Annotated in this window: 111 protein-coding genes and 1 pseudogene (2 of these 112 cut by a window edge); 63 read left to right on the forward strand and 49 right to left on the reverse strand. The window is 72.5% G+C overall.

The features are described from left to right. The 3 genes in view from pcaH to O7635_RS14975 are tightly spaced (each overlapping or abutting the next) and all read right to left on the reverse strand, a layout consistent with a single transcriptional unit that may run on beyond the window. On the reverse strand, positions 1-669 hold the 5' portion of the coding sequence (pcaH, locus tag O7635_RS14965) for a protocatechuate 3,4-dioxygenase subunit beta (protein ID WP_278081026.1). The gene continues 48 nt to the left of window position 1, outside the view; the window shows 669 of its 717 coding nt (coding positions 1-669); it begins with the start codon at positions 667-669; its stop codon lies beyond the left edge, outside the window. Further along, entirely contained in the window at positions 662-1,426 is a 765-nt protein-coding gene (locus O7635_RS14970; RefSeq protein WP_278081027.1) for a CoA-transferase, read from the reverse strand. The genes pcaH and O7635_RS14970 overlap by 8 nt, the downstream gene beginning before the upstream one ends. Beyond that, positions 1,423-2,226: a CoA transferase subunit A gene (locus O7635_RS14975; protein WP_278081028.1), complete on the reverse strand. Its 804-nt coding sequence runs from the start codon at positions 2,224-2,226 to the stop codon at positions 1,423-1,425. The genes O7635_RS14970 and O7635_RS14975 overlap by 4 nt, the downstream gene beginning before the upstream one ends. A gap of 191 nt (positions 2,227-2,417) precedes the next feature. Between O7635_RS14975 and O7635_RS14980 the strand changes: the two genes are divergently transcribed. Genes O7635_RS14980 through O7635_RS15015 form a run of 8 tightly spaced genes read left to right on the forward strand, consistent with a single transcriptional unit; the run spans position 2,418 to position 10,741 of the window. Then, positions 2,418-3,383: an ABC transporter substrate-binding protein gene (locus O7635_RS14980; RefSeq protein ID WP_278081029.1), complete on the forward strand. Its 966-nt coding sequence runs from the start codon at positions 2,418-2,420 to the stop codon at positions 3,381-3,383. Then, positions 3,383-4,198: an ABC transporter permease gene (locus O7635_RS14985; protein ID WP_278081030.1), complete on the forward strand. Its 816-nt coding sequence runs from the start codon at positions 3,383-3,385 to the stop codon at positions 4,196-4,198. The genes O7635_RS14980 and O7635_RS14985 overlap by 1 nt, the downstream gene beginning before the upstream one ends. Then, positions 4,195-4,968: an ABC transporter permease subunit gene (locus O7635_RS14990; RefSeq protein ID WP_278081031.1), complete on the forward strand. Its 774-nt coding sequence runs from the start codon at positions 4,195-4,197 to the stop codon at positions 4,966-4,968. Before O7635_RS14985 ends, O7635_RS14990 begins: the two co-directional genes overlap by 4 nt. Next, on the forward strand, positions 4,968-5,756 hold the full coding sequence (locus O7635_RS14995) for an ABC transporter ATP-binding protein (RefSeq protein ID WP_278081032.1): 789 nt from the start codon (positions 4,968-4,970) through the stop codon (positions 5,754-5,756). The genes O7635_RS14990 and O7635_RS14995 overlap by 1 nt, the downstream gene beginning before the upstream one ends. Further along, the gene (locus tag O7635_RS15000; protein WP_278081033.1) at positions 5,753-7,210 is read left to right on the forward strand and encodes a benzaldehyde dehydrogenase; all 1,458 of its coding nucleotides are present in this window, start codon (positions 5,753-5,755) and stop codon (positions 7,208-7,210) included. Before O7635_RS14995 ends, O7635_RS15000 begins: the two co-directional genes overlap by 4 nt. 20 nt (positions 7,211-7,230) lie before the next feature. After that, a complete protein-coding gene (locus tag O7635_RS15005) occupies positions 7,231-8,352 on the forward strand; it encodes a 5-methyltetrahydropteroyltriglutamate--homocysteine S-methyltransferase (RefSeq protein ID WP_278081034.1) in 1,122 nt (373 codons plus the stop codon). 2 nt (positions 8,353-8,354) lie between these two features. Continuing rightward, complete coding sequence (locus O7635_RS15010) at positions 8,355-9,524, forward strand: 4-hydroxybenzoate 3-monooxygenase (RefSeq protein WP_278081035.1); 1,170 nt, start codon at positions 8,355-8,357, stop codon at positions 9,522-9,524. Next, positions 9,521-10,741 (forward strand): MFS transporter, encoded by a 1,221-nt coding sequence (locus O7635_RS15015; protein WP_278081036.1) that lies wholly within the window; start codon positions 9,521-9,523, stop codon positions 10,739-10,741. The genes O7635_RS15010 and O7635_RS15015 overlap by 4 nt, the downstream gene beginning before the upstream one ends. On the opposite strand, the gene crcB is transcribed toward O7635_RS15015, so the two are convergent. Continuing rightward, positions 10,738-11,103 carry a fluoride efflux transporter CrcB gene (crcB, locus tag O7635_RS15020; RefSeq protein ID WP_278081037.1) on the reverse strand — a complete coding sequence of 122 codons (366 nt, stop codon included), beginning with the start codon at positions 11,101-11,103 and terminating at the stop codon, positions 10,738-10,740. The genes O7635_RS15015 and crcB overlap by 4 nt on opposite strands. After that, positions 11,100-11,573: a CrcB family protein gene (locus tag O7635_RS15025; protein WP_278081038.1), complete on the reverse strand. Its 474-nt coding sequence runs from the start codon at positions 11,571-11,573 to the stop codon at positions 11,100-11,102. The genes crcB and O7635_RS15025 overlap by 4 nt, the downstream gene beginning before the upstream one ends. Positions 11,574-11,666: 93 nt before the next feature. Here O7635_RS15025 and O7635_RS15030 point away from each other — a divergent pair, with 93 nt between their 5' ends. Beyond that, on the forward strand, positions 11,667-13,010 hold the full coding sequence (locus tag O7635_RS15030) for an FAD-binding protein (RefSeq protein WP_278081039.1): 1,344 nt from the start codon (positions 11,667-11,669) through the stop codon (positions 13,008-13,010). 45 nt (positions 13,011-13,055) lie between these two features. Here the strand turns inward: O7635_RS15030 and O7635_RS15035 are convergent, their stop codons facing one another. Beyond that, on the reverse strand, positions 13,056-13,886 hold the full coding sequence (locus O7635_RS15035) for an SRPBCC domain-containing protein (protein WP_278081040.1): 831 nt from the start codon (positions 13,884-13,886) through the stop codon (positions 13,056-13,058). Continuing rightward, positions 13,883-14,437 (reverse strand): helix-turn-helix domain-containing protein, encoded by a 555-nt coding sequence (locus O7635_RS15040; protein WP_278081041.1) that lies wholly within the window; start codon positions 14,435-14,437, stop codon positions 13,883-13,885. Before O7635_RS15040 ends, O7635_RS15035 begins: the two co-directional genes overlap by 4 nt. A gap of 171 nt (positions 14,438-14,608) precedes the next feature. On the opposite strand from O7635_RS15040, the gene O7635_RS15045 reads away from it, so the two are divergent. Both O7635_RS15045 and O7635_RS15050 read left to right on the forward strand, forming a co-directional pair. Beyond that, positions 14,609-15,148 (forward strand): hypothetical protein, encoded by a 540-nt coding sequence (locus O7635_RS15045; protein WP_278081042.1) that lies wholly within the window; start codon positions 14,609-14,611, stop codon positions 15,146-15,148. A gap of 16 nt (positions 15,149-15,164) precedes the next feature. Beyond that, positions 15,165-16,190: a hypothetical protein gene (locus O7635_RS15050; protein ID WP_278081043.1), complete on the forward strand. Its 1,026-nt coding sequence runs from the start codon at positions 15,165-15,167 to the stop codon at positions 16,188-16,190. Positions 16,191-16,225: 35 nt separating this feature from the next. Here the strand turns inward: O7635_RS15050 and O7635_RS15055 are convergent, their stop codons facing one another. After that, positions 16,226-16,687, reverse strand: a complete 462-nt coding sequence (locus tag O7635_RS15055; protein WP_278081044.1) for a GNAT family N-acetyltransferase — start codon at positions 16,685-16,687, stop codon at positions 16,226-16,228. Between the two features lie 100 nt (positions 16,688-16,787). Between O7635_RS15055 and O7635_RS15060 the strand changes: the two genes are divergently transcribed. Then, complete coding sequence (locus O7635_RS15060) at positions 16,788-17,177, forward strand: RidA family protein (RefSeq protein WP_278081045.1); 390 nt, start codon at positions 16,788-16,790, stop codon at positions 17,175-17,177. Here the strand turns inward: O7635_RS15060 and O7635_RS15065 are convergent. The 3 genes from O7635_RS15065 to O7635_RS15075 all read right to left on the reverse strand — a co-directional run bounded on the left by O7635_RS15065 (position 17,174) and on the right by O7635_RS15075 (position 19,971). Further along, the gene (locus O7635_RS15065) at positions 17,174-17,953 is read right to left on the reverse strand and encodes a DUF5937 family protein (protein ID WP_278081046.1); all 780 of its coding nucleotides are present in this window, start codon (positions 17,951-17,953) and stop codon (positions 17,174-17,176) included. The genes O7635_RS15060 and O7635_RS15065 overlap by 4 nt on opposite strands. 218 nt (positions 17,954-18,171) lie before the next feature. Further along, complete coding sequence (locus O7635_RS15070) at positions 18,172-19,419, reverse strand: MFS transporter (RefSeq protein ID WP_278081047.1); 1,248 nt, start codon at positions 19,417-19,419, stop codon at positions 18,172-18,174. Between the two features lie 12 nt (positions 19,420-19,431). After that, positions 19,432-19,971, reverse strand: a complete 540-nt coding sequence (locus O7635_RS15075; RefSeq protein WP_278081048.1) for a dihydrofolate reductase family protein — start codon at positions 19,969-19,971, stop codon at positions 19,432-19,434. Between the two features lie 100 nt (positions 19,972-20,071). On the opposite strand from O7635_RS15075, the gene O7635_RS15080 reads away from it, so the two are divergent. The 5 genes from O7635_RS15080 to O7635_RS15100 all read left to right on the forward strand — a co-directional run bounded on the left by O7635_RS15080 (position 20,072) and on the right by O7635_RS15100 (position 25,030). Further along, on the forward strand, positions 20,072-20,398 hold the full coding sequence (locus tag O7635_RS15080) for a YciI family protein (RefSeq protein ID WP_278081049.1): 327 nt from the start codon (positions 20,072-20,074) through the stop codon (positions 20,396-20,398). Then, the gene (locus O7635_RS15085) at positions 20,398-21,636 is read left to right on the forward strand and encodes a DUF6596 domain-containing protein (RefSeq protein ID WP_278081050.1); all 1,239 of its coding nucleotides are present in this window, start codon (positions 20,398-20,400) and stop codon (positions 21,634-21,636) included. The genes O7635_RS15080 and O7635_RS15085 overlap by 1 nt, the downstream gene beginning before the upstream one ends. A gap of 67 nt (positions 21,637-21,703) precedes the next feature. Then, positions 21,704-22,936 carry a CehA/McbA family metallohydrolase gene (locus tag O7635_RS15090; protein ID WP_278081051.1) on the forward strand — a complete coding sequence of 411 codons (1,233 nt, stop codon included), beginning with the start codon at positions 21,704-21,706 and terminating at the stop codon, positions 22,934-22,936. Positions 22,937-23,177: 241 nt separating this feature from the next. After that, on the forward strand, positions 23,178-23,504 hold the full coding sequence (locus O7635_RS15095; protein WP_278081052.1) for an STAS domain-containing protein: 327 nt from the start codon (positions 23,178-23,180) through the stop codon (positions 23,502-23,504). A gap of 38 nt (positions 23,505-23,542) precedes the next feature. After that, the gene (locus tag O7635_RS15100; RefSeq protein WP_278081053.1) at positions 23,543-25,030 is read left to right on the forward strand and encodes a CYTH and CHAD domain-containing protein; all 1,488 of its coding nucleotides are present in this window, start codon (positions 23,543-23,545) and stop codon (positions 25,028-25,030) included. Position 25,031: 1 nt separating this feature from the next. On the opposite strand, the gene O7635_RS15105 is transcribed toward O7635_RS15100, so the two are convergent. Genes O7635_RS15105 through O7635_RS15120 form a run of 4 tightly spaced genes read right to left on the reverse strand, consistent with a single transcriptional unit; the run spans position 25,032 to position 28,670 of the window. After that, a complete protein-coding gene (locus O7635_RS15105) occupies positions 25,032-25,931 on the reverse strand; it encodes a methyltransferase domain-containing protein (protein ID WP_278081054.1) in 900 nt (299 codons plus the stop codon). Positions 25,932-25,935: 4 nt separating this feature from the next. Then, on the reverse strand, positions 25,936-27,213 hold the full coding sequence (locus O7635_RS15110) for an MFS transporter (RefSeq protein ID WP_278081055.1): 1,278 nt from the start codon (positions 27,211-27,213) through the stop codon (positions 25,936-25,938). Next, positions 27,210-27,785, reverse strand: coding sequence for a metalloregulator ArsR/SmtB family transcription factor (locus O7635_RS15115; protein ID WP_278081056.1), 576 nt, complete (start codon positions 27,783-27,785; stop codon positions 27,210-27,212). The genes O7635_RS15110 and O7635_RS15115 overlap by 4 nt, the downstream gene beginning before the upstream one ends. 57 nt (positions 27,786-27,842) lie before the next feature. Then, positions 27,843-28,670, reverse strand: coding sequence for an SDR family NAD(P)-dependent oxidoreductase (locus O7635_RS15120; protein WP_278081057.1), 828 nt, complete (start codon positions 28,668-28,670; stop codon positions 27,843-27,845). A 44-nt stretch (positions 28,671-28,714) separates the two neighbouring features. Between O7635_RS15120 and O7635_RS15125 the strand changes: the two genes are divergently transcribed. Continuing rightward, the gene (locus tag O7635_RS15125) at positions 28,715-29,887 is read left to right on the forward strand and encodes a serine hydrolase domain-containing protein (protein ID WP_278081058.1); all 1,173 of its coding nucleotides are present in this window, start codon (positions 28,715-28,717) and stop codon (positions 29,885-29,887) included. Here the strand turns inward: O7635_RS15125 and O7635_RS15130 are convergent. After that, positions 29,884-30,705 (reverse strand): sigma-70 family RNA polymerase sigma factor, encoded by an 822-nt coding sequence (locus O7635_RS15130; protein ID WP_278085485.1) that lies wholly within the window; start codon positions 30,703-30,705, stop codon positions 29,884-29,886. The genes O7635_RS15125 and O7635_RS15130 overlap by 4 nt on opposite strands. Before the next feature lie 73 nt (positions 30,706-30,778). Continuing rightward, on the reverse strand, positions 30,779-31,822 hold the full coding sequence (locus tag O7635_RS15135) for an amidohydrolase family protein (protein ID WP_278081059.1): 1,044 nt from the start codon (positions 31,820-31,822) through the stop codon (positions 30,779-30,781). A 57-nt stretch (positions 31,823-31,879) separates the two neighbouring features. Between O7635_RS15135 and O7635_RS15140 the strand changes: the two genes are divergently transcribed. The 9 genes from O7635_RS15140 to O7635_RS15180 all read left to right on the forward strand — a co-directional run bounded on the left by O7635_RS15140 (position 31,880) and on the right by O7635_RS15180 (position 42,354). Beyond that, complete coding sequence (locus O7635_RS15140; RefSeq protein WP_278081060.1) at positions 31,880-32,341, forward strand: hypothetical protein; 462 nt, start codon at positions 31,880-31,882, stop codon at positions 32,339-32,341. Beyond that, positions 32,338-32,712: a nuclear transport factor 2 family protein gene (locus tag O7635_RS15145; protein ID WP_278081061.1), complete on the forward strand. Its 375-nt coding sequence runs from the start codon at positions 32,338-32,340 to the stop codon at positions 32,710-32,712. The genes O7635_RS15140 and O7635_RS15145 overlap by 4 nt, the downstream gene beginning before the upstream one ends. A 55-nt stretch (positions 32,713-32,767) precedes the next feature. After that, positions 32,768-34,219 (forward strand): M28 family metallopeptidase, encoded by a 1,452-nt coding sequence (locus O7635_RS15150; RefSeq protein WP_278081062.1) that lies wholly within the window; start codon positions 32,768-32,770, stop codon positions 34,217-34,219. A gap of 114 nt (positions 34,220-34,333) precedes the next feature. Further along, a complete protein-coding gene (locus O7635_RS15155; protein ID WP_278081063.1) occupies positions 34,334-37,837 on the forward strand; it encodes an ABC transporter ATP-binding protein in 3,504 nt (1,167 codons plus the stop codon). Between the two features lie 47 nt (positions 37,838-37,884). After that, the gene (locus O7635_RS15160) at positions 37,885-38,325 is read left to right on the forward strand and encodes a hypothetical protein (RefSeq protein ID WP_278081064.1); all 441 of its coding nucleotides are present in this window, start codon (positions 37,885-37,887) and stop codon (positions 38,323-38,325) included. Then, positions 38,322-39,197, forward strand: coding sequence for an MFS transporter permease (locus O7635_RS15165; RefSeq protein WP_278081065.1), 876 nt, complete (start codon positions 38,322-38,324; stop codon positions 39,195-39,197). The genes O7635_RS15160 and O7635_RS15165 overlap by 4 nt, the downstream gene beginning before the upstream one ends. 4 nt (positions 39,198-39,201) lie before the next feature. Continuing rightward, positions 39,202-39,597 carry a DCC1-like thiol-disulfide oxidoreductase family protein gene (locus O7635_RS15170; RefSeq protein ID WP_278081066.1) on the forward strand — a complete coding sequence of 132 codons (396 nt, stop codon included), beginning with the start codon at positions 39,202-39,204 and terminating at the stop codon, positions 39,595-39,597. Positions 39,598-40,130: 533 nt separating this feature from the next. Beyond that, on the forward strand, positions 40,131-41,213 hold the full coding sequence (alr, locus tag O7635_RS15175) for an alanine racemase (protein ID WP_278081067.1): 1,083 nt from the start codon (positions 40,131-40,133) through the stop codon (positions 41,211-41,213). A gap of 154 nt (positions 41,214-41,367) precedes the next feature. Beyond that, positions 41,368-42,354 (forward strand): D-alanine--D-alanine ligase family protein, encoded by a 987-nt coding sequence (locus O7635_RS15180; protein ID WP_278081068.1) that lies wholly within the window; start codon positions 41,368-41,370, stop codon positions 42,352-42,354. Here O7635_RS15180 and O7635_RS15185 read toward each other — a convergent pair. The 3 genes from O7635_RS15185 to O7635_RS15195 are packed head-to-tail and all read right to left on the reverse strand — an operon-like array spanning position 42,305 to position 44,861. After that, entirely contained in the window at positions 42,305-42,766 is a 462-nt protein-coding gene (locus tag O7635_RS15185) for a hypothetical protein (RefSeq protein WP_278081069.1), read from the reverse strand. The genes O7635_RS15180 and O7635_RS15185 overlap by 50 nt on opposite strands. Further along, the gene (locus tag O7635_RS15190; protein ID WP_278081070.1) at positions 42,763-44,178 is read right to left on the reverse strand and encodes a HAMP domain-containing sensor histidine kinase; all 1,416 of its coding nucleotides are present in this window, start codon (positions 44,176-44,178) and stop codon (positions 42,763-42,765) included. The genes O7635_RS15185 and O7635_RS15190 overlap by 4 nt, the downstream gene beginning before the upstream one ends. Continuing rightward, a complete protein-coding gene (locus O7635_RS15195) occupies positions 44,175-44,861 on the reverse strand; it encodes a response regulator transcription factor (RefSeq protein WP_278081071.1) in 687 nt (228 codons plus the stop codon). The genes O7635_RS15190 and O7635_RS15195 overlap by 4 nt, the downstream gene beginning before the upstream one ends. Before the next feature lie 94 nt (positions 44,862-44,955). Here O7635_RS15195 and O7635_RS15200 point away from each other — a divergent pair, with 94 nt between their 5' ends. The 4 genes from O7635_RS15200 (at position 44,956) to O7635_RS15215 (ending at position 48,415) form a co-directional block, all read left to right on the forward strand. Continuing rightward, on the forward strand, positions 44,956-46,314 hold the full coding sequence (locus O7635_RS15200) for a cytochrome ubiquinol oxidase subunit I (protein WP_278081072.1): 1,359 nt from the start codon (positions 44,956-44,958) through the stop codon (positions 46,312-46,314). A 4-nt stretch (positions 46,315-46,318) separates the two neighbouring features. Then, positions 46,319-47,563 carry a cytochrome d ubiquinol oxidase subunit II gene (locus tag O7635_RS15205; protein ID WP_278081073.1) on the forward strand — a complete coding sequence of 415 codons (1,245 nt, stop codon included), beginning with the start codon at positions 46,319-46,321 and terminating at the stop codon, positions 47,561-47,563. A 97-nt stretch (positions 47,564-47,660) separates the two neighbouring features. Next, positions 47,661-47,795 (forward strand): hypothetical protein, encoded by a 135-nt coding sequence (locus O7635_RS15210; RefSeq protein WP_278081074.1) that lies wholly within the window; start codon positions 47,661-47,663, stop codon positions 47,793-47,795. Next, positions 47,792-48,415 carry a hypothetical protein gene (locus O7635_RS15215; RefSeq protein ID WP_278081075.1) on the forward strand — a complete coding sequence of 208 codons (624 nt, stop codon included), beginning with the start codon at positions 47,792-47,794 and terminating at the stop codon, positions 48,413-48,415. Before O7635_RS15210 ends, O7635_RS15215 begins: the two co-directional genes overlap by 4 nt. Here O7635_RS15215 and O7635_RS15220 read toward each other — a convergent pair. The 3 genes from O7635_RS15220 to O7635_RS15230 all read right to left on the reverse strand — a co-directional run bounded on the left by O7635_RS15220 (position 48,401) and on the right by O7635_RS15230 (position 50,732). Continuing rightward, positions 48,401-49,609, reverse strand: a complete 1,209-nt coding sequence (locus O7635_RS15220) for a sigma-70 family RNA polymerase sigma factor (RefSeq protein ID WP_347405282.1) — start codon at positions 49,607-49,609, stop codon at positions 48,401-48,403. The two genes, O7635_RS15215 and O7635_RS15220, sit on opposite strands and share 15 nt — an antisense overlap. Positions 49,610-49,635: 26 nt before the next feature. After that, positions 49,636-50,001 carry a YciI family protein gene (locus O7635_RS15225; protein ID WP_278081077.1) on the reverse strand — a complete coding sequence of 122 codons (366 nt, stop codon included), beginning with the start codon at positions 49,999-50,001 and terminating at the stop codon, positions 49,636-49,638. A 104-nt stretch (positions 50,002-50,105) separates the two neighbouring features. Further along, positions 50,106-50,732, reverse strand: coding sequence for a hypothetical protein (locus O7635_RS15230; protein WP_278081078.1), 627 nt, complete (start codon positions 50,730-50,732; stop codon positions 50,106-50,108). Between the two features lie 86 nt (positions 50,733-50,818). Here O7635_RS15230 and O7635_RS15235 point away from each other — a divergent pair, with 86 nt between their 5' ends. Continuing rightward, positions 50,819-51,784, forward strand: coding sequence for a glycosyltransferase family 2 protein (locus O7635_RS15235; protein WP_278081079.1), 966 nt, complete (start codon positions 50,819-50,821; stop codon positions 51,782-51,784). Here the strand turns inward: O7635_RS15235 and O7635_RS15240 are convergent. Beyond that, the gene (locus O7635_RS15240; protein WP_278081080.1) at positions 51,756-53,276 is read right to left on the reverse strand and encodes a glycosyltransferase family 2 protein; all 1,521 of its coding nucleotides are present in this window, start codon (positions 53,274-53,276) and stop codon (positions 51,756-51,758) included. The two genes, O7635_RS15235 and O7635_RS15240, sit on opposite strands and share 29 nt — an antisense overlap. A 100-nt stretch (positions 53,277-53,376) precedes the next feature. On the opposite strand from O7635_RS15240, the gene O7635_RS15245 reads away from it, so the two are divergent. Both O7635_RS15245 and O7635_RS15250 read left to right on the forward strand, forming a co-directional pair. Then, positions 53,377-54,162: an alpha/beta fold hydrolase gene (locus O7635_RS15245; protein WP_278081081.1), complete on the forward strand. Its 786-nt coding sequence runs from the start codon at positions 53,377-53,379 to the stop codon at positions 54,160-54,162. Positions 54,163-54,238: 76 nt separating this feature from the next. Next, complete coding sequence (locus tag O7635_RS15250; RefSeq protein WP_278081082.1) at positions 54,239-54,679, forward strand: hypothetical protein; 441 nt, start codon at positions 54,239-54,241, stop codon at positions 54,677-54,679. Between the two features lie 4 nt (positions 54,680-54,683). On the opposite strand, the gene O7635_RS15255 is transcribed toward O7635_RS15250, so the two are convergent. Continuing rightward, the gene (locus O7635_RS15255; protein WP_278081083.1) at positions 54,684-55,328 is read right to left on the reverse strand and encodes a response regulator transcription factor; all 645 of its coding nucleotides are present in this window, start codon (positions 55,326-55,328) and stop codon (positions 54,684-54,686) included. Next, entirely contained in the window at positions 55,325-56,407 is a 1,083-nt protein-coding gene (locus tag O7635_RS15260; protein ID WP_278081084.1) for a histidine kinase, read from the reverse strand. Before O7635_RS15260 ends, O7635_RS15255 begins: the two co-directional genes overlap by 4 nt. A 145-nt stretch (positions 56,408-56,552) precedes the next feature. Between O7635_RS15260 and O7635_RS15265 the strand changes: the two genes are divergently transcribed. Both O7635_RS15265 and O7635_RS15270 read left to right on the forward strand, forming a co-directional pair. Further along, complete coding sequence (locus O7635_RS15265) at positions 56,553-57,521, forward strand: DUF418 domain-containing protein (RefSeq protein ID WP_278081085.1); 969 nt, start codon at positions 56,553-56,555, stop codon at positions 57,519-57,521. Positions 57,522-57,603: 82 nt separating this feature from the next. Continuing rightward, positions 57,604-58,584: a beta-ketoacyl-ACP synthase 3 gene (locus O7635_RS15270; protein ID WP_278081086.1), complete on the forward strand. Its 981-nt coding sequence runs from the start codon at positions 57,604-57,606 to the stop codon at positions 58,582-58,584. 59 nt (positions 58,585-58,643) lie between these two features. Here O7635_RS15270 and O7635_RS15275 read toward each other — a convergent pair. Beyond that, positions 58,644-60,137: pseudogene (locus O7635_RS15275) on the reverse strand (glycine hydroxymethyltransferase); the annotation flags it as partial. A gap of 113 nt (positions 60,138-60,250) precedes the next feature. Then, positions 60,251-63,190: a M36 family metallopeptidase gene (locus O7635_RS15280; protein WP_278081087.1), complete on the reverse strand. Its 2,940-nt coding sequence runs from the start codon at positions 63,188-63,190 to the stop codon at positions 60,251-60,253. 188 nt (positions 63,191-63,378) lie between these two features. Between O7635_RS15280 and O7635_RS15285 the strand changes: the two genes are divergently transcribed. From O7635_RS15285 to O7635_RS15295, 3 genes are read left to right on the forward strand one after another with little or no spacing between them, the layout of a single operon-like run. Continuing rightward, complete coding sequence (locus O7635_RS15285) at positions 63,379-65,217, forward strand: M48 family metallopeptidase (protein ID WP_278081088.1); 1,839 nt, start codon at positions 63,379-63,381, stop codon at positions 65,215-65,217. Positions 65,218-65,271: 54 nt separating this feature from the next. After that, on the forward strand, positions 65,272-65,760 hold the full coding sequence (locus tag O7635_RS15290) for a MarR family winged helix-turn-helix transcriptional regulator (RefSeq protein WP_278081089.1): 489 nt from the start codon (positions 65,272-65,274) through the stop codon (positions 65,758-65,760). A 47-nt stretch (positions 65,761-65,807) separates the two neighbouring features. Next, positions 65,808-67,286, forward strand: coding sequence for an MFS transporter (locus O7635_RS15295; protein WP_278081090.1), 1,479 nt, complete (start codon positions 65,808-65,810; stop codon positions 67,284-67,286). A gap of 74 nt (positions 67,287-67,360) precedes the next feature. Here O7635_RS15295 and O7635_RS15300 read toward each other — a convergent pair whose 3' ends face one another. Continuing rightward, complete coding sequence (locus tag O7635_RS15300) at positions 67,361-67,987, reverse strand: MBL fold metallo-hydrolase (RefSeq protein WP_278081091.1); 627 nt, start codon at positions 67,985-67,987, stop codon at positions 67,361-67,363. A 30-nt stretch (positions 67,988-68,017) separates the two neighbouring features. Further along, positions 68,018-68,863: an SDR family oxidoreductase gene (locus tag O7635_RS15305; protein WP_278081092.1), complete on the reverse strand. Its 846-nt coding sequence runs from the start codon at positions 68,861-68,863 to the stop codon at positions 68,018-68,020. A gap of 51 nt (positions 68,864-68,914) precedes the next feature. Between O7635_RS15305 and O7635_RS15310 the strand changes: the two genes are divergently transcribed. Next, positions 68,915-69,382 carry a MarR family transcriptional regulator gene (locus O7635_RS15310; RefSeq protein ID WP_278081093.1) on the forward strand — a complete coding sequence of 156 codons (468 nt, stop codon included), beginning with the start codon at positions 68,915-68,917 and terminating at the stop codon, positions 69,380-69,382. Here the strand turns inward: O7635_RS15310 and O7635_RS15315 are convergent. Together O7635_RS15315 and O7635_RS15320 are read right to left on the reverse strand one after the other, a co-directional pair. Then, the gene (locus O7635_RS15315; RefSeq protein ID WP_278081094.1) at positions 69,379-70,599 is read right to left on the reverse strand and encodes a hypothetical protein; all 1,221 of its coding nucleotides are present in this window, start codon (positions 70,597-70,599) and stop codon (positions 69,379-69,381) included. The genes O7635_RS15310 and O7635_RS15315 overlap by 4 nt on opposite strands. Before the next feature lie 9 nt (positions 70,600-70,608). After that, positions 70,609-71,496 carry a DMT family transporter gene (locus O7635_RS15320; protein ID WP_278081095.1) on the reverse strand — a complete coding sequence of 296 codons (888 nt, stop codon included), beginning with the start codon at positions 71,494-71,496 and terminating at the stop codon, positions 70,609-70,611. A gap of 72 nt (positions 71,497-71,568) precedes the next feature. Between O7635_RS15320 and O7635_RS15325 the strand changes: the two genes are divergently transcribed. Together O7635_RS15325 and O7635_RS15330 are read left to right on the forward strand one after the other, a co-directional pair. Then, positions 71,569-72,441, forward strand: a complete 873-nt coding sequence (locus O7635_RS15325) for a LysR family transcriptional regulator (protein ID WP_278081096.1) — start codon at positions 71,569-71,571, stop codon at positions 72,439-72,441. A gap of 121 nt (positions 72,442-72,562) precedes the next feature. Then, on the forward strand, positions 72,563-73,903 hold the full coding sequence (locus O7635_RS15330) for a hypothetical protein (RefSeq protein WP_278081097.1): 1,341 nt from the start codon (positions 72,563-72,565) through the stop codon (positions 73,901-73,903). Between the two features lie 60 nt (positions 73,904-73,963). On the opposite strand, the gene O7635_RS15335 is transcribed toward O7635_RS15330, so the two are convergent. Next, entirely contained in the window at positions 73,964-74,728 is a 765-nt protein-coding gene (locus tag O7635_RS15335; RefSeq protein ID WP_278081098.1) for an LLM class flavin-dependent oxidoreductase, read from the reverse strand. A gap of 85 nt (positions 74,729-74,813) precedes the next feature. Here O7635_RS15335 and O7635_RS15340 point away from each other — a divergent pair, with 85 nt between their 5' ends. From O7635_RS15340 to O7635_RS15355, 4 genes are all read left to right on the forward strand, one after another. Continuing rightward, entirely contained in the window at positions 74,814-75,014 is a 201-nt protein-coding gene (locus O7635_RS15340; protein WP_278081099.1) for a hypothetical protein, read from the forward strand. 1 nt (position 75,015) lies between these two features. Beyond that, entirely contained in the window at positions 75,016-75,417 is a 402-nt protein-coding gene (locus O7635_RS15345; protein WP_278081100.1) for an OsmC family protein, read from the forward strand. Then, positions 75,414-75,779, forward strand: a complete 366-nt coding sequence (locus O7635_RS15350; protein ID WP_278081101.1) for a hypothetical protein — start codon at positions 75,414-75,416, stop codon at positions 75,777-75,779. Before O7635_RS15345 ends, O7635_RS15350 begins: the two co-directional genes overlap by 4 nt. A gap of 414 nt (positions 75,780-76,193) precedes the next feature. After that, positions 76,194-79,514 carry an RHS repeat-associated core domain-containing protein gene (locus tag O7635_RS15355; RefSeq protein ID WP_278081102.1) on the forward strand — a complete coding sequence of 1,107 codons (3,321 nt, stop codon included), beginning with the start codon at positions 76,194-76,196 and terminating at the stop codon, positions 79,512-79,514. Positions 79,515-79,900: 386 nt separating this feature from the next. On the opposite strand, the gene O7635_RS15360 is transcribed toward O7635_RS15355, so the two are convergent. Further along, entirely contained in the window at positions 79,901-81,358 is a 1,458-nt protein-coding gene (locus tag O7635_RS15360) for a hypothetical protein (RefSeq protein WP_278081103.1), read from the reverse strand. Positions 81,359-81,589: 231 nt separating this feature from the next. On the opposite strand from O7635_RS15360, the gene O7635_RS15365 reads away from it, so the two are divergent. After that, complete coding sequence (locus O7635_RS15365) at positions 81,590-83,794, forward strand: ATP-dependent Clp protease ATP-binding subunit (RefSeq protein ID WP_278085486.1); 2,205 nt, start codon at positions 81,590-81,592, stop codon at positions 83,792-83,794. Here O7635_RS15365 and O7635_RS15370 read toward each other — a convergent pair. Next, positions 83,728-84,612, reverse strand: a complete 885-nt coding sequence (locus tag O7635_RS15370) for a hypothetical protein (RefSeq protein ID WP_278081104.1) — start codon at positions 84,610-84,612, stop codon at positions 83,728-83,730. The genes O7635_RS15365 and O7635_RS15370 overlap by 67 nt on opposite strands. 62 nt (positions 84,613-84,674) lie before the next feature. Between O7635_RS15370 and O7635_RS15375 the strand changes: the two genes are divergently transcribed. After that, entirely contained in the window at positions 84,675-85,574 is a 900-nt protein-coding gene (locus tag O7635_RS15375; protein ID WP_278081105.1) for an aminoglycoside phosphotransferase family protein, read from the forward strand. A gap of 19 nt (positions 85,575-85,593) precedes the next feature. Here the strand turns inward: O7635_RS15375 and O7635_RS15380 are convergent, their stop codons facing one another. Further along, positions 85,594-86,190 (reverse strand): dienelactone hydrolase family protein, encoded by a 597-nt coding sequence (locus O7635_RS15380; protein ID WP_278081106.1) that lies wholly within the window; start codon positions 86,188-86,190, stop codon positions 85,594-85,596. Positions 86,191-86,199: 9 nt separating this feature from the next. Beyond that, entirely contained in the window at positions 86,200-86,688 is a 489-nt protein-coding gene (locus tag O7635_RS15385; RefSeq protein WP_278081107.1) for a helix-turn-helix domain-containing protein, read from the reverse strand. Positions 86,689-86,744: 56 nt separating this feature from the next. Between O7635_RS15385 and O7635_RS15390 the strand changes: the two genes are divergently transcribed. Both O7635_RS15390 and O7635_RS15395 read left to right on the forward strand, forming a co-directional pair. After that, positions 86,745-87,605, forward strand: coding sequence for a S41 family peptidase (locus O7635_RS15390; protein ID WP_278081108.1), 861 nt, complete (start codon positions 86,745-86,747; stop codon positions 87,603-87,605). Between the two features lie 90 nt (positions 87,606-87,695). Further along, a complete protein-coding gene (locus O7635_RS15395) occupies positions 87,696-88,535 on the forward strand; it encodes a hypothetical protein (protein ID WP_278081109.1) in 840 nt (279 codons plus the stop codon). Here O7635_RS15395 and O7635_RS15400 read toward each other — a convergent pair whose 3' ends face one another. Then, entirely contained in the window at positions 88,536-89,180 is a 645-nt protein-coding gene (locus tag O7635_RS15400; RefSeq protein WP_278081110.1) for a response regulator transcription factor, read from the reverse strand. After that, positions 89,168-91,135: a histidine kinase gene (locus O7635_RS15405; RefSeq protein ID WP_278081111.1), complete on the reverse strand. Its 1,968-nt coding sequence runs from the start codon at positions 91,133-91,135 to the stop codon at positions 89,168-89,170. The genes O7635_RS15400 and O7635_RS15405 overlap by 13 nt, the downstream gene beginning before the upstream one ends. A 132-nt stretch (positions 91,136-91,267) precedes the next feature. Here O7635_RS15405 and O7635_RS15410 point away from each other — a divergent pair, with 132 nt between their 5' ends. Beyond that, positions 91,268-91,633: a hypothetical protein gene (locus O7635_RS15410; RefSeq protein ID WP_278081112.1), complete on the forward strand. Its 366-nt coding sequence runs from the start codon at positions 91,268-91,270 to the stop codon at positions 91,631-91,633. Position 91,634: 1 nt separating this feature from the next. After that, a complete protein-coding gene (locus O7635_RS15415) occupies positions 91,635-93,020 on the forward strand; it encodes a hypothetical protein (RefSeq protein WP_278081113.1) in 1,386 nt (461 codons plus the stop codon). Positions 93,021-93,091: 71 nt separating this feature from the next. On the opposite strand, the gene O7635_RS15420 is transcribed toward O7635_RS15415, so the two are convergent. Next, the gene (locus O7635_RS15420) at positions 93,092-94,366 is read right to left on the reverse strand and encodes a nucleotide disphospho-sugar-binding domain-containing protein (protein WP_278081114.1); all 1,275 of its coding nucleotides are present in this window, start codon (positions 94,364-94,366) and stop codon (positions 93,092-93,094) included. Positions 94,367-94,432: 66 nt separating this feature from the next. Between O7635_RS15420 and O7635_RS15425 the strand changes: the two genes are divergently transcribed. After that, entirely contained in the window at positions 94,433-95,062 is a 630-nt protein-coding gene (locus O7635_RS15425) for a TetR family transcriptional regulator (protein WP_278081115.1), read from the forward strand. Between the two features lie 9 nt (positions 95,063-95,071). Here O7635_RS15425 and O7635_RS15430 read toward each other — a convergent pair whose 3' ends face one another. Beyond that, positions 95,072-96,307: an EAL domain-containing protein gene (locus O7635_RS15430; protein ID WP_278081116.1), complete on the reverse strand. Its 1,236-nt coding sequence runs from the start codon at positions 96,305-96,307 to the stop codon at positions 95,072-95,074. 121 nt (positions 96,308-96,428) lie between these two features. Between O7635_RS15430 and O7635_RS15435 the strand changes: the two genes are divergently transcribed. Then, positions 96,429-96,755 carry an STAS domain-containing protein gene (locus tag O7635_RS15435; protein ID WP_278081117.1) on the forward strand — a complete coding sequence of 109 codons (327 nt, stop codon included), beginning with the start codon at positions 96,429-96,431 and terminating at the stop codon, positions 96,753-96,755. Here the strand turns inward: O7635_RS15435 and O7635_RS15440 are convergent. Further along, positions 96,752-97,273, reverse strand: a complete 522-nt coding sequence (locus O7635_RS15440; protein ID WP_278081118.1) for a DUF4142 domain-containing protein — start codon at positions 97,271-97,273, stop codon at positions 96,752-96,754. The genes O7635_RS15435 and O7635_RS15440 overlap by 4 nt on opposite strands. A 287-nt stretch (positions 97,274-97,560) precedes the next feature. Here O7635_RS15440 and O7635_RS15445 point away from each other — a divergent pair, with 287 nt between their 5' ends. Then, positions 97,561-98,388, forward strand: coding sequence for a DUF4097 family beta strand repeat-containing protein (locus O7635_RS15445; protein ID WP_278081119.1), 828 nt, complete (start codon positions 97,561-97,563; stop codon positions 98,386-98,388). A gap of 401 nt (positions 98,389-98,789) precedes the next feature. After that, on the forward strand, positions 98,790-99,599 hold the full coding sequence (locus tag O7635_RS15450) for an SDR family oxidoreductase (RefSeq protein WP_278081120.1): 810 nt from the start codon (positions 98,790-98,792) through the stop codon (positions 99,597-99,599). Positions 99,600-99,608: 9 nt separating this feature from the next. On the opposite strand, the gene O7635_RS15455 is transcribed toward O7635_RS15450, so the two are convergent. Both O7635_RS15455 and O7635_RS15460 read right to left on the reverse strand, forming a co-directional pair. Continuing rightward, on the reverse strand, positions 99,609-100,487 hold the full coding sequence (locus tag O7635_RS15455) for a hypothetical protein (RefSeq protein ID WP_278081121.1): 879 nt from the start codon (positions 100,485-100,487) through the stop codon (positions 99,609-99,611). Positions 100,488-100,495: 8 nt separating this feature from the next. After that, entirely contained in the window at positions 100,496-100,786 is a 291-nt protein-coding gene (locus O7635_RS15460) for a hypothetical protein (protein WP_278081122.1), read from the reverse strand. Positions 100,787-100,807: 21 nt separating this feature from the next. Here O7635_RS15460 and O7635_RS15465 point away from each other — a divergent pair, with 21 nt between their 5' ends. Continuing rightward, positions 100,808-101,416: a hypothetical protein gene (locus tag O7635_RS15465; RefSeq protein WP_278081123.1), complete on the forward strand. Its 609-nt coding sequence runs from the start codon at positions 100,808-100,810 to the stop codon at positions 101,414-101,416. Here the strand turns inward: O7635_RS15465 and O7635_RS15470 are convergent, their stop codons facing one another. Next, complete coding sequence (locus O7635_RS15470) at positions 101,417-101,959, reverse strand: TrmH family RNA methyltransferase (RefSeq protein ID WP_278081124.1); 543 nt, start codon at positions 101,957-101,959, stop codon at positions 101,417-101,419. A 97-nt stretch (positions 101,960-102,056) separates the two neighbouring features. On the opposite strand from O7635_RS15470, the gene O7635_RS15475 reads away from it, so the two are divergent. Continuing rightward, on the forward strand, positions 102,057-102,614 hold the full coding sequence (locus O7635_RS15475) for a histidine phosphatase family protein (RefSeq protein ID WP_278081125.1): 558 nt from the start codon (positions 102,057-102,059) through the stop codon (positions 102,612-102,614). Here the strand turns inward: O7635_RS15475 and O7635_RS15480 are convergent. Then, on the reverse strand, positions 102,549-103,226 hold the full coding sequence (locus O7635_RS15480; RefSeq protein ID WP_278081126.1) for a hypothetical protein: 678 nt from the start codon (positions 103,224-103,226) through the stop codon (positions 102,549-102,551). The genes O7635_RS15475 and O7635_RS15480 overlap by 66 nt on opposite strands. Before the next feature lie 68 nt (positions 103,227-103,294). On the opposite strand from O7635_RS15480, the gene O7635_RS15485 reads away from it, so the two are divergent. Both O7635_RS15485 and O7635_RS15490 read left to right on the forward strand, forming a co-directional pair. Continuing rightward, positions 103,295-104,497, forward strand: coding sequence for a cytochrome P450 (locus tag O7635_RS15485; RefSeq protein WP_278081127.1), 1,203 nt, complete (start codon positions 103,295-103,297; stop codon positions 104,495-104,497). A gap of 5 nt (positions 104,498-104,502) precedes the next feature. After that, complete coding sequence (locus tag O7635_RS15490; RefSeq protein WP_278081128.1) at positions 104,503-104,715, forward strand: ferredoxin; 213 nt, start codon at positions 104,503-104,505, stop codon at positions 104,713-104,715. 4 nt (positions 104,716-104,719) lie between these two features. On the opposite strand, the gene O7635_RS15495 is transcribed toward O7635_RS15490, so the two are convergent. Continuing rightward, on the reverse strand, positions 104,720-107,677 hold the full coding sequence (locus tag O7635_RS15495) for a glycoside hydrolase family 97 catalytic domain-containing protein (protein WP_278081129.1): 2,958 nt from the start codon (positions 107,675-107,677) through the stop codon (positions 104,720-104,722). A gap of 148 nt (positions 107,678-107,825) precedes the next feature. Between O7635_RS15495 and O7635_RS15500 the strand changes: the two genes are divergently transcribed. From O7635_RS15500 to O7635_RS15510, 3 genes are all read left to right on the forward strand, one after another. Continuing rightward, positions 107,826-108,842, forward strand: coding sequence for a LacI family DNA-binding transcriptional regulator (locus tag O7635_RS15500; RefSeq protein WP_278081130.1), 1,017 nt, complete (start codon positions 107,826-107,828; stop codon positions 108,840-108,842). A 125-nt stretch (positions 108,843-108,967) separates the two neighbouring features. Next, entirely contained in the window at positions 108,968-110,473 is a 1,506-nt protein-coding gene (locus tag O7635_RS15505) for an LPXTG cell wall anchor domain-containing protein (protein ID WP_278081131.1), read from the forward strand. Between the two features lie 105 nt (positions 110,474-110,578). Next, the gene (locus O7635_RS15510) at positions 110,579-111,040 is read left to right on the forward strand and encodes a DUF427 domain-containing protein (RefSeq protein ID WP_278081132.1); all 462 of its coding nucleotides are present in this window, start codon (positions 110,579-110,581) and stop codon (positions 111,038-111,040) included. A gap of 28 nt (positions 111,041-111,068) precedes the next feature. Here the strand turns inward: O7635_RS15510 and O7635_RS15515 are convergent, their stop codons facing one another. Together O7635_RS15515 and O7635_RS15520 are read right to left on the reverse strand one after the other, a co-directional pair. After that, a complete protein-coding gene (locus tag O7635_RS15515; protein ID WP_278081133.1) occupies positions 111,069-111,281 on the reverse strand; it encodes a hypothetical protein in 213 nt (70 codons plus the stop codon). A gap of 46 nt (positions 111,282-111,327) precedes the next feature. Further along, positions 111,328-111,988, reverse strand: the 3' portion of a protein-coding gene (locus O7635_RS15520) for a PIG-L family deacetylase (RefSeq protein WP_278081134.1). It continues 41 nt past the right edge of the window; only the last 661 of its 702 coding nucleotides appear in the window; its start codon lies beyond the right edge, outside the window; its stop codon occupies positions 111,328-111,330.

The following is a 111,988-nucleotide window of genomic DNA, read 5'->3' on the forward strand; positions in this document are numbered from 1 at the left end:
GAAACGGTAGGCCAGCGACCACTCGGGCGTCGTCGCGTCGAGGTCGAAGGCAGCCACCATGCGTTGCCGGGCGGCCGGATCCCGGACCGAGTTGAAGATGGGGTCCTGGCCGAACAGCGGGTCGTTCGGGAAGTACATCTGGGTCACCAGGCGCTGCGTGAACGCCACGCCGAACAGCGAGAAGTGGATGTGCGCGGGGCGCCACGCGTTGTGGTGGTTGCGCCACGGGTACGCGCCGGGCTTGATCGTGACGAACCGGTAGCGCCCCTCGCCGTCGGTCATCGCCCTCCCCACCCCGGTGAAGTTGGGGTCCAGTGGCGCGGGGTGGCGGTCGACGGCGTGCCGGTAGCGGCCGGCCGCGTTGGTCTGCCAGATCTCGACGAGCGTGTCGCGCACGGGCCGCCCGTCACCGTCGAGCACGCGGCCGAACACCTCGATCCGCTCGCCCTGTGGCTCGCCCTCGTGCTGGCGGGTCAGGTCGTGGTCGAGCGGGCCGACGCGGTCATGGCCGAGCACGGGCCCGGTCAGCTCGGTGAGCCCCTGCGGCAGCACGAGCAGCGGCTGGCGCGGGCTGCGCAGCCGGGTCGAGCCGTACTCCGCCGACGCGAGCGGGGGTTGCTCGTGCTCGGGATGGCTCCGGTACGGCGCGAGTGGCTTCCAGTCAGGCAACGCCGCCTCCTTTCAGACGCGTGAGCGACCGCAGCGCGGTCAGCTCGGCGGTGGTGGGTGGCTCCGTGACGGCCGGGTCGGCACGGACCGCCAACGGCCAGCCGGTCGCGGCGATGACGTCCGGCACGCGTACGCCCGGGTGGATGCTGGTCAGCGTCAGCTCGCAGGTCTCGGGGTCGGGCTCGAGCACGCCGAGGTCGGTGATCACCCGGGTCGGCCCACGGCCGCGCAGACCGAGCGACGCCCGGTGGCCGGGACCGTCGCCGAAGCCCAGCGAGGTGACGAACGCGAGCCGGTCGACCAGGATGCGCGGCCGATGCCGGACGATCACGATGGTCTCCCGGCAGGACGCGGCGATCTCCGGTGCGCCGCCCGCGCCCGGCAGCCGCACGGTCGGGTTGCGGTAGTCGCCGATCACGGTCGTGTTGATGTTGCCGTGCCGGTCGAGCTGCGCCGCGCCCAGGAAGCCGACGTCGACCCGGCCGGGCTGCAGCCAGTAGTTGAAGATCTCGGGGACGCCGACCACCGCGTCGGCCGTCTCACCCAGCTCACCGTCGCCTATGGACAGTGGCAGCGAGCTCGGCTTGGCGCCGATCGTCCCGGACTCGTAGATCAGCGACAGGTCGGGGGAGCAGGTCCGGCGGGCGAGGTTGGCCGCGGTGCTGGGCAGGCCGATGCCGACGAAGCACGACGTGCGGCCGGCCAGCGCCCGGGCGGCGGTGACGGTCATGATCTCGTCGGCGGTCCAGTCGCTCATGCGGCGGTCACCTCGTCGAGCCAGCGCCCGAACGTCTCCCGGTCGCGACTGATCGGGTCCCAGGCCTGGTAGTAGTCGTTGTCGCGGTCGTAGTAGCCCTGCGCGTAGGACGGGTGGGCGCCGCGCGGCACCTGGGCGACGGCGGTGACCACCCAGCTGGGCAGCACGGTCGCGCCGGGCCGGGGGTCGAGCTCGTCGACGATCTCCTCGACCGTGACCAGCGACCGGCGGGCGGCCAGCACCGCCTCCTTCTGCACGCCGGTGATGCCCCACAGCTGCACGTTGCCCCGCCGGTCGGCCCGCTGCGCGTGGATCACCGCGACGTCCGGGTTGAGCGCGGCGACGGCGGTGAGCACCTCGCCGGTGAACGGGCAGGTGACCGTGCTGACCGTGGTGGTGTGCCGGGCGATGTCGGTGCCGACGTAGCCGCGCAGCACCGCGAACGGCAACCCGGAGGCGCCGGCGACGTAGCGGTTGGCCATGCCGGCGTGGCTGTGCTCCTCGATCTCGATCGGCCGGGGCCAGCCGTGCTCGACGGCGTCGCGGAACCGGTGCAGCGAGCCGACGCCGGGGTTGCCACCCCAGGAGAACACCAGGCGGGCCGCGCAGCCGGCGCCGATCAGCTGGTCGTAGACGATGTCCGGAGTCATCCGGATCAGCGTCAGATCGCGGCGGCCCTGGCGGATGATCTCGTGGCCGGCCGCAACCGGGATGAGATGGGTGAAGCCCTCCAACGCGACCGCGTCGCCGTCGTGGACCAGCTCCGTCACACCCTCGGCGAGGCTGACGAGTTCGGCCATGCGGCTCCCAGTCTGTGCGCTATGCGAACAACCGTTCAGCGACTCAGCCTAGGAACCGCAGCGCATGAGCGTCAACAACGAGAAGCATTGACGTAGGGCGTCGCGCGGTTCTAGGTTTCCCGAGTACATCTGTGCGCTATCCGAACACTCTCGCCCCCTCTCCGCTCACCCCTGACGTGGATGGAGTTCTGATGCGTCGCCCCTTGCTTGCCCTGCTCACCGCGGCCGCCTTACTGGCCACCGCCGCCTGCGGTGACTCGTCCGACGACAACACCGCGCAGCCCGGCGGGGCCGCGCAGCCCGACAAGGTCAACGCCGGCGTCATCGCGATCCTCGATGTCGCGCCCATCTACCTCGGCAAGGAGAAGGGCTTCTTCAGCAAGCGCAACATCGACCTGACGCTGACCACCGCGCAGGGCGGCGCCGCGATCGTGCCGGCCGTGCTCTCCGGCGAATACCAGTTCGGCTTCAGCAACGCGGTCTCGCTGCTGCTGGCCAAGTCGCAGAACGCGCCGCTGAAGGTGGTCTGCAACGGCAACAACTCGACGGGCGTCGCGGAGGACTTCGCCGGCCTGTTCGTCAAGCCCGACAGCCCGATCCAGTCGCCCAAGGACCTCGCCGGCAAGACGGTCGCGGCCAACACGCTGAAGAACATCGTGGACACCAGCGTGCGCGCGTCGGTGAAGAAGGACGGCGGCGACCCCGCGGCCGTCAAGTTCACCGAGCTTCCGTTCCCGGAGCAGGTCGGCGCGCTGCAGGCGGGCCGGGTCGACGCCATCTTCGTGGTCGAGCCGTTCCAGCAGGCCGCCGTGGCCGCGGGCATGCGCAAGATCGCGTCCAGCTACGTCGACGCCGCGCCGAACCTGACCGTCGCGATGTACTTCACCTCCACCAAGCTGGCCGGCGAGAACCCCGACCTCGTCGCGCGGTTCACCGAGGCGATGAAGGAGTCGCTGGCGTACGCCGACGCGCACAGCGACGAGGTGCGCGACATCATCGGCACGTACACGAAGATCGAGGAACCGGTGCGGGCGAAGATGACGCTGCCCAAGTGGCCGGCCGAGATCAACACGGCGGCGGTCGACGCGCTGGCCGAAGCCGCGGTCGCCGACGGCCTATTGACCCAGAAGCCGGACGTGGCGGGGCTGCTGCCCTGATGGTCGCTGTCGCGGCGCGCGCTCCTCGGGTGACCGGCCGGCGGTTCCGGTCGGTCACCCTGGGCGTGCTCGGCCTGCTGGGGTTCGCGCTGCTGCTAGAGGTGGCGCCGCGGGTCGGCGTGGTGCCGATCGAGTTCGCGCCGCCCACCAGCCAGATCCTGGTCACCCTGGCCGAGCAGCTCGGCCAGTCGTCGTTCTGGGCGGCGCTGGTCGACACCCTGACCACCTGGGCCTACGGGCTGCTGATCGCGGTGGTCGCCGGCACCGTCGTCGGCGTGCTGCTCGGCTCGGTGCCCGTCCTGCGCACCGCGACCGCCACGACCATCGAGTTCCTGCGGCCGATCCCGTCGGTCGCGCTGATCCCGCTGGTCATCGTCCTCTATGGACCGACGATCCGGTCGACGCTGGTGCTGGTCGTCTACGCCGCGTTCTGGCAGATGCTCATCCAGGTGGTGCACGGCGTCGTCGACGTCGACCCGATCGCCCGCGACACCGCCCGGTCGTTCCGGCTCGGCCCGTGGGCCCGCATCCGTTACGTGATCTGGCCCAGCGCCCTGCCCTACGTGATGACCGGCCTGCGGCTGGCCGCGGCGGTCGCGCTGATCCTGACGATCACCGGCGAGCTGGTCATCGGCTCACCCGGTCTCGGCAAGGAGATCGACAACGCACAGCAGAGCAACGCGGTCCGCATCGTGTACGCCCTGATCGTGGTCACCGGCATCCTCGGCGTCCTGATCAACGTCGTCATCCGGCAGGTCGAACGCCGCGTGCTGGCCTGGCATCCGGCCGCCCGAGCCGAGACGGTCGTGCGATGAGGGTCGTCTGGCGGGTGCTGCTCACGGTCGGTCTGCCGATCGTGCTCGTGGCGGCGTGGTGGTTCGGCTCGGCCGGCAGCCAGGACTTCTACTGGCCGTCGCTGTCGACCATCGTCGACGCCGCCGTGCGCACCTGGACGTGGGAGATGCTCCAGCAGCAGGTGCTCCCGTCCCTCTGGCGGCTGCTGGTGGGCTACGCCGTCGCGGTCGTCGTGGGCGTCGCCCTCGGCGTGCTGATCGGCACGTTCCGCTCGGTCCGGTCGCTGCTGGAGCCCGTGCTGGAGTTCCTGCGCGCGTTCCCACCGCCGGTGCTCGTGCCGGCCGCCATCCTGCTCGCCGGGATCGGCGACCGCACCAAGATCCTGGTCATCGTCTTCGGCTGCGTCTGGCCGGTGCTGCTCAACACCATCGAGGGCGTACGCGGCCGTGACGAGGTGCTCAGCGACACGTGCCGCACCTACCGCGTCACCGGGCTGCTCCGGCTGCGCCACCTCGTGCTGCGCGCCGCCAGCCCGCAGATCGTCACCGGTGCCCGGCAGGCCCTGCCGCTGGCCATCATCCTGATGGTGATCAGCGAGATGATGGCCGCCAACGAGGGCCTCGGCTTCACGGTCCTGCAGTTCCAGCGGGGTTTCCAGATCCCCGAGATGTGGAGCGGCGTGCTCCTGCTCGGGCTGATCGGCATTGTGCTCTCCCTGCTGTTCAGAGTGGCCGAGCGGTCGCTGCTCGGCTGGTACCACGGTCAGCGCGCCGGACAACGGGAGTGGTGATGCTCGAAGTCAGGAACCTGCACAAGGTGTACGACGGGCACGGCCGGCGGGTGACCGCGGTCGGGGACCTCACCTTCACCGTCCCCGAGGGACAGTTCGCCTGCGTGGTCGGGCCGTCCGGCTGCGGCAAGACCACGCTGCTGCGGGTGCTGGCCGGGCTGCTGCCGGCGACCTCGGGCGAGGTCAACGTGCGGGGCAAGCCCGTCACCGCGCCGCCGCCCGACCTGGCCGTGGTGTTCCAGGAGTACGGCCGGAGCCTGTTCCCCTGGTTGCGGGTCCGGGCCAACGTCGAGCTGCCGCTGAAGGCACAGGGGATGGGTCGGGCGCAACGGCGGACGCTGGCCACCGAGGCGCTGGCCGCCGTGGGACTGTCCGATGTCGACAACGCGTACCCGTGGCAGCTGTCCGGTGGCATGCAGCAGCGGGTCGCGATCGCGCGGGCCATCGCGTACCAGCCGAAGGTGCTGTTGATGGACGAGCCGTTCGCGGCGGTCGACGCGCAGACCCGGGCCGACCTCGAAGACCTGATCCGGTCGGTCTGGCAGCGGCTGGGCGTGACGCTGCTGTTCGTTACGCACGACATCGACGAGGCGGTCTATCTCGGCCAGCGGGTGATCGTGTTGTCCGCGTCGCCGACCACGGTCGCCGAGGACCTGACCATCGACCTGCCCGCCGATCGCGACCAGTTGAGCACGCGGTCCGACCCGCGGTTCACCGAGTTGCGCGGCCAGGTCTACGCCCGCATCCAGAAGGTGAAGACACCGGCTTCGGAGGGAGCACCGGCATGACGTTCTTCGACCCCGCCGCCTGGGACGGCAAGGTTTTCACCGGTGACTGGTCCACGCCGTCCGGCGGGTCCACGCCGATCCTGGAGAAGGCGACCGGCGAGGCGCTGGGCCGCACGGGAGTGGCCGACGCGGCCGACGTCGCCGGGGCCGCCGCGCTCGCCGCCGCCGCACAGCGCCCTTGGGCGGCCACCTCGTTCGAGGAGCGGGCCGCCGTGCTGCGCCGGGCCGGCCAGCTGATCGAGGCCAATGCGGCCGAGCTGCGCGACTGGGTGGTCCGCGAGACCGGCGCCGTGCCGGGGCTGGGCGACTTCGCGGTCGGCGTGGCGACCCAGGAGTGCTACGAGGCGGCCGCGTTGGCGCACCGGCCGGCGGGCGAGATCCTGCAGAGCAACCAGCCCCGGCTGAGCCTGCTCAAGCGGGTCCCGGTCGGCGTGGTCGGCGTCATCTCGCCGTTCAACGTGCCGCTGATCCTGTCGATCCGTTCGGTCGCGCCGGCCCTGGCGCTGGGCAACGCGGTCGTGCTCAAGCCCGACGTGCGTACGCCGGTCAGTGGTGGGTTCGCCATCGCCCGGGTGTTCGCCGAGGCCGGCCTCCCGCCCGGGTTGCTGCACGTGCTGCCCGGCGAGGCCGAGGCGGGCGCCGCGCTCGTGGCCGAGCCGGCGATCCGCGTGGTCTCGTTCACCGGCTCCAGCGCCACCGGGCGCCGGGTGGCGGAGCTGGCCGCGCGGCACCTCAAGCGCGTCCACCTGGAGCTGGGCGGCAACTCGGCGCTGATCGTGCTCGACGACGCCGACCTCGAGCGGGCGGTCTCCGCCGGCGCCTGGGGCTCGTTCCTCCACCAGGGCCAGATCTGCATGACCGCCGGGCGGCACCTCGTCCACGAGCGGATCGCCGACGACTACGTGGCCGCGCTGGCCGCGCACGCCGACCACCTGCCGGTCGGCGACCCGTTCACCGGTCAGGTGGCGCTCGGGCCGCTGGTCGACGAGGGCCAGCGCGACAAGGTGCACGCGCTGGTCACCGCGACGGTCGACGCGGGCGCCAAGCTCGCCGCGGGCGGCACGCACGAGGGGCTGTTCTACCGGCCGACGGTGCTCGACGAGGTGCGCACCGACATGCCGGCGTACGCCGAAGAGGTGTTCGGTCCGGTCGCGCCGGTCGTCCGGTTCGGCTCGGTGGACGAGGCCGCCGCGCTGGCCGCCGACACGGGCTACGGCCTGTCGCTGAGCATCCTGACCGGCGACGCGATGCGCGGGCTCGCGCTGGCCGAGCGGATCCCGACGGGCATCGTGCACATCAACGACCAGACGGTCAACGACGAGGCGGTGGCCCCGTTCGGCGGGGTCCTCGACTCCGGCACCGGCGCGCGGTTCGGCGGCGCCGGCAACCTCGACGCGTTCACCGAGCAGCGCTGGATCACGCTGCGCGGTGACATCCCGGCCTACCCGTTCTGACCCCCTGTGAGGTGCGAAAGATGACGTTGCGCGACACGCCGCCGTTCCGGGCCGATCACGTGGGCAGCCTGCTGCGCCCGGAGCGCCTGCTGAAGGCGCGGGCCGACCGGGCCGCGGGGACCATCTCGGCGCAGGAGCTGCGGGCCGTCGAGGACGACGCGATCCGCGAGGTCGTGCGGATGCAGCGCGACGTCGGGCTCCGGTCGGCCACCGACGGCGAGTTCCGGCGTACGTCCTGGCACATGGACTTCATCTACCAGCTCGGTGGCATCCACAGCACCGACGAGAAGATCCGGGTGCACTTCCACAACAAGGAGGGCGACCTCGACTTCACCTCGGCGGCGCTGGCCGTCGACGGACCGGTGCGCCTCGAGAAGACCATCTTCGGTGACGACTTCGCCTTCTTGAAGTCCACGGTGGACGACGACGTGACCGCGAAGCTGACCATCCCGTCACCGAGCATGGTGCACTACCGGGGCGGCAAGGCGTCCATCGACCCGGCCGTCTATCCCGACGAGGAGCAGTTCTGGACCGACCTGTCGGGCGCGTACGCCGCCCAGGTCGCCGCCGTCGCCGAGCTCGGCTGCCGCTACCTCCAGCTCGACGACACCAGCCTGGCCTACCTCAACGACCCCGAGCAGCGCCGGCAGCTCACCGAGCGCGGCGACGACGCGGAGCACCAGCACCTGCGCTACATCAAGCAGATCAACGCCGCGATCCAGGACCGGCCGGCGAGCCTGTCGGTCACCACGCACATGTGCCGCGGCAACTTCCGGTCGTCGTGGGCGGCCGAGGGTGGCTACGACTTCGTCGCCGAGGCGCTCTTCTCCGAGCTCGCCGTCGACGGTTTCTTCTGCGAGTTCGACGACGAGCGCTCCGGCGGCTTCGCGCCGCTGCGGTTCGTGCCGCCCGGCAAGATGGTCGTCCTCGGGCTGGTCACCACCAAGCGGGGCCAACTGGAGTCCAAGGACGCGCTGAAGCGGCGGATCGACGAGGCGGCCAAATATGTGCCGCTGGAGCAGCTCTGCCTCTCACCGCAGTGCGGCTTCTCGTCGACGGTCGAGGGCAACGCGCTCAGCTACGACGAAGAGGTGGCCAAGCTCCGGCTGATCGTCGAGACCGCGGAAGAGGTGTGGGGCTGACCGTGGAGACGCGCACGCAGGTCGGCATCATCGGGGCCGGCCCGGCCGGCCTGGTGCTCGCCCACCTGCTGCGGCAGCGCGGCATCGACTGTGTCGTGCTGGAGCGCCAGTCCCGGTCCTATGTGGAAGCCCGGATCCGGGCCGGGGTGCTCGAGCACGGCACGGTCGACCTGCTCACCTCGCTCGGGCTGGCCGACCGCCTGCACCGTCAGCGGATGGTGCACCACGGCATCGAGCTGCTCTTCGCGGGCGAGGCCCACCGGATCCCGCTGACGGAGCTGGCCGGTCGGGAGATCACCATCTACGGGCAGCACGAGGTCGTCAAGGATCTGATCGCCGCCTGGGACGGGCCGCTGCACTTCTCGGTCTCCGACGTCCAGCTGGCCGACCTCACGGGCGAGCCGATCATCTCCTATGTGGACGTCGACGGCGTCGCGCGGCGGCTGCGGTGCGACGTGGTGGCGGGGTGCGACGGGTTCCACGGCGTGTCCCGGGCCGCTATCCCGGCCGGCGTGCTCACGGCGCACGAGCGCGACTATCCGCACGCCTGGTTGGGCATCCTGGCCGACGCGCCGCCTTCGTCCGAGGAGCTGATCTACGCGCACAGCTCCCGGGGCTTCGCGCTGCACAGCATGCGCTCGCCCACGGTGACCCGGATGTATCTCCAGGTGCGGCCCGACGAGAACCTCGACGAGTGGCCCGACGACCGGATCTGGGCCGAGCTGCGGGCCCGGCTCGCCCGGTCCGACGCCGGCTGGCAGCTCGCCGACGGCCCGATCCTCGAACGGTCCGTGGCGGCCATGCGCAGCTTCGTCGTCTCGCCGATGCAGCACGGTCAGCTGTTCCTGGCCGGCGACGCGGCCCACATCGTGCCGCCGACCGGCGCCAAGGGGCTCAACCTGGCGGTGGCCGACGTCAAGGTGCTGGCCGACGCGCTCACCGGCTGGTACGCGACCGGCGACCGCTCCGGCCTCGACGCCTACTCCGAGACCTGCCTGCGCCGGGTGTGGCGGGTCCAGCACTTCTCGTGGTGGATGACCTCGATGCTGCACCCGACCGGCGACGACCCGTTCGACCTGGCGTTGCAGCTCTCCCAGCTGCGCTACGTCACCTCCTCGCGCGCCGCGGCGACCTCGCTGGCGGAGAACTACGTGGGTTTCCCGTTCCCGTGACGGGTCGCCTGCGCACCGCCGGCTGGCTGGCCGCCGTCCTGCTCGCCGCGCTCAACATGCGGCCCGCCATCGCGTCCGTGCCACCGATCGTCGACGCCGTGCGCGACGCCCTCGGGCTCTCCTCCTCCGCCGCCGGCGTGCTCACCTCCGTGCCGGTCGTCTGCATGGGGCTGTTCGCGCCGGCCGCGGCGTGGGCGGCGGCCCGCTGGGGCACGGGGCGGACGATGGCGCTCGCGCTGGCGCTGCTGGCCGTGGCCACCACCGTGCGGCCGCTGGCCGGGGTGGGCGTGCTCTACACCGCGACCGTGCTCGCCGGCGTCGCCATCGCGGTCGGCGGCGCGCTGATGCCGGCGCTCGTGCGGTCCCGCTTCCCGGACCGGGTCGGTCCCGTCACCGGTCTCTACACGACCGCGCTGATCTCCGGCGCGCTGATCGGGGCCGGTGGCACCGAGCCGCTGCGGGCCTGGCTCGGTGACTCGTGGCGGGCGGCGCTGGCGATCTGGGCCCTGCTGGCCGTGCTGGCGCTGGTTCTCTGGCTCGTGGTGCGGCCGGCAGGGCCCGGTGCCCTGTCGCCGGCCGCCGGCCCCGCCGTGGCGGGTGGTTGGTCGCCCTGGCGGGATCGCGGCGCCTGGATGGTCACCCTCTACATGGGAGGGCAGTCGCTGCTCTACTACGCCCCGTTGGCCTGGCTCGCCGCGCGCTACACGGAGCTCGGCTGGTCGGCGGCGCGGGCCGGCGGGCTGCTCGCCCTGTTCAGCGCCACCCAGGTCGTCTCCGCGCTGGTGGCGCCGGCCCTGGCCCGGCGTGACCCGCGGCCGGCGATCGTCGTCAGTTTGCTGGTCGCGGTCGCCTGCCTCGGACTGATCGGCGTGGCTCCGCTGGCGGCGCCGGAGCTGTGGGCGGCCTTGCTCGGGGTCGGCGTCGGCGCCAACTTCTCGCTCGCGCTGACCGTGGTCGGCCAGATCGCGCCGACGCCCGCGGACACGCCGCGGGCGTCCGGGATGGCGTTCTTCGTCGGCTACCTGCTGGCCGCGGCGGGACCGGTCGCGGTGGGCTTCCTGCACGACCTGACGGGTGGCTTCCGGGCGCCGTTCCTGGCCCTGGTCGGCTTCGGCGTCGCCGTGCTCGCATTCGGCTGGGCCGCCGGCTCCGCCGTAAAGGAACGGTCCGTTCCTATCGCTTTCCGCATAGGAACGGACCGTTCCCAACACGCCTAACGCCAGACGGCGGTGCCGATCGCGACGCCGGCGAACGCAGCACCGAGGCCGGCGGCGATGCTTACCGCCGCGTTGGCCAGCGCGCGGCGGGGCGCCCGCTGCTCGAGCAGCCGGACGGTTTCGTAGCCGAAGGTGGAATAGGTCGTCAGCGCGCCGCAGAAGCCGAGGCCGACCAGCGCGTACACCCCGGTCGTGGTGGTCGTGCCGCCGGCCGCGAGGCCCAGGATCAGCGAGCCGACGACGTTGACGGTCAGGGTGCCGAACGGGAAGTGGCCGCGGTGCAGGCGCTGGATCGCCCGGTCGGTCAGGTAGCGGGCGGGCGCGCCGACCGCCGCGCCGAGCGCCACGAACAGCAGGGTCACGACTTCCCCCGCCAGGCCACGAAGCGGGCCGCGGTCATGCCGACGAAGACCGCGGCACAGGTGGCGAGCAGCGTGCCCACCAGGTAGGCCGCGGCGGTGCCGGGCGCGCCTGCCGTGATCAGGTCACGGCTCTCGACGGCGTACGTGGAGAAGGTCGTGTAGCCGCCGAGGACGCCCACGCCGAGGAACGGGCGGAGCAGGCGTTGGCCGGTCAGGATGTCGGTGACGACCACCATGAGCGCCCCGACGAGGAGGCAGCCGGTGACGTTGATCACGAATGTGGCCCATGGGAAACCGCCGAGCGGGGCGGGCCAGGCGTGCCCGATTCCATAGCGGGCGAGGGCGCCGAGGACTCCGCCGGAGGACACCGCGACCAACACCGGCCACTGCTTCTCGCGGCGTTGAGCGGGAATTTCGAGGTCGACGTCGGAGTCGGTCGGCAGGCCCGGCTCGGGTCGCGAAAACCTCATGAATCTCCCCCCGCCGACGGTCACGATGGTAATGGGAATGTCGCACCCGGCGGTTAGAACAGACGGGACACGTCCCGCCAACGGAGGAGCGCCATGACTTCCACCCTGTCGGCACAGGTAACGGGCCCGGTGCTGGCCCCTTACGACGAGGGCTACGCCGACGAGGTCGCCGCCTGGAACCGGGTGGCCACGCACACGCCTGACCTCGTGGTCGGCGCCGCGTCGGCCGACGACGTCGCCGCCGCCGTCCGCTACGCCCGCGACCACGGCCTGCACGTCACGGTCCAGGGCACCGGCCACGGCGCCGAGGCGTCCGTCACCTCGGGCCTGATGATCACCACCAAGCGGCTCGACACGCTCACGATCGACCCCGCCACCCGCACCGCCACCATCGGCGCGGGCCAGCAGTGGGGCAACGTGGTCGCGGCGGCGGCCGAGCACGGGCTGCTGCCGATCTCGGGCGCGGCCTCCACTGTGGGCGTCGTCGGCCTGCTGGTCGGTGGCGGCCTGGGCCCGCTGGCCCGCAGCCACGGCTACGCCTCCGACTACGTCGAGAGCTTCACCGTCGTCACCGGGCAGGGCGAGGTCGTCGAGGCCAGTGGCACCGACCACGCCGACCTGTACTGGGCGCTGCGCGGCGGCAAGTGGGGCCTGGGCATCGTGACGGAGGTGCGGGTCCGGCTGGTCGAGCTGACCCGGCTCTACGCCGGCTCGCTGATGTTCGAGGGCGCCGCGATCGAGCCGGCCTTCCGGGCCTGGGTCGACTACACGGCCACCGCCGACGACCAGGTGTCGACCAGCGCCGCGATCATCCGGATGCCGCCGTTCGAGCAGGTGCCCGAGCCGCTGCGCGGGCGCACGCTGCTGACCGTGCGGTTCGCCTACCCGGGCGACGTCGACCGCGGCGCCTCGCTCGCCGCCCCGCTGCGGGCCGCGGCGCCGGTCTATCTCGACGGGCTCGGGGAGCTCCCGGCCGGGCAGATCGCCCGGATCCACAACGACCCGACCGAGCCGGGCGCCAGCCAGGTCTACGGCCTGCTGCTAGACCCGGTCGACCAGGACTTCGCGACCGCGTTCCTGGCGGCCTTCGGCCCGGAGGCGGAGACCCCGTTCGTCTCGGCCGAGCTGCGCCACCTCGGGGGAGCGGCCGCGCGTGACGTCGAGGGCGGGTCGGCGGTGGCCGGCCGCGCGGGCAGCTTCGCCTGCTCGCTGGTCGGTGTGCGGCCCGACTTCTTCGACAAGGTGCTGCCCGACGCCGCCTACGACTGGCAGGAGGCGACCGCCCGGTGGGTGCGCGCCGACGGCAACGCCAACCTGATGGGCCTGCCCGTCACGGCGGAGCGGCTGGCCACCATGTGGTCCGAGGGCGCCAACATCCGGCTCGGCGAGGTCCGCTGGCGTTACGACCCCGACGGCGTCTTCGCCAAGCCGGCCTGAGCCGGTTGCCGGGGTGCCCGCCGCCGGCGGGCACCCCGGGCGCGCTCAGGCCGGCAGGAAGATCTGCGGCCGGCCAGGGTGCTCGTGGAAGCGGCGCAGGCCCGCGACACCGGAGAGCACACCACCCCAGGCCGCGTACGGCGGGTTGGCGGTGTCGAAGCCGCTCTGCACGAGGGTGATCCGCGTCCGGCCACCGGAGCCGGCCAGCTCCCAGGTGCCGACGCCGCCCGGGCCCCAGTCGACCGAGAGCCGCGTGTCGGGCACCAGCTCCAGGATCTTCGCCGGGCTGGGGTTGTTGTCGAGCCCGCCCATCGCGAACCGGCCGCCCTCCCAGGGCTCGATGCCGACCGGGAAGCCGAACCACTCGCTCGCCTGCGCGGAGTCGGTCAGCGACGCGAAGACCCGTTCCGCCGGCGCGCCGACCTCGAACTCGGCGCGGAGGTCGGCCGAGGTGAAGTCGACCTTGGGGGTCAACGCCCGCCCCTCCAGGTGGTCGGCCAGGTTGGCGATCGCCAGCGCCCAGAAGGTCTGCAGCACGCCGCGGATGTTGCCGCTCATCACGTCGGCGAAGTCGAAGTGGCTCTGGTCGACGGCGACGATCGTGCTGTCGTCGCCCTCGGCCTCGAGCGTGATGTCGGTGGTGGTGTCGACGCCGTCGAGGTGCCAGGTGAACGCGACTCCGGTGTCGTCGGCCCGGATCGGCCGCTGGTGGGGCGCATCGCCCTCGGGCGTGTAGCGACCCCAGAACTGGTAGCGCCCCGGCAGGTCGACCTCGGCGTGCTCGGCCAGCCACATCCGCAGCTGGGCGGCGTCGGTGAGCGCCTGGTGCACCTGCTTGATCGGTGCGTTGACCCGGGCCTTGGCGATGACGGTCATGCTTCTTCCCCCTTGGGATAGGTGGCCACGACGAGCTTGAAGGCGTCGCCTTCGGCTCCGCCGTAGCGGGTGAACAGCGCCTGCAGCGTCGACTGCAGGTCGTCGAGGAACTCCTTGCGCCGCTCGGGGCGGATGCGGATCTCACCGGAGAGGCCGATGGACGGCAGCTCCGGCGCGGTGCGGTCCAGCGCGCCGATGTCGGCCTGGACCTCTTCCATCAGGTCGAGCAGGTAGCCGAGGCTCAGCTCGTCCTGGGCCTTGCGCAGGCCGATCCGCCCGACCAGCCGCGGCGACAGCCAGTAGGACCGGGCGCCGGCCTGGTAGATCCCCTCGCTGATGCCGCGCACCTTGCGCTCCGACACCTGCGTGGCGAGGCCGGCTTCGACCAGCCGTTTGACGTGGTAGTAGACCCGCTGCGGGGTCTGGCCGAGCGCCGTCGCGACCTCGGTGCAGGTGCGGGGCTCGGCGAGCTGCCGCAGCACCTCGATCCGCTGCGGCTTGAGCAGTGCCTCGGCCTGCTCGATCTGCTCCAGGTACAGGACATCTCTCATAGCGAAAACGAGTCTTTACGTAAAAGAAGATTTTGTCAATAGGCTCGGTGGTGCCGCTGAGCTGGGCGTTTTTGGCGATACGCCAGCTTTCAGACGTGAGTGCTTCTTATGGTGATTCCGCAGCTTCCGTCGTGACGCCCGTGCAGGGCGTGTTTCGTGAGGAGTAGCCCCATGTACAGACGCGTCACTCTGATGTCCGTCGTGGCGGCCGCCGCCGCCATGGTGGGGATCGGCGCCGCGCCCGCTGTGGCCGCGCCCGGACCCACCGCCACCACCGGCATCACCTTCCAGATCACCGCCGGCGGCCTGACCATCACCGCACCGGCCAGCGTCAACCTCGGCTCGGGGGTGACCGGCGGCACCGTCAGCGGCGCCATCGGTCCGGTCCAGGTCGTCGACCAGCGCGGTCTGCTGGTCGCCGCGTGGACCGCCACCGTCTCGTCGACCGCCTACACCACCGGCGGTGGCACCGCGCCCGAGACGATCGCGGCGTCGGCGGCCACGTACACCCCTGGTCTCCCGACCGCGACCACCGGCGTGCCGGTCCCGGTCGCGGGCCTGCCCGGGACGCTGGGCGCGCCGCGCACCGCCTACACCGCCACGGCGGTCGGGTCGAACTCCGTGACCTGGAACCCGAACCTCTCCATCGCCATCCCGGCGGCCGCGGTCGCGGGCACCTACTCGGGAACGGTGACCCATTCGGTGGCGTGACCGGTTCCACCTGGCAGTGGCGATCGCGGCCCTCGTGGCCGCGGTCGTCATTCCGTCGTCCTCGTCCGCCGCGGTCCCGGCGGCGCCTCCGCTCCCGGCCGCGGCCGGGGCGACCGGCGAGGACAACCAGGTGGGCATCCGGCTTCTCGAAGCGCCCGTGGCACGGCGGGACGACCCGCGGGCACACATGTACATCGTGGACCATCTGGCGCCCGGCACCCGGATCAGCCGGCGCTTCGAGGTGGTCAACCGCACCGACGAGGCGCGGGAGTTCGAGATCTACCCCGGCGCGGCGACGGTCGAGAACGACGAGTTCGTCTTCGGCACGGACCGCGAGACCAATGAGCTGAGCTCGTGGACGAAGGTCTCCGTCGACCGGGCCGCGTTGCAGGCCGGCGAGAGCATCGAGGTCGACGCGCTCATCGAGGTGCCGAAGCAGGCGTCGCGCGGCGAGCGCTACGCGGTGCTGTGGGCGGAGACCCGCGCCGCGCCGGACAAGAAGGGCAACATCGGCGCGATCCGGCGGGCCGGCATCCGGGTCTACCTCAGCGTCGGCCCGGGCGGCGAGCCGATCTCCAGCTTCGACATCGGTGACGTCACGGCGAGCCGGGGCGACGACGGCGTGCCGCGCATCTCGGCGGTCGTGCACAACACCGGCGAGCGGGCGCTGGACATCAACGGGACGCTGAAGCTCGAGGACGGACCGGGCAGCATGCGGGCGGGCCCGTACCAGCTGGCCACCGTGACCACCCTCGCGCCCGGCGCCAGTGGCATCGTCGTCGCCGCACTCGACGCGAAGCTGCCCGACGGCGCGTGGCGGCTCGAGTTGGAGCTGGCCAGCGGCACGGTCAAGCGCCACCTCGACCTGGCCGTGACGCTGCAGCCGCCGGGCCTGAGCATGGTCGCCACGGTGATCGAGAACTGGTGGGGCTGGATCGGCGGCGCCGTGGCGGCGCTGGTGGCCTTCGCCCTGGTCGCCCTGCTCCTTTTGCGCCGGCGCCGGCCGGCCACCGCCACGACCTATCGGCCGCGGCACCTCTGATCCCGCGTGACCCGGGGCCCTTCGCGGCCCTGGGCCTACGCGCGCTCCATCACGATCTCGGCGGGATCTTCCGGACTCGGTCCGATGTGGACGAAACCGGCGCGTTCGTAGAGGCGGATGGCGGCCGCGTTGTCCTTGCGGACGGACAGCTGGACCCGGGTGGCGCCGCGCGCGGTGGCCCAGGCGGCCAGGTCGGCGATGAGCGCGTCGCCCACCCCGTGCCCGCGGCCCGCCGGGCTGACCCAGACCGAGATGACCTCGATCGCCCCGTCGCCGGCCGGCACGCCCGTGGCCATCCCGACCGGGGCTCCGTCACGATAGGCGACCAGGTCGCGGGCGCCCGGGATCCGCAGCCGGTCGCGCCACTGCTCCTCGCTCGCGTCCTGCCAGCCGGCCAGCGTCGACCCGAACGCGTAGGGCGCCTCGGCCAGCGCCGCGAGCCGCAGGTCGCGCCACAGCTTCCAGTCGTCCTCGGACAGCACGCGCAGATCAACCATGGCGAGCAGGATGCCGTGCCGGCGCGCCGTCCGCCACCGGATTCGGTGATACGCCGAAACGTTCGCGCCCGCCCCGGCCGCCCGCCTAGCGTCGGCCGCCATGACCTACGCGATCGAACAGCTCAACCCCGCGATCCTGCCCGAGCGGACCGGCGCCTACACCCACGGCACCGTCGTCACCGGCGCCCGCCGCACGGTCTTCGTCAGCGGTCAGGTGCCCTGGGCCGAGCAGGGTGTCGTCCCGCCGGACTTCGCCGACCAGTGCCGGCTCACCTGGCGCAACGTCCTGGCCGTCCTGGCCGAGGCCGGCATGGGCGTGCCGAACCTCGCCCAGGTGACGACCTACCTGTCCGACCGGGCCTACCGCGAGGAGAACGGCCGCATCCGCCACGAGGTGCTCGGCGACCATCGACCGGCGATCACCATCATCATCACGGACATCTACGCGCCCGAATGGCTCCTGGAGATCGAGGCCGTCGCGGTCGACTAGGCGATGAACGTTTCCAGCAGCTGCCAGCCGAGGGGGCTGGGCTCGTGCCGCGCGCGGCGGGCCTCGCGGACCGTCACCACCAGACCGGCGCGGCGGAGGTGGGCGACCTGCGCCGAGGCGGTCGAGGGGGCGACGCCCAGCGCCGCGGCCAGGTCGCCGGTGCCACAGCCCGGCCGGGTCGCGATGGTCCGCAGCACCGCGGCCCGCCGTGCGCCGATCGGGTCGGCCAGGCGCCCGCCGGGGTCGCCCGGGTTCCGCCAGAACGCGCCGGCGGTGCGGGCCGGGTAGAAGAGCATCGGCTGTTGCCGGTCGTTGAGCTGCCGATGGACGCCGTCGGTGAGGAACATGCTCGGCACGAGCACCAGCCCGCGCCCGTGCAGCGGGTAGTCGGGCTCGGGCGGGCCCGCGTACTCCAGGAAGGGGTGGTGCCAGCGCACCAGGTCGGGGTTCAGCGTCGCCAGCATCGTCTCGACACCGTGCCGGGCGGCCAGCCGCGCCCGATGCGCCACGTCGGCCGCGAGCTGCGCGTGCAACCGTGGCCAGTCCTCGGCCAGCAGGGCCCGGTGCAGGGCCGCGAACGACGTAGCGAGCGTGCGCCGTCCGCGGTCCGGATGCGCCACCAGGTCGTCGACCACCCGCACGCGGGTACGCAGGACGGCGCCGAACGCGACCGTGTCGGCCACCACCGGCGCTCCCGGATCGTCGAGCGCGGCCGCGAGCTCCTCGGCGAAGGTGCGCGCGACGCGGGGCGGCTCAGGCGTCAGGAAATCGGGCATGTGGCGCGGATGAGCCCCGCACAGCGCGAGCGCGGGAGCGGCGGCCGCGGGCAGGACCCGCCGTGCCGCGTGCCGCCACGCGGCCAGCCCCGGGCGGTGCCTGCCGCAGTCCCAGACCGCGGGCGGCCTTCAACGTCTCCTGGAACGGCAGGACGGCGAACCGGATCCGGCCCAGATCCGGCCCGGAGAGCACGAGGCGCGGCATCGCGCCACGATAGCTAGCCCACGTTGGCCGGTGCGGTGGCGTCGCGTTGGGCGGGTATGCGGGCCGGCGCGCGCAGGCGGCGGACCTCCGGGGCGAGCAGGGCGCCGGCGGTGGCCAGCACGACCAGGGCGGCGCAGCCCAGGAGGGCGGCGGGCGTGCCGGTCGCACCGGCGATCGGGCCGGCGACCAGCAGGCCGAGCGGCGCGAACGAGAGCGACCCGAGCAGGTCCCACGAGCTGACCCGGGACAGCGCCTCGGCCGGCACCTCGCGCTGCAGCGTGGTCGACCAGAGCACCCCGAACACGTCGCCCGCGACGCCCGCGAGGAAGGCCGCCGTGACCACCACGAGCAGCGGTGCCGCGACCGCGAGGAGCACCATCGGCAGCGCCGCGGTCGCGGTCACCAGGGCGGCCACCAGGATCGGCCGGCGCGGGTGGACGCGGACCGCGATGCCGACGCCAAGAAAGGTGCCGGCCGCCTGGGCCGCCGTGATGGCCGACCAGGCGGGCGCGCCGCCGAGCCGGTCCACGGACAGGAGCGGACCGAAGACGCCGACGTACGCGTTGATCGCCGCGACCACGAACGCGTACTGCCCGACCACCGCCCACAGCCACTGCCGCGACGCGAACTCCCGCCAGCCGCGGCGCAGCTCCGACCAGACCGAGGCGGGCACCCGGGCGACCGCCGGCACCCGCGGCATCACGGCGATCAGCAATGCCGAGGCGAAGAACGACGCCGCGTTGAGCGCGACCGCCCAGCCGGCGCCGACCAGCGCCACCGTGGTGCCCGCCAGCGCCAGGCCCAGGATCAGGCCGAGGTTGAAACCGATCCGGAGGAGGCCGTTGGCGGACTGCCGGCGCTCCGGCGGCACCAGGTCCGGCAAGATCCCGTCGTACGCCGGGAGGAAGACGGCGCTCGCGACCCCGGCCAGCGCCGCGAAGACGCCGACGGCCACGAGCGGCGCGTGGCCGGTCAGGAACATCAGCGTCAGGCCGGTCCAGGCGACGCCCGCGAACAGCTCCGCGGCGAGCAGCACCCGGCGCCGGGGGAACCGGTCGCCGATGACGCCGCCGGCCAGGATCAGCACCAGCTGGGGGAGGGCCTGGCAGGCCAGCACGACCGAGAGCGTGACCGGCGACGAGCCGGGCAGCGCCAGCACCGCGAAGGCCAGCGCCACCCGGCCGAAGCCGGTGCCCAGCACCGAGATCGTGCGGGCGGTGAACAGGAGGGCGAACGGCCGGTCGGCCAGCAGGGCACGCATCGGCCCCGGACTCTAGCCAACCGCGTACCGGTGGTGGGTGACGCCGGACCGGAACACGTCGCATTTCTCCAGCGTCAACTGGACCCGCGGCCCCTCGTCCTCGAACAGCCGCTGGCCGCCGCCGACCACCAGCGGGTGGACGAACAGGCTGAGTCGGTCGACCAGTCCGGCGCGGAGCAGCAGCCGGACCACCGAGATGCTGCCGACCACCGAGATCGGGCCGCCCGGCGCGGCTTTCAGCTCCGCGACCCGCTCCGCCACGTCACCCGCCGGCAGCAGGCGCGAGTTGCGCCAGGCGAGCGATGACAGCGAGCGGGACACCACGAGCTTCTCGGGTTGGTTCATCCGCGCGCCGAGCGGGTCGTCGTCGGTCAGGTGCGCGAACGCCCCGGCGAAGGTCTCGTAGGTGACCCGGCCCAGCAGCATCGTGTCGGCCGGCTCGGACCACATCGCGGTCATCATCTCCTCGTCGACGTACGACATGTGCCATTTCTCCGGCGCCTCGACGACACCGTCCAGCGAGACGAACTGACCCACCGTGATCGTGCGCATTGGTTGCTCCCGACAACTCCAGGGGGCGGCGAGTTCCGCCCGACACCTGTTCCGCGATCGGCGGCGGCGGTTTTCGACACGGACCCGCTAGATTTCTCGGGTGCGCTTTCTGATGACCCTCAACGCCCCCGTGCGCCCGCCCGACCAGCAGCTCTACGCCGAGATGGGCCGGTTCGTCGACGAGCTCGCCCAGGCCGGCGTGCTGGTCGCCACCGGCGGGCTGGCGATGGACGGCACCCACGTCTCGGCCCGGGACGGCAAGGTGACCGTGGTCGACGGCCCCTACCCCGAGACCAAGGAGACGATCATCAGCTTCGCCCTGGTCGACGTGGCCAGCAAGGACGAGGCGATCGAGCTCAGCCGCCGGTTCTTCGGGATCACCGGCGACGGCGAGGGCGACCTGCGCCAGGTGTTCGGTCCGGAGTAATGGACCCGCGGTCCACCGTCGAGGCGGTCTGGAAGCAGGAGTCGGCGCGAATCGTGGCGGCCCTGCACCGGCTGGTCCGCGACGTCGGGCTGGCCGAGGACCTGGCCCAGGACGCGTTGCTCGCCGCGCTGGAGGAGTGGCCGGTCAAGGGTGTGCCGGCCAACCCGGGCGGTTGGCTGATGCTGACCGCCAAGCACCGGGCGATCGACCGGCTGCGGCGCGACGACCGGCTCCGCGCCAACCTGGCCGAGCTGGGCCGGGCCGCGCAGCGGGAGACCGGCCCCGACGAGTTCGCGGCGGTGCTCGACGACGGCGCGGGCATCGACGACGACGTGCTCCGCCTGATCTTCATCGCCTGCCACCCGGTGCTGTCCCGCGAGTCGAGCGTGGCGCTCACCCTCCGGATGATCGGCGGCCTGACGACGGGTGAGATCGCGCGCGCGTTCCTGGTGCCCGAGCCGACGATCGGGCAGCGGATCTCCCGGGCCAAGCGGACCATCGGCGACCGGAAGATCCCCTTCGAGGTGCCGCCGCCGGCCGATCGGGCGGAGCGCCTCGCCGCGGTCCTCGAAACCATTTACCTGATCTTCAACGAGGGGTACGCCGCGACGGCGGGCGACGACTGGATGCGCCCGGCCCTGGCGCACGAGGCCGTCCGGCTCGGCCGGATGCTGGCCGGCCTGGCGCCGACGGAGCCCGAAGCGCACGGCCTGGTCGCGCTGATGGAGCTGCACGCGTCCCGGATGGCGGCCCGGCTGGGCCCGGACGGCCAACCCGTCCCGCTGCTCGAGCAGGATCGCGGGGCCTGGGACCAGGAGCTGATCCGCAGCGGGTTCGCGGCCCTGCTGCGGGCGCAGGAGGCCGGCGGACCACCCGGCCCGTACGTGCTGCAGGCCGCGATCGCGGCGAACCACGCGCGGGCGGCGGAAGCCGGCGACACCGACTGGGTCGGCATCGCCGGGCTCTACGAGCTGCTCGTGCGGCGCACGCCGACCCCGGTGGTCGAGCTGAACCGGGCCGTGGCGGTGGCCATGGCGTACGGCCCCGAGCGCGGGCTCGCGATCGTCGACGGGCTGGCCGACTCGCTGCGCGACTATCACCTGCTGCCGGCCGTCCGCGGTGACCTTCTGCGCCGGCTGGGCCGCGAGGCGGAGGCCCGGGCCGAGTTCGCCCGCGCGGCGGAGCTGGCGCGCAACGCCGCGGAGCGGGACGTGCTGCTGGCGCGCGCCGCGATGTAGCCGGAGTTTCCCATCAATCTATCTATACGTATCGACATGTTGGCGGGGATCGGGTCGACTGACTTCCGTGAGCGGACATGACCACACCCACACCCACAGCCATGACCACGGCCACGGCCTCAGCCGGCGCGGCCTGCTCGCCGGCGCCGGCGCCGGCGGCCTCCTCCTGCTGACCGCGACGCCGGGCACCGCGCAGGCGGCCCGCGTCCAGGTCGCGCCCGGCCTCGCCGCCGGCGCGGACCGCGCGTCCCGGATCACCACGGGCACGACCCTGGTGCACGGCGACATGCACAACCACACGCTGATGTCCGACGGCGACGGCAACCCCGACCTCGTCTTCGGCTCGATGCGCGACGCCGGCCTCGACGTCGCCGCCCTCACCGACCACACCACGCTCTTCGCGATCGAAGGGCTCAGCCGGTCGGAGTGGAACCGGGCCGGGGCGCTCGCCGACGCCGCCAACACCCCGGGCGCCTACACCGCCATCCGCGGCTTCGAGTGGAGCCACCCGCTGCTGGGCCACGCCAACGTCTGGTTCAGCAACAACTACGTCGACCTGGGCGGCGCCAGCAACATGGGCCGCTTCTTCTCGTGGCTGACCGGGTCCGGCGGCGTCGCCGGCTTCAACCACCCGGGCCGCGAGATCCTGCGGTTCGACAACTTCAGCTTCAACAGCGGCGCCCGCGAGCAGATGGTCAGCATGGAGATCTTCAACCGGGGCGACGACTACCTGTTCGACGGGTGGTCCGATACCGGTTCGTCGCCGCTGGTCGCCTGCCTCAACGCCGGCTGGCGCACGGGTCTCATCGGCGTGACCGACGAGCACGGGACCAACTGGGGCTTCCAGGAAGGGCTGGGCCGGGCCGGCCTCTGGGTCACCGGCAACACCCGCAACGAGGTGCTGGCGGCCATGCGGGCCCGCCGGTTCTTCGCCACGCGGGTGAGCGGCTTCCGCCTCGACGCCACCGCCGGCGGTGTCCGGATGGGCGGCGTGCTCGGCATCACCTCGGGCGCGGTGCAGTTCCAGGTCGACCTCGACCGGGGCGCCGAGTGGGTCGGCAAGCCGCTGCACATCCAGGTGCTGCGGCCCGACAGCCGGGCGCCGCGGGTGGTCGACGTGATCGAGACGACCGCCGGCGCGGTCGCCACGTTCACCGTGCCGCTCAACGTGGCCGACGGCAACTGGGTGGTGCTGCGGGTCTCGGACCCGACCCAGCCCAACCCGTCACCGGGCCCGGCCAACCACCCCTGCAACGACTTCGGCGTCGCGTACTCCAGCCCGTGGTGGCTGCAGCCCTGACCATCGCACCACAGTGGAGCGTCCGCCGGGTCCCCGGCGGACGCTTCCGTCTGCACCGATCTCCAGCGGGCTGGTCGACGACACCAAGGTCACGCCGGCCGTGATCTTCGGCGGTCTGGCCGCCACGTTGGCGCAACAGGGTCGACCGGCTGAACGCCTGGCGAACCGGCGGGTGGTGCAACGTTGCCGGCACGGATACCGTGAAGGTGCCGAAACAGCGGGCCGACCCGGAGGTATCCCCGTGGGTACGGTGCTCGTCACGGAGCGCGACAATCTAGGTGTCGTCGTCATCGAGGTGCGCGGCGACGTGGGCTCCACCGCCGCAGCCGAGCTGCGGGCGGCACTAGTGCGTGCGATCCGCCACACCGGTCCGGTGCGGCTCGTCATCGATCTGCGCGATGCCGGCCACATCGAGCCGGAGGGCATCGGCGCGGTGGTCGCCAGCGCCGACGTGGCCAGCGACAGCGGGGTCGCGATGACCGTCCGCGACGCCGCGCCCGAGGTGGCCGAGGAACTCCTGGTCGCGGGCCTGCCCCGCGCTCAGGTGACCACCGCCGCACCGGTCTGAGGCCGCATATCGCCCCTGGAGCGGGGTAGGACTGATGTATGCGGACGGTGCTGGAGCGCGAGCGGAAATACGAGAGCCCGGCCGACTTCCGGCTGCCGGACCTGGTCGGTGACGGCGTCGCGGCGGTGGACGAGCCGACCGTGACCACCCTCGATGCGACCTACTACGACACGCCCGAGCTGCGGCTGGTGCGGGCCGCCCTGGCCCTGCGGCGCCGCACGGGTGGGGCCGACGCCGGCTGGCACCTCAAGGTCGGCGCCGCGGGCGGGGCCCGCACCGAGCACCAGCGCGCCCTCACCTCCGGCACGACTCCGCCCCGCGACCTGATGCAGCTCGTCAAGGCCGCGGCCCGGGGCGCCCCGGTGGAGCCGGTGGCGCGCATCGAGACCCGCCGCCGCGAGTGGCGGCTGCTCGGCGGTGACGGTGCCGTGCTGGCCACGCTGGCCGACGACACCGTGGTCGGGCACGACCTGGTGGAGGGCCGCCGGATCGCCTGGCACGAGGTCGAGGTCGAGCTGGTCGACGGCGACGAGAAGCTGCTCGACGGTGTCGAGCAGCGGTTGCGCGCGGCTGGGGCCAGCGCGGGCTCGCCCGCGAAGATCCGCCGAGTGCTGGACGAGCGGCTGCGCGAGCTGACCGAGATCGACGCCGGCCCCGCGACCCCGGTGCTGGCCTACGCCGCCGCGACCCGCGACGACCTGGTGGCGCACGACCCCGCCGCGCGCGACGGCGACGTCGACGGCGTGCACGACATGCGGGTCGCCGTGCGCCGGCTGCGCAGCACCTTCCGTACCTTCCGCAAGCTCTGGGACCGCGAACGCGTCGACGCCGTGCGGGCCGAGCTGAAGTGGCTGGGCGAGCAGCTCGGCGGCGTGCGCGACGCCCAGGTGATGGGGCCCCGGCTGGCCAAGGCGGTGCGCCGGGCACCCGATGAGCTGGTGCTCGGCCCGGTCGCCGCCGACCTCGCGCAGCACTTCGCCGCCGAGGAGGCCGCCGCGCTGACCCGCCTCCGCCGGGCGCTCAGCTCCCGGCGCTACGTCGAGCTGCTGTCCATGTTGGACCAGCTGGTCGAGGTCACGCCCGCCGTGGACGTTCGGCGCCGCTGGGTCGACCGCCGGATCCACCGGGCGGTGCGACGGGCCGACGGCCTGCTCGACACGGCGCTCGAGCGGCAGGCCGAGAAGGGTGCCAGCGACGACGACCCGGCGCTGCACGAGGCGCGCAAGGCATACAAGCGCGGCCGGTACGCGGTGGAGGTGCGCAAGCTCGCGGGTGACAAGCGGGCCAAGCGGCTCGTCCGCGGCCTCAAGGGCCTCCAGGACCTGCTCGGCGACCACCAGGACTCGGTGATCACCCGGCAGGTGCTCAAGGACCAGGGCGTGCGGGCGTACGGCCGTAGGGCCAACACGTTCACCTACGGCATGCTCTATGCCGAGCAGGTGGCCCACGGGCGGGCGCTGGTGCGCGACCTCCCCGCCGCACAGCGCGCAGCCCGCCGCCGCAAGCTCCGCAAGTGGCTCGGGTGAGTCAGACCCTGGTGGCCAGCGCCAGGAACCGGTGCGGGGCGTCGTCGTAACGGTCCAGCCGCCAGCCCGCGGCAGCGGTGCCAGCCGTCAGCGGGCCCTCGGAGAGGGGCTCGTCTGGGCGCACCGTGCGGCCGTGCCGGGTGGCCAGCGCGACCCGGCCCGACGGATGGAAGATCACCAGACGGCCGCCGGGTCGGGTGATGCGGGCCAGCTCCCGCAGGCCCTCGGTCGGGTCCGGGAGGTGGGCGACCAGCCCGGCCGCGAAGACGGCGTCGGCCGTGGCCGCGCGCAGCGGCAGGCGGCGGGCGTCGCCCAGCACGAGGGCGGCGCGGCCGGGACCCGATCGCTCAGCCGCCACCGCCAGCATCTCGGGCGTGAGGTCGACGCCGAGCACGTGCCCGGTCGGCCCGACCGCGGCGCGCAACGCGGGCAGCGCGCGGCCGGTGCCGCAGCCGACGTCGACCGCCGTCCCACCGGTCGGCAAACCGGCCTCGGCCACCGCGGCCGCGTACGCCGGGAGGTCGTCGCCGAACCGCGTGTCCCAGGTGGCCGCCCGGACGGCGAAGAAGGCGCGGCTCTCCGGCAGGTACCACCGCGTGCGGTCGGCCAGCCGGGCGTCGACGTGCCGGATCACCGGCCACTCCGGGTCGTGCAGGTCGATCACCACGTCGGCCTGCTGCTCCGCGCTGTCGGCCGAGCGCCTCCCCACCCGCAGCCAGACCAGCACGTCCGGGCGGGTCGCGCGCCAGTGCGGGCCGGCGGTCACCCGCGGGCCGACCGCCGCCGTCAGCCGGTCGGTCACCGCGGCGTTGTGCGCGTCGGCGCCGTCGACCACCACGGTGGCCGGAGCCGGCGGCAGCACCCCGACCAGATTGCCGATCATCTCGTCCCACCGGGTCACCGCCCTATCCTGCCGGGTGAGCGGGCAGGTCGCGAACCGTCCGGATCGGTCCACACAGGAGGATCAGGCCCGCGACGACGACCGCCGCCATGGTGAGCCAGATGGTCGGGCGCGGGCCGAGGGTGGCGCCGAGCGCGCCCGCGATCACCGCGCCGAGCGGGATCGTCCCGTAGTTGAGCAGCTGCATGCTCACCGTCACCCGACCGAGCAACTGATGCGGCACGTACGCCTGGCGGAAGCTGCCCTTGATGACGTTGCCCGCGCTGACACCGGCCACCAGCACGGCGACCCCGGCGATTCCCAGCGCGAGCCGCGGACCGGGCGCGGCCAGCGGCAGCAGCAACCCGAACGGCGGAGTGACGAGCGCGCAGAGGAGCAGGGCGCGGGCGGTGCCGAGCCGGCGGCCGAGCGCGCTGCCGCCGGCCGCGCCGAGCACGCCACCCAGGCTGGTCGCCGCGACGAGCCCGCCGACGACGCCGGGCGCGACGCCGACCTCACGGATCAGGAAGACCACGAGCACCGCCTGGTAGCCGATCAGCGCGAGGTTGGCGGCGGCGCCGTTGAGGGTCATGACCCGCAGGTACGGGTCGCGGGCGACGAACCGCAGCCCTTCGGCGACCTCGGCCCGCAGCGGGCGGCGCTGTCCACGATGGAGCTTCTCGGGAGTGCGGATGCGCCACAGGCACAGCGCCGAGACCAGGAAGGTGACCGCGTCGACGAGCAGGCCGGCGACCGCGCCCGCGAGCTGCGTGACGATACCGGCCACGCCCGGGCCCGCGACGTGGGCGGCCGACTCGCTGCTCTGGAGCCGGGCGTTGCCGCCGGGCAGCTCGCGCGGCGCCAGCAGGGACGGCAGGAAGACCTGGTAGGCCGTTTGCAGGAAGACGCCGGCGGCGCCGGTGACCAGGGCCGCGACGAACAGGTGGGTGAGCGTCAGCGTGCCGAGCCACCAGGCCAGCGGGACGCTGACGAACACGGCGAGGCAGAGCAGGTCACAGACGATCATCAGGGGACGGCGGGGGAGGCGGTCGACCCAGGCCCCGGCCGGCAGGCCGATCAGCAGCCAGGGCAGCCAGGAGAAGGCGGCCAGCAGGGCGACCTGGAACGTGCTGGCCTGCAGGGTGGCCACGGCCACCAGCGGGAGGGCGACCGAGCTGACGCTGCTGCCCAGCTTGGAGGTCGTCTGGCCGAGCCAGAACAGGCGGAAGTCGCGCCCGGCCGTCGTGCGCTCGTCGGCCGGCGGGTGGTCGAGGGCCGCGGTCGTGCGGTGGGTGACGGTCATGGCGTGGCCGGCACGCCGTGCGCGAACACGAAGACCGGGCGGCGGTCGGGGTCGGTCGCCGGCGCCTCGCGGGCGGACCACCGGTCGAGCAGCGCGACGACGTCGCGGCTCAGCTCGGCCAGCTCCGCCGGGGTGAGGTGCAGCCAGCGGTCGGCCGCGAACGCCGACTCGCCCCAGACCGCCTGCTGGTCGTCGCCCTGCCCGTACCACTCCCGGACCAGCGCGACCTGGCGGTCGAGGTTGAGCGACTCGGCGGCGTGCAGGACGGCCGCCTCGGCGGGGTCGTCGGCGAAGTCTTTGCCGGACCAGCGCAGGCCGGCGGAGACGGGCCGCCACCACCGCTCGCGGCGGTCGCGGGCCCGGTCGGGCGCCTCCTCGACCAGGCCGGCGTCGCGGAGCACCTTCATGTGGTGGCTGACGTTGGCCGGCGCCTGGGCGGTGTGCTCGGCGAGGGCGCCGACCGGCTGGGGGCCATAGACCGCGAGCACGTCGAGGAGCCGGCGGCGGAGGGGATGGGACATCGCGGCGAGCACCCGCGAGTCGGTGACCTGACGGACATGACGTTCTGCCATGCGGACAGCGTCGCATTGCAAGAAGTATTGCGCAATGTCCCTTGCGCAACTGCCGTTTCAGAAATCCGTCGAGCGGGACACGTCGGCCCACCTGGCCAGCTCGTCGGCCAGCGCCCGGTTGTGCTCCTCGGCGAGGCCCAACGCGTCCGAGCCGAGCGGCAGCCGTTGCGGTGGGTCGTCCAGCTCGACGACGTCGATCAGCACCCGCGCCGCACGGGCGGGGTCGCCGGGAGCCTGGCCGGCGCTCTCGGCGCGGTAGCGGGCCATGAAGCCCACGGTTTCCGCGTATTCCGGTCCGCCGTCGTCCATCCCCATCGAGGCGCCCGCCCAGTCGGTGCGGAAGCCGCCCGGCTCGACGATCGTCACCTTGACGCCGAACGGCGCGAGCTCGGCGCCCAGCACGAGCGAGAAGCCCTCGACGCCGAACTTCGCCGCCTGGTAGGGCGCGATGCCCGGCGTGCCGCCCACCCGGCCGCCGATCGACGAGAACTGCAGGTAGTGCCCGGCGCGCTGAGCTTTGAGCACCGGCAGCGCCGCCTTCGAGACGTAGATGACGCCCATCAGGTTGGCCTCGATCTGCCGGCGGAACTCGTCGAGCGAGGTGTGCTCGATCGGCGCGGTGTTGGCCTGGCCGGCGTTGTTGGCTACCACGTCGAGCCGGCCGAACGCCTCGACCGCCACGCCGACCGCGTCCTCCGCCGCCGCGGGGTCGCTGACGTCGAGCGGCACCGCCCGTACCCGGGTGGGATCGCGCGCGACCAGGTCGTCCAGGTCGGCCGGGCGGCGAGCGGTCGCCACCACGTTGTCGCCGTGGTCGAGCACGGCTTCGCAGATCGCCCGCCCGATGCCGCGCGAGCTTCCGGTGACCAGCCAGGTTCTGGGCATCGTGGCACCCCTGCCGTCAACGGTACGCACGCTAACGTCGGCGCATGTTGTCGACGATGCGGCTGCGGCGGTTGCGGGACGTGCTCACCGGATATGTCGAACGGGGCGACGTGCCCGGGCTGGTGGCGCTCGTCAGCCGGCGCGGGCAGACCCAGGTCGAGACGATCGGCACCACGGCGTACGACGGTGGGCGCCCGATGAGTGCCGACACCGTCTTCCGGGTCAGCTCGATGAGCAAACTGGTCACCGCGGCCGCCACCATGCTGCTGGTCGAGGAGTGCCGGATCCGGCTCGACGACCCCGTCGACCCGCTGCTCCCCGAGCTGGCCGGCCGTCGGGTGCTGCGCAGCCTCGGCGCGGGCCTGCACGACACCGTTCCCGCGTACCGCCCGATCACCGTGCGGGATCTGCTGACGTTCACCTGGGGCTTCGGCCAGCTGCTGGCGCCGCCCGACGCGTACCCCGTGTTGAAGGCGGCCGTGGACCTCGGCATCGGCATGGCGGAGCCGCGCCCGCGCGCCATGGCCGACCAGGACGAGTGGCTCAAGCGGCTGGGGTCGCTGCCGCTGATGGCGCAGCCGGGGGAGCGGTGGTTCTATCACACGGGCTCGGATGTGCTCGGCGTGCTGCTGTCGCGGGCGACCGGAATGTCCTACGCGGACCTGCTGCGGGAGCGGGTGTTCGCGCCGCTGCGCATGTCCGACACCGGTTTCGCCGTGCCGGCCGAGTCGCTCGTGCGGCTGGCCCACGGCTACTGGGGCGACCCGCCGACCCCGTTGGACACGCAGGAGGAGTGGGCCGTGCCACCGCCGTTCCTTTCCGGCGCCGGCGGACTGGTGTCCACTGTGGAAGATTTCTTCGCGTTCGGGCGGATGATGCTCCGCGCGGGCGACCGTCGCCTGCTGTCGCGGCCGGCGCTGGAGACCATGATGGCCGACCACCTGACGCCCGCGCAGAAGGTGCTGCCGCACTGGGCGGCCGACGAGTTCGAGGCGTCCGGGTGGGGCTTCGGCGGCAAGGTGACCACCCGGCGGCACACGATCGCCGACACGCCCGGGCGCTACGGCTGGGACGGCGGCCTCGGCACCTCGTGGCGGGTCGACCCCGAGGAAGAGATGATCACCATCTTGATGACCCAGCGGGCCTGGCTCTCACCGTCGCCGCCGCCGATCCTGCGCGACTTCTGGACGCTGGCCTACCAGGCGATCGACGACTAGAGATATTCGATCTCCATGCCTTCGAGCTCGGCCTGGTCGGCGCGGAGGTCGATGGCGGTGACGTGGCCGGCCGCGTCAACGGTGAAGCGGAACACGACCTGCGGCCGGCCGCCCTTGGCCCACACCGCGCCGACCTGGCCGTCGACGAGGGCGATCCGGGCGGCCTCGGCGCGCCCGCAGAACGTGCGGGCCACCGCGTCGGCGCCGAGCACCGGCTCCGCGCCCTCGGCGCGTACCACCGCGCCCGGGTCGAGCAGCGCCAGCAGTCCCTCGAACTCGCCGTTGCGGGCCGCGGCGAGGAAGGCTGTGACGACCGTGCGTTGCCGTTGCTGGTCGGCGTCGAGCGGCTCCTGACCGCGGACCCGCCGGCGGGCGCGGCTGGCCAGCTGCCGGGTGGCCGCGGGCGACCGGCCCACGATCGACGCGACCTCCTCGAACGGCACCGCGAACAGGTCGTGCAGCACGAACGCGAGCCGCTCCGCCGGGCTGAGGCTGTCCAGCACGACCAGCAGGGCCGGCCCGACCGCGTCGGCGAGCAGCGCCTCCTGCTCAGGATCGGGCTGGGTCGCCGGGGCCGGCCCGTCGAGGGGCTCCTCCCGGCGCGCCCGGCGGCTGCGCAGCATGTCGAGGCAGATCCGGCCGACCACGGTGGTCAACCAGCCGCCCAGGTTGTCGACCTCGGCGGTGTCGGTGCGCCGCAGCCGCAGCCAGGTCTCCTGCACCGCGTCGTCGGCCTCGGCGGCCGATCCGAGCATCCGGTAGGCCACCGCGCGCAGGTGCGCCCGGTTCTCCTCGAAGCTGGCCGCCAGCAAGTCCATCTCCGCCACCCGTCACATTCTCGTCGACGCCTGTCACCGTCCTGACGGATCGCGCCGGTGGGATGTGACGGGGTCAGCGCACCCGGCGGCCGCGCAGGACGACGGCGGTGGGCTTGTCGAGCTGGCCGAGGTCGGCGCGCGGGTCCTCGGCGTAGACGACCGCGTCGGCGGGCGCGCCCTCCGCCAGGCCGGGCAGCCCCAGGTAGTCGCGGGCCGACCAAGAGCCCGCGGCCAGCGCCTCGTGCGCCGGCACGCCGGCCGCCGCCAGCGCGCGGACCTCGTCGGCGACCCGGCCGTGCGGGCGCGAGTCGGTGCCGGCCAACAGCGTCACCCCGGCCTCGGCGGCGGCGGCGACGAGGCCGGGATGTTGGGTGGCGCCGCCGACGTACCACCGGTTGCGCGGGGTGTCCGGTGCGTCCCGCCGGCGCTGGAGGGAACTGGTCATCACCGCCAGGGTCGGGGTCAGCGCGGTGCCCTGGGCCGCCATCGTGGCGAGCAGCGCCGGGTCGAGCCACATGCCGTGCTCGAGCGAGTCGACACCGGCGGCGACCGCCACCGCACAACCCTCGGCGTTCATCGCGTGCACCGCGACCCGGCCGCCGGCGCGGTGCACGGCCCCGACGACGTCGCGCAGCACCGGCTCGGGGAACGGCGGGTCGCCGGGGAACCAGTCACCGATCAGCTTGACCCAGCCGGTCGCGGCCGCCTGGGCCCCGGCCAGGGCGGGCAGGTCGGCGTGGCTCGGCCGGCGGCCCCAGGCGTCGAAGAACTGGCCCTCCTGCGCGAACCAGGGACCGGCGTGCACGGCCCGGGGCAGGTCGGGGTCGGTGCCGAACCAGGCCGGCGGGTGGTCGGCGAGCCCGGGCGCGCGGATCAGCGTCACGCCGCTCTCGGCGTGCTGGCGCAGGTGGGCCCGGAGCACGTCGTCGTCGAGCGGGTCGCCCAGCTCCTCGGTGCCCGGGTGGGTGTGCGCGTCGACCAGGCCGGGCAGGAGCCAGCCCTCGGCCACGAGCTCGGCGCCGGGCACCGGGTCGGTGGTCCACCGGTCGCCGTCGGCGTAGAGGTCGACCATCTCGCCACTCGGCAACGCTTGCCCGCGGATCCGCAGCACGCCCATGTTCCGGGACACTACGCCGTCCGGGAAATGTCGTACGCCGGCGTTAGCGTCCCGGCCATGCGAAACGACTTCGATTTCTTCGTGGGCACCTGGACGTCGCGCCAACGGCGGCTGCGCGAGGTGCTGACCGGCTGCACGGAGTGGTACGAGTTCGAGGGCCTCAGTCGCAGTTGGAGCGTGCTCGACGGGGCCGGCAACATCGACGAGGTGACGTTCCCGTCGCAGGGGTTCGGCGGGGTGACGATGCGGCTCTACGACGCGGAGCGCGACGAGTGGTCGCTCTACTGGGCCAGCAGCCGCACGGGGTTGTCGCTGCCGCCGGTGGTGGGCCGCTTCGACGCGTCCGGCGTCGGGGTGTTCACCGCCGACGAAGACTACGAGGGCCGGCCGATCAGGGTCCGCTTCACCTGGTCCGACATCACGCCCGAGTCGTGCCGCTGGGAGCAGGCTTTCTCGGTCGACAAGGGCGAGACCTGGGAGCCCAACTGGGTCGCGGAGTTCAGCCGGAGCGCGGCATGAGCGATCCGACCGCGGCCGCGTTGGCCTACTGGGCGGCCGCCGAGGCCCGCGACTGGTCCGCCTTCAGCGCGCTGCTGCACGACGACGTGGTCTACGAGCTACCGCAGACCCGCGAACGCATCAGCGGCAGGACCCGCTACCTCCAGTTCAATGTGGAATATCCCGGTGACTGGCACCTGACGGTCGACCGGGTGGTGGGCGCGGGGCGGCAGGCGGCGACCTGGTGTCACTTCACCGCCGACGGCGAGCCGGCTGAGGCGGTCACCTTCTTCGAGCTCGACGAGGCGGGCCTGGTCACGTCGATCACCGAGTTCTGGCCGGCGGCCTACGAGCCGCCGGCGGGGCGCGCGCACCTGATGCAACGCAGCTGAGTCGATCAATGTCGAGGTCTTCACATGACATCGATCAAGGACAATGATTCCTGGAATGGGAGACAACCGTGAAAGCCAGGAGCGACCCACGGCCACCCGCCGGGCGTTCCTGTCCGCATCCGCAGTCACCGCCGCGGCGGCCGTCCCGCTGGTCGGCGCGTCACCCGCGCAGGCCCACGGCCGGTGGACCGACCCGCCGGTCGCCGGGCCGGGTCGGGGGATCGGCACACAGCGGCCCAGCGCGGCCCTGCGCCGCGCGCTGCGCGAGGTCGACGCCGACCGCATCGAGGCCGACGTGCGCCGCCTGGCCGCGTTCGGCACCCGGCACACGCTCTCCACCCAGACCGATCCGGCGCGCGGCATCGGCGCGGCCCGCGACTGGCTCTTCGAGCAGTTCTCGCGCATCGCCGAGCGGTCCGGCGGCCGGATGACGGTCGAGAAGCAGTCGTTCACCCAGCCGGTCTCGCCGCGCGTGCCCACCCCGACGGTGATCACCAACGTGATCGCCACCCTGCGCGGCACGGTGACGCCCGAACGGGTCTACGTGCTGACGGGGCACTACGACTCGCGGATCAGCGACGTCATGAACTTCACCGACGACGCGCCCGGCGCCGACGACGACGCGTCGGGCGTCGCCATCCTGCTCGAGCTGGCCCGCGTCCTGGCCGACCGGCCGCTCGACGCGACCCTCGTGCTGGGCGCCGTGGCCGGCGAGGAGCAGGGACTCTACGGCTCGGCCTACATGGCCCAGCAGTTCAAGGACGCCGACACCGACATCCAGGGCATGTTCAGCAACGACATCGTCGGCGCCAGCCGGGCCGACGACGGCACCCGCGAGCCCCGGGTGATCCGGCTCTTCGCCGAGGGCGTACCCACCTCGGAGACGCCGGCCCAGGGCAACACCCGGCGCTCGGTCGGTGGCGAGAACGACTCGGCGAGCCGGCAGCTGGCCCGGTTCGTCGACGCGGTGGCCGACAACGACGAGACCGGCATGCACGTGCGGGTCATCTGGCGCCGCGACCGCTACCTGCGGGGCAGCGACCACATCTCGTTCCTCGAGCGGGGCTACCCGGCCGGCCGGTTCACCGAGCCCAACGAGGACTTCAGGCATCAGCATCAGGACGTACGCGTGGAAGACGGTGTGCAGTTCGGCGATCTGCCCGAGTTCTGCGACTTCGACTTCATCGCCCGGGTGGCCCGGGTCAACCTCGCCACGGTCTGGTCGCTGTCGCAGGGTCCCGGCACGCCCAAGGGCGTGATCATCGTGACCACCAACCTGACCAACGACACCCAGCTCCGGTGGCAGGCCAACACCGAGCCCGACGTCGCCGGCTACGAGGTCGTCTGGCGGGAGACCCGCGAGGACGACTGGACCCACGTGATCGACGCGGGCGACGTCACCGAGGCGATCATCGATCTCTCCAAGGACAACGTCTTCTTCGGCGTACGCGCGTACGACCGCGACGGGCACCGCAGTCCGGTCGCGTTCCCCGTCCCCGGCACCTGATCCAGGCGGCCCCGGCCGGTGCGCCAGCGCCGGCCCGGGGTGACGCTAATTGCGTTGAGGTATCGGCGATTCCGGCGCAGGCTGAGAGTTCGCCAACCCGGGGGATGCGCACCGATGCCTCTGCTTCGCGACCTCTGGTCGACCGCACCGCTACGCACCTCCGTCGTAGCGGTCCTCGTGCTCGTCAACGCCGTCGGGATGGCGCTCTCCGCGGCCCTCGCCGGGCCGGTCCTGGTCGACCACTCGATGGTGGCGTTCGTGGCGTTGGCGGTCGCGCTGACCGCCGCCGTCCTCAGCGACACGGCCACGGGGCTGCTGATGGCCCGGGTCAGCGCCGACTGGACGGCCGACGTCCGGCGGCGGCTCTGCCGGGCGGCGATCGGGCAGGACATCCCGCGGCTCGAGTCCACCCCGGTCGGCGAGCTGCTCGACCGGATCGACGGCGACGTCTACCAGATCGGCAGCGACCTGCGCGGCAGCGGCATCCGCGTGGTCCAGTCGGTGGCCATCGGCCTCGTCTCGGTCGCCACGGCCCTGGTCGTCTGGTGGCCGGCCGGCCTCGGCATGCTGGTGCTCGCCGCGATCCTCGTGGTGTGGCTGGCCAAACCCACCCGGCGGATCGCACCCGCCCGGATGGCCGAGGAAGAGGCCTGGTCCGATCTCGCCGCGGTGATGGAGGAGTCCATCCACGGGCAGGACGACGTGCGCACGACCCTGGCCCGGCCCTACGTGCTGCGCCTGTTCGCCGCCCGCTCGCGCGAGGTGCTCCGGCTCGCCCGGATCGTCTGGCAGCTCACCGCCAAGGTGACGACGATGGCGGTCGGCGTCATGCGGGTCGGCGTGGCGCTGGCCGTGGTCGGCGGCGTCTGGGCGTTGTCGACCGGGCGGATCGACGGCGCCCGGCTGACCGCGATCTGGCTGCTCATCATCGGGTTCGCCGGCGTGGTCGAGCACATGAGCCGGATGGTCCCCGAGCTGCAGAACGCGCTCGGGGCCTGGGGCCGCGTGCTGCTGCTGAAGGCCTCGCCCCAGGAGCCGGTGGGCGGCACGCCGCCGCCTGACGCCGACATCGCCGTGCGCGGGCTGACCTTCCGCTACCCGGCGAGCGAGGCGACCGGGCGCCCGGCCGCCCTGCGCGACGTCGACCTGTCGTTCGTCCGCGGCCGGTCCTACGCGGTGGTCGGTCGCACCGGCTCGGGCAAGTCGACGCTGGCCAAGGTGCTCACCCGCTCGGTCGACGTGCCGCGCGGCACCGTCCGGCTCGGCGACACCGACCTGGTCGACATCGACCTCGACGGGCTGCGCCGGTGGGTCGCGATCGTCCCGCAACGCACCGAGATCCTCGCCGGCACGCTCGCCGAGAACGTGGCGCTCTTCGACCCTGAGCTGATCGACGGGGCCGGCGCCGCGCTCGACGAGCTCGGCCTGACCTCGTGGGTCGCCGAGCTCCCCGACGGGTTGGCGACCAAGCTCGGCGAGGGCGGCCACAAGCTCTCCGCCGGCCAGGAGCAGCTCGTCGCGTTCGCCCGCATCCTGGTCCGCGACCCACACGTCGTGATCCTCGACGAGGCCACCGCGCGGCTCGACCCGGTCACCGAGGAACGCGTCCAGCACGCCACCGCACGCCTGCTCCGCGACCGCATCGGCATCGTGATCGCGCACCGGCTCTCCTCGGTGCGCCGGTGCGACGAGGTGATCGTGCTGGCCGACGGCGAGGTGGTCGAGGCGGGCCCGCTACGCGAGTCCGCGCGGTTCGCGGCGCTGATGGCGCGCAGCCGCGCGGGCGCGCCGGCGACGGCCGGCGGGCTCGCCCTGGCCGAGCGGCCCGCCGGCGACGACGACCTCGAACTGGCCGAGGACGGCGAGCCGGAGGCCGAGGAGCGGCCGGGCGCCGCCGTGACCGTGCCGCCCAAGGCCGACCCGCCGCCGGTGGTCGAGGCGGCCCGGCCCGGCACGCTGCGCGAGATCCTGCGGCTGATGACCAACGACCCGCGATTCGGGATCGCGGGCCTGGCCGTCTTCTGCGGCATGACGCTGCTCGGCCTCGACGGTTCGGTCCTGCCCTACCTCTGGGCCACGCTCGTCGACGGCAGCGGCAGCCTGCTGTGGCCGACCATCGGCATCATCGCGGGCCTGCTGGTCTACCTGCCGATGCCCTACGTGACGTCCATCTGGTACCCGGAGTGGTGGGTCCGCCAGATGCTGCGGATCAGCCTGCGGCTGCTGCACGGCCAGACCGGGCCCCGGCGGGTCAGCAAGCACACCCCGGCCGAGGTGGTCGCCCAGGCCGGCGACACCGAACGCGTCGTGCTGCTCGCCGACCACCTGGTCGACCAGACCCTCTGCCTGTTCCTGCTGGTCTCGATGACGGTCGTCTCGCAGTCGTTCGTCCCGGCCGGCTTCTTCCTGGCCACCGTGCTGGTCTCCGGCCTGGTGGCGACCGCGTTCGGCGGCTCGCTGGAACGGCTGGCCCGCAGCACCGTCGCGGCCCGCGCGGCGTTCGCCACCGCGCTGGTCTCCTCGCTCTCCGCCGCCCGCACCGTCAAGCTGGCCGGCGCGAGCGAGCCGGTGCTGGCCCACCTGGCCCGCCTCGACCAGATCCGCAGCGACAAGCAGCGGCGCGAGATCGCCACCCAGGTCCTGGCCCGGTCGACCCCGTCGATGGTCAGCGGCCTGCTGCCGATCGGCGCCTGGGCGCTCTACCTCAACGGCGGGTTGTCCGCGGGCGCCACCCTGGTCGCGGTGGCCACGCTCGGTGCCGCGCGCTGGTTCGCGTGGACCACCGCCTCGCTGGTCGCCCAGCTCCCGTCGGCCCGGGTCTGGACCCGGCGCACGGCGTCGATGGCCGGCCGGCCCGACTACTCGGCCGAGGTGCCGGGCGTCGACATCTCGCTCGGCATCGCGCCGGCGCCCACCGCCCCGCCGCGTACGCCGCTGCGCCGGCTGGAGCTGCGCGGGTTCACCGCCGTGCACGAGGACGGCACGCTCGGCGTACGCGACGTCGACCTGTCGATCCGCCGCGGTCAGCTCGTGCTGGTGGTCGGCCCGGTCGGCGCCGGCAAGTCGTCGCTGCTGCGGGCCATGGCGGGCATCGTCCACCACACGGGCGAGCTGCGCTGGAACGAGGAGTCGGTGACCGAGCCGGAGCTGTTCCTGCGGCCCAACCAGGTCGGCTACGTCGGCCAACTGCCACGGGTGCTGTCCGGCACCGTCGCCGACAACATCCAGCTCGGCCACCAGGTCGACGCGGAAAATGCGGTGACGATCGCCCAGCTGTCCCACGACCTGTCCGCGGCCGGCGGCGGGCTGGGCCTGCTGATCGGCCACAAGGGCACGCGGCTGTCCGGCGGCCAGCTGCAGCGGCTGGCGCTGGCCCGGGCACTGGCGCCGCGCACCGAGCTGCTGATCGCCGACGACGTCTCCTCGGCGCTCGACGTGACCACCGAGCTCGACCTGTGGCGGGCGCTGCGCGCCACGGGCGTCACCGTGATCGGCTCGACGTCGAAGCAGGCCGCGCTGGCCCAGGCCGACCACGTGATCGTCCTCGTCGAGGGCACGGTGGCCGCCAGTGGCACGTGGTCGGAGCTGGTGCCGCGTTGGGGACACCTCGCCGGTTGACCCGTGGGCTATCTTCATGGCCGGCATCGCGAGGCACGGGGGTCCACATGGCAGAGCTGACGGCTACCGGTCGCGGCGCCCGCGTCGTCGCCGCGGTCGTCGGGGCCGCCCTGCTGCTCGCCGGCTCCGCGTGGGGCCATGACGACTGGTTCCCGTTCGGCCCGTTCAGCATGTACGCGGGCGTCAACGGCCCCAACGAGCCCGCGCCCGACACCCGGGTCGAGGGCACCGACCGCACCGGCCGGGTGATCGTGCTCAACGAGCGCAACGCCGGCGTGCGCCGGGCCGAGATCGAGGGCCAGGAGGGTTCGTACGTCGGCGATCCGGCCCGGCTGGCCCGCATCGCCGACAGCTACCAGGGGCTCAACCCGGGCGCGCCGCCGCTCGACAAGGTCGCGCTGATCGTCCGGCTGCACGAGATCCGGCACAGCAGCGCCACCGGCAAGTGGCACGACGACGTCCGCGCGGTCTGGGAGCGGCCGGCATGAGGGCCTGGCTGTTCGAGGCGGCGCCGCGCGGCCGGGTCGCGGCCCTGCGCACGCTGACCTACCTGTTCATCGTCTTCGACCTGCTGCTCTACAGCTCCTGGGTACGCACCCGGGGCGACGTGCCGACCGAGCTCTACCAGCCACTGTGGATCGGCCGCACGCTGCACCTGCCGGAGCCCGACGCGACGCTGGTCGCGGTCGTCTTCTGGGCGCTGCTGGTGCTCGCGCCGCTGGCCGCGACCGGTCGCTTCCCGCGGTTGCTGGGCTGGCTGGTGTGCGGCCTCTACCTCGAGTGGCTGGTCATCGCGATGAGCTACGGCAAGGTCGACCACGACCGGTTCGCCTTCGTGATCGCGCTGGCCGTGCTGCCCACCGTCGGCCGCGCCCGACACGGCGACCGCACCCCCAGCGAGGCGGCCGGCTGGGCACTCCGCATGATCCAGATCGCCGTCGTCGCCACGTACTTCCTGGCGGCCTGGGCGAAGATCCGCTTCGGCGGGCTCGGCTGGATGACCGGCTCGGTCCTGGCCCGCGCCTTCATCCGCCGCGGCTCGGAGCTCGCCGACCTCATCGCCGCGGTGCCGTACCTGATGATCGCGGCCCAGATCGGCATGGTCACCTTCGAAGCGCTCAGCCCGCTGGTCTTCGCCCTACGCGGCCGCTACCGCTACGCCGCGATCGCGTTCTTCTACTCCTTCCACGTGCTGTCGTTCGCCACCATCTCCATCTCGTTCGCGCCGCACCTGGTCGCCATGACCTCGTTCCTGCCGCTGGAACGTGTCCGCCCCCTCGTTTGGCTACGCCGTCTGACAACCCGCCGCCGCGAGGTCGATACGCTTGATCCTGTTCCAGCCGAAGCGGGCGGAGGTTAGAACCGTGACAGACACATTCGTCTACGACGGCGACTGCGCCTTCTGCACGATGTGCGCCCGCTTCCTGGAGCGCTGGATCCCCACCAAGGCCGTGGTCATCCCGTGGCAGTTCGCGGACCTGACCACCCTGCGCCTGACCCGCGCCGAGTGCGTGGAAGCGGTCCAATGGTCCCCGGCCGAGGGCCCGACGGCCGCGGGCCCGGTAGCCATCGCCCGGCTGCTCGGCACCAGCACGGCGCCATGGCGCCTGGCCGGCCGAGTCCTCGGTCTGCGCCCGGTGACGGCGGTGGCGTGGCCGCTCTACCGCTGGGTGGCCCGCAACCGCCACCGCCTCCCCGGGGGGACCGCGGCGTGCGCCATCCCGGCCAACTCACCCGCCGCCCCACCACCATCTCCCTGACCCGCGGGCCTGGTGGTCGCTCCCGCTTCGCGGGAAGCCTCAGCGCCGCGGCTTCGCGGGCGCCCTGCCGTGCCGGCCAGCGGCACCTCCGGGCGGCTCACCCGTCGGCATCGTAGCCGGGGGCCTGGCTGCCAGCATCATGACCGGCGGCGCGATGCCGCCATCCCTTCCCGTCGGGTCCCTGACCACCAGGCCCGGGCCATCGCCCTCCCCGCCGCTTGATCGTCGCCCTTCCTCGACCTGCCTGGTGCGCGCCGGGCCGGCGCCGGTTCTTGCCCTTCGCGGGTGCCGTGACCGTCGCGGCTTCGCGGGTGCCGTGTCCGTAGGCGCTTCCGGCCGGCCTGAGCGCTGACCCGGCCGCGGGGTGTTCCGGGTCGCAAGGGCCCACCCCGGCGCGGTGACGGTGGGCGCCGGGTTGACCTCGGTTATTACGGGTTCGTGACAAAGCGGGGATCGGCCAAGGACATGGTGCTGGCAGCGTCTGGCGCGTGATCATCCATCCGACCGCGTCGGCTACCGCGTTGGCTGAGGCAGTGGTCGATCTCGATGCGATCGCCGGGAACGTGCGGGCGATCGCGGCTATGACCAGGACCGACGTGATGGCCGTCGTGAAGGCTGACGGGTTCGGGCACGGGGCCGTGCCGGTCGCTCGGGCCGCGCTCGCCGGCGGGGCCACCTGGCTCGGGGTCACCTCGTCGGCCGAGGCGCTGGCCTTGCGGGACGGCGGCATCACCGCGCCGATCCTGAGCTGGTTGCATCGCGTCGACGAGGATTTCGAGCCTGTGCTCGCCGCGGGGGTCGACGTCGCGGTCAGCACGGTGCCGCATCTGCGGGCCGTGGCCGCCGCGGCCGCGCGGCGGCACTCCGTCGCCATGGTGCAGCTCAAGGTCGATACCGGGTTGTCGCGCAACGGCGCCCGGGGGAGTGACTGGGTCGATCTCGTCGCGTTGGCGCGGGCCTATGAGATGGCCGGGAGCGTCAAGGTACGGGGCGTCTGGTCACATCTGGCCGACGCCGATCAGCCGGGGTCGCCGCTTCTGCACGGGCAGGTGACCGCGTTCCGGTCCGCGGTCCGGCTGGCCCGTGCGGCCGGGCTCGATCCGGTCCTGTTGCATCTCGCCAACTCGGCGGCCGCCATCTCCGCCCCGGCGACCCGGTTCGACATCTGCCGCATCGGGCTCGCCCTCTACGGCGCGCACCCCGCCGCGAACCTGCGGCCAGCCATGGCGCTGCGGTCCACCGTCGTCAACCTGAAACAGGTACCGGCCGGCACTGGCGTCTCCTACGGCCCGGACCACGTCACCCAACGACCCACCACGCTCGCGCTCGTGCCGATCGGCTTCGCCGACGGGCTGCCGCGCGCCGCGGAGGGACGGGCCGAGGTCTGGGTCGGTGGCGCCCGCTGCCCGGTGGTCGGGCGGATCGCGATGGACCAGTGCGTCGTCGACGTCGGCGACCGGCCCGTGCGGCTCGGCGACCCGGTCACCGTGTTCGGACCCGGGCCCGACGCGCCGACCGCCGCCGACTGGGCCCGGTGGGCCGGCACCAACCCGAACGACATCTTGACCGGCATCGGCCCCCGGGTCGCCCGGCGCTACCAGGAGGTGGCGGCATGAGGATCGGCATCGGCCCGTGGGTTGCCCGGCGCTACCAGGGGGTGGCGGCATGAGGATCGGCATCGGCCGCTGGGTCGCCGGCGCTACCAGGGGGTGGCGGCATGAAGATCGGCATCGGCCCGTGGGTTGCCCGGCGCTGCCAGGGGGTGGCGGCATGAAGATCGCTGTGTTGTACGGCGGCCGCAGTGGCGAGCACGAGGTGTCCCGAAACTCCGCGGCGAGCATCATCGCGAACCTAGGCCCCGCGTACGACGTGACCGAGGTGTTGATCGGCCGCGACGGGCAGTGGCACGTCGACCAGACGCCCGTCGACCTCGCCGGCGCACTTAACGAGCTGACCCACCAGGACGTCGTCTTCCCCGCCCTGCACGGCCCCTACGGGGAGGACGGCACCGTGCAGGCCGTGCTGGAGTGGATCGGCGTCCCGTACGTCGGTAACGGGGTGCTCGCCAGCGCCGCCGGTATGGACAAGGCGGTCACCAAGACCCTGCTCGCCGCCGAAGGCCTGCGGGTGGCCGGCGGCGTGACCCTGCGCGCGGGCCAGCACCCGACGGACACCGACCAGCGGCTCCCCGTGTTCGTCAAGCCCGCCCGCGCCGGGTCGAGCCTCGGCGTCTCCCGGGTCACCGACTGGTGGCAGCTTCCGGAAGCGCTCGCCACGGCGCGCATGTTCGACGACAAGGTGCTGATCGAGCCCGCCATCCGCGGCCGCGAGGTCGACGTCGGCGTGTTGGAGCATCCGGACGGCCGCGTCGAGGCCGGCCCGCCGCTGGAGATCAACGTGACCGGCGAGGGGTTCTTCGACTACGACGCGAAATACCGCGCTGGCGGCGCCCACTTCCAGATCCCGGCCCATCTCGACCCCGCGATGACCGAAACGTTGAAGGACCGGGCGATCCGCGCATTCCAGGCGCTCGGGTGCCGCGGCCTGATCCGGGTCGACTTCTTCCTGCCCGACGACGAGGACGAGCCCGTCGTCAACGAGGTCAACACGTTCCCGGGGTTCACGAGCCAGTCGCAGTACCCGCAGATCTGGCAGCGGGCCGGCATCGCCTACCCGGAACTCCTGGACATCCTCATCGCCGGCGCCCTCAGAAATCGGCAGGGCAGGTCAGCGGTCCCCGGCGCTGCTCGCCGTTGACCAGCGTCACCGGCGCATACGCCGTAGTCGCCTGCACCGTGCAGACGATCTGCATGACCGCCAGCACCGACAGCGCCCGCACGTCGGTCGCGACCGTGACGATCGTGCTGTCGCCCTGGTAGCCCACCTTCGCCGGCCCCAGCCCAGCCGGCACCTCGGTGGTCAGGCCGGCGGCTGCCTCCTCAGGCGTGGGCCCGGCCGCCAGCAGACGCAGCGCCGACGTCGCGTCGGCGGGCTTGGCCACCCGTGTCACGACCGCCGTCTCCCCGTCGGCAACCAGATAGAGCCGCAACCCGGCGACCGTGCCGGCCGGCGCCGGTCCACCGTTGATCACCACGGTGGGCCGCACACCACAGGCGGCGAGCAGCAGGGCGGCCAGGATGCCGAGCACGAGCAGCCCACGCCGGATCACGACGCGACCCCCGTGGTGGGCAGGCGCAGCGTGAACACCGCGCCCTGCGGCGACCGGTTGCCGGCGACCAGCGTGCCGCCGTGCAGCCGGGCGTTGGCCAGCGCGATGGCCAGCCCCAGTCCCGCGCCGTCCGAGCGGCTCCGGGCGGTGTCCGCCTTGTAGAACCGGTCGAACACCCGATCGCGTACGTCCGGCGCCAGCCCTGGCCCGTGGTCGGCGACCGTCAGCTCCACCCAGCCCTGCGGCGCCCGCAACCGCACCGTCACCGGGGCCGCGCCGTGCCGCAACGCGTTGCCGACCAGGTTGGCCACGATGACGTCGAGGCGACGCGGGTCGAGGCGGGCCACGATCCCGTCCGGCAGGTCGGTGTCGACCTGGTCGGTCCACCCGCGCGCCCGCAGCGTGGCCCGGACCGCGCCGGCCACGTCGATGTCGTCGCGGGACAGCGCGGCCGTCCCGGCGTCGAACCGGCTGATCTCGATCAGGTCCTCCACGAGCTGCGCCAGGTTCTGCGTCTCCTGGCTGACCAGCCGGGCCGCCTTTCCCGCGTCGCCGGGCAGCCGGGCCGACTCCTCGTCGAGCACGTCGGTGACCGCGGTCATCGCGGCCAGCGGCGTACGCAGCTCGTGCGAAACGTCGGCCACGAACCGCCGCGCGTCCGCCTCCATCCGGCGCAGCTCGCCCACCTGCCGCTCCAGCCGCTCGGCCGTCTGATTGAAGATCAGCGCGACGCCGGCCAGCTCGTCGGTGCCGCGCACGGTCGCCCGGCTGTGCAGGTCGCCCTCGCCGAGCCGGCGGGCCGCCCGGCCGAGCTCGCGCACCGGCCGCAGCACGCCACGGGCGGCGAGCAGGGCCAGCAGCACGGCCAGCACCAGCGAGGCGGCGCCGGTCGACCAGGCCAGCGCGGCGAGCTGGTCGATGCTGTGCTGCTCCTCGGCCAGCGAGTGCAGCCGGTAGATCTCGATGCCGGTCGGCTCCGACCCGCCGTCGGGCCGTCGCGCCCGCAGCTCGGTGCCGATCACCAGCATGGGGTTGCCGCCCGGGCCGGAGACCCGTTGCCAGACGACGTTGCCCTCGGGCACGGCCGCCCGCAGGTCCGCCGAGATCTCCTCGGCCGCGAGGCCGGCGGAGGAGTACGCGTCCCGGTAGAGCACCACGGCCGCATCAGGCCCTTGGGACAGGTCACGCGCGATGGCATCCAGCTGCGGAACGGACGGCGGAAGCTGGGCCACCGACGGCAGCCGGGACACCTCGTCGACCAGCGAGAGCACGGCCGCGTCCTGCGCCTTCTGCAGGATTACCGTGCGGGCCTGGCCGTAGCTGACCCCGGCGACCAGCGCCGTGGAGGTCAGTCCGAGCACCGCGAACGCGAGCAGCAGCCGGCCGCGTAACCCGAGGGTCCAACCGGTCACAGCGGCCCGAACCGGTAGCCGAAGCCGCGCACCGTCTGCACGTACACCGGGGCCGTGGTGTCGTCTTCGATCTTCGCCCGGAGCCGCTGCACGCACGCGTCGACCAGCCGCGAGTCGCCGAGGTAGCCCTGCTCCCACACGGCCTCGAGGAGCTGCTGGCGGCTGTGCACCCGGCCTGGCGTCGCGGACAGCTCGAGCAGGAGGCGCAGCTCGGTCGGGGCGAGGGTGACGGGCTCGCCACCCTTGCGAACCACGAGGGCGGCCCGGTCGATGCTGAGGTCGCCGTGCTTCTCGACCGCGGCGGCCGGCTCGGGGGACCGCGCGTTGGTGCGCCGGAGCACCGCCCGGATCCGCGCCTCGAGCACGCGGGCCTGCACCGGCTTGACCACGTAGTCGTCGGCGCCGGCCTCGAGCCCGGCCACCACGTCCATGTCGTCGTCGCGGGCGGTGAGCATGATGATCGGCAGATCCTGGGTCGCCCGGATGCGGCGGCAGACCTCGAAGCCGTCCATGCCGGGCAGCATCAGGTCGAGCACGACGACGTCGGCCGCGGCGGAGGAGAGGTGCGCCAGGGCGCGCTCGCCGCTGTCGACCGCCTCGACGGCGTGGCCCTGCCGGGTGAGCGCGATCCGCAGACCTTCCCGCACCGTGTGGTGGTCCTCGATCAGCAGCACCCGTGACATCGCACAACTATCGCATTAGCCGCCAAGACGACCCGCCCTCACGTTGTGCGTTTGCCCACGTAAGTCGGTTACCGGCGCGTAGCGTGACGTGTCGATGACCGAGATCCTGGCGCAGGACTACCTGCTCGAAGCGCGTCAGATGCAGGCACTCTCCTTCGTGGTGCACATCCCGCTGGTCTGCTTCGGCATCGCGTTCCCGGCGTTCGTGCTGTTCGTCGAGTGGCGCTACCTGCGCACCGGCGACGAGCTCTATCGCACGCTGGCCCGCCGCTGGTCCAAGGTGCTGGTCGCGCTCTTCGCGGCGGGCGTGGTCACCGGCACCATCCTCAGCTTCGAGCTCGGCCTGCTCTGGCCCAACTTCACCGCCACCTTCGGCGAGGTGTTCGGCCTCGGCTTCGCGATCGAAGGGTTCTCTTTCTTCACCGAGGCGATCTTCATCGGCATCTACGTGTACGGCTGGGACCGGCTCTCGCCCCGCGCCCACTTCCTGTCCGGCCTGCCGATCGCGGCCGCGGGCGTGGTCGGCTCGTTCATGGTGATCGCCGTCAACGGCTGGATGAACCACCCGAAGGGCTTCACCTACGAGAACGGCCAGGTCGTCGAGTCCAACGCCGCGAAGGCGCTGTTCGCCAACTCGTACTTCTGGCACGAGTTCGTCCACATGTACGTCGCGGGCTTCATCGTCGCCGGCTTCCTGGTCGCCGCCGTGTACGCGGTCTATGCGCTGCGCGGCCGGTGGGGCCGCTACGAGCGGACGGCGTTCGCGGTGCCGATGACGGCCGCCGCGGTCGCCTCGCCCGTGCAGCTCCTGGTCGGCGACTGGGCCGCCCGGGAGGTGGCGAAGAACCAGCCGGTCAAGCTGGCCGCGATGGAGGGCCTCGGCCAGACCACGAAGGGCGCGGCGCTGCACATCGCCGGCTGGTACCAGAACGGCGAGGTGGTCTGGGGCCTCGGCATCCCCAAGCTGCTCTCGTTGCTGGCCTTCCACGACATCAACGCGACCGTGCAGGGGCTCGACACCGTGCCCGTCGAGGACCAACCGCCGGTCAACGTCGTGCGGTACGCGTTCCAGACCATGGTCGGCGCCGGGACCGTGATGGCCCTGGTGGCGGTGCTCTTCCTCTACATCCGCTGGCGGAAGAGCCGCCTGCCGGGCAGCCCGTGGTTCTACCGCGCGGTCGTGCTCTGCGGGCCGCTGTCCGTGATCGCGCTGCTGGCCGGCTGGATCACCACCGAGGTGGGGCGGCAGCCCTGGGTCGTCTACAACGTCATGCGCACCGAGGAGGCGGTCACCGGCGCGTCCGGCATCCCGGTGGGCTACGGCGCGCTCGCGGCCGTCTATCTCGGGCTGGTGATCGCGGTCGGCTGGGTGCTGGTGCGGCTGGCCCGCTCGCCGATGCCGTCGCCGCCGGAGGACACCCACGCCGTCCATCCGCTGAGCCGCGCCGAGTGACGCCGTGGTGTTGCAGACCATCCCGGCCGCCGTCGTCGTCATCGGCCTGATCCTCTACACGCTGCTGGCCGGGGCGGACTTCGGCGCCGGCCTGTGGCAGCTCTCGGCGGGCGGCGGACGCCACGGCCGCGCGATCCGGGACCTCGCCCACCACGCCAACGCGCCGGTCTGGGAGGCCAACCACGTCTGGCTGATCCTGGTGATCACGGTGCTCTGGACGGCGTACCCACCGGTCTTCGGGGCCATCTTCTCGACCCTGGCGATCCCGATCTTCCTCGCTGCGCTCGGGATCGTCCTGCGGGGCATGTCGTACGCCCTGCAGAACGCGGCCGACCACCGCCAGCGCCGCTACATCGACGTCTCGTTCGCGTTCGGTTCGATCCTCGCGTCGTACATGCTGGGCACCGTCATCGGCGCGATCGCCAGCGGCCAGGTGCCGCCCGGCAACGCGCTCGGCGCCGAGGTGGCGAGCTGGACCAACGCGACGTCGATCCTGGCCGGGTTCCTGGCCGTGGCCACCGGCGCGTTCCTGGCCGCGGTCTTCCTGGCCGCCGACGCCCAACGGGTACGCGAACCCGCGCTGGTCGAGTCGTTCCGCGCGCGGGCCCTGCTGTCCGGCGTGGTGGCCGGCGCCCTCGCGCTGGCCGGCCTGTTCGTGGTGCGGCACGACGTGCCCCGGCTCTTCGCCGGGCTGACCTCGGGCTGGGGCCTGGTGCCGGTGGTGGTCAGCGGCGTGGCCGGCCTGGCCGCGATGGGCCTGGTGCTGGTGCGCCGGTTCACCGCGGCCCGGCTGAGCGCCGCCGTCGCGGTCGCCGCGGTGCTCGTCGGCTGGGCGGTCGCGCAGCGGCCCTACCTGCTGCCGACCACGGTCACGATCGAGGATGCGGCGGCCGGCGACACCACGATGATCGCGCTGATCGTCTCGTTGGCCGTCGGTGCGGTGGTGCTGTTCCCGAGCCTGGTGTTGTTGTTCCGGCTCACCCTGGTCGGCCGGTTCGACCCGACGACGGAGGGTCCGGAGCTGGTGCGCACCGGGCCGGTGAGCAGGGAAGGCCGCAAGCACGCGGCGCAGACCGGCATCGGGTTCCTGGTCGCCGGCTTCGTGCTGCTCACGATCGCGGAGCCGACCGTGTCACACATCTTCGGCCTGATCTTCCTGGGCATCGCGATGGTGGCGGGGTTCCGCGCGGTGGGGCCGACGGACCTGGGCAGCCGCTCGGCGCCGGAGGTGTCGACCCGTCGCCGCTAGCACTTCGGATTTTTCGGACTTGGGTGGTTCATGCCTGTGGCGGAAGTCCGGCTCCCGGCAGAGAATGCGCAGCTCAAAGCCTTGTACAGTGCCCGTCATGGACATTGGCAAGGAGACGCACGAGTACGAGTTCGCGCCGTTGCGCAGCGACCCGTTCGCGCCCGCCGTCGAGCCCGCCACCACCCCCGCCCCGGCCGAGCCGGCGCCCGTGAAGGAGCCGGCGACCACGTGAGCCGGTCGCCCTTCCAGGACGAGTTCAGCGCGGACCGGCCGACCACCCTCGTCGCGGGCGCCCTGCGGGGCTACCGGCAGTGGGAGGTCACCCTCGACATGAGGCTCAAGGCGGTGACCCAGAACCACATCTGGCACTCGCCCATGCGCGCGATCTGCCGCCACCCCGACACCGACCACCGGGCGCCCGCCCGGGACTGTGCCTGCGGCATCTACGCCTGCCACCGTCCCGACGACGACCAGCTCGCCGCGTCGTCGGTGCTGCACCCCGGCTGCGTCGTCACCGGCGTCATCGAGGCCTGGGGCCGGGTCGAGGTCGGCGAGCGGGGCTTCCGCGCGCAGCACTCGCGGATCGTCGCGCTCGAGTACGCCATGCCGACCCAGGCCAACCTGGTCCGGGCGCTGGGTGAGTCGCGCTACATCTTCGACGAGCGCCGGCGCACCGAGCTGCCCGACGGTCGCGTGGTGAAGACCGTGGAGCTGGTGCTCTACCTCGGCCACCCGCGCAAGTGGGAGGACAAGCTGGCGGAGCACTACCCGTCGGTCGAGGTCTTCGCCGACCGGGCCGCCATGGTCCGCGCGTACCCGCCCGTCGACGTCGCGGGTCTACTGCCCCGCTAGGGCCGCCCGGCGCCGCTCCAGGAAACGGCGTTCGGCCGCGTTGCCGGTGCGGGCGATCGCCGCGTCGTAGGCCTGCGCCGCCTCGGCCCGGCGGTCCAGGCGGCGGAGCAGGTCGGCCCGCACCGAGTGGTAGAGGTGGTAGCGGTCGAGGTCGAGCGTCGCCACGATGGCCAGCGCCGCCTCCGGGCCGTCGACCTCGGCCACCGCGACCGCCCGGTGCAGCGCGGCGACCGGGCTCGGCGCGATCGCCAGCAGCTGGTCGTAGAGCGTCACGACCTGCCGCCAGTCGGTGCCTCCCGCGTCGGTGTGCACGGCGTTGACGGCCGCCTGGATCTGATAGGGCCCCGGTTCGCCGCGGTCCAGGCAGCGCCGCACGAGCGCCCGGCCCTCCGCGATCCGCGCGGCATTCCAGCGGCCACGGTCCTGATCGGCCAGCAGCACCAGGTCGCCGTCGGCGGTGGTGCGGGCGGCCCGGCGGGCGTCGGTGAGCAGCATGAGCGCGAGCAGCCCGAGCACCTCCGGCTCGTCCGGCAGCAGTTCCGCGAGCAGGCGACCGAGCCGGATCGCCTCGCTGGTCAGCGGCTCGCGGGTCAGCTCGTCACCCGAGGTCGCGGCGTACCCCTCGTTGAAGATCAGGTAGACCACCGCGAGCACGGACCGGAGTCGCTCGGGCAGCTCGGCGGCGCTGGGCACGCGGTACGGGATCCCGGCGTCACGGATCTTGCCCTTGGCCCGGACCAGCCGTTGCGCCATCGTCGGTTCCGGCACGAGGAAGGCGCGGGCGATCTCGGCCGTGGTGAGCCCGCCCAGCAGCCGCAGCGTGAGCGCCACCCGGGCCGGCTGGGCCAGCGCCGGGTGGCAGCAGGTGAAGATCAGCCGCAGCCGGTCGTCGCCGACGGGGTCGGGTTCGGCCGGCGCTTCCGGCGCGAGCAGCCGCACGGCCTCGGCCTGGCGCGCGTCCCGGGTCGACTCCCGGCGGGCCCGGTCGATCGCGCGGTTGCGGGCGGTGGTGATGATCCAGCCGGCCGGGCTGGGCGGCAGACCGGTCTCGGGCCACCGGCGGACCGCGGTGACGAAGGCGTCCTGGACCGCGTCCTCGGCGGTGTCGATGTCGCCGAAGACGCGGACCAGCACCGCCACGGCCCGGCCGTACTCCGCGCGGAAGACCTGCTCGATCTCCGCGGTATCCGTCACAACTGGCATCCTGCCAGCCGCGCTGTCTAGGGCAGGTGCGTGCCCGGGTCGCCGTGGAACGGGCGGACCTCGATCGGCAGCCGGGTGGCCCGGGCGAACTTGCGCGCCCAGCCGAGCGCCTCGTCCAGGTCGGCGGCGGCCAGCACGGTGAGCCCGCCGACGTGCTCCTTGCCCTCGGCGTACGGGCCGTCGGTCGTCGCCACCTCGTCCCCGTCGAGCCGGACCACCGTCGACGTGCTCGGCGGGTGCAGTCCGCCCGCGAACACCCACGCCCCGGCGGCCCGCAGCTCCTCGTTGACCACCTCGACGTCCTTGATGATCGGCTCCAGCTCCTCCGGTGGCAGCCGCGCACCGTCGCCCGGCTGTTGGACGGTCAACAGGTAGTGCCTCATCGCTTCGACCTCTCTCGCGGGGGCCGGAAGCGGCCCCACCCACAGCTACACGAACGCCCGTGGGCCGGATCGACACCCGGTTCCAGATTCTTTCGCGGCCGAGCTCAGGGGGCGGTGGCCGGGCGCCGGGCCACGGTGATCGCGCGGTAGAGCAGCACGATGCCGACGATCTGGGCCAGATGGTAGAGCGAGTCGCCGTCGAGGTAGGCGAGGTCGGCCGGGATCACCCGGGTGGCGGCCGCGGCGCCGCTGGCGACGATCGCGATCAGCACCGGCAGGGCCAGCGGATGGCGGCGGCTGGCGGCCCAGCCCCAGAGGCCGACGATGCAGGCGAAGGTGATCGACTCGCACAGGATCAGGGCGCTGATGCCGGCCCCGGTGGTGATGACCAGACCGAGGTACGCGCCGAGCCCGGCCGCCCGCAGCAACCAGAACACCCGCCGGTGGCCCGGGCCGAGCACCTCCTCCACCGTGGCGGCCAGCAGGTAGGAGACGCCGAGCACGATCGCGACGCTGATCAGCGTCCAGCTCACCGTCGCCACCGAGGGCCACCGGACGAGGAACCCGTGATGGACGAAACCGCCCAGCGCCGACACCGCGAGCCAGCCGAGGGCGAACTCCCAGTAACGGTGGGCCGGCGCGACCCGACGCCGCAGCAGCGCGATCGCCAGCGCGCACACGACCAGACCGAGCAGCAGGTCGGTGAGGGCTTGCGCAGGCTGCGCCAACATCACTCCACGTTACGCGCGCCTACTCGCCGCACGGGCGTCATGTCGACTTCACCGGTTGTTCGGGCCGCGCCGATACGTTCCGCCGCATGTCGGCGATCCCGGACGTCAGCGTCGTCATCCCCACGCGCGCCCGGCCGGCTCTGGTGCTGCGGGCCGTGGGGAGCGTGCTGGCCCAGACGTTCGACAACCTCGAGGTGATCGTGGTGGTCGACGGGCCGGATCACGCCACAGTCGAGGCGCTGGCCGCCGTGGCGGACCCCCGGTTGCGTACCCTCGTGCTCCCGCAGCAGGGCGGCGCGCCCAACGCCCGCAACGCCGGCGTCGGCGCGGCCCAGGGCGCCTTCGTCGCGATGCTCGACGACGACGACGAGTGGCTGCCCGAGAAGCTGGCGGTCCAGCTCGAGCACGCCAAGTCGGCCGACGCGCCGCTGCCGATCGTCACCTGCCGCGTGGTCAACCGCACGCCGCGGGCCGACATCGTCATGCCGCGCCGGCTGCCGGAGCCGGGCGAGCCGCGCAGCGAGTACCTGACCGTCCGGCGCGGCCTGTTCCACGGCGACGGCTTCGTGCAGACCTCGATGATCCTGGCCCCGGCCGCGCTGTTCCGGCAGGTGCCGTTCACGGCCGGGCTGCCCCGCCTGCAGGAGCTCGACTGGACGCTGCGCGCGCTGGCCGTCGAGGGCACCGACCTGTTCGTCGCCCCCGAGCCGCTGGTCGTCTGGCACACGGACGAGGACCGGCCGCGGCTGAGCCTCGCGTCCCCCTGGGAGCAGATGTTCGCCTGGTCCCGGCGCAGCCGGCCGCTGTTCACCCCGCGGGCGTACGCCGCCGTGACGTTGAGTGTGATCAGCTCGGTGGCGGTGGCCAGCGGGAGCTTCCGGGTGCTGCGGGAGGTGCTCCGCGAGGCCCGCGCGCACGGCCGCCCGGGCCTGCTCGACTACCTGACGTTCCTGCAGATCTGGCTGCTGCCGCCGGGCCTGCGGGCCAGGCTGCGCGACCTGCTGCTGCGCCGCCGCCCGGCCGTCAGCGGCGCCGGATCAACCGCGCCTTGAGCTGGCGGCTGGTCAGCCAGCCGACCATCACCGTCGCCCGGGCCAGCGACCGCACACCGCCGACTTCCACAGTGGACTGCATCGGGCGCTTCCGCCGCCCCGTCGGCGCGGCGATGCCCACCGCCGCCGGGGTTTCGGTCCGGCTGCCGAACACGGCGGTGACGGCGTCGCAGCGGGACTCGTCGGGCGCCCGCACCAGCTCGGCCCGGCGCAGCGCCGCGGTGCGCCACAGCAGCACCGGCTCCGCCGTGCCGACGCGGACCAGCCCGACCTGATGGTGGTCGGCCAGCTCGACCAGGTGGCGCAGGCTGTCGGGCGCCAGCTGGTGTGCCGGCGGGAGCTCCAGCAGGAACGGCGCCGGGAACGGGTCCGGCGGCTCGGTGACCAGCCGGACCCGCGGCTCGCCCCGGTAGGTGGCCGCGATCAGCCGCAGGTCGAGGTGCGGGTCGGCCAGCGGCGAGACCCGGGTGTCGTCGAGCTTGTCCCAGGGGCCCAGCAGGTTGACCCGCACGTCGAGGTCGGTGCCGCGGAGCACGGCGTCGGTCGCCGCCCGTACGTGTTCCAGCGGCTCGTCGCCGACGGGGACGACCACCTCGGCCAGCGGCACCGTCCAGACCGTGCCGCCGACCTTGCGGGAGTGCCGGGGGTACGGGATCCGGTCGGCGAAGAACGCCTGGTTGTAGCGCGCCACCTGCTCGCGGGCCCGCATCACCTGGGTCCGGCCGAGGTGCCAGGCGCGGGCCGCCGGCTCCGGCACGAACACCGCGCCGGCCTGGGCCAGCCGGTAGCCGAACTCGGTGTCCTCGCCGAGCCGCAGGTCGGTGTCGAACCCGCCGGCCGCCTCGTAGAGCTCCCGGCGCAGCGCGGCCGTGGCGCCGACGTGGATCCGGAAGGCCAGGTGGTCGGCGGTGCGGAGCTGGTCCGTCTGGGTGATGTAGCGCTCGACGTAGCTGTGCGGCTCACCGGCGGCGCCCCCGAACAGCTCGTCCGGCTCGCCGGCCCGCCAGATCGCGTCGACCGTCTCGGCCGCCGGCCACGGGCCGTGGGTCTCCGGGTCGACGAAGCGCTTGTAGCCGAGCGTCACCGCGTACGGCAGGACGTGCTGCCACCGGGCCTGCGCCGCCACGTGCTCGGGGTAGACCACCATGTCGGCGTCGAGCCAGTGCAGGATCTCGCCGGTGCTGTGCCGTACGCCCGTGTGCAGGGCGTTGGCCCGCCCCCAGCCGGACTCGACGCGGACCAGCGTGGTGCGGGCCGGCCGGATCGCCGGCAGCTCCAGGGCCGGCTCGGACCCGTCGTCGACGACGACCACCTCGAGCAGCTCGGCCGGGTAGGTCTGCCGGCTCAACGAGGCCAGCGTGAGGTCGAGCGTCGCCTGGCAGCGATAGGCCGGAATGATCACGCTGACCGAGCGGGACGGCCGCCAACCGGCCAGCTCCGGCACCGCGACCGTCGACCAGTCGTTGCGAACCACCCGCGGGATGGCGTGCATTGCCAGAACCTCCTGCGGTGGCCGCCCGTACGGCCGCAGAGGCTAACGCAGGTTGGTTAACGCAAGGTGACCTGCGGCGGCCCGGCGCTAAGGTGCGTCGATGACGGTCGGTCGGCTGCGCCGCGGCGACACCACCCTGGCGTACGCGGACCCGGGCGGCCCGGCGCCGCCGATGGTGCTGCTGCACGGCCTGGCCGGCCACCGCGGCGAGTGGGACGCGGTGACCGCCGCGCTGGCCGGCCAAGCGCGGGCCGTGACGCTGGACCAGCGCGGCCACGGCGCCAGCACCGCTCGGCCGGGTGACGTCTCGCGGGCGGCCTTCGTCGCCGACGTGGTGGCGCTGATCGCGCACCTGCGGCTGCCACCGGTGGTGCTGGTCGGGCAGTCCATGGGCGGCGCGGTCGCGCTGCGCGCCGCGGCGGGCCGGCCCGACCTGGTGCGCGGCCTGGTGCTGGTGGAGGCGAGCCCGGCCGCCGGCACCCCGGACGACCGGCGGCGGGTCGCCGACTGGCTCGCCTCCTGGCCGGTGCCGTTCGCGACCCGGGCGCAGGCGGCGGAGTTCTTCGGCGGCGGCCCGGTGGGCGCCGGCTGGGCCGCCGGCCTGGCGCGCGCGGCCGACGGATGGCGCCCGCGGTTCGACCGGCAGGTGCTGGCCGCCGTCCTGGCCGACGACGGGGACGCCTGGGCCGAGTGGGCCGCGCTGCCGATGCCGGTGCTGGTCGTGCTGGCCGAGCACGGGATCGTCGGGGCCGCGGACGAGGCGGCGATGCGCGGCGCCGGCCGGGAGGTCGTTCGCTTGCCCGGCGTCGGGCACGACCTGCACCTGGCCGATCCGGCGGGGCTGGCCGCGCTGCTGCTCAGGTTCCCGAGCCGGCATCCTGTTTGATCGCCGAGCGAGCGGGTAGGGGCCCGCACATCCCCCCTGTCCGCACGAGGTTGTCGCGAACAAGGAGGAGAGTCACGTGTTGCTGCTGCGAGATCTCGCCCATCAGGCCCCGTTGCGGCTGGCCGCCGGAGCCTTCGTGCTCAACTCGGGGCTGGAGAAGCGCGGGGCCGACGAGGTGACGGCCAAGGGCTATCACGGGCAGGCGGCCACGGCGTACCCCTTCCTGGGTGAGATGGAGCCGCGCAGGTTCCTGAGCCTGCTCTCGTCCGCCGAGATCGCGGTCGGGTCCGTGCTGCTGTTCCCGCTGGTGCCGGAGGGGCTCGCCGGGCTCGCGCTGACCGGGTTCGCGGCGGGGCTGGTGGGCTTCTACCTGCGTACGCCCGGCCTGCGGCGCAAGGGCAGCCTGCGCCCGACGGACCAGGGCATCCCGCTGGCCAAGGACAGCTGGCTGCTCGGCATCGGCCTGTCGTTGCTGGCCGACGACCTGGTCCGCAACATGTACCGCCTGCGGCGGTGACGGCTCAGACCACGCCCGACTCGTGGGCGAGCAGGCCGGCCTGGGTGCGGTTCTCGCAGTCGAGCTTCACCAGCAGGCGCGAGACGTAGCCCTTCACCGTCGCCTCGGACAGATGCAGGCGGCGGGCGATCTGCAGGTTGGAGCGGCCGGCGCCGAGGTGGCCCAGCACCTCCACCTCGCGTTGCGTGAGCCCGGCGACCAGCGCGCGCAGCCGCTGCCGGTGCTCCTGCGGCGCCGCCGACGCGCCGACCAGGCGTTGCGTGGCGATCGGCGACAGCACCGTGTGGCCGGCGGCGGCGACCCGCACCAGGTCGACGAGGTCCTCCGGGGCGGTCGACTTGAGCAGGAAGCCGACGGCGCCCGCGCGCAGGGCCCGCAGGACGTACGCGTCGAGGTCGAACGTGGTCAGCGCGACGAGCTTCGGCGGCGCGGGGCGGGCCGCGATCCGCTCGATGGCCGCCAGCCCGTCGACGCCGGGCATCCGCAGGTCCATCAGCACCAGGTCGGGGCGCAGCCGGACGGCCGCCTCGACCGCCTCGGCCCCGTCGTAGGCCTCGCCGACCACCTCGATGTCGGGCGCGCTGCCGAGGATCGTGCGCAGGTGGGCGCAGACCAGCCGCTCGTCGTCGACCACCAGCACCCGGATCATCGGGCCGCCACATACGCCGGCAACGCGGCCTCGACCGCGAAGCCGCCGTCCTCGGTGGCGCCCGCCGCGAACCGGCCGCCGACCACCTCGACCCGTTGGCGCAACCCGTCCAGCCCCGTGCCGCCGCCGACCGCGGCGAGCTCGGGGTCCGGCGCGCGCCCGGACGGCGTGTTGGCGACCGTGAGCCGGACGTCCTGCGGTCCATAGTGGACGTCAATGGCGACCCGCGCGGCCGGCGCGTGTTTGTGCACATTGGTCAGTGACTCCTGCACCACCCGGAAGACGGTGCGCCGGACGGTCGGCGCCAGCCCGCTCGGGTCGCCGGTCTCGGCGAGCCGCACCGGCAGGCCGGCGGCCCGGGAGTCGGCCACGAGGCGGCTCAGGTCAGGGGCGTCGTCCGCGTCCCGGCCGGGCGCGGGGTCGCCGTGGCGGAGCACGCCGACCACGTCGCGCAGCTCGGCCAGCGCCTGGCAGCCGGCCGCGCGCATCTCCTCGGCGGCCGCCCGTACGCCCTCGTCGGCGCTGGTCACTCGCAGCGCGCCCGCCTGCAGCACGATCAGGTTGATCCGGTGGGTGACCACGTCGTGCATCTCGGCCGCCAGCCGGGCCCGCTCGTCGGCCCGGGCCTGCTCGACCATCCCCGCCAGCAGCGCGCGCCGGGACCGCACGGCGGCGCCAGCGAGCGCCGAGGCGAGGATGACCGCGGGCGCCGAGATCGGGTCCGCGATCGACCAGGCGTTGGCGCCGACCGTCCAGCAGCCGACCAGGGCCAGCACCACCAGCCACGAACGGCGGGTCCGTTCGCCGTAGGCGGTCACCGAGTAGGGCACCAGCAGCACGGCCCACACCGGCACGACCAGGCAGACGGCGGCGACGGCCAGCCCGACCGCGTGCGGGTGCTGGCGGCGGCGCAGCAGCGCGGCCGCGGCGGCGAGCTGGGCCAGCACGTAGACCCAGGTCGGGGCGTCGATGTGCTTGGTGGCGAGGTTCGCGTCGCTGATCTCCAGCGCCGTTCCGGCGGCACCGGCGGCCAGTGCCGCGAGCACGTCCGCGGCACGGGGCGGGATCCGGCCGGTCACACGGGCAGCGTAACTTCGGGCCACCCGCGGCGCCCGGTGAGCGACCGGGTCGCGACGAAGCGACCGTCCGAATGCGACTTTCGTAGGGTCGGTCCGCTACCCGTGCCCCTGCCGCGCAGCGGTGCTGTCGCGGTGCGCTGGAGGCATGAGTGATCGGCGGATCCACGAGCTCGACGCGCTGCGCGGCCTGGCACTGGCCGGCATCGTCATGTTCAACATCGTGCAGATGACGCATCTGCACCGGCCGCAAGGGCCGGCGTCCGAACACGTCGGGGCGTACGTGTGGGAGCTGCTGTTCGTACAACGGCCGTTCCCGATCTTCTCCGTGCTGTTCGGCGTGAGCTTCGCGCTGTTCCTGCGCAGCGCGGCCCGGCGCACGGACCGGCCCAGGTTGGTGCTCGCGCGCCGGCTGCTGTGGCTGGCCGTCTTCGGCGCGCTGCACACGCTGCTGCAGCCGGGCGAGGTGCTGAAGTTCTACGCGGCCTTCGGGTTGCTGGTGCTGCTGCCGGCGTCGTACCTGAGCCGCCGTTGGGTGTTGGTCCTCGGCATCGTGCTCACCCTGGCCGCGGGCCTGACCTTCAACGGTGTCGCGGTGATTCCCGGCCTGTTCCTGCTGGGCCTGGCCGCCGCGGAGTACGGCATCCCGGACACCCTCGACCAGCGTGGCCGCCAGCTCGTCATCGCGTTCCTGGTCGCGCTGCCGGCCGCCGCCGCGATGGGCTGGTTGCAGTTCCTCGCCGGGGTCGGCCCGTCCGCCCACTACCGGGTGCTGCCGGCCGGGCTGGTGTTCGCGTTCCTGTTCATGGTCGGCTTCCTGTTGCTGCTCCGCACGCCGCTGCGCCGCCCGCTGGACGCGGTGCTCGCGCCGATGGGCCGGATGGCGCTGACCAACTACGTCCTCGCCTCGGCGCTGATCCTGTTGGGTGACCGGCTGTTCGCGATCGACGACTACACCGCGGTGGTCTGGCTCGGCGTCGCGATCGGCGTCCTGCAGGCCGTGCTCAGCGCCGCCTGGCTGCGGGCCTTCCGCTACGGGCCGCTGGAGTGGGTGTGGCGTCGGCTGACCTGGTGGCGGCCCGTGCCCATGCGGGCGGGCGTTTCGTCCGCCGTTTGAGGAAACCGGCCCGACCCGGCCCGCCGCTGGCTGTAATGGCTGTATCCGCGCCCTTGCACGCGCGGCCGAGGTGGTGATGCGGGTGGCGGCAGTGTCCGGTGGGAGTCGAGTGCTCAGCGTCGGCGCTTTCCGGCCCGCGCGGGTGGTCTCCAACGCCGAGGTCGTCGAGAAGATCGACTCCTCGGACGAGTGGATCCGCCGGCGGTCCGGCATCGTCACCCGGCGGTTTGCGTCCGACGACGACACCGTGGTCACCATGGCAGCTGCGGCGGGCCGGGAGGCGGTCGCCCGGGCCGGGCTCGATGCGACAGCGGTCGACGCGGTGCTGCTGGCCACCATGTCGTGGGTGCACCAGTCGCCGCCGGCCGCGCCGCAGGTCGCCCATGAGGTGGGCGCGCTCGGGGCGGCGGCGGTCGACCTCGGCGTCGCCTGCGCCGGGTTCTGCCACGCCGTCGCGATGGCCGACGCCTTGGTCCGCGCGGGCAGCGCCCGGCACGTGCTGGTGATCGGGTCCGAGAAGATGACCGACATCGTCGACCGCTCCGACCGCGCGCTGGCCTTCCTGTTCGCCGACGGCGCGGGCGCGGTGCTGGTCGGTCCCGCCGACGGGCCCGGCATCGGCCCGGTCGTCTGGGGCTCCGACGGGTCGCGGTCGACGCTGATCTCGCACGCGGTGCCGTGGACGAGCCTGCGCGAGCAGCCCGACATCTGGCCGACGATGACGATGGCCGGGCCCGAGGTGTTCCGGTGGGCCGTCGGCGAGGTGATCGAGACGGCCCGCACCGCGGTCAAGGCGGCCGGTCTCGAGCCGGGGGAGCTGGCCGCCTTCGTGCCACATCAGGCCAACGCCCGGATCACCGACAAGATGGCGGCGTCGCTGGGCCTGCCGGAGTCCTGTGTGGTCGCCCGCGACGTCGAGACGGCCGGCAACACCTCGGCCGCCTCGATCCCGCTGGCCCTGGACGCCCTGCTCGCCAGCCCCGACGCCCCGCGCGGCCCGGCCCTGCTGGTGGGCTTCGGCGCGGGGCTGTCGTATTCGGCGCTGGTGCTTGATCTCCCTTAGGCGGCGGCGCCCCGGTGGGCGAAGGCGTCCAGGCCGAAGTCGGCCGGGCGCACGTGGTCGAGGTCGAGGCCCGGGTAGAGCACGTGCTGGGCGAGCAGCGCGTGCACCCGCTTGCCGGCCTCGTCGACCGCGTCCGGCTGGGTGGTGAACTTGGCCTTGCTGGCCGGCTTGCCGCCCTCGCCCGCCGCCGGCGTGGTGGCGGCGAGCACCCGGGCGACGATGTCGGCGATCTCGTCCATCTCCGCGGTGCCCATGCCGAGCGTCGTCAGCGCCGGCGTGCCGAGCCGCAGGCCGCTGGTGTACCAGGCGCCGTTGGGGTCGCCCGGCAGGCTGTTGCGGTTGAGCGTCATGCCGCAGTCGCGCAGCGCCGACTCGGCCTGCCGGCCGGTGAGGCCGAAGCCCTCCTCGACGTCGACGAGCAGCAGGTGGTTGTCGGTGCCGCCGGTGAGCACGGGGACGTCGCGGCGCAGGAGTCCCTCGGCCAGGGCCTGCGAGTTGGCGACGATCCGCGCGGCGTAGTCGGCGAACTCGGGTCGCGACGCCTCGCGCAGCGCGACCGCCTTGGCCGCCATCACGTGCGAGAGCGGGCCGCCGAGGATCGCCGGGCAGCCCTTGTCCATGGCCTCGGCGTAGTCGCTGGTGCACAGCACCATGCCGCCGCGCGGGCCGCGCAGCGTCTTGTGGGTCGTGGTCGTGACGACCTGCGCGTGCGCGACCGGGTCGTAGTCGCCGGTGAACACCTTGCCCGCGACCAGACCCGCGAAGTGCGCCATGTCGACCATCAGCGTCGCACCGACCTCGTCGGCGATCGCCCGCAGCTCCGCGAAATTGATCTTCCGGGAGTACGCCGAGTAGCCCGCGAGCAGGATCAGCGGCCGCACCTCACGGGCCCGCTGCCGCACCGCGGCCAGGTCGAGCAGCTTGGTCTGCGGATCGACGGCGTACGAGTGTGCCTCGAACATGCGGCTGGAGATGTTGAACCGGTAACCGTGCGTCAGGTGCCCGCCGGAGTAGTAGTCCATCGCCAGCAAACGCTGGTTGTTGAGCTCCTGGCGGAGCTGGCTGAACTGCGCGGCCGACAGCTGCGGCAGCCGGGCGGGCGCGTCGGGCGTGCTGCCGAAGCGGGCGAGCACGTCGGCCTCGACCCGCGTGGCCAGGATGCCGAGGAAGGCGACGAGGTTGGCGTCGGCGCCGGAGTGGGGTTGCACGTAGGCGTGCTGCGCCCCGAACAGGTCGGTGGCCAACTTGGCCGCGGTCGCCTCGATGGTGTCGACGTTGTCGCAGCCGGCGTAGAAGCGGTGACCGGGGAAGCCCTCGGCGTATTTGTCGGTGAGCAGCGACCCCTGCGCGGCCTGCACCGCCAGCGAGCTGAAGTTCTCGGACGCGATCAGCTTGAGATGCGACCGCTGGTCGAGCAACTCCTGCACGGTCGCCGCCGCGATGCCGGGATCGACGGCCCGCACCTGATCGAGCATCGCGTAGAACCCGATGGCGGACGGGTCCACCCGCGCGGGGTCCACGGCCCCGAGATACCTGCCGACGATCGTCTCCATGGGCGCCATTCTCCGCCAGCCACCAGGCCCGCCGGCCAGCGGGTGTCCCCGGCGGGCGAAAGGAAGGGACCCTCATTAACGCTATGCGTTGACAAGGGTCCCTTTCTTTCGGATCAGGCCAGGAAGGCCTGGAACTCGGCGGCGCGGACGAAGTCGTCCTGGACGCTGCCGGCCGCGCAGTCGGTGGTGAACTGCGGGTCCTGGTCCTGCTCACCGGCGTAGGCGGGCGCGCCGGTGCACTGGTTGGTGACCACCTCGAAGCGCAGGTGGGTGGCCAGGGTCGGCGGGATTCGGAAGCCCTTCAGCTGCAGCTCCGGGGCCCGCGGCCGGGGCGCGACGGATGGGAACGCGTCCGCCGGGCTCGTGTAGACGGATCGGAAGTCACCCGGGTTCGCGCAGGTCACGCTGCCCCGGGCCACGCACGCTGACACCTTGAACTGGCGCAGCGCGGTGAATCTGTTCTGGCCGCCCGCGTCCGGGTCGCCGGTGATCGCCGGCCGGAGGAGCGCGCTGACCTGGACCCGGCTGACCAGCTGCGGGCCGCCGGCCAGGTCGACCGTGACCTGCTTGCCGGCGATCGGGCTGTTCAGCGATGCCCAGTTGGTGGCCTCGTCGTCGTCGATCAGCCGCGCCTGGTTGACGCCGTCGCCGGTCGCCGTGGCGCCGGCCGCGGCGGACGCGACGTTCTGCAGCATGATCACCGGCAGCGGCACGGTCTGGCCGGCCCGGACGGTGATCGGGCCGATCCGGACCAGGCCGCGGCCCGGCGCCTGGGCGACGAACTCATAGGCGCCCGGCACCAGCCGGACCTCGGCACCCAGCGGCGTCGCCGCGTCGGTGTCGGCCACCGGCACCGCGCGGGCCTGGTAGCGGCCCACGAACAGCTTGGCGCCGGCCAGCGGGCCGGTGCCGCCGCCGAGGGCGACCGGCTTGAACAGCACCCGGGCCTCGGTCGCGTGCGGCGACGCGAAGCTCGGCACCGGGTCGACGTCGGCCGGCCCGGCGCTCGCCGCACCCTCGCCGAGGCCGCGCTTGGCGAACGCGTTCCAGAGCAGGTCCTGGTTGGCGCCGCCGAAGCGGATGTTGTCGGCGGCCAGCATCGCGTCGCGGGAGTCGACCATGCTGACGCCGCTGACGGCCATCAACAGGTACGAGTCGAAGACGAGCTGCATCCACCGCCGGTTACCAGGGCACGCGGTGACGGGCCGCGAGCCGTTGGCGCACGCCTTCTGGATGGCCGGCGTGCCCGAGCCGTACCGCTTCATCATCGCGGCCCGGATGTCGAAGTTGGTCGCCGTCCACACCTCGCCCGAGGCGTGCACCTGCAGACCGACGAAGTCGTAGTCGAGCGAGCTGTAGTTGAGCGGACTCCGGCTCATGTTGTAGTTGCGGATGCCGGCGATCGGGTCCGACGTGACGTACTGCCCGATGGTGTAGGCCTGCAGGCCCGCGGGCGCGTAGCCGTGCTCGAAGAGGTATTCCATGGCCAGCTGGTCGGACCAGCTCTCGCTCATGCCCTGCGGGCTCGACAGGCCCATGTTCGGCCCGGCGATCATGCGGCCGGTCACCGCGTGCCCGTATTCGTGGGCGATCACCGACATGTCGTAGTCGCCGTCGACGCACGGCGCGTAGAACGTGCCGGGGATCGACTGCCACAGGTACATGTTGGTGATCGGCGGCGTGCCCTCCGGCGGCGTGATCTGGTTGGCGTTGTCGCGCGCGGCGAAGTTCGGGAAGCCGCCGGCGATGCCACCGGCCTGAGCGTTGCCCTGCTCGTAGTCGTCGCCGAGCCCACCCTTGCCGAAGTTCTCGTCCTGCATGTTCCAGGCCTGCTCGGTGAAGCCGAGATGGTACGTCCAGTCGTGCATCCGGTTGTGCATCGCGAACAGGTTGGCCCGGGCCGCGTCGATGTCGTTGCGTTCCGGTGAGGTGAAGACGGCCGGGTCGCAGCCCCGCTCGTACCACTGGTTGGTCCAGGGGTAGCGGTAGTCGCGGTCGGGCCGCGGCGTCGCGGTCTCCGTGCCGACCGTGAACGGGTCGGCGCTGTTCCAGTTGTGCACCGCGATCGAGTTGTTGCCGCGGGTCGTGTTGGTGGACTGCCCGGTCGCCGGGTCGACGTCCCAGGGCAGCGGTGAGGCCGGGCCGCCGACCGTCTCCGCGCACCCGGTGCCACTGGTCCAGCACCAGCCGACGCGGGTGTCCGCGGAGCTGTAGTCGACCCGCGGGCTGTGCGGGAAGACCTGCCAGCTGGGGTTTTCGGAGTCGTGGTCGACCAGGTCCTCCCGGACCAGCACGCCGCCGTCACGAGCGTCCACATAGGTCGAGTACGCGACCGGCTCGGCCCCGTTGGCCGCCAGCACGACCTGGTAGGCCGCGCGGACGCCCCGGTCGGCGGTCGGCACCGCGACGAGGTCCGTGCGCAGCACCTTGACGCCGCTCGCCGCCGCGTCGGCGGTCGCGATCCGTTCCGCGTCGGCCGCCGCCAGGGTGGCCGGCGCCGGCGCTCCGCCGTCGCGCGCCAGCGACGAGCTGACGTGCCAGACGGCGCCGTCGCGCACGCCGACGCTCAGCATGCCGTCGCGCCCGGCCGGCAGGTCGCCGAAGCGCTGCCGCATGATCACCGCGGCGCCCTCGCCCATCGGTCGCACGGTGAGCACCTCGAGTGCGGCCACGCCCGACTCGGACAGGCCGAGCAGCTCGCGGTTGGCGGCGACGTATTCCCGGGCGGCCTGGGCCGGGTCGGCGGACAGCCCGCCGGCCAGGGCCCGGCCGGTCGGCGTCACGAGCGCCGCGGTGCCGAGGTTGTTGAAGGTCACGCGGGCCTGGGCCCGGCTCGCCCGGTCGCGCTGCGCGCCGGTCGGCGCCACCGCGCCGCGGCGGTTGTCCTTGTCGCGGGATGCGGCGTGGTCGCCCTGCACGACGCCGCCGTCGGCCGGCCCACGCTCCCGCGGCGCCGAGCCCGCGGCGCCGCCGGCGGCGCCCGATGCGAGAACCAGCACCGCTGCGGTCAGCAGGACGGTGGACCCTCGTGAGCCAAGAAGTCGTCTTTGCACGGCCCCTCCTCTCCGGACGGCTGCGTTGCCGTCGGGGAGGAATCTATGACCTTGATCGACGCACGCCTATCCGCTGGATGGACCTGATTCGATTCGTAGAAATCGGACGGGGTTGCCGGACGAAGATCCACAGCATAAGTTCCCCTCCGCCCCGTCGTGCGATGGCGGGTGGAACGGGGAGGCACCACATGGTCGGCGCTGTGCGCGCGTTCGTCTCGGTCGTCATGTTGGCCGGGTTCTACCTGGTCGCGTTGGTCCAGCTCATCGCCCTGGTCGTGCTGGCGGCCTGGCTCACCGACCAGGTGTCGGGCTTCGTGGCGTTCAAGCTGCTCTTCCCGGTGCTCGTGGCGACCGTCTGCGGCCTCGCCGTCGCGATGTGGCGGGCGATCCGGCACAAGCCCGAGCCGGCCGCCGGCGTGCCGCTCACCCCCGGCGAGGCGCCGCAGCTGTGGGCGACGGTCCAGGAGCTGGCGGCCGCGGTGCGGACCCGGGTGCCCGACGAGATCCGGTTGGTGCCCGACGTCAACGCGGCGGTCAGCGAGGACGCCCGGCTGCTCGGCCTGCTCGGCGGCCGCCGCTACCTCTACATCGGACTCCCGCTGCTCCAGGCCATGACGGTCGACCAGCTGCGCGCGGTGATCGCGCACGAGCTGGGGCACTACTCAGGCCTGCACACCCGGCTCGCCGGGATCGCCTACCGGGGCCGGCTCACCATCGCCGGCACGGTCGGCGAGCTGTCGCCGTACAACCCGATGGGTTGGGTGTTCCGCCTCTATGGCGGGCTCTATCGCCTGGTCGACAACGTGGTGGCGCGGCGGCAGGAGCTCGAGGCCGATCGCGCCGCGGTGCGGGTGGCCGGCCGGAGCGCGGCGATCGCGGCGCTGCGCGAGCTGCCAGGCCTCGACGCGGCGTGGGGCTTCTACTTCCGGCGGTACGTCGAGCCGGGCTGGACCGCCAGGTTCGCGCCGGACGACCTGTTCGGTGGGTTCGGCGCGCTGGTCGATGCCCGCACGGCGGAGCTCGCCCAGCTGCGTGAGCGCGAGCCGGAACGCGAGCGGTCCGCCTGGAACACCCACCCGCCGATCGCCACGCGGGTCAAGGCGATGGAGAAGGCGCCCGAGGTCGACCGGGCGCCGGATGCCCGCAAGGCCGGCGCGCTGCTGCCCGACCTGAACGCGCTCGGGCGGCGCATGCAGCAGGTGATGGTCGAGATCGGCGACCGGCAGGTGCTGCCGTGGCCGGAGTTCACCGCGGCCGCGATCGCGGCGGGCGAGCAGCGTGACGCCGACGCCGTCCTGCGCGCCGCGGCCCGGAGCACCGGCACTCCGGAGGCCAGCCTGGAAACCATCCTGGGCTTGGTCGCCGACAACAAGCTGGGCGAGTTCGCGCAGCCGTTCTTCACCGACGCCACCCGCCGCGAGGCCGCGCAACACTTCGCCGCGCCGATGACGATGCTGCTCCGGGTCGCCGCGGTGCGCTGTGGCGTCGGGCGATGGCAGCACTCGTGGTCGGCGCCGGCCGAGTTCACCGGCGCCGACGGCACACCGCTGCCGTTGCGGGAGATCGCCGAGCTGGCGGTGTCCCCGCAGACGCTCGACGAGGCCCGCAAGCGGCTCGAGGAGCTGGGCATCGACCCGGCCGCCGCCGCGATCGTCGACGAGCGGGCGACCGGGCAGGGCTCCCACGTGATCGGCGCATTGGCCAACGTCAAGGTCGACGACTTCGGCCACGACGTGGTGCTGCTCAACAACGGGTTCGTCTTCGTGCCGGACCCGGGCGACATCGACAAGGGCCGCCAGCGGCTGCGCGCGCTGGTCGGTTCGGCGCCGGCCGAGGCGCTGGCTCAGCGTTACCGGTTCGTCCCGTACGAAGAGGTCGCCTCCGCGGTGATCGAGAAGCAGACGCCGATCCGGGCGACGCTGACGCTGCACGACGGCCGCACGATCCGGCTCCAGGAGCGATGGAACGGTGAGGACCTGGAGAAGGAGAGCCGCAGGACGCTCACCGAGGTGCTCGGGCAGCTCTGAGCTTCGGACATTGGCAGATAATCTGGTACGGTCCGAAATCGGTATGCTGGTCGCATGACCGCCTTGGCGCCCGGGCGGAGCAGCCCGGACCTGTCCTTCCTGCTCGACCACACCAGCCACGTGCTGCGCTCCCGGATGAGCGCGGCGCTGGCCGAGATCGGCCTGACGCCGCGGATGCACTGCGTCCTCGTGCACGCGCTCGAAGAGGAGCGCACCCAGATCCAGCTCGCGGAGCTCGGCGACATGGACAAGACCACGATGGTGGTCACCGTCGACGCGCTGGAGTCGGCGGGGCTGGCCGAGCGCCGCGCCTCCAGCGTCGACCGGCGGGCCCGGATCGTGGCGGTCACCGACGAGGGCGCCCGGATGGCCCGGCGCAGTCAGGAGATCGTCGACCAGGTGCACGCCGAGGCGCTCGACGCGCTGCCGGCGACCGAGCGCAAGACCCTCCTGCGTGCCCTGGAACGCCTGGTCGGCGGCCATCTCGCCGCCCCGGTGGAGAGCCCGCGCCCGGCCCGCCGCGCCCGGGAGCGCGCCAATTAGTTCCTTGAAAGATTGTCTGTAACGGAACTATCCGCTACGGTCCTCGTATGAGGGAACGTTGGACCGCGCTCGGCGTCATCGCCACCGGCTCGCTGATGACCATCCTCGACGGCAGCATCGTCACCGTCGCCATGCCCGCCATCCAGGCCGACCTGGGCTTCTCGCCGCCGGGGCTGAGCTGGGTGGTCAACGCCTACCTGATCGCGTTCGGCAGCCTGCTGCTGCTCGCCGGCCGGCTCGGTGACCTGATCGGTCGCAAGTGGATGTTCCTGGCCGGCACCGCCGTGTTCACCGCGGCCTCGCTGCTGGCCGGCCTCGCCACGACTCCTTTCATGCTGATCGCCGCCCGCTTCCTGCAGGGCGCCGGCAGCGCGATGGCGATGGCGGTCAGCCTCGGCATCCTGGTCACCCTCTACACCGCGCCGGCCGACCGGGCCCGCGCGATCGCGGTGTTCAGCTTCACCGGCGCCGCCGGCGCGGCCATCGGCCAAGTGCTCGGCGGCCTGCTCACCGACGCGCTGAGCTGGCACTGGATCTTCCTCATCAACCTGCCGATCGGCGTGGCCACCATCGTGCTCGGCCGGCGGGCGCTGCCGACCGACCGCGGGCTGGGCCTGCGCTCCGGCGCCGACGTGCCGGGCGCCGTCCTGGTCACCGGCGCCCTGGTGGTCGGCATCTACGCCGTCGTGGCGAGCGCGTTCGCCCTCCTGGCCGTGGCGGCCGCCCTGCTGGCGGCCTTCGTGGTGCGCCAGGCCCGAGCCCGCAACCCGCTGGTGCCGGTGCGGGTGATCCGCGCGCCGGGCGTGGCGGTGGCCAACGTCGTGCAGATCCTCACCCTGGCCGCGTGCTTCGCCTTCCAGGTGCTGGTGACGCTCTACCTGCAGAACGTCCTCGGGTACGACGCCCTGCGGACCGGCCTCGCGATGCTCCCCGCGGCGGTGGCCATCGGCGCGGTCTCGCTGGGCGCCTCGGCGCGGCTCAACGCCCGCTTCGGCGAGCGCCGCATGCTCCTGGTCGGACTGGTGTTCCTGGCGGCTTTGCTCGCGCTGCTGATCCGGGTGCCGGTGCACGCTCACTATGTCGCCGACGTGCTCCCGGTGATGCTGCTGGCCGCGGGCTTCGGCCTGGTCCTGCCCGCGTTGGCGACGCTGGCCATGTCCGGCGCCCGCCCGGACGACGCGGGCCTCGTCTCCGGCGTCTTCAACACGACGCAGCAGATCGGCATGGCACTGGGTGTGGCTGTGCTGTCCACAGTGGCCGCCGCACGGACCGACGGGCTGCGGGCGGCGGGGGAGGGCGTGGCGGAGGCACTGACCGGGGGCTACCGGCTGGCGTTCGCGGTCGGCGCCGGGCTGGTGGTGGTCGCCTTCCTGGTCGCCCTCTTCCTGCTCCGTCCGGCGGCGGCTGCGCCGACGGCCGCCGCACCTGCCTTCGAGGGCGAGTCGACGGCATCCTCGGGCATCTCGGCGCCGAAGGCCGAATTGACTCCGGCTCGCCAAACCATGGCCGATCGCGCCGCCGGGTGACCGGTCCGCCGGAAGCGGCGTGAGGAACGGGCCGTTCCTATGCGGAAAGCGTTAGGAACGGCCCGTTCCTTGCTCTAGATGGTGACTGAGGCGCCGCGTGGGATGCGTTCGTAGGCCGTGCGGCCGCTTCGGTGCAGCCAGCCGTCGAAGTTCTCGTTGCCGCGGGCCGAGGACATCTCGTCGTGGATCGGGAACGCCCGCGCCGGGGCGACGGCCCGCGTGAAGTCCACGGACTCCGCCATCTTGACCCACGGCCCGCTGGCCGGCACGAGCAGCGCCTCGACCGGCCCGTCCGGCACGAAGTAGGAGTCGCCGGGGTGGTAGACGCCGTCGATCAGGAAGCCGACGTTGTCGCACCCCGGCAGGCCGTCGTAGGTCTCCGCGTGCGCGCCCCCGACCGCCGTCACACCGAAGCCGGCCGCCGTGAACGTGTCACCGGGCGCCACCCCCTGGATCGCCGCGGCCACCGACGGCGCCACTCCCTCCGCCAGCGAGGCCGGACCCCAGATCCGCAGCGACCGGTCGGCGAGCAGCGTCGCGATGTGGTCCACGTCGAAGTGGTCGGCGTGCTCGTGGGTGACGAGGACGTCCGCCACGCCCTCCCACGCCGCCGGCTCCGTCCACACACCCGGATCGACCAGCAGCCGCCGGTCGCGGTCCTCGAGTCGCACGCAGGCGTGGGTGTACTTGGTGAGCAACATGATCGAACTCTACGACGCGGGCGTCACCCGTCAGCTTTCCAGCCGGTCCCGGTGGTCGCGGACGAACTCGGCGATGCTCCGCGGCGGCCGGCCGACGACGGTCTCTACGTGATCGTTGACGAACTCGGCCCAGCCGGAGCCGTACGCCGTGCGATATTCGGCCAGCACCTCGGCGTCCCAGCGCGGGAGGCCGTACCCGAGCATGCGGTCGCGCACCTGCTCCCGGGTCTCCGGCAGGTAGCGGACCGGGCGGCCGAGCGCGGTGCTGATCTCCTCCGCCGCCCCGTGCAGCGAGATGCTCTCCGGGCCGGTCAGCGTGTAGATCTTGCCAGCGTGCGAGGCCGGCCGGATCAGGATCTCGGCCGCGACCGCGGCGATGTCGCGCACGTCGACGGCGTTGACACGGCCGTTGCCGAAGATCCCGCAGAGGGTGTCGCCGGCCACGGCGCCGAACAGGTTCTGCATGAAGTTGGACGGCCGCAGGATCGTCCACGGGATGCCGGACTGCTCCACCTCCCAGTCGGAGAGGGCGTGCAGGCGGCCGTTGCGGGTCGGGGCGTCGGGCGCGGCGCCGATCGCGGAGAGCCGCACGACGTGCTCCACGCCGGCCTGCCGGGCGGCCCACAGCGCGTTCATGCTCTGGCTCGGGGCCAGCGGGCCCATCGCGGTCAGCAGGAACAGCCGGGTCACGCCCTTGAACGCCGGTTCGAGCGTGTCGGGCAGGTCGAGGTCGCCGGCCACGTAGTCGACACCCTCGATGCCGGGTGTGCGGGACAGGTCCCGGACGAGCGCGCGGACCGGCTCCTGGCCGCCGGCCAGTTCCCGGAGTACCTCCCGGGACACCATGCCGTTGGCCCCGGTGATCAGTATGGTCATGGCGAAGACGATATAGTCCAACAACGTGATCGTCCAATGATTGGACCAACTATGAAGCGAAGCACACGCAAGGAGCAGGATCCGGATCTGGGAATCCTGGCCGTGCAGCTCTCCGCCCGGGTCCAGCGCGAGATCTTCGCGCGGGCGGCGGCACAGGGCTTCGCCGACGCCCGGCCCCGGCACGGCGCCGTGCTCGCCTTCCTGGACGAGGAGGGCACCCGCCCCGGCGAGCTGGCCCGGCTGGCCGGCCGCAACAAGCAGACGATGGGCGCGATCATCGACGAGCTCGAGCGGCTGGGCTACGTCCGGCGTACGCCCGACCCGGCCGACCGGCGCGCCAAGCTGATCGTGCCGACCGACCGGGGCCGGCGCTTCATGGAGATCACCGACGACTTCGTGCGCCAGATCGAGCAGGGCCTCGCCGGCACGCTGGGCGCCGACCGCTACCGCGACTTCCGCGACGCGCTCGGTCGCGGCGTCGCCAGCTTGCCCGCGACGGGCCAGGACGCGGACGGCTAGGACCGGGTCGCGAGTTGCCGGTCGAGCCAGGCGAACATGCGTTCCTCGGTGACGGCCCGGCCCAGCGGTTCACAGTGCAGGTTGGCGCCCTCCTCGGCGCTGAAGTCGACGCGGTACGCGCGGTCGCCCAGCATCGCCGCGAGCTGCTTGGACTGGCCCGGCCAGAACTGCTCGCCCTCGGGGTCGGTGATCAGCACCGGCGTCGTGATCCGGTCGGCCAGCTCACGGGTCAACCGGTAGTCGGCGATCTCGGCGTAGAGCGAGAACCAGTCCGCCTCCGACTGGTAGGGGCGGGAGCGGAAGGCGAGCGTACGCCGGAGGCTCGGCAGCATCGTCGCGAGCTTCATGTCCCGGTTGAACGCCGCCTGGTCACCGCGTTCGAGCTGCCCCCGCATGCTCTTGCTGAGCGGCTCGGTCCACGACGTCGACACGTCCACCACGCCCGGGTCGACGACCGCGGCGACCAGGCGGTGCTCGAAGGCCAGCGCGCGGGGCAGCCAGTAGCCGCCCTGGCTGATGCCGTAGCCGGTGAGCCGGGCCGCGTCGACGTCGGCGCGGGCGGTGAGCGCGTCGAGCACGGGCTTGAGGACCGCCTCCCAGTCGGGGCGGAAGGCGGTGTGCCGGTCGAAGAGCATCGACTGCTGGCCGGGCCCGTCGTAGACGAACGCGTTCCAGCCGCGGCGCAGCGCCCCCGCGGCCGCGTAGCTCCATAGCCCGCTGACCGCGCCGTCGCTCCCGTTGGTGATGACCAGCGTGGGCCGCGGCGTGCCGGAGGCGTCCGGTCGCAGCAGGAAACCGGGCAGTTCGGTGCTCTCGTACGGCACCCCGACCCGGACATGCGCGCCGGCGGAGCACTCGACGAACTGGTCCCAGGCGGCCCGATGCGCGTGGAACGCCCGCAGGATGGCGCCCTCGTCGTCCAGTTCGGACAGTGACTCCACGACGCAGGCCCAGTAGTTGGCGGCCCGGAGATAGGCGGACTGGGCGCCGAGCCGGTCGCCCTGCCCGCGCAGCGCGTCGGCGTGCAGGGTGACCCGGTCGGCGGTGGCCGACCAGGCCGTACGCCAGCTGTCCTTGTCGGTGATCCGGTCGAAGGTGGCCAGCACCTCGCCGGCGTCGCTGCCGCCGTGCACGGCCTGCCCCAGCACCGCCCGCGCCTGGTAGTCCATGCCGTTGTCGCGGAAGAAGCCCTTGGAGAACACCGTGTGCGTCGCCATTTCCTCACGCTAAACAGCCGTCGCGGGTTCCGGGGCCGGAACGGCCCGGCGGCTCAGCGCCACCCCGGCCAACACGACCACCATGCCGGCGGCGATCCGCGGGCTGAACGCCTCGTCCAGCACGAGTGCGCCGAGCGCGACCGAGACCACCGGCAGCAGGTACCCGACCGTGGCCGCGTTCGTGGCGCCCTCCGCCGCGATGATCCGGTAGGTGAGGTGGAAGGTGACCCCGGTGGCCGCCACGCCGAGCACCACGACGCCGGCCAGCGCGGCCGGGTCGAGGCCGATCGGCGCCAGGCCGCCGGCCGGCAGCGCCAGGGCGGTCAGCCCGGTCGCCGCGAGGAGTTGGGCCGCGGACAGCGAGATCGTCGGCATGCCCCGGCCGACCAGGTGGCGGTCCATATAGGCGAACGCGACGGCGTAGCTGGCCGCGGCGCCGACGATGGCCAGGGCGCCCCAGCCGACGATTCCGCCGGCCTGCCACGGCGCGAAGATCACGACGACGCCGAGGAAGCCCAGCAGCAGGCCGGCCAGCCGGAGCGGCCGCGGGGAGCGCTCGGTGCCGACGGCGATGCCGATCAGCAGGGACCACAAGGGGGTGGTCGCGTTGAGCACGCCGGCGACACCCGAGTCGACGGTCTGCTGCCCGACGCTGAACAGGGCGAACGGCAGCGCGTTGCAGAAGAACGCGGCCACCGTCACGTGCCGCCAGGTCTGGCGGTCGCCCGGCAGTCGGTGGCCGGCGCCGAAGCAGACGACCAGCAGCGTGGCCGACCCGAGCAGGCACCGGGCCAGCGTGACCTGCACCGGCGTCAGCGCGGTCAGCGCCACCTCGATCCAGAGGAAGGTCGATCCCCAGAGCAGGGCGAGCGCAGCCACCCGGAACCACGACGACATGCCCTGCACGGTCCCGCGTCGCGACTTGGAAGTACAAGCGAAAGATTCTGCACGTGCGTTAAGTTGTGCTACATGCTCGACGTCCGGCGCATGCAGGTCCTGCGGGCCGTGGTCACCAGCGGCTCGGTGACCGCGGCGGCGGCCGCCCTCGGCTACACCCCGTCCGCGGTCAGCCAGCAGGTGGCGGCGCTGGAGAAGGAGGCCGGGACGGCGCTGCTCGAGCGCGTCGGTCGCGGCGTGCGCCCCACGGCCGCGGGCCGGCTGCTGACCGGTCACGCGGCGATCATCAGCCAGCAGGTCGCCGAGGCGGAGACCGCGCTGGCCGACCTGCGCGCGGGCCGCACGGGCCGGCTCGCGGTGCGCTATTTCGCGTCGGTCGGGCCGACGCTGCTCGCGCCCGCGCTGGCCCGGGTGCGCCGCGAGCATCCCGGCGTGACGATCGACCCAACGCTCACCGATCCGGACGACCCGTTGCCGGACGACGCCGACCTCGTCGTCGTGGTGCGCCGGCCGGGCGACGAGCCACCGCCGGGCGTACGCCTGACGCGGTTGCGGTCCGACGCTTATCAAGCGGTGCTCCCCATCGGACACCCGCTGGCCGTGGCTCGCGTCGTGGACCTGGCCGACCTGGCGGGCGAGCCGTGGGTCGGCAGCGAGCCACCGGGCCCGTGCCTGGACCCGATCCTCGACGCCTGCGCCGCGGCCGGCTTCACCCCGGACTTCGTGGCGAAGTCGGAGGACTACGCCACGGCGCAGGGTTTCGTCGCCGCCGGCCTCGGCGTCAGCCTCATCCCGCGGCTGGGCCTGAGCGCCCGGCACCCGGGCGTCGCGGTCCGCCGGGTCCGCCGACCGGAGCCGACCCGCACGATCTACGCCGCGGTCCGCACGGTGTCGACCGACCAGCCGGCCCTGCGCGCCCTGCTCGAGGCCCTGGCCGGGAAGTGATGTAACGACACACCGCGCGCCGTGGGGTTTCCGGGCCCGTGCGGTCCAGCGTGACGCGAGGCATCGATGGCACGCTCTCTCCAGTGGACCGCACGGGTCCGTAGTCCGACGAAGGGAAGACATGCGTCGCCTAGTGGCCGCGCTCGCCGCGTCAGCGGTGGGGGCAACCCTGTTCGCCTCGCCCGCTTCGGCCGACTGGCAGTGGTGGGACCCACCGCTGACGGTCGTCAACTCGACCAACCTGTCCACCGGCTTCGCCGACCTGGCGCTCAGCTCCGCGACGGGCCAGATCTTCGTATCGAACGGCCGTGACCACTCCACGATCACGGTGTTCGATCTCGACGGTCAGGTCCTCGACACGATCGACGGTCAGACGGGGGCCGTCGGCCTGGAGCTCAGCGCGGACGGTTCGACGCTCTACGCCGCGCTGGCCGAGGGCGACGCCATCTCCGCGATCGACGTCGCGACGCACACCGAACGCGCGCGGTGGACGCTGGCGACGGACGCCTGCCCGTACGACGTCGCGCTGGCCGCCGGCCGCTTGTGGTTCAGCCAGGGCTGCCCGGGCCAGCACGGCACGCTCAACTCCGTCGACCCGGCCGATCCCACGGCGGCGCCGGTGCTCGACCAGGGCGGCCACTTCACCTTCGCGCCGCGGCTGGAGGGCGCGGGCACGTTGCTCTTCGCCGTTGAGGAGGGCGTCTTCCCCAACAAGCTGATCAGCTTCGACCTCGCCGGTGGCCAGCCGGTGCGGCGCACGGCGCTGGAGCAACTCCAATCGGTCTCGCAGTTCGCGGTCGACCCCGACGGGCAGAGCATCATCGTCGTCACGCCGGGGGAGTACCAGTTCACCAGCAAGGTGGCGCGCTACTCGGCGGCCGACCTGACCGAGATCATCCGGTACGCCGCCCCGGGTCCCGTGATCTCCGTGGCGTTCGGCGCGGACGGCCGGGTCGCCACGCACGCCGAGGACGGCGGGCTAGCGATGTTCGCGCCGGACCGGGAAGCCGCCCTCTGGAGCACGTTTCGCGAGTTCTCGCCCGGTCTCGAGCCGGCCCGCCGCGGTCTCGCCGTCGGCGCCGAAGGCCGCTTCTACGCGGTGGAGAAGCTGCTCAGCGACGGCGCCATGACGCTGACCACTGTGGACGTCGGTCCGGTCGACACCACGATCGAGATCGACAATCTGGCGTTCCCGGCGCTGGTCCGCAAGCCGTACGCGATAAGCGGCAAGCTCGTCGCGGCGGACGGCACGTCGACAGGCGCGCTGACCGTCCACGTGACCCGGCGGGACCCCCGCGGCACCACCACCCTCCCGGACGTCACGACCCGCGCGGACGGCACGTTCACGGTCACCGACACGCCGAGGGTGGTCGGCGAGACGACCTGGACGATGACCTTCGACGGTACCGGCCGGCTGCTCCCGTACACCTACACGGTGACGGTGCCCGTCACACGACGCTGACCCTCCTGAAGGGACCGCCGACCTGGCAGCCAGGTAGGTCGGCGGTTCTTATGCGCAGCCTCATGACGGTGGGCCCGCGGCGATGCGGGTCGCGGCGGTGGCGCGGTCGCCCCGCCACCAGCCGAGCGCCTCGATCCACCAGCTGAGCCCGACGTCGCCGTAGGGTGCGATCTGCTCGGCCGCCCGGGCCGGGTCGGTCGCGCCCTCCACCGCCAGGTCGGGCTGGCCGGTGGACAGCCGGCGGACGTACGCCGCCGCCTCCGCCAGGTCGGCAACGGCGACGTTGCGTAGCCGTTGGTCGGCGAACGTCGGCATGACACCGTCGAACCGGGCGGCCCGCCGGAGCCCGGGCCGGTTGGGCCAGCGGGCACCGCACCAGATCGGGACACGGTCGACGCCCCAGTCGGACCAGAGCCCGGTCAGCCGGCCGAGCCGCTCGTCCAACGCCCGCCCCCGGGCCCGCAGGTCGGGATCGAGCCCGAAGGCCGCGTACTCCTCCTCCATGGACCCGATCGCCCCGACCACGGTGAGCCGCCCACCCGACAGCGCGGCGATGGCGGCGGTGTCCTGCGCGACGTCCTGCACCTGCCGGCGGGGGAGCACGACGGTGAGGATGATGCGCAGGCGCGAGGTACGCGCCGCGATCGCCGCGGCCGTGACGGTGGAGCTGGCGACCGGCCAGCCGGGCTCGTGATAGAGCAGGTGGTCCCAGAGCTGCACGCCGTCCCAGCCGTGCTGTTCGGCGCTGACCGCGAGGTCGGTGAGCACCCCGACGTTGCCGAACTCCCCGACCGTCGGCAACCCGACCGCGTATTTGAGCCCCATGAAAGGACCCTACCGACGGCGAGTTTCCTGGCGTGGCCGGCCGGGTAGCAGCCATCGAATGGACGGTGGTGTATCTAAGCCGCAGTTGACCGGCAGCGGGGCCCGACGGCCGATGCTGGCGATCCTGGTCGGGTTGGCGGCCGGGACGGCGTTCGCCGTTTTCGTCTTCCACGAGGGGCTCGGGCGTACCGCGGACTTCGGCGAAGGGTCGTTCGGCATCTCCGCGTTGCTGGGGCTCGTCGTCGCCGCGGGATCAGCCTGGACGATATTCCACAAGGGCTGGTGAAATGGCTGGTGTGGACGAGTTCGCGGTGGTGGTGAGCGCCGGTTCCCTTCGTGCCATCGCCGATGGGGCGGTGCGGTTTCCGCATCGGTGGACGGCCGAGGGCGTCACGGTCGAGGCCGACTTCACCGGCGCGCATCTGTTGCACCTCTCGGCGGCGAGCTGCGTGCTCAACGACCTCTACCGCGAGGCGGCCGGCCGCCGCATCGACCTCGACGGCGTACGCGTCACCGCGTCCGGTGGTTTCGACCTGAGCGACTGGTCGTCGACGGGCATCACCTACGAGGTCGACCTCGACTCCACCGCACCCGCCGCCGACCTGGCCGCGCTGCTCGACCACGTGGACCGCATCGCCGAGATCCCGCGCGCGATCCGGGCCGGCGCTCCGGTGTGGAGGCGATCGTGACGCCTGAACGACGGGTGCTGGTGATCGGCCTGGATCCGGTGCGCATCCCGGGCTTCGACCCGGCGCCGGTCGTGGCGGCGATCGACCGCGGCCGGGCGCGCTTCGCGGAGCTGGGCATCCCGGCCGACTTCTGCCTGGTCGACCCCGAGGACGGGCCCGTCGCGGCGATCGCGGCGGCCTTGACCGCCCGCGACTACGCCTGCGTCGTGATCGGCGGCGGCATCCGCAAGCACGACCCGCTGCTCGACCTCTTCGAGCAGACGGTGAACCTGGTGCACCGGCTGGCGCCGGGGGCGGCGATCGCCTTCAACAACGCGCCGGACGACACCGCCGACGCCGCCCTCCGCTGGCTCGGGCGATAAATGCGTCCTAAGTGGAACGGCGAGTTTGTACTTTACGCCTGCCAGCAACGGTAGCGATCGGGGAGTGGTGACACGGTGCGAAAGGTTGTCCTGCGAGCGCTCGCGGGCTTGGCACTGCTGTTGGCAGGAGTCGGGATCATCCTCGAGCTCCGCGATCCAGACCGCTCGTGGTGGTCGCTCGCCAGTGCCGGCGTCGTAGCCGCGTTGGCGCTACTCGTACTGGCCAACTACGGGCAGCGTAAGCAGAGCGACCCTCCCGAGAGTTAGCGGAAACAAGCGCCCCCGAAGCCGGTAACTTCGCGTAGTCGGCAGGCAGCGCTGCGCATAGCAATTGCCCAAAGTCAATCATTGTTCTTTGAAGATCTTCCATGTAACGATCTCTTGCGTCAGCCACCTACTACACGGGGAGTTTTCGTGGCTTTGCGCAAGCGTGCGCGCATCTCGTTCTTATCCGGTCCGGTCGCGGCCTTGGTCGCGGCGTCGCTACTCGTCGTCCCACCGGGTCCGGCCGCCGCCGCGGCGGCTGGCGCCGCCGCGTCGCCGCAGGTACCGGAACCGGCACAGCCGGGTTCGCCGAACTCGGCTCGTGGTTCGGCGCTGAGCACGTCGTCGGTGCCGGTCACCACGATGACGGGGCCGATCTCGGTTCCGGTCGGGACCGGCCCGGTCCGCAACGGCTCGTTCACCACGTTCGCACTGACGGACCGCCTCACCCTGGACGTCAACACGGGATCCGGCAACCTGATGCTGCGTTCCACCGATCTGGTCCTGCCCGGGATCGCCGGCAATCTGACGTGGGGAGCGGCGTACAACAGCCTGCTCACCGGCAGCGGCTTGCCGAAGGGCTCGTTCAACTGGAACTGGCGGACCCGCGCCGGCGTGGACGTGAAGCTCATCAAGGCCGACGACAACTCGGTCACCTACGTTGCCGCCGACGGCGTCGTCGGCCGGTTCACGCCGAGCGGGTCGGGTTACACCACACCGAAGGAGTTCAAGGCGACTCTGGCCAACGACGGCTCTGGCTGGAAGCTGACCGAGCACGAGAGCGGTCGGGAGCTGTACTTCACGTCAGGTGGGCTGCTCGACCGCACGCTGGACCGCAACGACAACGTGACCGACTTCGCCTACGACGGCAACGGCCGGCTGACGACGGTCACCTCCGACCGGGGCTCATCCGGCGCCCGGTCGGCGACGATCTCCTACGGCAGCGACGGCATCTCGGCCCTCGCGCAAACGGTCTCCGGCGGTTCGCGCGGTGTTTCCTACACCTATGACGGCAGCGGCAACCTGGCGAAGATCGCGACCAACGGCGGGAACGAAACCCGCTTCGAGTACGACTCGTCCCACCGCATCACCAAGATTGTCAGTGGGGTCGGACCGATCGACGTCGGAGCGATCACGCTGGTCACCTACGACTCGTCGCACCGGGTGACGTCGGTGAAGCGCGTGCTCGACTCGGCGAACCCGTCGGTCGGCGCGGTGACGCGCTGGGCGTATCCGTCAGCGACGCAGACCTTGGTCGCGGACGCCAACACCGACCAGGCCCAGCCGGTCACGTCGGTGCCACGGTCGACGTTCACCGTCAACTCCGACAAGCGCGTCACGGAAGCGGTCGACCCGGCGGGTAAGACGCGCAAGACGTCGTACACGCCGTTCTTCGACGTCGCGACGGCCACGAACGGCACGGGTGGCATCACCACCAACACCTACGGCGCCAACGGCCAGCAGTCGATGACCTCGTCGGCCGCCCCGGCCGGCGCGACGGCGACCTACACGTATGCGAACGCCGCGACGCCGACCAACCCGACCGCGGCGTACCAGCCGTCATCGGGCAAGGACACGCAGGGCAACAACTCCACGTTCACCTACAACGGTGCCGGCAACCGGATCTCGGCCAAGGACGCGCTCGCGGCCGAAGCGAAGGTCGACTACAACAGCGACGGCACGGTCAAAACGTCGACCGACCCGGGCAACGGCACCAACAGCACCACGTACGCCTACAACAGCGACAAGCAGCTGACCACCGTCACGCCGCCGACCGGAACCAGCCTGGGCAACCGGACGTTCACGTACGACGCCTACGGCCGGGTCCGCACCGCCACCGATGGAGCGGGGAAGACCTCGACCTACGACTACGACGCGCAGGACCGGGTTAAGACGATCTCCTACTCGGACGGCACCACGGCGGTCACGTACGACTATGACCCTGCGGGCAACGTCCGTGCCCGTGCCGACGCGACCGGATCTCAGGGCTATGTCTATGACCGCCTGAACCGCATGATCGGTCGGCAGGCCTCGCAGGGTTACGTCTACGACCCGGTGGGCAATCTCAAGCAGGTGCAGGACCAGCGGGGCACTTCCGTCTACGAGTACGACACCCGCAACCTGCTCAAGAAGCTGACCGCTGCCAACGGCGTCTACACCTTCGACTACGACGACGAGGGCCGCCGCACCGCGACCCGCCTGACCGTCGCATCGGCGCAGGTGGCGGAGACCGTCAACACCTTCGACCAGTCAGGCCGGATCACCCGCACGACCAGCAAGCGCTGGCAGTCCGGCACCGCGTCGACGGTCTTCGACGTGTCCTACTGCTACGCGAAGCGGGTCAGCAGCAATCCCTGCTCCACCAACAAGCTCGACGACACCGGGCTGCGGCAATGGCACACCGACCACCACCGCTCCGGCGCCGTCAGCGTCTACACCTACGACAACAGCAACCGGCTGACGAAGGCCACCAACGTCGCCGGCTCGACGTACGAATACGGCTACGACTCCCGCGGCAACCGGACCTCTGAGAAGACCAACGACATTCCAGCGGGTGGCATCCCCGGTTACAACGCCGCCAACCAGATGACCGGCACCCAGTTCCCCGGGCCCTTCTATTACAGCTATGACGGTGCGGGCAACCTCACCACAGGCTCGTCACGGAAGGCCAGTTACAACGCGGCCAAGCAGATGACGAGCCGCAGCAAGACAGACGACACAGAGCAGGTCACATACAAGTACGCCGGACCCGACCAGAACGAGCTCGGCTACCGCACCACCGCGACCTTCGAGAGCCGCTATTTCTACGGCCTCAAGGACGACAACGGCCTACCGATGCTGCAGTCGTATACCGTGCCCAGCTCCTACGCCAAGCACTACCTCGAACGCGACCAGCGAGGGACGCCGCTCGGGATCCGCGCCGAGACGAACGGCACCAGCCACCACTACTTCTACGTCCTCGACGGGCTCGGGTCGGTGGTCGCGCTCATCAAGCACGACGGCACGCTCGCCGGCACCTATACCTACGACCCGTACGGCAAGACCGTCAGCACCACCGGCGCCGGCGAAGAGATCCAGGAGAACGCCATCGGGTACGCCGGCGGCCTCCGCGCCGACGGCCTGGTCAAGTTCGGTCAGCGCTGGTACGACCCGGTCAGGGGCCGCTTCACCCAGCAGGACAACCTGTCCTTCGTGGGCGACCCCGCCAAGGGAAACCGCTATGCCTATGCAGCCTGTAACCCAACCAACTACGTCGATCCCACCGGGCTCGACGATGACCCCATCCTCGATGCGATCGACACCGGCGGCAAGTTCGCCGCAGGCACTGCTGCGGTCGCAGGGCTCGCTGGGTGCGCTGTCGGGGCCTTCGCGGCGGGCGTCGGCTGCCTTGCGGCAGGTGGTTTCATGACGCTCTTCGGCGCAGGCTTCGGGTTCATATTCGGCGTTATGTATTCTATTGGCAAAGGGTAGGAGGAGGCATTGAGGCGTAGGCCATCGAGGAAGGCGTTCGCTTCGTTGATCGTCCTAGCCCTGGTTATCGTCGCGGCGGCTGGGCTACTCAGCGGTGCGGCTGGGCTGAGCGGCAGGGCGGCGGCGCTCGTCATAGGACTAATCGTTGTCGTCTTAGCCCCTGCACTTGTATTCGTAGCGCCTGACAACGTCTTTACGAGGTTCAAGAGGTGAGCTGAAGGGTGGGCCGGAGCGGCTGCTTCGGCCCACCATCCGGTGCGTTTGCTGGCAGACTTGCTCTTGGCCGGCATGGCCAACAGGCGTCGCATGTTCCAACGGTTCCTCGACCCAACGAAAAGCTCCGCCCCGGGCGTACCCGGGGCGGAGCTTTTGTGTTGCTGGAACCGTTAGCGGTTGACGCGGCTTTCGCCGGCCTTGCCGTTCAGGTTGAGCTGCGGTCCAGCCTGGGCACCGCGCGCCGTGGCGCTCGGGAAGTACTCGAAACGACCGCCCATGTCGACGACAACGTTGGTCGAGCCACCGTTGTTGTAGATCTGGAACTGGTTGGTCTCGTTGACTTCAGCCGTGGTGCCGTTGGAGATGGTCTGGCCAGCGCTCGGGTTGAGCGTGCTGACGGCCGGGCGCGGGCCTCCGGGCCAAACCGTCAGGTAGGTGTTGGCGGTCGGGGCGACCGCCGTGACGTTGAGCGACAGCGCGTAGGTCTCCGGGGTGGCCGCCGCCGCCGCGTCGACGGTCCGGGTGCTGCCCGGGCCGATCGCGGACGTCGTGCGGGTGTCCAGGATGCGCTGCGGGGTCACCGGCGCGAACTTCAGACCGTCGACCGCGTCGTTGAAGTAGTAGCCGATGACGTCGACGAGCCAGTGCGTGGTGCCACTGGTGTAGACGCCGAACATCCGCCGGGTGGGGTCCTCCGGGCAGAACTCACACGGCGCGGCCGGAACGATGGCGCTGTTCGGCCAGATACCACCGATGCCGTAGTTGAGCGCCGAAACGCCGGCCGGCGGGTCACCGGTGCCGTTCCAGGTGGTCAGGTAACCCGTGGTCGACGGGTTGACCGCGGTCACGTTCACCGCGAACGCGGTGATGGCCGAGGTCCAGACCGGGTTGTTGGGGAAGTAGATCGAGTACCTGATCCACGAGCCGCCCGGCAGCGGGGGATAGCCCCCCGCGCGGGTGTCGTCGAGCCGCCACTGCTCCTCGTCGGGGATGTACGTGCTCCCGACGGGCGCCGCCTCGTCGCCGCTGTAGTAGCCGGCGACATCGGCGATGACGTGCGCGCCGAGGCTGCTCTGGAAGATGTTGACGTAACCGCCTTCCCCGACCGCAACGGTGATCGTGTTGGCGCGGGTCCACCCCTTGCCGAAGCTGATGGAGGCCGCGGCGGGCCGCGCCGCTCCATCGGGGTAGGCGGTCAGGTAACCGTTGCCGAGGGTGCCGGTGACGGTCAGGTTGAGCACCACAGCCGAGACACCCGAAGCGGGCACGCCGCCACGACCGGCGACCTGCAGGTGCACGGTGGCGCCCTGGCCGACGATCTGCTTCGGGGCACCGTTGCCGGTGCGGGAGTCGAGGATGCGGGCCGGCGCGAGAGGCGTGTAGGTGCCTTGTGCGCCAACGGGCGCCGCCGAGGCCGGCGACGCCAGGACGGTGACGGTACCGAAAGCGGCCATAGCGGCCGCCGCGGTTCCGGCGAGGACTGTGCGCAGTACGCGCATGATCACCCCGTTGTGTTCCGTGGGAATCGATAGGGAGGGCATCGACACCTCAACACCATCCGCGCGTACGCGCAAGGCCGTACCGAAGGCTATTGACCGAACCGTTGTGATCATCAACCGAACGGTCACTTTCGATCAATGGTGGACCGGCGAATTCGCTAGAGGCGAACGATCTCAGCGCGCCCGCAAGGCGCGCAGGCGCTACCGTCGGTGTCGGGTAGTGCGCCTGCCCGCGCCCGCAGCGGTCGCCCACGCCGACCGCCGACACGGCCAAGAGGCTTCGACTCAGCGCCCTCGTTTCGCGCGGCCCCGCCGCGTCCGGATGGGGTGCGTGGGGCCCCGCGAGGGCGTGAGATGGCAATGTTCGAACGGTTCACCGACCGGTCCCGCCGGGTGGTCATCCTGGCGCAGGAAGAGGCGCGGATCCTCAACCACGCGTCGATCGGCACCGAGCACCTGTTGCTCGGCATCGTCAAAGAGGGCGAGAACGTCGGCGCGCGGGCCCTGGCCGCGCTCGGGCTCGACCTCGTCACCGTCCGCCAGCAGGTGGAGGAGGTGGCCGGCACCGGCACCCAGGCGGCGGGCGGGCACATCCCGTTCACCCCGCGCGCCCGCCGCGTGCTCGAGCTGGCCCTGCGCGAGGCGCTGCAGCTCGGGCACGGCCACATCGGGCCGGAGCACCTGCTGCTCGGGCTGGTCCGGGACGGCGGCGGGGTCGGCGCCCAGGTGCTGAGCCGGTTCGGCGCGGACGCCGCGGCCGTGCGGCTACAGGTGATCAAAGAGCTGGCGGGCAAGGACGACGACCTGCCGGCCGCCAACGCCGTGCTCGACCAGTTCGGCGTCAACCTCACCCACGCCGCCCGCAGCGGCCAGCTCGACCCGGTCGTTGGCCGGGACACGGAGATCCAGCGCGTCGTCCGGGTGCTCTGCCGCCGCACCAAGAACAACCCGGTCCTGCTCGGCGAGCCCGGCGTCGGCAAGACTGCGGCCGTCGAGGGGCTCGCGCAGCGCATCGCCGACGGCGAGGTGCCGCAACGGTTGCGGGGCAAGCAGCTCTACACCCTCGACCTCGGCGCTCTGGTGGCCGGCACCCGCTACCGCGGCGACTTCGAGGAGCGGCTTCGCAAGGTGCTCAAGGAGGTACGCGGCCGCGACGACATCATCCTCTTCGTCGACGAGATCCATACGATCGTCGGCGCCGGGGCGGCCGAGGGGGCGCTGGACGCCGCGTCGATCCTCAAGCCGTTGCTGGCCCGCCCCGAGCTGCAACTGATCGGCGCGACGACGACCGACGAGTACCGCCGGATCCTCGTCCGCGACTCCGCCCTGGAGCGCCGTTTCCAGCCGGTGGCGCTCGGGGCGCCGACCGTCATGCAGACCGTCGACATCCTGACCGGGCTGCGGCGGCACTACGAAGCGCACCACGGCGTCGTGTTCACCGAAGCGGCCCTCGTGGCGGCCGCGACCCTGGCCGACCGCTACATAGCCGACCGGTTCCTGCCGGACAAGGCGATCGACCTGATCGACGAGGCCGGCGCCCGTGGCCAGCTGCGGTGCGCCACAGAGGTCGGCGAGGACGACATCGCCGAGGTGCTGGCCGACTGGGTCGGGGTGCCGGTGCGGCCGTTGAGCGACTCCGAGACCCGACGCCTGGCCCGGATGGAGGACGAGCTGCACCGCCGGGTGGTGGGCCAGGACGCCGCGGTCGGCGCGGTCGCCCGCGCGGTGCGCCGTACCCGTGCCGGTTTGCAGGATCCGCGCCGCCCGGCCGGGTCGTTCGTGTTCGCCGGACCCACCGGCGTCGGCAAGACCGACCTGTGCCGGGCGTTGGCCGAGTTCCTGTTCGGCAGCGCCGACGCGTTGATCCAGCTGGACATGTCGGAGTTCCACGACCGGCACACGGTGGCCCGGCTGGTCGGTGCGCCACCCGGCTACGTCGGCCACGACGAGGGCGGGCAACTGACCGAGCGCGTGCGCCGCCGGCCGTTCTCCGTCGTGCTCTTCGACGAGGTGGAGAAGGCGCACCCGGACGTGCTGCTGACCCTCTTGCAGATCCTCGAGGACGGCGCGCTGACCGACGCGCAGGGCCGCAAGGTGGACTTCCGGAACACGGTGGTCATCCTGACGTCGAACCTGGGCACGCGCGGCGGGGCGATGGGCTTCGGCGACTCCATGATGGACACCCACGACGCCTCGGTACGAGCGGAGCTGCGCCGGTTCTTCCCACCGGAGCTGCTCAACCGGATCGACGAGACGGTGGTGTTCCGGCATCTCGCGGAGGTCGAGCTCATCGCGATCGCCGACCTGATGCTGGCCCGGCTCGCCGAGCGGCTGACCGCCCGGGACATCACGCTCACGGTCACCGACGAGGCCAAGCGGCAGCTGGTGCGGCAGAGCTTCGATCCGGCGTACGGCGCGCGCCCGTTGCGCAGGGCCATCCAGACCGCCGTCGAGGACCCCCTGTCGGAGCGGATCCTGCTCGACGAGCTGCGGCCCGGTCACACGGTCGAGGTCGGCCTCGTCGACGGGGTCGTCGGGTTCCGGGTCGAGGAGATGGCCGGGTAGGGCGTCTCCTGCCGCGGCAGCACGACCAGGTCGCCGGGCCGCACCCGCTGCGGCCCGGCGGCGCCGTCGAACCAGACGTCGTAGCCGATCGGCGGCCCGTCCGCCGCCCACCACAGCCCGACCACCGAGCCGTGCGTGGCGCCGGCGCGGACCCGGGTGCCGGGCGCGTGCCCGTCGTCGGCGACGACCAGCAACGCGTCGAGGATCTGCCGTGCGCCGGTCCACGGCGCGCCGGCCTCGTCGCCGAACTCGCGGAACGCCGCCCGCAGCCGCGGCTGCCCGCCGGACGCGAGAGCGCCGTCGATGCGGTCCCAGAGGATCGTCCAGTCGCCGTCGAGCAGCCGGCGGGCCGCGCGGTCGAGGTCGGCGCAGACCAGGTCCACCGCCGTCTCCTCGCCGGTCTCCGCCGCCCAGGCTCGCTGGCCTCGCGCCGGTGCTTCGGCCACCAGGTAGAGCATCGCCAGCAGCGCGACCCGTCCCGCACCGGCGTAGAGGCCGCCGACCGCGGGCGGGAAGCGCTCGGCCAGGTGCGCCGCGCGCCCACCCGGCAATCGGGCGGCGCGCCGGGCGTCCGCGAGCCGCGTCGCGACCGGGCGGGCGGCCCGCGCACCGAGCGACCACCGGCCCGAGCCGCGGACGGCCAGCGGGTAGACGGTGCGGCCGGCGTCGCCGAAACTCTCGCCGGCGCCCAGCCCGGCCGCGGCGACCTGCCGCGCGGCCACCGAATAGGCCACCCCGGTGTGGGCGGCGTGGGCCCGGACGAGGCGCTTGCGGGCCCGGCCCGAACGGGGACGCCGGCGTGCGCGGTCTTCGGTCATGGCGGTCCCTCCTGCTGGCCCTCTCCGACCGTACCCACGTCGCGCCTCTAGTGTTGGCTCGCATGACCGACATCTCCGCGGAGCTGGTGCGGGAGCTGGTCCGTGACCAGCACCCCGACCTCGCCGATCGCCCGGTCCGGCTGGGTGCGCGGGGATGGGCCAACCAGCTGTGGCGGCTCGGCGACGACCTGGCGGTCCGGATTCCCTGGATGACGGACGACCCGGACCCGCTGCGCGACGAGTACGCGTGGCTGCCCACCCTGGCACCGCGGCTGCCGCTGCCGATCCCCGTGCCGCAGCGGTGGGGTGAGCCCTCCGCGCTGTTCCCCCGGCCGTGGCTGATCACCACGTGGGTCCGGGGCACGCCGGCCGATGTCGCCGCGGTCACGCACGGTCCGCACGCGGGCGTGTCATTGGCCGCATTCCTCACGGCCCTGCACCAGCCGGCGCCCGCGGACGCACCTGTCGGCCGGGACCGGGGCGGGCCGCTGACCGAGCGGGCCGAGGGATTCGCCGACGGGCTCGCCTTCGCCGCCGAGCGCGGGCTGATCGACGACCCGGCCGCCGCGGGGGCGGTGTGGGCCGACGCGGTCAGCGCGCCGCCCTGGACGGGACCGCCGCTGTGGATCCACGCCGACCTGCACCCGGCCAACGTCCTCACCGCGGACGGCACCCTGTGCGGCGTGGTCGACTTCGGGGACCTCTGCGCGGGCGACCCGGCGTACGACCTGGCTGCCGCGTGGCTCCTGCTGCCCTCCGTCGACGAGTTCTGGGCGGCCTACCGGCCGACCGCGGACGCCGCGACCAGGCGCCGCGCCCGCGGCTGGGCGATGGCCCGCGTCCTCAGTGGCCTGATCATCGGCGCTGACGACGGTCCGGGGGGCAAGCCCAGCTGGGCCCCGCCCGCCCGCGCCGCCCTGCGCCGCCTCACCGACCCGGCGGTCAGCTCGACCGTCGGGTGATGTTGACCATCCAAGGCCGTCAACGTGGAGCCGAACCGTCACCATCGCCGTCCAGCGCGGCGAGGAAATCGAGGCTACGGCGCCAGGCCAGGTCCGCGGCAGGCGCGTCGTAGTCACTGGTGTCCGGGTCGGTGAACAGGTGCCCGACCGCCGGGTACGTGTGCACCCACACCGCCGCGCCGCCGTCGGTCAGGGCATCGCGCCAGCCGGTGACCGTGGCGGGCGGAAAGAGAGCGTCGGGATCGGCGATGTGCAGGTGCACCGGCAGGCCGGGCCGCGCGGCCGCGGGGTCGGCGCCGATCCCGTGCAGGAGCAGCAGCCCGGCGGTCTCGCGGCGGTCGGGCAGCAGGTCACCGACGACGCCGGTGCCCATCGACAGGCCGGCCAGGACTGTGGCGTCGGGCAGACCGGCCAGGGCCTGTCGCGCTCGCCGCATGATCGTCTCCCAACCGATCCGCTCGCTGAGCGCGAACCCCTCGTCGAGTGCGTCGGCCACGGATCCGCCGTACAGGTCGGGAGCGACAACGACATGTCCGGCGTGGCGCAACCGTTCGGCCGCGTCGAGCACCGCGGGCCGCAGCCCGTACACAGAGTGGAACAGCGCGATGGTCGCCACGGATCTCCTTCAGTCGCCGGCGGGTTGGAAGAGGCCGAGCAGCAGGCCGTAGCGCGGGTGGTCCGGGCCGGCGTCCTGCGTCTCGTGGGCGATGGCTTCGAGGGTTTCGGTGATCCGGGCCGCCTGGGCCGGAGTCAGGCGGAGGTAGCGCAGCACGAGCAGCGGGTCCGGTTGCGCCGTCGCGATCTCCTCGGCGATGGCCCGGAACGCCGTCGGTAGGTGTGCGGCGTAGTGCTCGCTGGGCAGGTGCACGGCGCGCGCCGTCCGCTCGTAGTACTGCTCCACGCCCCCGCGTACCCGTTGCGTGCCGGCCGGCCGGACCAGGCCCGCTTCCTGCAGCACCCGCAGGTGGTGGGCGACGTTTCCCTTGCGCGTCGCCAGCGCCGACGCGAGTTGGCTGATGGTCGCCGGCTTCTCGCCCAGCGCGAACAGCAGCCGGTGCCGTGTCGGGTGGGACAGGGCCTTGAAGTGCTGCGTCTCCAGCGGCAGGGCGTCCATGAAGCCAGCGAAGCAGGGGCTTGACAAAGAGTCAAGAACTCTTGACTCTTTGACCCATGCGGATCGAACACGTTGCCGAGCTGATGACGACGCACTACGTCTTCCCCGACGTGGCCGACGACGTGGTGCGGGTGCTGAAGGCCACCACCTACCCCGAGGACGACGTGGCCTTTGCCGACGCCGTCACGCGTGACCTGCAGTCGGTCAACGGCGACAAGCACCTGCGGCTGATCCACCACGAGGACGCGTTGCCGGAGGGGCACGGCGACGACGAGACCGACCTCGCCACGATGGCGGCGTGGGCCGACCGCACCGGCGGCGGCGTCGCCGGTCTGCACCGCCTCGACGGCGGCGTCGCCCACCTCGACCTGCGTCCGGTGCTCTTCCCGAGCGTCGTCTGCGGCGACGCGATCGCGGCCGCGATGACCCTGGTGGCCAACGCCGACGCGCTGGTCCTCGACCTGCGCCAGTGCCTCGGCGGCGAGCCGTCGATGGTCACGTTCATCGCCAGCTACCTGTTCGGCGCGGAGCCGGTGGAGCTGAGCGGCCTCTTCGAGCGCACCACCGATCGGGTGACGCAGGCGTGGACACTGCCCTACGTCCCGGGCCGCCGCTTCGGGCCCGACAAGCCGGTCGCCGTGCTGATCAGCGGCACCACGTTCTCCGGTGGTGAGCAGCTCGCCTACGACCTGCAGCAGACCGGCCGCGCCACGGTGGTCGGCCAGCGCAGCCGGGGCGGCGCCCACCCGCGTCGCGGCTTCCGGGTCGACGACCACCTGGAGCTGACCGTGCCGGTGGCCCGCTCGGTCTCGCCGATCACCGGCGGCAACTGGGAAGGCACGGGTGTGGTCCCCACGATCGAGACAGCGCCCGACGACACCCTCACCACGGCCCTGCGCGTGCTGCGGGAGCGCTGAGCTGCGGCACAACATCGCCACAACGGCCGCGCAACAGCAACGCCCTTCGATCCAGGGCAGCAACTGACCCGGATCGAAAGGGAGGGCATCATGTTCAGACGGTTCGCACGCATCGCGGCCGTGGCGGCCGTGGCCATCGCGGGCACCCTGCACGTCACCTCGGCGCCGGCGGCCGCCGCGCCCTACGGCGGCTACCACGCGAGCTGCAGCACGGTCGTGAATCCGGGCAACGAATACTGGCATCACGACCTGAGCTGGTCGGAGTTCCTCGAGAGGGACGCCGCCTACTTCGCCAACGGCTACCGGATCACCGAGCTCGACGTCGTCGGCCACGGCATCACCGCGGTCTGGCGGCCCGGCTCCGGCGCCCAGTGGGTGCACCCCGCTCTGTCGATCGGGGCGCTTGAGCTCTTGGATGACATCTACTACAACCAGGGCCTGCGGTTGGCCGAGCTCGACCGGGACGGCGACGAGTTCTACGCGGTGTGGCGCCCCGGCACCGGCGGCCGGTTCTGGCGGACCAACTTCGCGACGTGGGACGACTTCAAGAACCAGGACACGATCCTCTACGGCCAGGGCTACCGCCTCGTCGACATCGTCATCCGCGAAGACAACAAGATCGGCGGCTTGTGGCGTCAGGACCAGGGCAGCTCGGTCCAGAAGTGGAACTGGGGCGTCCTGGCCACCGGCGCCGACGAGAACAACGAGAGCGCCTTCCAGAAGCTCAACCGGCAACGCAAGGAGGCCGGGTACGAGCTGCGGATCCTGAAGGCGTTCAACAACGACGCCTACCGGGTGGCCGTGTGGCGCTACCGCGGCGGCAGCTTCAACCAGTCGACCCAGAACTTCATGAACACCGACTCCATGCGCAACTGGGAGAAGGCCTGCCGCGCCCAGGGCATGCGGATCGTGACGCTCGACGTGACCTGATCACGAGGCGCCGAGATACATCAGCACCGCGAGGACCCGCCGGTGGTCCTCGTCGGTGTTGGCCAGCCGGAGCTTGCCGAGGATCGAGCCGATGTGGGTCTCCACCGTCCGGTCGGTCAGCCACAGGCGCCGCGCGATGCCGACATTGGTGCGGCCCTCGGCCATCAGCGCCAGCACCTCCCGCTCGCGGCCCGTCAGGGTCGCGAGCGGGTCGTCGTCGGGGCGGCGCGGCCCCAGCAGGCGGGCCACCACCTCCGGATCGAGGGCCGAACCGCCGGCGGCGACCCGGCGCAGCGCGTCGAGGAAGTCGTCGACGTCGAACACCCGGTCCTTGAGCAGATAGCCGAAGCCGCCCGAGGCGACGAGCTCGACCGAGTGCCGCGTCTCGACGTGCTGCGAGAGCAGCAGGATGCCGAGCGTCGGATGCGCCGCCCGGACCTCGCGGGCCGCCCGGGCGCCGTCGTCGGTCAGGTCGGGCGGCATCCGCACGTCGACGATCGCCAGATCCGGCTCGTGCGCGGCCACCGCCGCCACCAACGACGGTGCGTCGCCGACCTTCGCCACGATCTCGTGGCCGGCGTCGGCCAGCAGCCGGGCCAGCGCCTCCCGGAACAGCGCCGAGTCCTCGCCGATCACGATGCGCACGGCAGCACCGCCTCGACCACGGTGCCCCGGCCGGCCGGCGAGCTCAGCGACAGCAGACCGCCCGCCGCCGCCACCCGGTCCGCCAGCCCGGCCAGCCCCGCGCCGGGCCGCACGACGGCGCCGCCCGGGCCGTCGTCGCTGACCCGCACCGTGAGGCGGTCGTCGAGCCGGGCCACCCGCAACCCGATTGCGCCCGGCGCGGCGTGCTTGATCGCGTTGGTCAGCGCCTCGCTCGCCACGTAGAACGCGGTCGTCGCCACGTCGTCGGGCACCGGATCCGGGCAGACCTCCAGCGCGACCGGCACCGGGGCCTTGCTGGCCAGCGACGACAACGCCGGCCCGAGACCGTCGTCCAGGCTGGACGGTCGGAGGCCGTTGGCCAGCTGCCGCAGCTCGGCGACGGCCAGCCCGAGCGAGGCGACCGACTCGTCGAGCAGCCCGTCGACGTCGACGGTCCCGTCGTCGAGATGTCGCTGCGCGAGCCGCAACGTCATGCCCAGCGACACCAACCGCTGCTGCGCGCCGTCGTGCAGGTCGCGTTCGAGCCGGCGCCGTTCGGCGTAACCGGCGTGCAGCAACCGGGCCCGGGACGACTCCACATCGGACAGCGCCCGGCGCAGCTCGATCCGCAGCGCGACGACCTCGACCAGCAGCGCGGCCGCGTCGGCGAGCTCCCGGAGCAGCTCGCGGCTGCCCACCGTGCCCCGCAGCAGCGCGCCGATCTCGTGCCCGCCGGCCCGCACGGGCACCCGCCGGCCGGCGTCGACCGGCAGCGGCTCACCGGTCGCCGACACCAGGCCGGACGCGCCTGGCACGAGGTATCCCACGCGCAGCAACGGGTCGCGCAGCGCGGCCGCCAGGACCTCTTCGAGCTGCTCCGGGCGGGCCTGGCCGGTGTGCGTGCGGTCCCGCAGCCCCTCGATCGCCGCCAGCGCCGCCCGCCGCACGGGGTACAGCCGGCGGTCCACGGCCCGCTGGAGCCGCACCCGCAGCGGGGCCAGCACCGCCGCGCACACCGCGGTGGCGGCCGCCGCGGCGACCGGCGAGGCCCCACCCGCGCCGAGGCCGACCAGGAACGACGCGGCCGTGTAGAAGGCCAGCAGGACCGCCGTGACCAGGCCGTACGACGCGGCGGTGCTGATCGCCTTGTCCACGTCGTAGAGGTCGTGGCGGAGCAACGCGATCGCGGTCGCGGCGGGCAGCGCGAGGTAGGTGGCCGCGAGCCCGAGCAGCACCAGGTCGGCCCGGTCGGTGAGGAGGTACGAGGCCCAGCACAGCAGCAGCGTCGCCGGCAGGAACAGCGCGCCGAGGGCGAACCAGCGGACCTGGGCCCGGCGCACCGGGTCGGCGGCGCGGCGGTAGCGGACGACCATCGCCGCCACCGAGGCGACGAGCAGGCCGAGGAACACCGGCAGCAGGCCCAGCGCCACCGCCAAGGCCCAGGACGGCAGCGTGTAGAGGTGCGGCACGTGCGTGAACGGGGCCGGCAACGGGTCAGGGTCGCCCGCCGCCAGCAGGGTGAACAGGACCGGCACGGCGATCAGCCCGTAACCGACCCACCGCCAGCGCGGCCCGGGCAACCGGCCGTCCGGGAAGATCAGCATGAGCAGGGCGGCCGGCACGTAGAGCGCCATCCACGTCCCGGGCGACATCGCCACGTACCAGTCCCAGAGCGGCAGCGACCCGGGCCGCGCCGCGACCGCCGCCGTGTAGAGGTCACCGAACGCCACCCAGATGGGCGACCCTCCGACGAGGACGAGCACCGGGCCGACCAGGTTGTGCGGCCGGCGCTGGGCGACGACCACCCCCAGCGTCGTCGAGAACAGACCCAGCACCACCGCGACGACGAAGAAGCCGGCCATCTCCGGCACCCGGACGGCGAGCAGCCCGCCGGCCACCGCCAGAGCGGCGACGACCACTGCGAAGGCGTACGCGAACACGCGCGGTAAGGCCATGGCCACACGGTAGGTGCCCGACCGCCGTCGGCATACCCGTGCCAGCACGGAGTTGTGTCCCGTACCCGTGCCGATCCGCCGGAGCCCGCCCGCGACCGACGCTTCTGGGACACCACCACCACAGGAGGAGTCATGCGACGCACCACCGGCATCACCGTCGGCCTCGTCCTCGCCGGTCTGCTCGGCGCCACCGACGCCGTCGGGTTGCTCACCGACACGGGCGACGGCCCACCCTTCGTGATCGTCGCGGCCGGCACCGTGCTCGGCCTGCTGACGCTGGCCGGCGTCTGGTTCGGCTGGCGGGGCAGCCGCGCGGGCATCGTCACCGTCGTGGTCACCCGGCTGCTGTCGGCCCTGACCGCCGTCCCCGCGTTCTTCGTCGACGACGTGCCGGGCCCGCTGGTCGGCTTCGCGGCCGTCGGCGTCGTCGTCACGCTGATCGCGGTCGCGCTGGTCGCGCCGGCCCTGCGCCAGCCGGTCCGGGCGGGGGTCGCCTGACATGGCCACGACCGTCGCACCCACGATCACCACACCCGCCACCCGTACGCGCGACCTCCGCCGCTTCTGGCGCTGGACGCTCGCGGTCCTGGCACCCCTGCCGCTGCTCGCTCTCGCGCTCGAGAACATCGCCGCGCCGTGGCCGCTCGGCGGCAACTTCGCCCGGATGGTCGCCGACGCGGCCGCCCAACCCGGGCGGGCCCAACTCGCCCTGTGGCTGTCGCTGTTCTTCAGCCTCGCCATCGTGCCGGCGACCATGGCCGTGCTGTGGACCGCCCGTCGGGGCGCGCCGAGGCTCACGCTGGCCGCCGGCATCCTGCTGCTGCTCGCGTTCTCGGCCAGCCTGCCCGACAGCGACCTGGCCGGCGTCGTGGCGGCCGACAAGGGGCTCGACCCGACCGCGGTCGCGACGATCGACGACGCGGTCTGGTCGTTCCCCAGCGTCGGCATCCTCGCGCTGATCTTCCTGATTGGACAGACGGTCGGTTTCGTTCTGCTGGGCCTGGCGCTCTGGCGGGCCCGGGTCGTGCCGGCCTGGCTCGCCGCCGTCCTGGCGTTGTCGGGGCCGGCCCACCTGCTCGCACCCGGCGGCAACGTGGGTCCGGCGATCGCCTGGGCGATGACCGCCATCGGGTACGCGGGCGCGTCGGTCGCGCTCGTGCGCACCCGGGACGAGGACTTCGACCTGCCGGCCGCCGCGCCGGCCGGACCGGTGGCACGCGACGCCCGTACCGCCTGGCGTTGGCTCCTGGCGCTCGCCGCCGTCCCGCTCGCCGTGTTCGTCACGGTGTTTTGCTGGTTCCTGCCCTACGACGGCGACGACTCACCCCGGGAGATCTTCGACGCGCTGGTCGCCGCCACCACCTACCAGCGGACGGCGCTGGCGGTCGGGACCGTCGTGGTGCTCACCGGGTTCGCGGGCATCCTCGCGGTCGCCTGGCACACCCGCCGCCGCACGCCGCTGCTCACCACGATCGGCCTGTTCCTCGCGGTGCCGGGCTACACGGCCCTGTTCGCCGGCGGCTCGTACGGCGACGTCGTCGCCTACCTGGTCGGCACGCGGCCCGGCCTGGACCGCGAGGTCGCCTTCCAGCTCACGTCGGGGATGGAGGCCAGCCCGCAGCCGAACCTGCTGGTGCTGGTGTTCGTGGCCGGCCACCTGCTGGGCACCGTGCTGGTCGGCGCGGCGCTGTGGCGGTCGCGGCTCGCGCCGACCTGGCTGGCGATCGGCTTCACGTTGTCGCAGCCGATCCACCTGACGTCGGTGCTGACGGGCATCCGCTGGATCGACCTGATCGGCTGGGGCCTGACGGCGGCCGGCTTCGCCTGGGCGGCCTGGCGACTGATCCGCCAACCGAACGACGAGTTCGACCTGCCGCCGGTGTGACGGACCGGCCGGACCGGCCGCTCGCGAGGAGCGCCGCCAGGCCCGCCGGTGTGCCGGGTCGGCCGGCCTGGTCAGCGCGCGATGAGCGCCGCCAGGCCGGCCGGGCCCGGCGCCGCGAGGATCTCGGCGCCGATCCGCTCCGCCGCCTTGCGGTAGTCGGGCCGGGCCAGGACCTCGCGGACCGCCGTGCCCACCGCGTCCGCCGTGGGTGTGTCGGTCTTGAGGTTGACGCCGACGCCCGACCAGGCCACCCGCGCGCTGACCTCGATCTTGTCCTCCGAGGTGCCGGCGACGACCACCGGGACGCCGTGCCGGAGCGCGAACTGCACCCCGCCGTAGCCGCCGTTGGTGACCATCACGTCGGTCAGGGGCAGAAGCAGGTCGTACGGCAGGTAGGAGGCGACCCGCACGTTGGGCGGCAGCGGGCCTTCGAGCGACTCCACCGGTCGGCCGCCCGTGCTGACCACCACGAGCACGTCGTCGCCGGCGAGCGCCGCCATCGTCGGGCGGATCAGCGCCGAGTAGTCCTGGTTGGCGACCGTGCCCTGGGTGACGTGCACGACCGGACGGCCGGCGGACAGCTCGCCCCACCACTCGGGCAGCGTCTCGTCGCCGGCGCCGCCCCGGCTGACCGGCCCGACGAAGTGCACGAGCCGGTCACGGTCGGGCCGCGGATATTCGAAGCCGCGCACGGTGAACTGGACGATCGCGTCCGTCCACGATGGCCAGTCGAGGACGAACCCCGGCAGGGCCCGGCCGGTCGCCGTGCGGTGCACGCGCTGCGCGTACCGTTGGACGCTTCCGAAGACGACCTTCTCCAGGGCGACGTTGAGGAATCCGTTGCGCAGGCGGCCGATCGGCCCTGGCATCGGGTGCAGGCCCAGCCCGAACGGTGCGGCGTGCCGGCTCTTGAGGCTCAGCGGGACGATGCCGAGGCTGACCAGCATCGGCCGGCTCGACCGGGGGCGCAGCGCGAGGGCGGCGGCGCCGATGAACAGCATCTCCGCCAGCACCGCGTCGGTCGGCTCGGCCGCCAGCGCCGCGTCGATCGCCGTGACCTGGTCGGGCAGGGGGCGGAGGAAGACCTCCCGCAGGTCGTACCGCAGCTGGTCGAGGCCCTTGTGGTCCATGCGGTCCGGGAACTCCCGGTCGAGGGCGGAGTCGTCGAAGTCGGCGCCCGCCGGCAGCGGCAGGAACTCGGCGCCGGTGCGCTCGACGGCGGCGCGGTAGCGGGCGCCGGTCAGGAACCGCACGCGGTGCCCGGTGGCGGCGAGGTGGCTCGCCACACTGAGCAGTGGGGCCACGTGCCCGTGCACGGGGCTGCTGCAGAGCAGGACCGAGGACATCGACGTTCTCCTCCGATACGATTCGGTTATGTCTCGAAGGATTCACTACGGTCGGGCCGCAATCAATTGAACGCCGAAACCCGACAGCCGCGCGCCTACCGTTCACCCCTGCGCAGCCGGCAGGCCGCCGAGACCCGCGACCGGATCCTGGACGCGGCCGCGACCCGGTTCGCGGCCGACGGCTACGGGCGCACGACCCTGGCCGCCATCGCGGAGCAGGCCGGCGTGTCGGTGGAGACGGTCCAGGCCAACGGACCCAAGCGGGCGCTGCTGGTGGCGTCGTTCGAGCGGGCCTTCACAGGCGACGAGGGGTCACACCAGATCGCCGAGCGCGAGGTCGGCCGGCAGATCCTCGCGACGCCCGACCTGGCCACGATGCGGGCCGGCATCATCGGGTTCGTGGTGGCGGCCAACGAGCGCACGGCGGGGCTGTGGCGCGCCTACGTCTCGGCCGCCGACAGCGACCCGGCGGTGCGAGCGACCCTCGACGACATGTACGGCCGGCGCCGCAACGACGTCACGGCCGCGGTCGCCGGCCTGGTCTCCCGGGGCGCGCCGATCACCGACCCGGCCCGCGCCGCCGACGTGCTGTCCTTCGTGCTCTCACCGGAGGGTTACGAGCAACTGGTGCTGCGGTCCGGTTGGTCGTCCGCGGCGTACGCGGCCTGGCTGGACGAAGCCATCGCGGCCCTTTAGGGCCGGCCGTCAGCCGGTGCCGAGGCGGCGGAGGAGGGATCGGGCCGCGGCGACCACGCGGCGGCGGTCGTGGGCGACGCCGAATTCGAACTCGTTGGCGCCGTCGGGGATCGTGCGCGCGAGCAGCGCCGACGCCGTGCCCGGGCTCAGCGTCACGATGGCCCAGTGGCCGTCGAGTGTGGCGTCGTGGACGCGGGAGCCGCGGACGCCAGGCGCCGGCGGGTCCGGCAGGCCGGGTCCGAGCGCGCCGGTGACGACGCCGCGCTCGGCGGCGCGGGACAGGCGGGCCCGGTCCGCGGCGGTCAGCAGGCGCGGGTCCGGCACCAGCAGGAGCGACAGCGCCGGGGCGGTCAGGTCCGCCGCCTCGTCGGCGAGGTGCCGGCTCAGCGCCGTGAGGTAGGTGAGGTTCGCGCGGCTCGTCGCCCGGTCCGCGAGCGCGTCGAACGGCGTGGCGAGGTCGGCGATCGGCGCCGACCTGATGTCGAAGGCCAGCCCGGCGACCGCGCCGGTGGCGGGCAGTGGCGCCGGGGGTCCGAGGTGGCGGCCCTGGCCGAGGACCGCGCCGGCGGAGCGGGCGAACGCCGAGTCGGCGGCCGTCTCGACGCCCTCGGCCAGGATCGTCGCGCCGGTGCGCTCGGCCTCCTCGTACGCCATGTCCATGATGTGCATCGTCTGTGGCGTGGGTCCGCCCTGGATGACCCAGTGGTCGAGCTTGATGACGTCGGCCCCGAGGACCGGCAGCATCGACAGCGCCGCGGGGCTGGCGCCCAGGTCGTCGATGGCGAGGCCGGCGGCGTCGGGGCGCTGGCGGTCGATGCCCTCCAGCAGCGAGCGCGGGTCGCGGTCCAGGGACCGCTCGGTCACCTCCAGCACCACCCGGAACCGCGCGAAGCCCTTCTCGATGTCGGGCCACAGGTCAGGCGGGCAGTCGGTGCCGAGCGCCATGGGTTCGACGTTGAGGAACAGGAGTTGGTCCTCGGGCAGGTGTGCCGCCAGTGCTGCCTGGCAGGCGGCGGCGCGGGCCGCCCAGTCGAATTCGATCACGCGATCGCTGCGGTACGCGTACCGCAGCAGCTCTGGTGCCGTCCGCAGCGGCGAGCCGGCGGGGCCGCGGACCAGTGCCTCGCAGCCGACCGTCTTGCCGGTGGCCAGGTGGACGATCGGCTGGAACAGGATGTCGAGGTGCCGATCGCGCAGGATCCGCAGGAACTCGGCCGCACCGTGGTCAGCCTCGTTCGGTGACATATTTGCCACAAATCAACGATAGTGCCCGCGCTGGATGTCCCGCTGCCCGTTTGGGCGTCCGGCCGTCGGGTAGCAATTGAGACGTTCTTGCTATATGGCAACGGACGGGCGGGAGGATCAAGTGGCGAACGCGCAGGTAGGCCGGCGCCTCCTCGACAACGGCACGGTCGTGTTCGACCTGAGGGGCGAGTTGGACGTCGCCGTCAACGACGCGTTGCGCGACGTCCTCGAGCAGACGATCCGGCGGCAGCGGCCGCCCATGGTGGTCGTCAACATGCGGCACGTGACCTTCGTCGACTCGACCGGCATGGGCGCACTGGTGGCCGGGCTCAACGCGGCCCGCGACCAGGAGGTCCGCTTCGTCGTGCAGGAGGTCGCGCCGTTCGTCGAGAAGCAGCTCCGGATCGCGGGCCTGTACGAGACGCTGGTGCAGGCCCAGGGCAGCTAGACCTGGCTCGCCGCCTGGTTGAGCAGCGCGTGGTGCTGCTCGAGCACCGGAGCGGCCGCGGTGGCGTCCTGCTTGACCGCCGGGTCCGTGCCCTGCTCGATCTCACGCTGGCCGTTCTGCATCGCCGCCGTGTGGGCCGCCTGCTGGAGCGGGATCCACACCCGGTCGTACTGCGACGCCGGCACCCTCGCCAGCCGTTCGGTCGCCTCCCGCGCGGCGTCCGCCGGGGCCAGCGGCACCCCGAGCGATGACGCGGTCTGCTGGAGCGACTGGTCCAGCCGGGTGTGGTCGGCGACGAACCGCGCCCCGATGTCCTTCACCTGCTGGCTGCGCCCCTTCTCCTGGGCCTGGGTGCCGGTGGCGATCTCCAGCAGGTTGGACTGGTGCGCGGCCTGCAGATAGGCGACGTCCTGCGTCGACGGCGCGGCGGCCGGCGCCTCGGCCGCCCCCGCGACCCCCGCCCCGGCGCCGAGCGCGGCCACGATCGCGGCGGCCACCCCGAATGTGCGAAGTCCCATGACGATGCACCCCCTCGGCACCCGCCTGCCCGATGCGGCCCGACCTAACCGTGGCCAGCCGGTCTTTGACCGGATCGGCACGGTCGGCCAGGTCTGGGACGATGCCGCTGGAGCGCATCGAGACGGAGCCGCCGGAGGACGAGCGGTAGGTCAGGCGGTACCGCGGGAGACGGCCATCGACGGGCGCGCTATGCACGCGTGTCAGGTGGCGTGTCAGTGGCGTGTCAGAGCGGTGGCGGGCCCGCCGCCGACAGTGGTCCCAGACGACGAACCGAAAGGAACCACAGATGCCTACCTTCGCCACTCCGCAGCCGATCACCGCCACCGTCGAGGTCGCCGGCGCCCAGGTCCGGGTCAACGCCACCGACCGCGCCGACACCGCCGTCACCGTCGCGCCTTTGGACCCGAGCAGCCGCAAGGACGTCAAGGTCGCCGAGCGGACCCGCGTCGACTACGCCGCCGGGCAGCTGCGGGTCAAGACCACCGTCTCCGGCGACAAGAACGGCTCCGTGGCCATCACCATCGACGTGCCCGCCGGGTCGCACCTGGCCGCCTACCTGGCGCACTCCGACATCCACGCCGCCGGGCCGCTCGGCTCCGGGGACCTGCACATCGCGTCCGGCCGGGTCGCGCTCGACCGCCTCGACGCGCTCACCGCCAACCTGTCCTCGGGCAGCGTCACCGTCGGCCACGTCGCCGGCGGCGCCCAGGTCGACGGCGGCGCCTACACCCTGCGGATCGGCGAGATCACCGGCGCCGCCCGGATCGAGAACGCCGGCGGGCAGGTGTCGATCGGTCACGCCCAGGCCCGCGTCGAGCTGCGCAGCGCCAGCGGCGACCTCGACATCGAGCAGGCCGACGCCGACGTCGCGGCCCAGACCGCCAGCGGCGCCATCCGCATCGGCCGGCTGACCCGCGGCCAGGCCGAGCTGACCAACGCCTCCGGCAACATCGAGGTCGGCATCCCGACCGGCGCCACCGCCTACATCGCCGCCAAGAGCGACCGCGGGGCGGTCAGCGACTACGTCTCGGACCAGCCCGGCGGCGGCGACGAGGTCACCGTCCACGCCCGCACCCGCCACGGCGACATCATCATCCGCCCGGCCACCCGTTGACGGGCCCGCGGCACCCCGGCGAAGCGCGTACGCCTTCGCCGGGGTTGATGGTCACACGCGGCTCCAGAACGCGTTGGCGGCTCTCCCGGTGCCCCGGCCGAGCCGAGGTTCGGGCCGGGACGCGTGCGTTGTCGACCTCACCTTCCGCTCGGATCCGTCACCCGGGTGGCGATGCGGATGGCCGCGCCGCCCGTTTCCGAGATCATGTGCGCCGGATCTGGTATCGAGGCGGGATGGGCTGGCAGCCACCGGCGCCCAACCCCGGCATCACCGCGGATGGCGATCAGCAGCGCTCGACGGTCTGCGCATCGTCGGCGATCACGAGATGCCGGCGGCCCAGACGGCGGACAATTGGTTCGACGGCCTGACGCCGCCGCTGAGTCGCTGGGAGGCCCCCCATCGTGAAGACCTGGCTGATCACGGGCGCGTCCAGAGGGATGGGCCGCGAGCTGGTCTCACAGGCCCTGGGCCGCGGCGACCGGGTCGCGGCCACGTTGCGGCGGCCCGAGCAGCTCGACGATCTCGCGGACCGGCACGGCGACCGGCTCTGGCGTCGCGCGCTCGACGTCACCGACACCACGACGCTGCGGGTGGTGGTGTCGGCGGCCTTCGCGGACCACCAACGGATCGACGTGGTCGTCTCGAACGCCGGGTACGGTGTGTTCGGCGTCGCCGAAGACCTGACCGACGACCAGATCCAGGACATGATCGCGACGAACCTGACCGCGTCGATCCAACTGGCCCGGGCCGTCATCCCGCCGTTGCGGGCGCAGGGCGGCGGCCGGCTGATGCAGATGTCGAGCATGGGCGGCCAGATCGCCTTCCCGGCGTTCTCGATGTACCACGTGACCAAGTGGGGGATCGAGGGCTTCTACGAGGCCCTGGCCACCGAGGTGGCGCCGTTCGGCATCGCGACGACACTGATCGAGCCGGGCATGGTGCGCACCGGGTTCTTCGACGCCGCCACGCGGGTCCCGGTCAGCGAGCCCTACGTGGGCGGCCCGGCTGACCGACCGCCGGTCTCCGTCGAGCAGATGACCGACAGCCAGGAGAAGACGGCCGCGGCCATCATCGCCGCCGCTGACTCGGCCGACCCACCGCGGCGACTGGTGCTGGGGTCCGACGCCTGGAACCTCATGACCGACACGCTGCGCCAACGCCTCGCCGACATCGAGTCGCAACAGGAATCGGCGGCCGTCGCCGACCTGTGAGCGCGGGCGTCAGGAGTTTCCGGCGTTTTCCGCCAGGTCTGCCCAGAGGACGCGGTGATCAGCGTGTAGGTACAGGCGGCTGCCGTGTGTCGCGATTGGATGGAAGGCGTGCAGCGGGGCATCGTCCGTGTCGACGAGGACGGCGGGCGCAACGGTGTCGTCGGTCAGGCGACTGAAGGTTAGGCGCATGGGGTCGCCGTACTCCCCGATGAAGAGGACCTCGTCGCGGTGCACCAGTAGGTGTCGGGCGCCGCGCACCGGAGTCGGTGTGTGGGCGCGAGCCCGGCCGTCGGTGATCTGGACGAGCGGGAAGCCGGTGTAGTAATACGCCCAGGTGGTGCGGGCATCGACGTTGAGGGCGTAGCAGTCGGCGATGGGCTCGGCGCCCGCCGGCGGTTGGTAGGTCCACAGCCGCCGACCGTGGCCGTCGAACCGGACGAGGCCGGCGGCGCCGATCGGGTCGTCCCACCCGAGATTGCCGAAGACGCCCTCGTCGAAGTAGCCGACCCAGATCGTCCCGGCGGCGTCGACGCCGATGTGTTCGATGCCGTCACCGAGACAGAAGGACCGCACGTGTGCCCCCGCAGGGTCGAACACGTGAGCGTTGTCCTCCGCCGTGCCGTCACGGAAACGGCGGCAGCGCGAGCTGACCACCAGGATGTCGCCGTCGGGCAGCAGATCCACCAGCGGATAGGCGACCGCGGCGCCGGCCAACGGGACCCGCCGCCATCCCTGGTCGCCGTCGTACAGGTGCACCGACGCAGCCGAGTCTCGCGCCACGGCGAGGACGACCAACTGTCCGAAGACCGTGCCGGTGGCCGCGACGATCTCCTCCGCCGACTCGAGCGTCGGCAACTCGGCCACCTGCCAGCACCGCAAAGTCCGCACGCCGTCTTCTACCATTCCGGAAGGACAGCCGCAGGGGAGGCCCGGACGTGCATGGGGTGTTCACCGACGACGAACGCCGCGTCGTGGGCGCCGCGCAGCATCTTGGCCTGATCCTCAGCAGCGATTGGCCGGACGTGGCCGCTCATCTGCTCGCTCAGGGCGCAGAGGGCGACGCGGTCGCCGAGCTCGCGGGTCGACCTCAGCCTGTTCCACGCCGGCGCCCGCCACGATCCGTGACAGCGCCCATCGGTCAATCTTCGTTCGTCACCCGTATCCGCGGCAATCGCGGCGGTCGTCACCGGGACCGATAGTCTCGCGCCATGGCTTTGGATCCGGAGCAGTTCTTCGCGCATGCGACGGCCGTTGCCGACGGTGAGCGGCGGCTTCCGTTGGCGCGTATGACCGGGTGGGACATCAGCCCCTTCGAACAGGACGGATTGCGGGTCGCTCCGCTGCGGCCGCCGGTCCTGCCCGAGCCGGCCCGCCACGGCGAGGACCCGGCGGAGTGCCGCAACTGTCAGCAGCGCGACGAGGGCATCTGGTTCAACGATCACTGGCGGCTGGCGCGCGTACCAGGCGTGGGTGTGCCGTTGGTGTTGATGCTCTATCCGCGCGACCACTACGACATGGCGGATCTGCCCGACGAACTCGCCGCGGAGCTCGGGCTGTTGACGACGCGGATCGTTCGCCACATGCAGGCGCTGCCGCACATCTCCCGCGCCCACGTCTATCGCATCGGTGACGGCGCCGCTCATCTGCACGTCTGGTTCTTCGCCCGGCCGGAGGGTCAAACTCAGCTCTACGGATCCTGGCTGGTCGTCTGGGACGACCTCCTGCCCGAGTATCCCGCCGACGTCGCCGACGCGGACGCCGCGCTCGTCGCGGACGCGTTGGTCGCCTCGCACGGTGGCCGTCGGTCGGCGACCTGACTAGAGCAGTCCCGCGAGCCGGTACAGCACCAACGATCCGGCGACGGCGACGTTGAGGCTCGACCCGGTGCCGACCATCGGGATCTCGACCGCGCCGTCGAGCAGGTCCAGGGCCTCCGGCGGGATGCCGGTGGCTTCATGCCCGAGGACCATGACGGTACGGCGTCGCGCGGGGGACAGGTCGGCGAGCCGGACCGCCTCGTCCGCGAGCTCCACGCCGAGGATCATCGTCCCCGCGTGGCGTTCGTCGGCCAGCCACCGCAGGGGATTGCCGACCCGGTGCACGCAGGCGGGCTGCCGCAACGTGTTGCCGCGGGCGAGTGCCTCGGCCACCCAGCCGAAGGGCGGCACCGCGAGGCATGCGCCGACGGCATCGCAGGTACGCAGCAGCGTGCCCAGGTTGGCCCCGTGCATCGGCCACAGCGGCGCCGCGACGAGATGTCCCCAGCAACGGTGCCGTCGAGGACGCCGCGCCGACCGGATCTCCTTCGGGGTCCGGACCCGGATCGCGGGCGTCACCACGCGGGAGCGAACGCGCTCCAACCTTCAAGAATCATGAGAGACGTGCTTCTCGGCGCACGCGAACCATCGACGATCGACTGATGCTGACCAACAGGATACCGTGCCCGGAGGTGATCGGATGACGGCCATCGAAGGAGACCGGCTGCTGCTGGTCCGCCACGCGATGCCGGAGGTGGACCCTGCGGTGGCGGCCGAGCAGTGGCATCTCGGCCCGTCCGGCCGGGCCGCCGCCCGCGCCCTCCAACCGCTGGTGCCCGGCCCGGCCTATCACGTGGCCAGCAGCGAACCCAAAGCCGTGCAGACCGTGCAGGAGCTCGCCGGACGCGCCGACGTCACTACCGACCCCGCGCTGGTCGAGGTGCGCCGCCCGCAGACCTGGTCGGACCAGTACCGCGCTGTCGCTCGCTCCTATGTGGAGGGCGCTAGCCCGGCCGGGTGGGAACCACATGACCAGGTCGTCCGCCGCTTCGACCAAGCCGTTGTACGCCATGCGGCCGCCGCGGCGCAGAAGGGCAGAACGCTGGTGGTCGGCACGCACGGCATGGCCATGACCACCTGGCTGGCCAGCAGATACCGCCTCCAGCCCGATCCAGCCGAGTTCTGGGCGGCCCTACGCTTCCCGGACCTCATCGAGATCGACCTTAGGAACTGTGTCGTACGGCGCCTCGGCGACTGACAAGAGCCGATAGGTGTTCCAACCGCCGACGGCGAGCATGATGACGCCGGCTGACTGCAGCCGCAGCGCCTCGTCTGTGTATCGGTGGCTCGGAAGGACCATCGACGCCTGAGTCACGGGGTTCGTGACGACAGCGCCTCGTCGCATCGACCGTCGCGCCCTGGAAATCAGTCGGCGCCACAGCGCGAAATCGGCGGGGTCGTCGGCTACGGCGCCCAATGAGGACTCCCGCAGACCTTCGTCGGCAAGTCGACCGAGCAGCAGAATCAGCGAGCCGGGGTTGGCCAGTGCGAGCCGAGAGAGGTTCATTCCGGGACCAGTCTGCAACGGCCGGCGGTTGAGCAGCACGAAGTCGGGGTTAGGCAGCGCCGCCAGCGCGGGCTCGAAGTCGCCGTGTCGGGCCGGGACGAGACGGTCGTCGAACAGCCGCCCCAGCACGGCCTCCAGGCCGAGCTCCGCGGCCCAGCCCGCGACCATGGCGACCGCTTCCGGGCCGGCCGCATGAAACTGCAGGCCCACCTGCCGCCCTTGCCGCGTCGGTCTGACCGCCCCTTCGCCAGCCACCGCATGATCATTGCACGGGGCGCGTGTCAGGCCGGAGCACTCGATCATCGCGTACCCCTCGTATTGATGTTTGTCTTCGTCTAGATTGGTGTCGTCCAGCCATCGGGGAGGTTGAGATGACCCAGCACGACGACACGTTGGTGCTTCCGTTGCCGCCGGCGCCGAGCATCTACCATCCGACTCCGCGGCTTGCCGAGCTGCGCGCCGAGCGGCCTGTCGCCGAGGTCGCCTTTCCGGACGGATCGAAAGGCTGGCTGGTCACCAGGTACGCGGACGTGCGCCAGGTGCTGATCGACCCGCGGTTCAGCCGGGCCGCCGCGGCCGGGTCGGGTGGGTCCGACACCGGGATCGCGCTCGTGGCCACCGACTCGATCCTCGGCATGGACCCGCCTGAGCACACGCGACTGCGGCGCCTCGTGGCCGGCGCGTTCACCGCGCGCCGGGTCGAGGAGCTGCGGCCGCGGGTCACGGCGCTCGTCGACGAGCTGTTGCAAGGCGTGGCCGCGCGGCCGCGGCCGGTCGACCTCGTCGAGCACTTCTCGTTGCCGCTGCCGGTGCGGGTCATCTGCGAGCTGCTCGGCGTGCCGCCCGAGGACCAGCACATCTTCCACGCCTGGTCCGACACGATCATGTCGGACGCCGGCGGTGATCCGGCCGAGATCCGGGCGGCGATGGGCAACCTGGGCGCCTACTTCGGCAAGCTGATCGCCGACAAGCGGGCCGCGCCGGCCAACGACCTCATGACCGCCCTGATCGCGGCGCGCGACAACCAGGACCGGCTGTCCGAGCAGGAGCTGGTCAACCTGTGCTTCGGCCTGCTCATCGCCGGCCACGAGACCACCGCCAACCAGATCAACATGTTCCTGTTGACGCTGCTGCACTTCCCGGAGGAATACGAACGGCTCGCCAAGTCACCCGAACTCGTCCCGCAGGCCGTCGAGGAGCTCATGCGCTTCGTCCAGCTCGGCGAGGGCGCCGGCCTGCCGCGGGTGACCACCGAGGCCGTGGAGCTCAGCGGCGTCACGATCCCGGCCGGCTCGGTGGTGGTTATGTCCATGGCGGCGGCCAACCGCGACGAGTCCGTCTTCGCCGACGCCGACCGGCTCGACCTGACCCGCGAGATCTCGTCGCACCTCGGCTTCGGCGCGGGCGCGCACCACTGCCTGGGCGCTCAGCTGGCGCGCATGGAGCTGCAGGAGGCGCTGCGCGGCCTGCTGCGCCACCTACCGGGGCTGCACATCGCGGTGCCCGACGACCAACTGCGGTTCAAGACCGGGATGATCGTCCGGAGCCTGCAGAGCCTCCCCGTGACGTGGTGAGTCCCATGTGGAACGTCGAGGTGTCGCCCGAGTGCATCGGGTCCGGCGTGTGTGCCGGCACCGCGCCACGGCACTTCACGCTCGGACCCGACGGCCGATCCCGACCACTCGCCACGCCGACCGCCCCTGACGAAGCAATTCTCGACGCGGCCGTCTCGTGCCCCATGGAGGCGATCGCCGTGACCGACTCCGACACCGGCGCGCCCGTCGAGACGTGACGGATCAGGTGGGGAGGTCGATCCAGGCCCGTACGGCCTCGTGGATGTCCGGTGTCGCCGGGTCCAGCGAGGTGTCGTCGACCACCTGCGTCCCGGTGGTGCCATAGGTGACCGCCACCGAGCGGTTGGTGGTGCCGGTGATCTGGCCCCAGCGCTCGACGGTCTCCCACGAGCCGCGGGTGTACTTGTACTGGACGACCGTACCCTCGAGCACCGACAGCGTGGCCTCCCAGATGCCGGGCTCGACCTCCGTCATGGCCACCTTCCCCGGATCCCATGGCCCCATCTCCGGCAGCGCCCCAGGCAGGTGAACCGTGTCCCCGGCGGGCGTGTTGGCCGGCACGCGCACCCGCCACGTCACCCGCACGGGCTGCGGAATCGTCTGCTGCACGACCTCGTTCGACGGGATGGACGTACGCCCGCCCACCACCGCCCTGACCACGTAGGCATAGGTGTTGTCGACGGCCACATCCGTATCCACATAGGACGGCGACGGAACGGTCGCCAGCGGCGCACCATAGACACCGTCCACCGGCCGCCGGAACACCTGGTAAGCCGCGCCGGGAACCGGATCCCACGACAGCGCCACCAACGCCCCGGCGAACCCGGTGACCCTCAGGTTCGCCGGCGCCGGCACCGCGTCGTCGGGTTCCTCGAGCCGGACCACGGCCCGCAGCCCGTCGACGGTGACCACCGCCCGCTCACCGGTCAGCCGCGCCTGGAACACCACGGTGGCCGACGACCGGGGATCGACGCGGACATACCGGGTCTGCCGGATGTCGGTGCCGCCCACCGTCATGACGACGTCCTTGCCGCCAGGAACGGAACCCCGGTTGGTCACGGTGGCCCGAATCGTCACGATGTCACCGGGCGCGGCCGTGGCCGGCGCCGCCACCGCGGTCACCCGAGGCCGCGGCTCCACATAGCGGGGCACCGAGGCCAGATCCGCCGCCGTCGCGGGCCGGAACCGCACCGCCTGGCCACCGCTCTTCTCGAGCGCCGCGACGAACGTGTCGTGCCGCGTCACCAGCGACCGGTTGACCGCGAGCGGTGTCGGGTCGGTCTCGTAGTCGGTCGCCGCCGCGTCCCCCAATGACTCGGCGACCCAGAAACCCCGCCCCAGGAAGTCCAGCCGATAGCGCAAGGCTTGGGCACGCTCACCGGTCATCGCACCCACGTACCACCGGGACCCGGACCGCCGCGCCGTCACCAGATGATCCGCGACCCGCGCCGACAACACCCGACTCTCGTCCCACCGGGCCGGCACGTCCGCGATGAAGGCCAGCCCGGGCGCGCCGGCATAGTGCTCCGGCAGATCCGCGGCCATCTGCACGCCGGAGAAGTAGTTGACGTAGTACGAAAGCTGCTTGCCCACCGTGGTGTGCACCCGCCGGCCCTGGCCCTGCGGGTCCCAGAGGATGTTCATGATGCCCGGCGTGTAGTCCATCGGCCCCGACAGCATGCGGGTGAACGGAATCGTCAACGTGTGCGCCGGCGAATTGCCCGCCGAGAAGGCGTCGTACTCCTGCCCCCGCACGGCCTCCCGGGCGATCGCGTTGGGGAACGTGCGCACCTCGCCCGTCGCGTGCACGCACTCGTGGCACAGCACGTTGATCTTGTGCGCCGCCGCCTTCTCCAGCACGAGCCGGAAATGATTGACCGAGCGCTGGGAGTACGCGTACTGCCCGGGAATCTGCCCCACGTAGCCGGTCTTCAGGTAATGGATGCCGAGCCGCTCATAGAGCGCGAACGCCTCGTCGATCTGCGCCTCGTAGTTGTCGATGTCGGCGCCGGTCTCGTTGTGCGCGACGAACTCCACGCCCTTGCTCTTGCCGTAGGCGACGACCGCCTCGAGGTCGAAGTCGTCCGCGGGAGTGGTGAAGTCCTGATCCGCCCAGGAACCTTCCCAACCCTTGTTCCACCCCTCGGCCAGCAACCCGCCGATGCCGTTCGCGGCCGCGAAGTCGATGTAGCTCTTGGCCCGCTCGGTAGTGGCGCCGTGCCGCGGGCCCTCTTCCCACGTGTACTGCTGGTGCTGCAACGCCCACCAGATCCCCACGTACTTCGTCGGCTTCATCCACGACGTGTCCTGGTCGCAGATGGCGCACGGCGGGTTGAGGTTCTCCAGCAGGTGCGAGTCGACGAGCCCCGCGGCGTCCTTGGTGATGGTCAACGCCCGCCACGGTGTCGCCCGACCGGTGGTCGTCACGACCGCCGCCGCCCGGTCGGGAGTCGGTGTCAATGCCGCACGCAGGCGCCCCGACTCGCGTACCAGCGTCATCGCCGCGTAGTCGACCAGGTCCGCCTCGTGGATCGACAGGTGCGTGCCGTCGGCCCACCGGAACGTGGCCGGCGTCATCGTGTCACCCATGGCGCTGTAGGCCGTCTCCTGCCACAGCTGCTCGTCGCCGTCGTACGCCAGGCTTCTGGGTGTCCACCAGGCAGTCGGATCGCCCGCCAGCGCGAACTCGGTCGCCTCGTCCACAATGTCCAGACTGGACAGCGCGTCCTGGCGCGGCACCGAGTAGCGGATCGCCACACCGTCGTCGTAGGCGCGGACGACCAGGTCGAACACGCGCCCGTCGGCCTGCCGCAACCTGACCGTCAGCTCGCGGTGCCGGTCGCGGACCACGGCGTCGGCGCCCCAGACCGGCCGCCAGGTGGTGTCGCGGGCCCGGGTCGCCGACCGGGAGATCGTGACGCCGGCGCCCAGCGTCGAGCCGTCGGTCAACCGCAGGCCAAGGGCCGAGGGGAGCACCAGCGTACGGTTGTCCCGCCGCACCGCATATCGCAGCTGACCGCCGTCCGCGGAGACGGCGACCGTCAACCGGCCGTCCGGCGAGGACACCTTCGTGGCCGCCGCCCCGGCCCGCCCGGCCGCCGGCGCGACACCGGGCGCGACGAGCGTCATCACTAGTGCGAGCCCGGCGGCCGCGGCCGCTCGTGCGCTGGCGCGTCTCATGGGCGTCCATCCGTTCCTGCTGGTGCGGGCGGGTGCGGAGACATCGACGTAACCGGTTACGTTGGCGAGTCTCCGCGCCCTGGCGCGCCGAAGTCAAGACAACCAGCCACATCGATCCAATCGATCTGGAACCGGTTACGCTGTCCCCGTGGGCCCGGCGACCCGACGACTGACCATGGCGGACGTCGCCACGCTGGCCGGCGTCTCCAAGGCGACCGTCTCGCGGGTGCTCAACGGCGAGCCCGGGGTCTCCGCGGAAACCCGGATGCGGATCAAGGCGCTGGTCGACGAACTGTCCTATGTCGTCTCGCCCGACGCCGCCCGCCTCAGCCGCGGCCGGACCGGCCGGGTCGCGGTGGTCATGCCGCAGACCACGACGTGGTTCTACGCCGCGGTGCTCGCCGGTGTGCTGTCGGTGCTGCGCCCCGAGGGCTTCGACGCGCTGGTCTACCAGGTCGCCGACGACACCGAGAGCCGCCGGTTCTTCGCCGACCTTCCGGCGAAACGTCAGGTCGACGCGGCCATCGTCGTCGCCTTCCCGGTCAGCGACTACGAGCGGCGGCAACTCGACCTGCTCGGCGTGCCGGTGGTCATCGCCGGGGGCGCGCTGCCGGACCACCCGCACGTGCGCGTCGACGACGTGGCCGCGGCCCGGCAGGCGGTCACCCACCTGACGCTGGCGGGACACGAGCGGATCGCGATGATCAATTCTGCGGTGCCGCCCGACCGGCCGTACGCGCCGCCGGTCGACCGGTTACGTGGCTACCGGACCGCTCTGGACGATGCCGGCCTTCGCTATGACGCCGGCCTTGTCGTCGAGCTGCCGTGGAGCGCCACGATGGGCGCCGAGGGCATGGACCGGCTGCTGAGCGCCGACCGGCCACCGACGGCGGTCTTCGCGTTCTCCGACGAGGTGGCCATCGGCGCCCTGCGGAGCCTGCGCCGGGCCGGCATCGCGGTGCCCCGGCAACTGTCGCTCGTGGGGATCGACGACCATCCGCTGGCGGAGCTGTCCGACCTGACCACGGTGCGCCAACCGGTGGAGCTCCAGGGCGTCCACGCCGCCCGGATGGCGCTCGCGCTGCTGGGCGGCGGCTCGGTCGCCGACGCGCACGTGACGATCCCGACGCATCTGGTCATCCGGGGCACGACCGCCGCGCCGTGACTGGTGCTCTCGGCCGGTAGGTCCGGGTTTGCGGGCGGAGGGTGGCGCGGCAGTTCGTGGATCATCTATGGTCTGCCGGCTTGATCAAAGACTTTCTTAACCTCCTCATAAGGATCACCATGCCGATGGTCACTGCTCGCCGGCTCTTCGCCGGGCTCGCGGTCGCCGGCGCGTTCGTGGCCGCGACCGCGCCGGCCGCTCATGCCGCGCCCAACCTTCGCGTCGAGGCGATGGGGACCCTCGTGGCCCCGGACAGCTCGTCCCCCGCCTACATGTTCGTCGGCAGCGACGAGGGGCTGACCGGCACGGTGACCGTCACGGTCGACTCGTCCGCGCTCGACGGCGCCTATGTCTCGGTCGAGAACTCGGGCTGGCGGTGCGACACCACCACCGGCGCGCTGATCCACTGCGAGCTGCCGGCCGGCGAGGACAGCTACGGCGAGATCCTCGACTATCAGGTCCACGGCAAGGGCGACGCCAAGCCCGGCGACGAAGGCAGCATCACCTTCACCGTCGAGGCCGGGGGCGCCAAGGCGTTCGGGAAGACGGTCGTCACCGTCGCCGAGCCCAGCGACCTCGCCGTGGCCGAGACCGTGACCGTGCCGGGCCTGCCGGGCGGTGTCGCGCACGCCAACCAGCCGCTCGCCAACATCGGGCAGTCCACGGTGGAGGGCACCGTCCTGCTGCTGCAGCCCGAGTACCGCACGCTGTACGACGGCAACTTCGAGAACTGCACGAGCTACGCGGAGTACTTCGCCGTCTGCACGTTCGACGAGCCGCTCGCGCCGGGCACCAACTACCGGCTCTCCGAGGACCTGCCGTTCCGCGTCGACAAGGCGGCCCGCACGGGGGCGGTGTTCCACTCCTTCGCCGTGTGGCTGACCGAGGCCGAGTGGGCCCTCATCGAGGACGCCTGGATCACCGACGACGTCGACCCCAAGCCGGGCACCGGCGACCCGCTGCGGCTGGAGAAGGTGGCCAACAGCCAGCGCGTCCCGCAGGTCGACGTCGACGGCTACAACAACTTCTCGTCCATCGACATCAAGGTCGGCGGCGACAACCGGGCCGACCTGGCCGCGGTCGGCGCCACCGCCGCCGGTGCGGCCGGCGCGACCGTCGCCGTGCAGCCCTCGGTCAAGAACCTCGGCCCGGCCGCGCTCGAGCTGCTCGCCAACGAGCACATCGACCCGGTCATCCGGATCACGATCCCCGAGGGTACGACCGCGGTGGAGGCCTCCGGCGACTGCGCACCGTACGGCGCGGGCGACGAGTGGCTCGACTGGGAGAAGCTCGGCACTCCGGGCGCCAAGGAGTACGGCTGCCTGGCGTACGAGCTGAACCCGGGCGACACCTGGCAGTACTTCTTCACTCTCAAGATCGACAAGGTGGTCCCCGACGCGACTGGCGCCATCACCGTCAAGGTCGACGGCGACCCGAACGCCGCCAACGACACCGCCGCGATCGTCGTCAACGGCACCGACGCCGGCGGCGGCACCGGCGGCGGCGACGGTGGCCTGCCGGTCACCGGCCCGCAGGCCACGCTGATCGCCAGCCTGGGCGCCCTGCTGGTCGGTGGGGGCGTCGCCGGCTTCGTGCTGTTCCGGCGCCGCCGGATGCGCTTCATCGCCTGACCGTTGCGCGAAACGACGGAGCCCGCCGAGCCGGCGGGCTCCGTCGTCGCAACGGCGCGCCCTCGACCGGCTGGCGCTGTGTCGCTGCGGTGGCAAGCTGGACCCATGGAGTCGGTTTGGGACTACCCGCGTCCGCCCCGCTTGGAACGCACCGCGTCCCGGGTGACGGTCATGCACGCGGGGCTGACGATCGCTGACACCGACCGCTGTTGGCGCGTTCTCGAGACCTCACACCCGCCGGTCTACTACGTGCCCCGCGACGCCATCGCCGCTGGCGTGCTCGAACCCGGTCCGGGCCGGTCCTTCTGCGAGTTCAAGGGCGAAGCCAGTTACTGGGACGTCGTCGTGGGGGAGACCCGCGTGCGGCAGGCGGGCTGGTCCTACGAGCACCCCTCGCCCGGGTACGCGGAGATCGCCGGAGCGGTCGCTTTCTATCCAGGCCGGGTCGACGAGTGCCGGGTGGCCGGCGAACTGGTCCGGCCGCAGGAGGGTGACTTCTACGGCGGCTGGATCACCCCGGACATCACCGGCCCGTTCAAGGGCGGCCCCGGCACCACGGGCTGGTGATATCTCGAGGCGCGAGTGCGCCTCGCTGTCATCGCCAGTAGCGAAGCAAGTTCAGCGCCACGGTCACCACAGCGGTGACGCTCATCCCGACGGCGACGGCCCAGCCGATCCCGCGTCCCAGGTCGTCGATGACGAAGCCCAGGACGAGGCCGGCGGCGAGACTGACCAGTAGGCCGATGCCGAGCGCGGCCAGCGTCAGCCGGGCGATGTTCGCGGTGGTCCTCTTGGCGTCGTCGGTCACGACCCAGGAATACCCCACGAGGGCCGGCTCGTAACGAACGATGCGATCATCCCTCCACAAAGCACTCCTGCGCGTTGAGCGAGCAGTAGGCGTCGCCCAGCATCGTGATGGCGGAGGCGGTCTGGGTGTGCATGGCGGCCAGCGCCGCGATCTTCTGGTCCAGCGCGGGCCCGTCCAACATGAGGTGCAGAGCCAAATCCTCGACGGGTACGCCGGTCGGCCGCTCGTCGGACATGAAGACCTGCCAGTCCTCGTACGTCGGGCCCCACTCCTTGAGGTGCTCGCTTGACATGACGGCGTGCAGGATCCGCCCCGGCCGGCCCGCGGCGGTCCAGGCGGCGCCGACCCAGCGCGAGACGGCCTGGTGGTCCGGGTGGAACGTCATGCCGTCCGGGCCGAACGTCAGGATCGTGTCGGGCCGGACGTCAGCCAGCAGCGCCGTCAGGGTCTCGACCGGCGCGGCCGGGTCGAGACCGGCCAGCTCACCATCCGGGTAGCCGAGCCAGTGATGCTCTCGTACGCCCAGCACCGCCATCGCGGCGGCGGCCTCCCAGCGCCGCACCTGACCGAGCCGCTCCGGCGGCCACCGCACGGGGTCATCCGTGCCCCGCTCGCCCGCGGTCGCGGAAACACACACCACGCGGCTGCCGGCGGCGACCGCGGCCGCCATCACACCCCCGGCGAGATAGCTCTCGTCGTCCGGATGC

This window comes from Asanoa sp. WMMD1127 (assembly GCF_029626225.1).
Taxonomy (GTDB): Bacteria; Actinomycetota; Actinomycetes; order Mycobacteriales; family Micromonosporaceae; genus Asanoa.

Excerpts from the sequence above, each read along its gene's own strand:
- O7635_RS14985 (WP_278081030.1), top strand. The coding sequence starts at position 3,383 with ATGGTCGCTGTCGCGGCGCGCGCTCCTCGGGTGACCGGCCGGCGGTTC.
- O7635_RS15415 (WP_278081113.1), top strand. The coding sequence starts at position 91,635 with ATGGCCACGACCGTCGCACCCACGATCACCACACCCGCCACCCGTACG.
- O7635_RS15370 (WP_278081104.1), bottom strand. The coding sequence starts at position 84,612 with ATGACCGAAGACCGCGCACGCCGGCGTCCCCGTTCGGGCCGGGCCCGC.
- O7635_RS15335 (WP_278081098.1), bottom strand. The coding sequence starts at position 74,728 with ATGGGGCTCAAATACGCGGTCGGGTTGCCGACGGTCGGGGAGTTCGGC.
- O7635_RS15440 (WP_278081118.1), bottom strand. The coding sequence starts at position 97,273 with ATGGGACTTCGCACATTCGGGGTGGCCGCCGCGATCGTGGCCGCGCTC.
- O7635_RS15115 (WP_278081056.1), bottom strand. The coding sequence starts at position 27,785 with ATGGCAGAACGTCATGTCCGTCAGGTCACCGACTCGCGGGTGCTCGCC.
- O7635_RS15240 (WP_278081080.1), bottom strand. The coding sequence starts at position 53,276 with ATGCACGCCATCCCGCGGGTGGTTCGCAACGACTGGTCGACGGTCGCG.
- O7635_RS15035 (WP_278081040.1), bottom strand. The coding sequence starts at position 13,886 with ATGACCGTCATCGCCAAGGCCCGGGTCAACGCACCGATCAAGCAGGTG.
- O7635_RS15375 (WP_278081105.1), top strand. The coding sequence starts at position 84,675 with ATGACCGACATCTCCGCGGAGCTGGTGCGGGAGCTGGTCCGTGACCAG.
- O7635_RS15465 (WP_278081123.1), top strand. The coding sequence starts at position 100,808 with ATGGCTTTGGATCCGGAGCAGTTCTTCGCGCATGCGACGGCCGTTGCC.
- O7635_RS15200 (WP_278081072.1), top strand. The coding sequence starts at position 44,956 with ATGACCGAGATCCTGGCGCAGGACTACCTGCTCGAAGCGCGTCAGATG.
- O7635_RS15110 (WP_278081055.1), bottom strand. The coding sequence starts at position 27,213 with ATGACCGTCACCCACCGCACGACCGCGGCCCTCGACCACCCGCCGGCC.
- O7635_RS15210 (WP_278081074.1), top strand. The coding sequence starts at position 47,661 with ATGGACATTGGCAAGGAGACGCACGAGTACGAGTTCGCGCCGTTGCGC.
- O7635_RS15475 (WP_278081125.1), top strand. The coding sequence starts at position 102,057 with ATGACGGCCATCGAAGGAGACCGGCTGCTGCTGGTCCGCCACGCGATG.
- O7635_RS15255 (WP_278081083.1), bottom strand. The coding sequence starts at position 55,328 with ATGATCCGGGTGCTGGTGGTCGACGACGAGCGGCTGGTCTGCGCCCAC.
- O7635_RS15000 (WP_278081033.1), top strand. The coding sequence starts at position 5,753 with ATGACGTTCTTCGACCCCGCCGCCTGGGACGGCAAGGTTTTCACCGGT.
- O7635_RS15390 (WP_278081108.1), top strand. The coding sequence starts at position 86,745 with ATGCGGATCGAACACGTTGCCGAGCTGATGACGACGCACTACGTCTTC.
- O7635_RS15140 (WP_278081060.1), top strand. The coding sequence starts at position 31,880 with ATGCGAAACGACTTCGATTTCTTCGTGGGCACCTGGACGTCGCGCCAA.
- O7635_RS15300 (WP_278081091.1), bottom strand. The coding sequence starts at position 67,987 with ATGTTGCTCACCAAGTACACCCACGCCTGCGTGCGACTCGAGGACCGC.
- O7635_RS15130 (WP_278085485.1), bottom strand. The coding sequence starts at position 30,705 with ATGGACTTGCTGGCGGCCAGCTTCGAGGAGAACCGGGCGCACCTGCGC.
- O7635_RS15330 (WP_278081097.1), top strand. The coding sequence starts at position 72,563 with ATGCGTCGCCTAGTGGCCGCGCTCGCCGCGTCAGCGGTGGGGGCAACC.
- O7635_RS15055 (WP_278081044.1), bottom strand. The coding sequence starts at position 16,687 with ATGGTTGATCTGCGCGTGCTGTCCGAGGACGACTGGAAGCTGTGGCGC.
- O7635_RS15145 (WP_278081061.1), top strand. The coding sequence starts at position 32,338 with ATGAGCGATCCGACCGCGGCCGCGTTGGCCTACTGGGCGGCCGCCGAG.
- O7635_RS15510 (WP_278081132.1), top strand. The coding sequence starts at position 110,579 with ATGGAGTCGGTTTGGGACTACCCGCGTCCGCCCCGCTTGGAACGCACC.
- O7635_RS15235 (WP_278081079.1), top strand. The coding sequence starts at position 50,819 with ATGTCGGCGATCCCGGACGTCAGCGTCGTCATCCCCACGCGCGCCCGG.
- O7635_RS15060 (WP_278081045.1), top strand. The coding sequence starts at position 16,788 with ATGACCTACGCGATCGAACAGCTCAACCCCGCGATCCTGCCCGAGCGG.
- O7635_RS15365 (WP_278085486.1), top strand. The coding sequence starts at position 81,590 with ATGTTCGAACGGTTCACCGACCGGTCCCGCCGGGTGGTCATCCTGGCG.
- O7635_RS14970 (WP_278081027.1), bottom strand. The coding sequence starts at position 1,426 with ATGAGCGACTGGACCGCCGACGAGATCATGACCGTCACCGCCGCCCGG.
- O7635_RS15495 (WP_278081129.1), bottom strand. The coding sequence starts at position 107,677 with ATGAGACGCGCCAGCGCACGAGCGGCCGCGGCCGCCGGGCTCGCACTA.
- O7635_RS15385 (WP_278081107.1), bottom strand. The coding sequence starts at position 86,688 with ATGGACGCCCTGCCGCTGGAGACGCAGCACTTCAAGGCCCTGTCCCAC.
- O7635_RS15445 (WP_278081119.1), top strand. The coding sequence starts at position 97,561 with ATGCCTACCTTCGCCACTCCGCAGCCGATCACCGCCACCGTCGAGGTC.
- O7635_RS15155 (WP_278081063.1), top strand. The coding sequence starts at position 34,334 with ATGCCTCTGCTTCGCGACCTCTGGTCGACCGCACCGCTACGCACCTCC.
- O7635_RS15420 (WP_278081114.1), bottom strand. The coding sequence starts at position 94,366 with ATGTCCTCGGTCCTGCTCTGCAGCAGCCCCGTGCACGGGCACGTGGCC.
- O7635_RS15225 (WP_278081077.1), bottom strand. The coding sequence starts at position 50,001 with ATGAGGCACTACCTGTTGACCGTCCAACAGCCGGGCGACGGTGCGCGG.
- O7635_RS15135 (WP_278081059.1), bottom strand. The coding sequence starts at position 31,822 with ATGGGCGTGCTGCGGATCCGCGGGCAAGCGTTGCCGAGTGGCGAGATG.
- O7635_RS15485 (WP_278081127.1), top strand. The coding sequence starts at position 103,295 with ATGACCCAGCACGACGACACGTTGGTGCTTCCGTTGCCGCCGGCGCCG.
- O7635_RS15125 (WP_278081058.1), top strand. The coding sequence starts at position 28,715 with ATGTTGTCGACGATGCGGCTGCGGCGGTTGCGGGACGTGCTCACCGGA.
- O7635_RS15310 (WP_278081093.1), top strand. The coding sequence starts at position 68,915 with ATGAAGCGAAGCACACGCAAGGAGCAGGATCCGGATCTGGGAATCCTG.
- O7635_RS15505 (WP_278081131.1), top strand. The coding sequence starts at position 108,968 with ATGGTCACTGCTCGCCGGCTCTTCGCCGGGCTCGCGGTCGCCGGCGCG.
- O7635_RS15005 (WP_278081034.1), top strand. The coding sequence starts at position 7,231 with ATGACGTTGCGCGACACGCCGCCGTTCCGGGCCGATCACGTGGGCAGC.
- O7635_RS15195 (WP_278081071.1), bottom strand. The coding sequence starts at position 44,861 with ATGTCACGGGTGCTGCTGATCGAGGACCACCACACGGTGCGGGAAGGT.
- O7635_RS14990 (WP_278081031.1), top strand. The coding sequence starts at position 4,195 with ATGAGGGTCGTCTGGCGGGTGCTGCTCACGGTCGGTCTGCCGATCGTG.
- O7635_RS15150 (WP_278081062.1), top strand. The coding sequence starts at position 32,768 with ATGGGAGACAACCGTGAAAGCCAGGAGCGACCCACGGCCACCCGCCGG.
- O7635_RS15305 (WP_278081092.1), bottom strand. The coding sequence starts at position 68,863 with ATGACCATACTGATCACCGGGGCCAACGGCATGGTGTCCCGGGAGGTA.
- O7635_RS15285 (WP_278081088.1), top strand. The coding sequence starts at position 63,379 with ATGGTCGGCGCTGTGCGCGCGTTCGTCTCGGTCGTCATGTTGGCCGGG.
- O7635_RS15265 (WP_278081085.1), top strand. The coding sequence starts at position 56,553 with ATGAGTGATCGGCGGATCCACGAGCTCGACGCGCTGCGCGGCCTGGCA.
- O7635_RS15345 (WP_278081100.1), top strand. The coding sequence starts at position 75,016 with ATGGCTGGTGTGGACGAGTTCGCGGTGGTGGTGAGCGCCGGTTCCCTT.
- O7635_RS15430 (WP_278081116.1), bottom strand. The coding sequence starts at position 96,307 with ATGTCACCGAACGAGGCTGACCACGGTGCGGCCGAGTTCCTGCGGATC.
- O7635_RS15120 (WP_278081057.1), bottom strand. The coding sequence starts at position 28,670 with ATGCCCAGAACCTGGCTGGTCACCGGAAGCTCGCGCGGCATCGGGCGG.
- O7635_RS15070 (WP_278081047.1), bottom strand. The coding sequence starts at position 19,419 with ATGCGTGCCCTGCTGGCCGACCGGCCGTTCGCCCTCCTGTTCACCGCC.
- O7635_RS15160 (WP_278081064.1), top strand. The coding sequence starts at position 37,885 with ATGGCAGAGCTGACGGCTACCGGTCGCGGCGCCCGCGTCGTCGCCGCG.
- O7635_RS15065 (WP_278081046.1), bottom strand. The coding sequence starts at position 17,953 with ATGCCCGATTTCCTGACGCCTGAGCCGCCCCGCGTCGCGCGCACCTTC.
- O7635_RS14995 (WP_278081032.1), top strand. The coding sequence starts at position 4,968 with ATGCTCGAAGTCAGGAACCTGCACAAGGTGTACGACGGGCACGGCCGG.
- O7635_RS15245 (WP_278081081.1), top strand. The coding sequence starts at position 53,377 with ATGACGGTCGGTCGGCTGCGCCGCGGCGACACCACCCTGGCGTACGCG.
- O7635_RS15405 (WP_278081111.1), bottom strand. The coding sequence starts at position 91,135 with ATGGCCTTACCGCGCGTGTTCGCGTACGCCTTCGCAGTGGTCGTCGCC.
- O7635_RS15315 (WP_278081094.1), bottom strand. The coding sequence starts at position 70,599 with ATGGCGACGCACACGGTGTTCTCCAAGGGCTTCTTCCGCGACAACGGC.
- O7635_RS15180 (WP_278081068.1), top strand. The coding sequence starts at position 41,368 with ATGAAGATCGCTGTGTTGTACGGCGGCCGCAGTGGCGAGCACGAGGTG.
- O7635_RS14975 (WP_278081028.1), bottom strand. The coding sequence starts at position 2,226 with ATGGCCGAACTCGTCAGCCTCGCCGAGGGTGTGACGGAGCTGGTCCAC.
- O7635_RS15395 (WP_278081109.1), top strand. The coding sequence starts at position 87,696 with ATGTTCAGACGGTTCGCACGCATCGCGGCCGTGGCGGCCGTGGCCATC.
- O7635_RS15100 (WP_278081053.1), top strand. The coding sequence starts at position 23,543 with ATGCGGACGGTGCTGGAGCGCGAGCGGAAATACGAGAGCCCGGCCGAC.
- O7635_RS15480 (WP_278081126.1), bottom strand. The coding sequence starts at position 103,226 with ATGATCGAGTGCTCCGGCCTGACACGCGCCCCGTGCAATGATCATGCG.
- O7635_RS15085 (WP_278081050.1), top strand. The coding sequence starts at position 20,398 with ATGGACCCGCGGTCCACCGTCGAGGCGGTCTGGAAGCAGGAGTCGGCG.
- O7635_RS15295 (WP_278081090.1), top strand. The coding sequence starts at position 65,808 with ATGAGGGAACGTTGGACCGCGCTCGGCGTCATCGCCACCGGCTCGCTG.
- O7635_RS15030 (WP_278081039.1), top strand. The coding sequence starts at position 11,667 with ATGACTTCCACCCTGTCGGCACAGGTAACGGGCCCGGTGCTGGCCCCT.
- O7635_RS15040 (WP_278081041.1), bottom strand. The coding sequence starts at position 14,437 with ATGAGAGATGTCCTGTACCTGGAGCAGATCGAGCAGGCCGAGGCACTG.
- O7635_RS15490 (WP_278081128.1), top strand. The coding sequence starts at position 104,503 with ATGTGGAACGTCGAGGTGTCGCCCGAGTGCATCGGGTCCGGCGTGTGT.
- O7635_RS15075 (WP_278081048.1), bottom strand. The coding sequence starts at position 19,971 with ATGCGCACGATCACGGTGGGTCAGTTCGTCTCGCTGGACGGTGTCGTC.
- O7635_RS15025 (WP_278081038.1), bottom strand. The coding sequence starts at position 11,573 with ATGAGGTTTTCGCGACCCGAGCCGGGCCTGCCGACCGACTCCGACGTC.
- O7635_RS15045 (WP_278081042.1), top strand. The coding sequence starts at position 14,609 with ATGTACAGACGCGTCACTCTGATGTCCGTCGTGGCGGCCGCCGCCGCC.
- O7635_RS15290 (WP_278081089.1), top strand. The coding sequence starts at position 65,272 with ATGACCGCCTTGGCGCCCGGGCGGAGCAGCCCGGACCTGTCCTTCCTG.
- O7635_RS15320 (WP_278081095.1), bottom strand. The coding sequence starts at position 71,496 with ATGTCGTCGTGGTTCCGGGTGGCTGCGCTCGCCCTGCTCTGGGGATCG.
- O7635_RS14980 (WP_278081029.1), top strand. The coding sequence starts at position 2,418 with ATGCGTCGCCCCTTGCTTGCCCTGCTCACCGCGGCCGCCTTACTGGCC.
- O7635_RS15230 (WP_278081078.1), bottom strand. The coding sequence starts at position 50,732 with ATGTTGGCGCAGCCTGCGCAAGCCCTCACCGACCTGCTGCTCGGTCTG.
- O7635_RS15325 (WP_278081096.1), top strand. The coding sequence starts at position 71,569 with ATGCTCGACGTCCGGCGCATGCAGGTCCTGCGGGCCGTGGTCACCAGC.
- O7635_RS15410 (WP_278081112.1), top strand. The coding sequence starts at position 91,268 with ATGCGACGCACCACCGGCATCACCGTCGGCCTCGTCCTCGCCGGTCTG.
- O7635_RS15165 (WP_278081065.1), top strand. The coding sequence starts at position 38,322 with ATGAGGGCCTGGCTGTTCGAGGCGGCGCCGCGCGGCCGGGTCGCGGCC.